Source organism: Sphingomonas sp. (assembly GCF_965200135.1).
Lineage (GTDB): Bacteria > Pseudomonadota > Alphaproteobacteria > Sphingomonadales > Sphingomonadaceae > Sphingomonas.
This window is the reverse complement of the sequence record NZ_CBDATK010000013.1, coordinates 1-112,257: the sequence shown is the minus strand read 5'-3', so window position 1 is coordinate 112,257 and position 112,257 is coordinate 1. Positions and strand designations below refer to the sequence as shown.

The following is a 112,257-nucleotide window of genomic DNA, read 5'->3' as shown; positions in this document are numbered from 1 at the left end:
CATCAGCTCTTCTAGCTCGGTCGGGTCGCTCAGCGTCAGCTTGAAGAACCAGCCCTCACCTTCCGGATCGGTGTTGACGAGGTCGGGCGTGTCGGCGAGCGCGGCGTTGCCCTCCAGCACCGTGCCGGATGCCGGCGTATAGACGTCGGAGGCGGCCTTGACCGACTCGACGGTCGCCGCCTCGTCGCCCTTGCTCAGTTCGCGGCCCTCGACGGGGACGTCGACGAACACGACGTCGCCGAGCTGGCCCTGCGCGTAATCGGTGATGCCGACCGTGCCGACCTCTCCGTCGACCTCGATCCATTCATGTTCGGGGGTGAAATAGCGGCTCATGCTTTACCTCCTGCGCGGACGTAGCGGTGGGGAACGAAGGGCATCGCGGTCACGGTCGCGGTGTGGACCTTGCCGCGCTGGGCGAGCGTGACGCGGGTGCCGGGCGCGGCCATCGCGAGCGGGACATAGGCCATCGCGATCGGGCTGCCGAGCGTCGGGGCGAAGCCGCCGGACGTGACGCGCCCGACCTCGCTGCCCTCGTCGTCGATCACCGCCGCGCCCTCGCGCACCGGCTGGCGCCCCTCGACCAGCAGCCCGACGCGCTTGGCGACCGGGCCTTGCTCGCGCTCCAGCATGATGCGGTCGGCGCCCGCGAAGTCCTTCGCCTCGCGCCGCCGCTTGGCGAGTGCGAAGCCCAGGTCCGCCATCACCGGCGTCGTCTCGGGATCGAGATCGTGGCCATAGAGCGGCAGCCCGGCCTCCAGTCGAAGCGAATCGCGCGCGCCGAGCCCGATCGGCATCACCTCCGGCTCCGCGCACAGCGCTTCGGCAAAGGTGGCGGCGTGCTCGGCGGGGATCGATATCTCCACCCCGTCCTCGCCGGTATAGCCCGAGCGGCTGACCCACAGCGGCGTACCGTTCCACGCGAACGCGCCCGCGGTCATGAACACCAGCGCCTCGACGCCCGGCACCAGCCGGGCGACCGCATCGACCGCCTTCGGCCCCTGCACCGCGAGCAACGCCTGATCATCCTGGAGATTGATCGTCACGTCGTCGGGCAACACGTCCAGCAGATAGCCGATGTCGTCATATTTGGTGGCGCCGTTGACGACGACGTACAGCGCGCCGACTGCATCGAACGGGTTGGCGGCGGGCAGCCGCGTGACCATCAGGTCGTCGCGGATGCCGCCGCTCTCGCTCAGCAGCAGCGAATAGCGGTTGCGGCTCTCGCCCAGCCCGGTGATATCGCCGGGCAGCACCGCCTCCAGCGCGGCGTCGACGCCCGCGCCGCTGAGGAGCAGCTGGCCCATATGGCTGACGTCGAACAGGCCGGCGGACTCGCGCGTCCACAGATGCTCGGCCATGATGCCGTCATACTGGATCGGCATGTGATAGCCGGCGAATTCGACCATCCGGGCGCCACGCGCGCGGTGCCAGGCGTCGAGCGGCAGGGTCTGGGTCTCGGGCTCGCCGTCCGGCGCGTCCTCGATGTTGAGGAGTTCGGCCTGGCCGGTGTTCGGATCGGTGACTTGCAGGTCGCTCATGGCCGCACTCCCAAAGGGGGTCGCGGCGGTGACGACCGCCGATCGACCGAACCCCCTCTGTCACGGAACCTGAGAGCTTTCGCCGCGGATCGAGTCCGGGGCTTACCCCTTCGGTGGCGACCCCTCGCGGAGCAGCGCTTTCCAGAGTGTCGTCGGCCCCGCGCGGTCCCTGTTACCTGAGAGATTCCGGGGTGGTTGCTCCTTCGGCGGCTCCCTGGCCTCAAAGGCCGGCAGCACTCTCCCGCGCAGTGCCCATGCCGGTTGCCCGCCATCGACCGTTGAAGTCTTGGCGGGGTGTCGGAGTCGAGTCAACGCACGATCCGTTGCGTCGGTGACCTAAACTTCAGTCGGCCTGTTCGGCCAGTACCGTCAGACCGCGACCCGACACCTCGGCGAACCCGCCGCGCACGGCCACCGTCTCGGGCGCGGCGCCCTGGCTCCTGACGATCGACAGCGCCCCGTCGCGCACCGTCGACATCAGCGGCGCGTGGCCCTCCAATACCCCGAAGTCGCCCTCGGCACCGGGCACGGTGACCATATAGACCTCTTCCGAGCGGACCAGACGTTCGGGCGTGACGAGTTCGAAGTGGAGCATGTCAGGAAATCTCGTTGGCCGACTAAAGTTTGATGACGGCGATGATCGCCCCGGCGCTCGCGAAGATGGCGCCCATGAGCCAGATCAGAATCTGGCTTTTGACACCTTCCAGCCGCCCGGTCAGTCGCTCTTCTAAGAGTTGAACATCCAGCTTCGTCGCGACGCCCTCACTGACCGAACGACCGATCGCAGCCGCGATGGCCTCGGCTTGTGCGGCCGGGAGTTCAGTCGCCTTGAGATCGCGAGCAATCGAAAGGGTGTCGATGTTCATTACCACACCCTACCCGATCGCCCGCGCCAAGTCGACTTACGCCTCCTGCGCCATCTTCTCGGCCTTGGCGACCGCTTCGTCGATGCCGCCGACCATATAGAAGGCGGCCTCGGGCAGATGGTCGTACTCGCCGTTCACCACCGCCTTGAACGAGCGGATCGTGTCCTCGATCTGCACGAACTTGCCGGAGATGCCGGTGAAGACCTCGGCGACGTGGAACGGCTGCGACAGGAACTTCTGCAGCTTGCGCGCGCGGCTGACGGTCAGCTTGTCCTCTTCGGACAGCTCGTCCATCCCGAGAATGGCGATGATGTCCTGCAGCGACTTGTAGCGCTGCAACGTCTGCTGCACCGCGCGCGCCGTCTCGTAATGCTCCTGGCCGACGGTGCGCGGCTCCAGCACGCGGCTGGTCGAATCGAGCGGATCGACCGCCGGATAGATGCCCAGCTCGGAGATCGCGCGGCTGAGCGTCGTCGTCGCGTCCAGATGCGCGAACGACGTCGCGGGCGCCGGATCGGTCAGATCGTCCGCGGGGACGTAGATTGCCTGCACCGAGGTGATCGAGCCCTTGTTGGTCGAGGTGATCCGCTCCTGCAGCTGACCCATGTCGGTCGACAGCGTCGGTTGATAGCCCACCGCCGACGGAATGCGGCCGAGCAGCGCCGACACTTCGGCGCCCGCCTGCGTGAAGCGGAAGATGTTGTCGACGAAGAACAGCACGTCCTGCCCCTCGGTGTCGCGGAAATACTCCGCGATCGTCAGGCCCGACAGCGCGACACGCGCGCGCGCACCGGGCGGCTCGTTCATCTGGCCGAACACCAGCGCGACCTTGGAGCCTTCGGGCGTCGCGTTGCCGTCGGCGTCCTTGGCGATGACGCCCGCGTCGAGGAACTCGTGATACAGGTCGTTGCCCTCGCGGGTGCGCTCGCCGACGCCGGCGAACACCGATACGCCGCCATGGCCCTTGGCGATGTTGTTGATGAGCTCCTGAATCAGCACCGTCTTGCCGACGCCGGCGCCGCCGAACAACCCGATCTTGCCGCCGCGCGCATAGGGGGCGAGCAGGTCGATGACCTTGATGCCGGTGACCAAGATCGCGCTTTCGGTCGACTGGTCGATGAAGGCGGGCGCCTGCGCGTGAATTGGCGCGCGCAGATCGGTGCCGACCGGCCCGCGCTCGTCGATCGGCTCGCCGACGACGTTGAGGATGCGGCCGAGCGTCATCGGCCCGACCGGCACGGTGATCTGCGCGCCGGTGTCGCGCACCGTCTGGCCGCGGGTAAGGCCCTCGGTCGCGTCCATCGCGATCGTGCGGACGGTGTTCTCACCCAGATGCTGCGCGACTTCCAGCACCAGCTTGTTGCCGTTGTTGTCGGTCTCCAGCGCCGACAGGATCGCCGGCAGCTGCTGGTCGAAATGCACGTCCACGACCGCGCCGATCACCTGCGCGATGCGGCCGGTGTTGTTGGTGCGGCCCGTGTCCTGCGTCGGGCGGATGTCTTCAGCGGCGGTTGCCATGGTTCGTTCCTGCTTCTGAAATGCTTAGAGCGCTTCGGCGCCCGAGATGATTTCGACCAGCTCGGTCGTGATCGCTGCCTGACGGGTGCGGTTGTACTGGATCGACAAGCGCTTGATCATGTCGCCGGCGTTGCGAGTGGCGTTGTCCATCGCGTTCATCTGCGCGCCGAAGAAGCTTGCCTGGTTCTCCTGCATCGCGCGGAACAGCTGGATCGCGACGTTGCGCGGCAGCAGGTCGGCGAGGATCGCCTCCTCGTCCGGCTCGTATTCGACCGCGGCGTCGGCCGCCCCCGAGGTCGCGGTGGCGGGCGCGGCCAGGCTCGCGACCGGGATGATCTGTTGCTCGGTCGGTTCCTGCACCAGCGCCGACACGAACTTGCCGTAGAACAGGTGCGCGACGTCGAACTCGCCCGCCTCGAAACGGCGGATGATATCGTCGGCGAGCGTGCGCGCGTCGGCGAACCCGGGGTTCTTGATCGCGGACTGGTCGGCGTCGTGCAGGATCGCGGTCGCCGGATAGAAGCGGCGCAGCACGCGGCCCTTCTTGCCCGCCAGATAGAACTTCACGGTCTTGCCCTGCGCGGTCAGCGCCTCCGCCTTGCGGCGCGCGGCGCGGACGATGTTGGTGTTGAACGCACCCGCCAGGCCACGCTCCGAGGTGGCGACGACGAGCAGATGGACCTGATCCTTGCCGGTCCCCGCGAGCAGCTTGGGCGACGACTCGCTCACCGTCACCTTGCTCGCCAACGACGACACCACGCCCGCCAGCCGCTCGGCATAAGGACGACCGGCCTGCGCGGCGTCCTGCGCCCGGCGCAGCTTCGCGGCGGCGACCATCTTCATCGCCTTGGTGATCTTCTGCGTCGACTTCACCGAGCCGATGCGGATCTTGAGGGCCTTCAAACTCGCCATCTACGGTCCCTGTTTCGTCATGCCGGACTTGATCCGGCATCCATCCATCCGCGAGCGCCACGCCGGTGGAGAGATGGACCCCGGATCAAGTCCAGGGTGACGATGTATATGTGTCAGCCGCTACGCGCCTTACGCAAACGTCTTCGCGAAGGCGTCGAGCGCGCCCTTGAGCTTGCCCTTCGCCTCGTCGCCGAGGTCGCGGGTGTCGCGGATCGTGGTCAGCACGTCGGCGTGGTTCGCGCGCAGGTCGGCGAGCATCGCCGCCTCGTAGCGCACCACGTCCTGCACCGGCACCGCGTCCAGATAGCCACCCGTGCCGGCGAAGATCGACGCGGTCTGCTCCTCGAACGGCAGCGGGTTGAACTGCGGCTGCTTGAGCAGCTCGGTCAGCCGCGCGCCGCGCGCGAGCAGGCGCTGCGTCGAAGCGTCGAGATCGGAGCCGAACTGCGCGAACGCCGCCATCTCGCGATACTGCGCCAGCTCCAGCTTGATCGAGCCGGACACCTTCTTCATCGCCTTGGTCTGCGCCGCCGAGCCGACGCGCGACACGGACAGCCCGACGTTGATCGCGGGGCGGATGCCCGCGAAGAACAGGTCGGTTTCGAGGAAGATCTGGCCGTCGGTGATCGAGATGACGTTGGTCGGGATGTATGCCGACACGTCGCCCGCCTGCGTCTCGATGATCGGCAGCGCGGTCAGCGAGCCGCCGCCGTTGGCGTCCGACATCTTCGCTGCGCGCTCCAGCAGGCGCGAGTGGAGGTAGAACACGTCGCCCGGATATGCCTCGCGGCCCGGCGGACGGCGCAGCAGCAGCGACATCTGGCGATACGCCACCGCCTGCTTCGACAGATCGTCGAACACGATCAGCGCGTGCATGCCGTTGTCGCGGAAATACTCGCCCATCGCGGTGCCGGTATAGGGCGCCAGGAACTGCAACGGCGCGGGCTCGGACGCGGTCGCGGCGACGACGATGGAATATTCCATCGCGCCGTTCTCTTCGAGCGTCTTGACCAGCTGCGCGACGGTCGACCGCTTCTGCCCGACCGCGACGTAGACGCAGTACAGCTTCTTGGACTCGTCGTCGCCGGCGTTCGCCGTCTTCTGGTTGATGAAGGTGTCCAGCGCGATCGCCGACTTGCCGGTCTGACGATCGCCGATGATCAGCTCGCGCTGGCCGCGGCCGACCGGCACCAGCGCGTCGATTGCCTTGAGGCCCGACTGCATCGGCTCGCTCACCGACTGGCGCGGAATGATGCCGGGCGCCTTGACCTCGACGCGGCTGCGCTGGTCAGAGACGATCGGGCCCTTGCCGTCGATCGGATTGCCGAGCCCGTCGACGACGCGGCCGAGCAGCCCCTTGCCGACCGGCACGTCGACGATGGTGCCGGTGCGCTTGACGGTGTCGCCCTCGCGGATTTCCGCGTCCGATCCGAAGATCACGACGCCGACGTTATCGGCTTCGAGGTTCAGCGCCATGCCCTGCACGCCGTTGGCGAACTCGACCATCTCGCCCGCCTGGACGTTGTCGAGGCCATAGATGCGCGCGATGCCGTCACCGACCGACAGCACCTGGCCCGTCTCGCTGACCTGGGCCTCGGTGCCGAAATTGGCGATCTGGTCCTTGATGACCTTGGAGATTTCTGCGGCGCGGATGTCCATGGGTTCAGTCCTTCCCGGCGGCGGTCAGCCGCCGACCTTCATTGCGTGCGCGAGGGAATTGAGACGGGTGCGGATCGACGAATCGATCATCTGCGACCCGATGCGGACGACCAGCCCGCCGAGCAGGTCGGGATCGACCGCGAGATCGACCGACACATCGCGGCCGAGCCGCTGGCGAAGCTGTTGCCTCAGCGCGTCGACCTGCTCGTCCGACAGCGGATGCGCGCTGGTGACCTCGGCGGTGGTCTCGCCGCGATGACGGGCGGCAAGCTGGCGAAAGGCGCGCACGATCGCGGGCAGCTGGCCCAGCCGCCGGTTCTCGGCCAGCACACCGAGGAAGCTCCTGGTGGTCGGATCGACGCCCAGCTGATCGGCGGTCGCGAGCACGGCCTTGGTCGCGGCGCCGCGCTGCACGATCGGGCTGGTGGTCAGCGTCCGGAAGTCGTCGGACTGATCGAGGGCGTCGCGCACGGTCCGCAGGCTAGCCTCCACCCGGTCGATCGCCTTCGCGTCCTCGGCCAGTTGAAACAGCGCGAACGCATACCGACCGCCGAGGCTGGCCTGCACGCTGCCACCCCCCGCGCCGCCGGTGGCGCTATTGCCAATGCTACCGCTGGAAGCCTCCACGCGATCTCTCGTCCTCGTTCAACAGGTTCGAATCACGCGGCAAAGGCGGCGCCGAAGCACCTGCCGGGTGAGTTGCGGCGCGACTAGCAGCGCGGCCGCGGGGTTGCAAGTCGGGCGACGGCCACGCACTCTCGTCGTACACTCGACGCTCGTTATCGGTCGGCGGTGGTCAATAAGGTACCAAGCACCGATGCAGCAAAGACAGATACAACCGTTCTCCTTGGGCGCGATCCCGGGCGTCATGCGCCAGCAGGGCTGGACGGTGGGCGCTCGTCTGATGGAACGTTGTTTTCGCGTGGTGCGCGCGCGATGACGCGTGCAGAGAAGGACGGCACGGACGGCCCCAGCGACTACGATGATCGGATCGTTACAATTGATTGGGCCTTGCGCTTCAACCGCGTCGCAGCGACCGAGCAGCATCTGCTATCTAGCTGGAACAGCGGCGAGCGAAGCGCACGAAGCAAGAACCAGCTTGCAAAGCGCTTCAGAGCTTAGCGCATTTCCAACCCCTCGCCGCCGGGCCAACCCTTCCGTTTCGGCGACCTATCGCGCTCCACTAATGCTATAGACCGCGAGTGTCAGATCAACCGCGACGTTGTAGAGTCGAGTATGTTTGGCCCGGTTGACGACTTCTACGCAGCGATCGGTAAAGGAGCATTAAAGCTCGCTTTATCCGGCATCGCGACTCCGCTGCCAAAGAACCGCTGGCGCTTGTCGGTGAACCAGGTTGGGACTTACCTGCGCGACACCTATGACTTCAACTGCGATCAGTCACTGGGCGTCTGGAGCCGATCCGGTTTTACCCGTTTCGATCCATTTGCGTACACCATCGGCGTCGACCCGCAGCTCGCGCCCGAGGGATCGGAGAACAGCAATTTCGTGGTTAGCAACGCGTCATTTCGCGGGTATCGCCGACATTATCATCGTGGTGGGGACTTCGTCGTGTTCAGCGATGTAAGACGCCGCAACCTGCAAAACCCGATCGTCGTGGAGTTGGACGGGTGAGCCGCCGTCTGAAACGACTGATCGTCGCGATTATCACGGTGATGTCGCTAAGCGCTGGCATTGCGATCGGCGCGTACTTCGCCGGCGGAGCGACATTGACGCACTCCGAAGTATCTCCCGACGGCAGCGAACGGCTCGACTATTACAACGCGACTCGATGGCAGGCGTTGCGGATGACGGGACGCGCCGATGCGCCCGGCTTCGTCAGGCTGGTGCAACTCGCGGGTGAGGAGACGCTGGGCACCTCGCCGCCGTTTGAGACGAGCGGCAGCGGCGAGGTGACGTGGGACAAAGAGCGCGTCAGTGTGGGTTCCACGGCGAGTTTTGACAGGCGCACAGGGCGTTGGACCATGGATCAATGAAATATCCGTAAGCCGCCGCCTCAATGAATCTCCGGCTGCTGCGGCACCTCGGTCGTCGCCATGTTCGAGTGGAGCTTTCGTCCGGTAGCCCGGTCGGTGATGACGACATAGACCCGCGCGGGCACCGCCGCGCCCTGTTCCAGCTGGAAGCCGAACACCCTGAACTCGTCCGCCGATGTCGCCGCGCAATAGCCGTAGAGACGGGTGCCGTTTTCCGCAAAGATGTCGACCCACGCGCGTGACGCGTTCGCGTTGGTGCCGCAGGGCGGCAGGCTGGGCGCCTTGGTCCAGAACACCGCCGGATAGACAGCGCGGTTGGTGATCTCGTAAGTGACGCGCACCCAGGTCTTGCCGCCGCTCTGGTACGATTGCTGCGCGAGATATTTCAGTATCGGCGGGGGCAGCGACACGCGTTGCAACGCGACGCTCGGCGCGGTCATCGACCCCGTCGGAGCCACGACCTGCGCGCCCGACGACGCTGCGAATGCGATCAAGGCGACAACCAACGATTTCATGACTCAGCCTCCCCAGTTCCCGATGGGATGATGCTGTGGCCCGGCCGTGCTGCCAAGCCGGCCGTAACGTAACTGTCGCAATCAGGGCGCAACTTGGACGGGAAGGCCGAGGTCGGCCACCCCCGTACTTTGACCGCAAGCGACGGGATGCGGGAGGCAGGCGGCGCGCGTAGACGGGTGCCATGACGCCGCTCGATCCCGACTCCGCCTGGGCCGCCTTCGCAGCGCGCGACCGGGCCGCCGACGGACGCTTCGTCGTCGCGGTCCGCACCACCGGCATCTATTGCAAGCCGAGTTGCCCCGCGCGCCATCCGAAACGCGAGAATGTCGGCTTCTACCCCGATGGCGCGGCCGCGCGCGCGGCGGGATATCGCGCCTGCCTGCGCTGCAAGCCCGACGAGGTCGCGCGCGACCGCATCGCGGTGGCGACGGCGGTGACCCTGCTGACGCAGGACCCCGACCTGTCGCTCGCCGGGCTGGCGGCGCGGGTCGGCTATGCGCCGCATCATTTCCACCGGCTGTTCAAGCGCGCCACCGGCGTCACGCCCGCCGCCTGGGCACGCGGCCGCCGCGCCGCCGATGCCGCGCTATCGCTCACCGAGGAGAAGACCGTGACCGACGCCATCTACGCCGCCGGCTATTCGGGACCGAGCCGCTTCTATGCCGCCGCCGCGCCACGCCTCGGCATGGCGCCGAGCGCCTGGGCGCGGGGTGGCGCGGGGGTCGCGATCCGCTGGACGGTGGCGGCGACCAGCCTGGGCCCGCTGCTGATCGCGGCGACCGACAAGGGGCTGTGTCGCGTCGCGTTCGACGAGACCGGCGACGACCTTATCCACCGCTTCCCCGCCGCGACGGTCGAACCGGGCGACGCCGCGCTCGCCGACCTCGCCGCGCAGGTCGTCGCGGCGGTCGAGTCGCCCGCGCGCGACCACCAGCTGCCGCTCGACGTGCGTGGCACCGCGTTTCAGGAGGCGGTGTGGCGCGAACTGGCGCGCATCCCCGCCGGCGAGACGCGTACCTACACGCAACTCGCCGCCGCCGCCGGCAACCCCAGGGCGGTGCGTGCGGCCGGCAGCGCGTGCGGGGCGAACCACCTCGCGGTGGTCGTCCCCTGTCACCGGGCGAAGCGGGGCGACGGGACGCTCGGCGGCTATGCCTACGGGCTCGAGCGAAAGCAGGCGCTGCTGGCGCGCGAGGGCGGCGACTGACCCCGGCCGGCTCGCCGCCGCCGACGCCATAGTTAGTCAAATCTAAACTTCCGCACCCTACGCCACCTCATGAATTCGAGGGTGTGACCTTGCTATGAGTGCGTTCGGGCGTCGTAACGGCATGGGTGGAGGCACGGCACCGCGGCCGGCGTTCGGCGTCGCGCGGCCGATGCAGGGTAGTGGCCCGGCGCCGCGCGAGGCGGAGGGCGGCGCGCAGTTTCCCCCGATCGACTCGGTCCCGCTCCCCGGCGAGACGGAAGCGCCCGCTGGTCCGGCGAGCGGCAATCCCGATGCGATGCAGCGGCTGACCGATCGTCAGAACGCCAGCGGCGAGGCCGGCAGCAGCCGCAACGAGGGCTTCGAGGCCTCGATCCACAAGATCAAGGAACAGGTCCTCCCGCGCCTGCTCGAACGCGTCGACCCGGAGGCCGCCGCGACGCTGGGCAAGGACGAGCTGGCCGAGGAGTTCCGCCCGATCATCGGCGAGGTGCTTGCCGAGCTGAAGCTCACGCTCAACCGCCGCGAGCAGTTCGCGCTGGAGAAGGTGCTGGTCGACGAGCTGCTGGGGCTGGGGCCGCTGGAGGAATTGCTCGCCGACCCGAACATCTCCGACATCATGGTCAACGGCCCCGAGCAGACCTATGTCGAGCGCAAGGGCCGGCTGGAGCTGGCGCAGGTCCAGTTCCGCGACGAGGAGCACCTGTTCCAGATCGCGCAGCGCATCGTCAATCAGGTCGGTCGCCGCGTCGATCAGACGACGCCCCTCGCCGACGCCCGCCTTAAGGACGGCTCTCGCGTCAACGTCATCGTGCCGCCGCTGAGCCTTCGCGGCACCGCCATCTCGATCCGCAAATTCTCCGCCAAGCCGATCACGCTCGACATGATGGCCGGGTTCGGCAGCATGTCGCCCAAGATGGCCACGGCGCTGAAGATCGCGGGCGCGTCGCGGTTCAACATCGTCATCTCGGGCGGCACCGGCTCGGGCAAGACGACGATGCTCAACGCGCTGTCGAAGATGATCGACCCCGGCGAGCGCGTGCTGACGATCGAGGACGCGGCCGAGCTTCGCTTGCAGCAGCCCCATTGGCTGCCGCTGGAAACGCGACCCGCCAATCTGGAGGGTCAGGGCGAGATCAGCATCCGCGACCTCGTCAAGAACTCGCTGCGTATGCGGCCCGATCGCATCATCCTGGGCGAAATCCGCGGGTCGGAATGTTTCGACCTGCTCGCCGCGATGAACACCGGCCACGACGGCTCGATGTGTACGCTCCACTCCAACTCCCCGCGCGAATGCCTGGCGCGAATGGAGAACATGGTGATGATGGGCGACATCAAGATGCCCAAGGAGGCGATCAGCCGTCAGATCGCCGACTCCGTCGACATGGTGATCCAGGTCAAGCGTCTGCGCGACGGCAGCCGCCGCGTCACCAACATCACCGAGGTGATCGGGATGGAAGGCCCGGTGATCGTGACGCAGGAGCTGTTCAAGTTCGAATATCTTGAGGAAAGCGCCGACGGCAAGATCATCGGCGAATATCGCGCGATGGGTCTGCGCCCGTACACGCTCGACAAGGCACGGCAATACGGGTTCGATCAGGCGTTCCTTGAGGCGTGCCTGTGAGCGGGACCGGCTTTACCGGCCGGCCCCTCTCGATCAGGCGTTAGCGACCACTCGTCCCGATCGACGGCGGCCACGCAGCATCGCGCCGACCCCCGCCAGACCGGCGAGCATCACCGCCCAGGTCGACGGCTCCGGCACACCCGCCAGGAAGATCTGCCCGAAAAACGTGCCGTTACGCTGCGCCGACCCGTTGACCGTCAGAACGTTGGTGCCGGGCGCGAGGCGGAAATCGAACAGCGACCGCTCCTCGACCTGCCCCTTCGAGATGGTCGGGATCACCGTGCCGTTGAGCCTCACCCCGTTGGAGATGAAGTTGACGTTCTCCGAGATATTCCCGGTCGTGTACGACGAAAACAGCCGGATCGTCGCCAGCCGCTCGAGCGTGGTCACGAACGTGAAGGTGTTCGAGAAGCGACCGACACCGACGGTCGGATCGTCGTTACCGAACGTCCCACCCACGTTGGGGGTATAATCGATATATGGTGCCGCAAAGGCAGTCGTCGGGGTCGCGGACGCCAGAATGGCGGCGGCGACCGTAAGCACGGTCGTACGCATTTGCTTCTCCCAACTTTCCCTGAAGCCGACTGCGTCGCCTATGTGAGGCGATCATCTAAGTTCCGGCTAAGTCCACAACGACGATCGTCGCGTTTGGTTGCATCGAACCAGAAACTTTTCCAATTCCGTCCGGCTTTTGCCGACACGACCCGGCTGTCGAGCTTTGCACCGGACAGGCGCAGCTGAACCGTTTCGACGTCGCAGCGCGCTTCACTGCATCGCCACCTGTTCTCCGCCTTGACATCCGACGACGGCGGGAGGCAATTTTCAGCCTGCCCGAGAGAGTTGTCGTGATACCATCCATCTTCCCGCTGCTCGCCGGCCTCCTGACGATCGGCACGACCACGCCACCGGCCACGACGGCATCTCCGTCGCGATCGGAAGAGGTGCGGTTCTTCTCCGAACAGGGGGTCACGCTCGCGGGAACGCTGGAGATACCGGCGGTCGCCACGGCGCCGGTTCCCGTCGTGGTGATCGTCGCGGGCACGGGCCGATGGACGCGCGGCGGCTTCGCAGACATCCGTGCCCGCCTGCTCGCGGGCGGAGTCGCGACGCTGACCTACGACAAGCGCGGGCTGGGCCGATCGACAGGAGCTTTCATCGACACCATTCCGGTCATGGCACACGATGTCGCGACCGCCGTCGCCTATCTTCGCACGCGGCGGGGGATCGACGGCGCTCGCATCGCGCTGCTCGGGATCAGTCAGGGAGCGGTCGCAGCGCCCCTGGTCGCCGCGCAGGACCCGAATGTCGCGGCGGTGGTGGCGCTGTCGGGACCGACCGGCGGGCGGGGTGAGGCTTTCATGACGACCATGCGCGCGAACCTCGAAGCAGGCGGCCGGTCCGCCATCCAGCGCGACCGCATCGTCGCCGCCACCGCGGCATGGATGGAAGGGCGAAGCCGCGCCGTGCCGGCCGTGGACCTGGCCGAACTGCGCGCGGCGACGACGAAAGCCTTTGCGGTCAACGGCTTCACCCGCGCGCAAGCGGATCAGTTCACGGCGACGCTGGATACGCCGGTCGTGCTCTCGATGTACGAGGTCGCACCCGACGCGGCCCTGCGCCGCATCACCGCTCCGATCCTGATGGTGTACGGAACGGCGGATGCGGTGATCGCGCCCGCAGCGAGCTTTGCCGGAGCGCAGGCCGCCCTCTCGAGCAACGCCGATGCGCTGGTCGTCGCCGTTCCCGGTGTCGATCATGTCCTCGCCTTGCCCGATGCTGCCCGCCGCGCGGGCCTCGAGCCGGCATTCGACGCTACCGCTCCTGCCGTGACGCGGCTGGTGTCCGGCTGGCTGATCGACCGGCTGCGCCCACGGCGCTAGGCGCCGCCGATTATTCGTCGCCGCGCTGTTCCGCCCGCAGGCGCAGCCACGTCGCATACATCTCCGCCGACGCCGGCCCGACCCGCAGCCCCTCCTGCGAACCCGACTGGAGGTCGCCATAGTCCGCCGCGTTGACGCCGACGATCTCGTCGCGCGCGAACGCTCCGTCGACGGCGACGATCGGCGAACCCGACGCGCCGCTCCACATATGGCAGCGATGGAAGATCGAATTGTCGAGCCAGCGCGCGCGACAGCCCCAGTCCATCGTGATCTCGCTGCCCTGATTGAGGTCCGCCGAATACCCAGCGAGCGCGATCCGGAACTCGCCCGCGCGGGCGACGCGCACGGGATCGGCGAGCCGCAGCCAGCCGTCCGCGCCGACCTTTTCGCGCGTCACCAGGAACGCCCAGTCGTTGATGCTCCGTGGGCTCAGCCGCTCCGCCAGGCTGGTGGTGACGACCTTCGCGACCCGGCTCGTCGTGACGCCCGTCCGCATGTCGGTGTCGCCCGCGACGGCATAGCGCCACTCGACGGTGAAGGCGTTGGGCGCCAGCACCGCGCCCTCGCCGTTCTGCGTCGTCGCGCAATGTCGATTGGTGAGGATCAGACGCGGTCCGACGATCGACCCGGTGCAGACCTCGCTCGTCTTCGCATCGAGCCGCAGCATCAGCCGGACGACGCGATAGGCATGGAATGTAGCGGTCAGCGCCCCGAACCCCGGCGCGTTTACCGCCGTGCCACCTTGCGATACCGAGGCGACGACGCGGGGCAACGTCACGCGGATGCCGTCGTCGCTCCAGTTGCCCAGCGGCGGCGCGACGAACATGCCGCGCCGGTTGGCGTTGATCGCCGACTGCTGCTGCGCCACCTGCCGCTCGCGGTCGACCAGTTCCTTACCGATCTGGCCGAACTGCTGCCGCGCGGTGCCGCCCGCGCCTTGCAGCGCCTGCCCGGCCCCCTGGCCGCGCACGATGCCTTGGACAGCGCCGAGCAGCGCGCCGAGGGCAGCGCCCTTGCCGCGCGTCGTCGCCTGTTGTTCGGCCTCGTGACGGCCCTGCTGGACGATCCGACGCTTCGCATCGAACGCGACCTGCGCCTGTTGCTGGAAGCTAGCCTGCACCGCGCCAAAATCGGCCACGCCCTGACGCAGCGTCTCCAGCGCCGCCTTGGGGTTCTGATCCGCCATGTGCGCCGGGGCCAGATAGGTCAGGCCCTTGAGTACGCGCAGCCGTGGCGCCTGTACCGCCAGGTCGGACAGCAGCACCGGGCACTCGACACACGCCGCCTCCCGCGGATTACGGATGACGTAGTTGGGCGAGGCCTGGATCGCGGCGATCGCACGGTCGATGCAGCGGCGATAAGCCTCCAGCGCGACCTGCCGCGTCGTCGCGTCGGCGGCGGCCAGATCGCCCGCGAAGCCTGTGTCGAACCCCACCAGGCGCGCGCGGTCGGCGCCGTCGATCGGCTGCGCCGGACAATGCGCGGTCAGCATCGCCTGCACCCGCCCTTCCAGCGCCCTGATCGGCAGCCGCTGTTCGGCGGGCGCGAGCGGCGCGGCGGTGCCGGCGAAGCTGGGCAGGCCATCGGCGTCGAGCACCACGGCGGCGGGCTCGGGCGCCGGTCGGGCGGCGGGCGGACGGGCACGACGCGCGCCCTGCCCACGTCGTTGCGGCGCGGCATCGGCAATGCCCGCCAGCGCCGCCAACCCCAGCATCACCGCCGCTTTCGACGTACCCCGACCTGTCATGTCGCGCTTACCCCAACTCGGCGAGCCACCCTCCCCAGGGCTTCGCCACGGGCGAACATCTACCCGCCCGGAGCGCAAAGCAACCCCCGCATCCGGTGACGTCGCTCACACGATCAGCGAGATCGCGTTGCCGAAATTGTGCAGCAGCACGGGCAGTACCAGACTGCCGGTCCGCAGCCGCAGCCACACCGCTACCAACGACGGGAGCGCGGTCAGCGCCATCGTCAGCGGATCGAACGAAAACGCGCCGTGGGCATAGCCGAAGGCGTGCGCGAGGCCGAACAACAGGCAGCTCAGTACCGCGCCCCGGCCCCATTCGACACCCAGGAACCGCCACCGCCCCGCGAACGCGCGGTCCAGCGCGAACAGCAGGATGCCGCGATAGAACGGCTCCTCCTCAAGCCCCGGCATCGTCAACTGGAACGCCACCGTCTCGGTATTCGCGGGTCCGCCCGGAAAGGCGACGGCGAGCGCCAGGAAGAACGCGCAATACAACGCCGCGACCGGGATCGTCGCCCTGAGGCTGCCCGGCGCCTGTGCGAGCGTCAGCCCCACCCGCGACCAACCGAACCACGGCAGGGCCGCGATCGCCAGCGTCGCGATCAGCGCCAACAGCTTGCCCTGCCAGTTCCATTCGCCCCCGATCAGGTCGTGCATCACGCCATAGCCGCGCGTCAGCAGCGCGTCGTTCACCGCCACCAGCAGCGCCGCGAGGAGCAGCCAGCGCGGCGCGAACCGCGCCCGGTCGGCAAGCCCGATCACGCCGCCGACCACCACCAGCAGCGTCAGCACCCCGGCCAGGCCGATCAGTCCGTTCACTTGCCGCCCCTCTCCACGACCGGCTCCGGCATGGGCAGCCCCTGCCCCGCCGCATGGCGCACCGCGACGATCACCGTCGATGCGAGCAGCGTCAACCCGACCAGCGCCACGACCAGCCGCGGCCGCGTCGGCCACAGCCGCACCGCCAGCACCGCGTCGAGCGCCAGCACCGCGAGCAGCGCGAGCAGGTAGTAGCGCGGCCGCTGCGACACCATCAGCACATAGGTCCCGAACGCGAACGCCAGCGCGGCCACCCCGCCCGCCCGCGCCAGCCAGCGCCGCTCGCGCACATCCAGCACACGCCGTCCCATCAGCGACAATGCCACCGCAAGCAGGAACGCGCCGCCGTAGAACGGCTCGGCCGGCAGGTTGAGCAGCGGATTGACCGTCCAGTGCAGATCGACCGGCCCGGCCGCCGTCCACCGCTCCGCCAACGCCGGGTTCATCAGCACCGCACCGCCGAACGTGCCGCCCGCCATGTGGGTCGACGTCACCTCGACATGATGCAGCGCGACATGGAGGCGGTAGAGCGGATCGCCCGTCGCCCACCACAGCCAGCCATTGTCGATCAGCAGCAGCGGCATCGCCCCGAGCGCGACCAGCAACCACTCGCGCCGGGATAGCCACGTTCCGGTTGCGAAGCCTCCTGCATAGAGAAGGGGCAGGAAGAAGCTCGTCTCGCGCGTCAGCATCGCGCCCGACGCCGCCAGCCCCGCGATCAGCAACAGCGCCGCGCGACGCTCCCGCCGGGAAGCCGCATCGCAGGCGGCAAGCGAGGCGCAGATGAAGAACGCCTCCGCCAGATCGGGATAGATGCGGGTCGCCAGCTCGTGGACCAGCGGGTTGGTGGCGAAGAACACGCCCCACAGCGCCGCCACCCCCGCCCCGAACCGCGCCCGCAGCACGCCCGCGCCCAGCACCAGCAGCGCCAGCGCATAGGCGACCGGGACCAGCAGCAGCCCGAAGCGGCCCTCGCCGAACAACGCCGTCGCCGCCGCCACCGGGAGGACCAGGGGGTGGCGCAGATCCCAGTGCAGCGTTCCGACCACCGGCCCGTATGCGATCCAGGCATGTGCGGCGGCGAGGTAGCGGGCATCGTCCGACCCGCCGCCGACGAACACGATCGGCTTGGCGAGCCACAGGACCAGTGCCAGCACCGCAAGCGCGACCGGCAGGGTGCGCGCGCCGCTCAGCCGCCGCCACGCCTGCGTCACGGCGGTCAGCGCCCGAGCCGCTCCACCTTGTCGTGCAGCGCCGCCAGCTCGGCGCGCAGCGACGCGATCTCCTCGTCCTTGCTCGCGGCGACCGGCGCGGCGGGCACCGGCCCGGTGCCCGGCTTGAACGCCTTGGTCGCAGCGTCGAACATCGCCATGTTGCGCTTGGCGATCTCCGCGAACGGCGAGTTGGCGAATGCGCCTTCGACCGCCGAGCGGAACTGGTCCTGATTACGGCGAAAGCTGTCCATCGACGCTTCCAGATACCCCGGCACCACCGCCTGCATCGAGTCGCCGTACATCGCGATCAGCTGGCGCAGGAAGTTGACCGGCAGCATCGGCGTCGTGCCGCGGCCCTCCGCCTCCATGATGATCTGGGTCAGGATGTTGTGGGTGATGTCCTCGTCGGTCTTGGCGTCGACAACCTTGAAGTCGCGACCCGCCCGCGTCATCGTCGCGAGGTGCTCCAGCGTGATGTAGGACGAGCTCTCGGTATTGTAGAGCCGCCGGTTCGCGTATTTCTTGATCGTCACCGGCCCCTGATCGGCGCCGTCGCCCGTCTGCTTCTTCATCGCCGTTCCCGCATTCTGGATGGGCCGACGCTACCCGGCAACCTGCCGCACCGCAACATGGCGTATGTTGCACGGCGAAGTCGCAGCATCACGCCCTGGCATATCGTTGTCCGAGATTGGTCAGCAGCTCGTATTGCGACATCCCCGATGCGGCCGACGCGTCGGGCAGATCGAACGCGATCCCGACCCAGTCGCCTTCCGCGAGATCGGGCGCGGCGGTGACGTCGATCGCGAGCAGGTCCATCGACACCCGTCCCAGAACCGGCAGTCTTCGTCCGTGTGCGAACGCCGCGCCGCGCCCGGAGAAGCCGCGGAAATAGCCGTCGGCGTAGCCGATGTTGAGGATCGCCACCTCCGTATCGGCGTCGGCCCGCCAGGTCGCGTTGTACCCCACCGTCTCACCGGGCCGCACCAGTCGGCGTTGCAGGATCTCGGCTTCGGGCCTGACCACCTGCCGCACCACGCCCGCCAGTTCCGGCCTCGGCACGCCGCCGTAGAGTGCCAGCCCCGGCCGGGTGAGGTCGAACGCATAGTCCTCTCCCAGCGCGATCCCGGCCGAATTGGCGAGGCTGAGCCGCCGGGCGCCGGTCGCCCCTGCCAGCCCGGCGAGCGCGTCGCGCTGGATCGCGTTCATCGGGTGGTCGTCGTCCGCGCAGGCGAGGTGGCTCATCAGCGTATCGATGGTCAGCCCGTCGAGCAGCCCGCCCCGCACCTCCGCCGTCGATACGCCGAGCCGGTTCATTCCCGTGTCGACCATCACGTCGCAGGCACCGCCACCCGCCGCCCGCCACCGCGCCACCTGCGCGGCGGAGTTGAGCACCGGCCGCGCGGCGGACGCCAGCGCAGCGGACATGTCGGCCGCGCGCACGCCATGCAGCACCGACACCGCCAGCCCGAGCGGCGGGAACGCCGCCGCCTCGTCCCACGTCGCCACGAAGAAGTCGCGACAGCCCGCGTCGGCGAGCACCGCCGCGACATCGTCGATGCCCAATCCGTACCCGTTCGCCTTCACCGCGGCGCCACAGGCCGCACGCCCGCTCAGCCGGTCGAGCGCGCGCCAATTGTCGACGAGTGCGGCGGTGTCGAGGCGGAGGCGCAGCGGCGAAGACATCGTGCGTGCCGCTACCGCGCCGCAGCCCAAGCGCCTAGGCCTGTCGCATGATCGAAAGGGCCAGAACACGGCGTGCGGCGCTGGTGGTGGTGCGGGCGCTGGCGATCGTCTGCGGCGCCGCGGTCGGCGCGCTTATCGCCACGCTGATCGGGCGCCATCTCTGGCACGGGCCGGACACGTCATTCGACACCGCGTTCGATCGCCTCGGTCGCGAGTGGCTTATCGGCGGCGCGGCAGGGGCGCTGGCGGGCGTCGCCCTGGCGTTCTCGGTCGGTCGTCGGCGCGATCACGCCGGCACGCGGCTGGCAGACACCGCGCTGGCGATCGGCATGCTGCTGGCGCTGTGGATCGGCGCGCTGATGGACTGACTTCCGATACGCGGACCGTTCGGCGATCGCGTCCTGGCGTCGGACCTCAGCCCTTCGCGGCCGGCGGCGCCGGCGGGGTGATGTCGCCGGGCTTGCAAGCGCCGGTGCGAGTGGAACGGACCCGCATTCCCATCCCACGCTGCGGGGTGGCGGATGCACCGACCGGCACGATCGACATGGTCAGGTCTTGCGCCGTCGCCCCGCTGGTGCCGGTTACCGTCACCCGCACCTTCTCGCCGCTTTGCGCCTGGCAGGTGCCGGCGACATCGACGCGCTCGCCCTCCTGTACCATCCGATCGAACTTGCAATCGCGCGCCGGTGACGCGCGATCGATATTGCCGGCGGGCGTGTCGCGCGCCGCCGCTTCGGGGGTGACGCAGGTGCCGGTGGCGGCGGCCGCATCCATCGCGTTCTGCATCCCCTCCCGGAGCCTCGTCGTGTCGACTCCCGGCCCGCCGTCGAGGCGGGTGATCTCCAGCCTGGTCGACCAACTGCCCGGCTGGCGCTTCACGGCGCAGCCGGCTTGCCCGTCGCCGTCGCAGCCGCCGCGCTCCCGCCTGCCGCATCCTTGTTCCCGCAGCCCGCGAGCGCCAACGCCGTCATCGTGGTCGCCAACAGCCGCATGATAGCATCCCCTTTGCTTGCGTGGGCCCTGCCGCCATATCCGACTCATGACAATCCAGATCCGCACCAGCCTGGCCGAGCCCGAAACGGGCGACAGCTTCGTGCCCCACCGCCCCGCGCGGCCCGCGAAGGTCGAGGGCGGCAAGGCGTTCAAGCTCGTCAGCGAATACACCCCCTCGGGCGATCAGCCGACCGCGATCGCGGAGCTGACCAGCAGCGCGCTGGCGGGCGACAAGGATCAGGTGCTGCTCGGCGTCACCGGATCGGGCAAGACCTTCACCATGGCCAAGGTGATCGAGGCGCTGCAGCGCCCGGCGCTGATCCTGGCGCCCAACAAGATCCTCGCGGCGCAGCTGTACGGCGAGTTCAAGTCGTTCTTCCCGGAGAACGCGGTCGAGTATTTCGTCAGCTATTACGACTATTACCAGCCCGAAGCCTATGTGCCTCGGTCGGACACCTACATCGAGAAGGAAAGCTCGGTGAACGAGGGCATCGACCGGATGCGTCACTCGGCGACACGGTCTTTGCTGGAGCGCGACGACGTCATCATCGTCGCATCGGTATCGTGCATCTATGGCATCGGCTCGGTCGAGACCTATTCGGCGATGATCTTCGACCTGAAGAAGGGTCAGTCGGTCGACCAGCGCGAGATCGTCCGCAAGCTGGTGGCGCTGCAATACAAGCGCAACGACGCCGCGTTCGCGCGCGGCAATTTCCGCGTGAAGGGCGACAATCTCGAACTCTATCCGTCGCATTATGAGGATGCGGCGTGGCGGATCAGCTTCTTCGGCGACGAGATCGAAAGCATCACCGAGTTCGATCCGTTGACCGGCAACAAGATCGCCTCGCTCAACAGCGTTCGCGTCTATGCCAACTCGCACTATGTCACGCCCGGCCCGACGATGAAACAGGCGACCGAGGCGATCCGGCACGAGATGACCGAGCGGCTCAAGGAGCTGGAGGCGGAGGGCAAGCTGATCGAGCATCAGCGGCTCGAACAGCGCACCAATTTCGACCTGGAGATGATCGCCGCCACCGGCAGCTGCAACGGCATCGAGAACTACAGCCGCTTCCTGACCGGCCGCCTGCCCGGCGAGCCGCCGCCGACGCTGTTCGAATATCTGCCCGAGAACGCGCTGCTGTTCGTCGACGAGAGCCACGTCACCGTGCCGCAGGTCGGCGGCATGGCGCGCGGCGATCACCGGCGGAAGATCACGCTGGCGGAGTACGGCTTCCGCCTGCCGTCGTGCATCGACAACCGGCCGCTGCGGTTCAACGAATGGGACGCGATGCGCCCGCAGACGATCAGCGTCTCCGCGACGCCCGGCGGGTGGGAGATGGAACAGACCGGCGGCGTCTTCGCCGAACAGGTCATCCGCCCGACCGGGCTGATCGACCCGCCGGTCGAGATCAAGCCGGTCGAGGAACAGGTCCAGGACCTGATCGTCGAATGCCAGAAGACCACCGCGCTCGGCTATCGCACGCTGGTCACGACGCTGACCAAGCGGATGGCGGAGGATCTGACCGAATATATGCACGAGGCGGGGATCAAGGTCCGCTACATGCATTCCGACGTCGAGACGCTCGAACGGATCGAGCTGATCCGCGACCTTCGGCTGGGCGTCTACGACGTGCTGATCGGCATCAACCTGCTGCGCGAGGGGCTGGACATCCCCGAATGCGGGCTGGTCGCGATCCTGGACGCGGACAAGGAGGGATTCCTGCGGTCGGAGACCTCGCTGATCCAGACGATCGGGCGCGCCGCGCGCAACGTCGACGGCCGCGTCATCCTCTATGCCGACCGCATCACGGGCTCGATGGAGCGCGCGATGAACGAGACCGCACGGCGCCGCGAGAAGCAGGAGGAATACAACACGATCCACGGCATCACGCCGACGACGATCCGCCGCAACATCGGCGACATCATCGCGCATGTCTCGTCGAAGGATCAGGTGACGATCGAGATCGACGAAGACCGTCCGCACATGGTCGGCCACAATCTGCGCGCGTACATCGAGGATCTGGAGAAGAAGATGCGCAAGGCCGCGTCGGACCTGGAGTTCGAGGAGGCGGGCCGACTGCGCGATGAAATCCGGCAGCTGGAGAACGACGAACTCGGCCTGCCCGCCGCCGAGCAGAAGGCGCCGCTGATGGGGCGCAGCAACGAGGGCAAGCCGGGGACGCGCAAGACGCGCTACGGCAAGCAGCAGCAGGTGCGCGCGGGACGGCGGGCCACGCGACAATAATGTCACGGGGGCCGCCTTTGTTCGATACCAACCTAAATAAGCGTTAATGACTGTTTACGGGCGATAATCTGTTGAGTAACGGCGGCGCAAGGAGAATTCCATGAAGACCATCGCTACTGCCTTCGTCGCAATCGCCGCGGCCGTTGCCGCCACGCCGGCGACCGCCCAGTCCTATGACGCCTTCACGACCTTCAACGGTACGCAGGGCGCAGGTAATTTCTACTACGGGCTCGCTAATCCGGCGACTCCGGACGTGTCGGGAACATTCTTCACGGCGAACACCAACTGCTTTATCGACGGCTCGACCTGTCTTCAGGAAGCGGCGAACCACGATGTTCCCGGTGTCGCCAAGGGCGGTATGCCGGCGTTCCAGTACGGCACCGTCAATGTTCCGCAGGACCGTCTGCTGATCCATCCGTCGAACACTGACGATGTGACGTTCGCCGTGTTCGTCGCGCCGACCGCAGGCTTCTATCGCCTGTCCGCGACGTTCAACGTGCAGGACATCAATCCGTCGGGCGTCGACATCTTCAGTGTCGGCACCACGAACGGTGGCCTGCCGCTGACCTTCGCGAACATCGGATCGATCGGCGCCGGCAACACGACGTTCACCACCTTCACCGGACCGGTGCGGCTCGGCGCGTCCGAGGCGCTCGGCTATGCGGTCGGCCGTCAGGGTACGTACAACAACGACTCGACGGGTCTTCAGTTCAGCGTCCTCGCGGGCGTGCCGGAGCCGACGACCTGGTCGCTGATGATCCTCGGCTTCGGTGCGATCGGTGGCGCCATGCGCCGCCGCGCGCGGACGACCACGACGGTTGCCTACGCCTGAGTAGCCAGTCCAAGGGCTGAACGACGCCGCCGTGCAGGACATCCTGCGCGGCGGTTCTCGTTTATGCGAGCGGCAAGACCTCGCTCCGGCTCAATATCGGCTTGTCAGGCGCCATCGGCTGCCGGGAAATCCGCGCCGAGCGCCTCGTCGCGCAGGTGCTCGATCTCGGCCAGCCGTTCGCGCAGCTTGGCTGTCGCCGCCTCCCAGCCGAACCTGCCGAGCACCAGATGACGCGGCGGATCGTCGCGCATGACCGCCTCGATCATGGCCGCCGCCGCGCGCACCGGGTCGCCGGGCTGCGCGCCCGAATAGCCGCTGGTCTGCGCCATCCGCGCCGTCGAGGTGTCGGCATAGTCGTCGATACGACCGGCGGTCCGGCGCAGCGATCGACCGGCCCAGTCGGTGCGGAACGGCCCCGGCTCGACGCAGGTCACGCTGATCCCGAGCGGCGCGACCTCCGCCTTGAGGCTGTCGGACCAGCCCTCGACCGCGTGCTTGGTCGCCGAATAATAGCCCGACGCGGGAAAGCCGATCAGCCCGCCGATGGAAGTGACGTTGACGATCGCGCCCGACCGCTGCGCGCGCATCACCGGCAGCACCGCGCGGGTGACGGCGAACAGGCCGAATACGTTGGCGCCGAACTGTGCGCGGATTTCGGACTCCTCGCCCTCCTCGATCGAGCTTTGATAGCCGTAGCCGGCATTGTTCACGAGCACGTCGATGCGCCCGAACCGTTCGGTCGCCGCCGTTACGCCACGCGCGATCGCGGAGGCATCGGTGACGTCCAGCGCGACACCCAGCGCCCGGTCGGGGGCTAGCGCGACCAGATCGGCGATGTGGTCGGCGTCACGCGCGGTGACCACCGCCCGCCACCCACGCGCCAGCACGAGGCGGGCAAGCTCCCGGCCGAAGCCGGTCGAGCAGCCGGTGATGAACCAGACGGGGTCGTTCGGCAGCGGCATGACGTCGATCCTCCGAGAATAATGATGGCAACGCACCCGGACCCGCGAGGTCCCGTCAGGGCAGCGTGACGCCCGCCTCGTTCGGTGCGACCGGCGGCATCCCGGTCGCACACCGCGCCGATAGCGCACGCATCGCCATCCACATCCCGCGCAGCTTTGCCTGCCCGGCCGCGTCGCGGACATCGGCGACGACCGCGATCTGCAGCGACGGTCCCTTCAAGAAGACGAAGACGTCCTCCAAGGCGACGGTGTCGACCGTGCGCCAGTCGACGCGACAGCTGCCCTTCTCGCCGGTAATCGTCGTCAGGCACCCCGCCGTCACGACCCGCTTCACTCGCGAGTCACCGGTGCCGAGGTCGTCCTCGATCTCGGTGTACCAGCCCGCGAACGACGCCGCGAGCGGATCGGGGACTGCCCCGGCCGGAGCGCCGGTCGCCGCCAGCGCCAGGGCGATCAGCACATCAGCGGCCATCCCCTCGTCCGGAGGTCGGCTCCGCGTCGGTCGTCTGCGGCGGCGCGGGCGACGGGCGGTCGGCCGCGTCCTTGTCGGGATCGGTCAGCAGGTCGTCGACGACCTCCTGTGCCGTGTTTTCCTTCTCCATGGTCGCTCTCCTCAATGTTCCGCGGCGTAATAGCGCGCCACTCGCTCGGCATAGGCGTTGTCGAACACTGGCGCGTGATTGGCCCAGCTCGGCCCGCCCTTGAGCAGCTGCGGATCGACGCGCACGACGTAGACGTCACGCACCGGGTCGAAGCCGAGCAGCGCGAACGGCACCGGGTAATAGCTCTTGCCCATCCCCAGGAAGCCACCGAGGCTCAGCACCGCATGCGTGGCCTGACCCGACGCCTTGTCGATCAGATAGGCCGCCACCGTGCCCACGGCGGCGCCATCGCGGGTTTCCGCGCGCGGCTGTTCGCTGGTGAGCGCCTGAACCAAGGGGGCGGGAGCAGGGGTGGGAGCGGGAGTGGTGGCCATGAGGATCAAACCCTGCGGTCCACCGCCCGGTTCCCGCGCCCGACGCGATGGTGCCGTGGTTGAGGCGGGCGAAAGGCTGGGGCATAGCCCGCAGATGCGCGCGACCGCCTTTATCCTCGCCGCGCTCGCCACCGCGAGCTGCACCACCGCGCCCCCGGTCCGGCCGGCAGCGGCGCCGCCGCCGCGCGCCGTCGCGCGCTCGCCTGCGCCCGTGCCGCTGGCCGCCGATTGGCGCGACTGGCCGATGACGCCGGGGACGTGGCGCTACGCCGCTGACGCGCGGGGATCGGCAGCGACGTTCGGTCAGGTCGGCGCGCCGGCGGCGGTGCTGCGATGCGATCGGCAGGGCGGACGCATCTTCCTATCAGTCGCCGGCGCGACGTCCGGCATGCTGACGGTGCGGACCAGCAGCATCAGCCGTACCGTACCGGGCGGCGCGACCGGCGGTGTGCCGCCCTATGTCGCCGCGACGCTCGCGGTCGGCGACCCTCTGCTCGACGCGATCGCGTTCAGCCGCGGGCGCTTTGCGCTGAGCCGCACGGGCGCTCGCCCGATCGTCCTGCCCGCCTGGGCGGAAGTCGGACGGGTGATCGAGGATTGCCGTCCCTGAGCCTTGATTCCCGGCGACGTCTCCGCCGCAAATCAGGTCTTGCAAGTCGCCGCGGTTCTTCGCACATTGGGGCTGCGGGCGATGCCCGCATCTTGGCTTCAACAAGCGAAAGGAGGTGATCCGATGTCTCATGGTTCAGCAGTGGGGTCGGTTCAGTTCGTTCGGGGGACCGGCCTCTAGGACCGCAGGATCGCGTCGGAGGGTATACTCTCTCAATCAACGACGCGGTGCGAAGGTCGTACCAGAGGCCACCTGGTCTCCCGGGCTGGAGCTCTCCGGCCGCTGACCATGTTAGGGGGCTGTCAGGTGGTTCTGCGAACCGTCTGGCAGCCTCTTCTCATTTGCCGCGCGCATGGGCGCAGCAAAGCTGCTCCCAAGACGCGCAAGAACGGCCGGCGGGCGGCGAAGCGCGCCCGTTCGACGTCACGACGCGGCTCCGACGCTAGCTTTCCTGACGCCTTGAACCACACCGAACGCCACGAGTGCGCGCGCGCCGATGCGCTACGCTTCCGACCCCGCCGAGCGCCGATAGAGCGCCCCGCCGGCCGTCACCTGATCCGCCTCCCGTGTCCGCCCGAGCCGCCGCAGCACGTCCACCAGCAAATCTCGCGCGGCCGCGCTCGCCGGGTCGATCGCCAGCGCGCGGCGCAGCGCCGGCTCCGCCTCGGCCGGTTTCAACGCGGCGTGCGCCATGCCCAGTCCGATCAGCGCGTCGACCCGGTCCGGCTCCGCCGCCGTCACCAGCGCGAACGCCCGCGCCGCGTCGGCGGGCCGTTCCAGCATCAGCCAAGCGGCACCGGCCCGGATCCGTTCCGCCGCCGCGCCCTCCGCCTCTACCCGCAGCAGATACGGCCGCGCCGATGCCGCCTCGCCCCGCAGCGCGTGATAGCCACCCCGGATCAGTGCCTCCCAGACATGGCCCGGTGCCGCCGCCGCGATGCGCTCGGCCAGCGGCGGCAGGTCGTCCGCGCGCCCCGCCGCCGCCGCCGCGGCCGCCATCATCCCGATCGCCACCGGCTCCTCGCCCCCCACCGCGATGGCGGCGGCGGCGAAGTCCGCGCCCGCCGCCGCATCGTGCGGCATCGTCAGGGCGGCGAGCCGCACCAGCCGGTGTGCCTGCCATCCCGTCGGCGGTGCGGGCGCACGATGGCCGAAGCCCTCCACCCGCGCCAGCGCCGCGCGATCGATCGGCGGCTCCTCGCCCAGGTCGCGTGCCGGTGCCGCCGGCCGCACCCCGGCCGGATCGCCGAGCAGGACGCGCCCGCCCAGCACCGGATCGCCCAGCCCATAGCGCGCGAGCAGCGAGGGCACGAGGTCGACCGCATGTGCGACATCGGATCGGACCCCCGGCTTCACCCCCGGCCCGGCGATCGCCAGAAACCCCGCCTCGCCGCGAAAGCCCAGCGACGCGAGCACCACCACCGTGTCGCGCGGCACGGCGGAGAGGGTGATCGCGACCATCGTGTCGATCAGCGTCCATGCCGCGTCGACGACGCCGTCATAGGGCGGCGGAGCGTCCGCAAACCGCCCCAGCACCGCCGCCATCCAGCTGTGGAAGACGAATGCCGTATCCCAGGGCGCCTCGATCAGCAGCGCCTGCGCGGCCGCATGGTTGGTCGACACACGGGCGATCATGATCGCGAGATCGATCAGGCGGCGGTCGCTGCGCTGGTCGACCGTCTCCAGCCCCGGCACCAACGGTGCGAGCGCCGCCGCGTCGACGTCGGACGGATGGACGCGCACCTCGCCCACCGCCTCGCGCCAGGACGGCGGCGCCACATCCGCCGGCAGCACCCAGTCTTGCCAGGACCGGCCCGTCGCTTGCGCCAGCCGGTCGTCGACATGGACCCCGGCCCAGGCCGCGCCGGCGCGGGTGAAGGGCCACGCCACCGACAGCGTCCGCGCGCGCGCATCGCTCAGCCGCTGCCAGACCGGCGCATGCCGCCAAGCCGTTCGTCCGGTCGGACGCAGCCCGCCGGCCCATGCCTCGTCCAGCCCGACGATGCCGTGCTGATGCGCCAGCACGCCGGTGCTCAGCGTCGCCCAGGCGGCAGCGCGGTTGCCGGGCACGTCGTCGATCAGGCGCAGCCCCGCGCCCCGGCGCAATACTGCGGCAATCGCAGGCGCCTGACCCTTGCCGACCCTTGCGATCAGGTCGCTCCACGCGATACCGCCCAATCCGATGACCAGCGTTTTGGGAACCGAAGACATGGCCAATGATCCTGGGGCAAGCATTCAGGTGACGCGCGCGACGGCGGCGGCGCTGCCTGCCTGCTTCGCGCTGTTACCGCAACTGGCGCAGGCCGATGCGGTGGTGCTGGCGGCGCACGACGCGGACGGCCTCCTGCTCGGTGCCGGCGGCGTGTTGTGGCGCGGCTGGAACGAGCCGACCGGGATGCCTGCCTGGATCGAGGTGCTGACCGACAGCCGCCGCGGCGTCGGTCGGGCGCTGCTGGCAGGTCTCGCGGCGCTGGCGGGCGCGGAGAGCGACCGGCTGTGGGCGGTGAAGCCCCGTCGACGAGGCGAGCGATGCCGCCGCCTTTGCGCTTGCCTGCGGCGCGACGGCGGCCAAGCGGCATCTGTATTTCGAGGCGCGGGGCGCCGACTTCACCGCCGACATGGGCCCGGTGGTCGAGCCGCTGCGCCGCGCCGGCCGGATCCCGGCGGACCTGGCGATGATCGATCTGACCGAGGCGAACGTCGAACAGGTCAAATGGCTGATCGCGGAGCAGATGGACGCGCCGCCGCCGCGCATGGACCAGATGCTCGCGCGCGCGCTCGCGGAGCCGTCCGAGAGCGCGCCCGTCGACCGCGAGCGTTCGCGCGTGCTGGTCACCGGCGACAGCACCGTCGCGGGTGTGCTGCTCACCCGGCAGGTGCCGGGCGAGAACGTGTCGGAAGTGGTGTGCAACGTCGTCGACCCGCGCTGGCGCGGCGGCTGGGCCAACCCGATGCTGCTCCACGGCTTTACCGCGAAGAGCCTGGAACAGGGTTGCACCCGGATGCGGTTCGATTGCGACGAGGACGTCCGCGACACGATCCGCCTCGCTCGTCGGAGCGGGGCGGATCGGTTGCGGACGGAAAGCCGGTTCGCTTACGCGACCGCGGCGACGCCGACCTGACGACGGCGGCGACGCATCGCCATGCCCGCGCCGCCGAAGCCCGCGATCATCAGCGCCCAGGTCGCCGGCTCGGGCACGCCCGCCGCGAGCTGGAAACCGATGTCGTTGATGGTGGCGCCGTTGTTGATGACGCCGGCATAGCCGACATACTTGTTGCCGTCGGCCGCGAAGCGAAGGCCGTAATAGCTGTCGCTGGCCGCCAGCGAGATGATCGAACCGAAGTCCGAGCCGGTCTTGGTCTCGTTGACGAAGTTCTGCCTCGGCGCGCCCATCGCGTCCGCCGCGGAACCATAGGGACGGTCGGTTACGGTCGCACCGTCCTGACCGTTTAGTACTCGGTGCCGACAAACGCCTCGATCTCCTTAAGACGTGAGGAGAAGGTGTACTGGGCAGAGGTCCCGACCAACGTAATCGCCGTCCCCTCGGACGTCGCGTTATATTCGATGGTCGGCGCAGCACTCGCCACCGAGGCTGCCGAACCTGCCGCGAACAACATCGCTGGCTTGAGAACCGTCGAAACCTTCATGATCTAAAACCCCGTTTTGCGACCGCGTCCGCCGATGGCTTGGCCTCGAGTCAGGCGGCTGGTGAACGCGCCATTAAGACAGAGCTGATTGTTACATAATCCCGCATTTACCGGTTGTTCCAGGCTGGAACAGATTAAATTGAGCGGCTTTCCACAGCCGCTTCGTGCGTCAGACCGCCATCCCCGCCGCCCACCCGCTCGCCCACGCCCACTGGAAATTGTAGCCGCCCAGCCAGCCGGTCACGTCCACCGCCTCGCCGATCGCGTACAGCCCCGGCACGTGCCGCGCGGCCATGGTCTGCGACGACAGGCCGGCGGTGGCGATGCCGCCGACCGTCACCTCCGCCTTGGCGAAGCCCTCGCTGCCGTTGGGCACGAAGCGCCAGTCCGCCAACCGCCGCTCCGCCGCCGTCAGCTCCGCGTCCTTGCGCCCGGCCAGTTCGGCCCCCGCCCCCATCGACTCCGCCAGCGTCGTCGCCAGCCGCTCGGGCAGATCGGCCGCCAGCACCGAACGCAGCGTCGCGCGCGGTCGTGCCCGCTTGGCGGCCAGCAACCATCCGGCCTCGCGCCCCGGCAGGAAGTCGATCGCGACCGCCTCGCCATGCCGCCAATAGGAGGAGACCTGCAGGATCGCCGGCCCCGACAACCCGCGATGCGTGAACAGCGCGGCTTCCGCGAAGGCCGGGGTCTTGGCCGTCGACGATCCGACCCGCGCCACCACCGGCGCCGCCACGCCCGCCAGATCGCGGAACAGCGCCTCCTCCGTCGGCAGCGTCAGCGGCACCAGCGCAGGGCGCGGCTCGACCACCTTCAGCCCGAACCGCCGCGCCAGGTCATAGGCGACGCCGGTCGCGCCCAGCTTCGGGATCGACGGGCCGCCGGTGGCGATCACCAGCGCGGGCGCGGTATAGGTGCGCCCGCCCTGTTCGACCCGGAACACGCCGTCGCCATGCTCGACCGCGCCGATCGCGGCGCCGAGGCTCAGCGTCACGCCGCCCGCCTCGCATTCGTCGAGCAGCATCGCCACGATCTGACGCGCGGAGCCGTCGCAGAACAGCTGCCCCAGCGTCTTTTCGTGCCACGCGATCCCGTGCCGCTCGACCAGCGCGAGGAAGTCCCGTGCGGTGTATCGGCCCAGCGCCGACTTCGCGAAATGCGGGTTGGCCGACACGAAACGGTCCGCCGCCGTGCCCAAATTGGTGAAATTGCACCGCCCGCCGCCGGAGATGACGATCTTGCGCCCCGGCTCCGGCGCGTGGTCGATCACCACCACACGCCGCCCGCGCTGCCCCGCCGTCGCCGCGCACATCAGCCCCGCGCCGCCCGCGCCGAGCACGATCGCGTCGAAGGTCGCGTTCACCCGGCGAGGGCCGCCAGATGCGCCGCGAGATAGCCGTCGATGTCGCCGACCAGCGAACCGCCGAAACGCGGGTTAAGCTCGATCAGGCGGAGCCCCGCCCCGGTCAGCTTGTAGTTGAAGCAGCAGGTGCCCTCGAAGCCGAGCGCATCGAGGATCGCGGTGCACGGGCCGATCGCGGGCGCGTCGTCCGCCGGTTCGATCGACCGCGGCCGGTCGACCGCCCCGCGCACCGTCAGGCTCGCGCCCATGGCGTAGCGATAGCACAGCCGATACCGCACCCGCCCGTCGACGCGCAGCAGATGGAGGACGTATTCGTCGCTGCCTTCCACCGCCTCCTGCCGGAAGCTGTCCGACGGCAGCGTGTCGGGCTCGTCGTCAGGCGAGCGGACGATCCGGATGCCCTGCCCGAAATCGCCCCGCCGTGCCTTGAGCACATACGGATAGCGCACCTCGCCGTCGGACAGCAGCGCCGGCAGCAGCTCGCCGAAGCCAAGGTCGGTCAGCCGCCGGTGGAACAGCAGCTTGTCGTCCGCCATCGCCACCTGCTCGTCGTCCGGCAGCACCGCGCGCCGCCGTCCGTCCGTCCGCTCGGCGCGTGCCGCGGCGTTCCGCGCAGGCGCGACCTGCGGGATGCTGAGCGGCACCACCAGCGCGAACGGCGTCGCGTCGGTCGCATTGTCGAAGTCGGTGAAGCACGCCTCGAAGCGCGCGGCGTCCAGCCCCGCCTCGATCGCGGGACGCTGCGTCGAATGTTCGCCGAACAGGATGCGCGCGCGGCTCATGCGGGAGTCAGCAGTCCTTCTCGCGCGATCTTCTCCCGCCACACCAGCGGCGCCAGTTGATGGACGTTCTGCCCCGCCGCGTCGACCGCGACGGTAACCGGGAAGTCCGCGACCTCGAACTCGTAGATCGCCTCCATGCCCAGATCCTCGAACCCGACCGCCTTCGCGCCCTTGATCGCGCGTGCGACCAGATAGGCGGCGCCGCCGACCGCCATCAGATAGGCGGACTTCCCCTCGGCGATCGCTTGTGTCGCGTCCGGCCCGCGCTCCGCCTTGCCGACCATCGCCAGCAGGCCCTGGTCGAGCATCATCCGGGTGAACTTGTCCATCCGCGTCGCCGTCGTCGGCCCGGCGGGACCGACCACCTCCTCGCCGACCGGATCGACCGGCCCGACATAATAGATGACGCGGCCCGCGAAATCGACCGGCAGCGGCTCGCCCGCCGCGAGCATGTCGGCGATCCGCTTGTGCGCGGCGTCGCGCCCGGTCAGCATCCGGCCGTTGAGCAACAGCCGGTCGCCATGCTTCCACGACGCGACGACGTCGGGCGTCAACGTGTCGAGATCGACCCGGATCGCCGCCTTGTCGGGCGTCCAGTCCACCTGCGGCCACTCGCTCAGCTTGGGTGCCTCCAGATAGGCCGGCCCCGACCCGTAGAGCGTGAAGTGCGCGTGGCGCGTCGCGGCGCAATTGGGGATCATCGCCACCGGCTTCGACGCCGCATGCGTCGGCCAGTCGAGGATCTTGACGTCGAGGATCGTCGACAGCCCGCCCAGCCCCTGCGCGCCGATGCCGAGTGCGTTTACACGGTCGAACAGCTCGATCCGCAGCGCCTCGATGTCGTCGTTGGGGCCACGGGCCTTGAGCTGGCCCATGTCGATCGCGCCCATCAGCGATTGTTTGGCGAGCAGCATCGCCTTTTCCGCGGTGCCGCCGATGCCGATCCCCAGCATGCCGGGCGGGCACCAGCCCGCACCCATCTGCGGCACCGTCTCCACCACCCAGTCGACGATGGAGTCGGACGGGTTCATCATCTTGAACTTGGACTTGTTCTCCGACCCGCCGCCCTTCGCCGCGACGTCGATCGCGACGGTCGCACCCGGCACCATCTCGACGTGGAGCACGCTCGGCGTGTTGTCCTTGGTGTTGCGCCGGGTGAAGGCCGGGTCGGCGAGAATCGAGGCGCGCAGCTTGTTCTCCGGGTGCAGGTAGGCGCGGCGCACGCCCTCGTCGACGACCTCCTGCAGGCTGCGGTCGCCCGGCTCCAGCCGGCAATCCTGGCCCCACCGCACGAATATCGTGACGATGCCCGTATCCTGGCAGATCGGCCGATGTCCCTCCGCGCACATCCGGCTGTTGGTCAGGATCTGCGCGATCGCGTCCTTCGCGGCGGGCGACTGCTCCGCGGCATAGGCGTCGCCCAGCGCGCGGATGTAGTCCATCGGGTGATAGTAGCTGATGAACTGCAGCGCGTCGGCGACGCTCTCGATCAGGTCGGCTTCGCGGATGATGACGGTCATGACCGACGCGGATAGCGCGCGCCGCGCCGTTCGCAAACCGCGCGCGCGACCGCTGCCGGCAAGGTGAACGCGGCATCAACCAATCCCCGACGGCAATTCGGCAACCCCGCGCGGCTACCTGCCACCGATCATGTTCCGCCTCCGCCTCGAAGCCCGCGACCGGGTGCCCGCCACCGTGCTGCTCGGACTGTCGGAGGACGAACGCGCGCCGCTCGCCGACGCGGACGCGATGCGGCTCGCGCAGGTCAAGGCGGTGTGGCCGATCGCGATGACGGCACAGGCGGTCGGCGCGGCGGTACTGATCGTCGTCCCCTGGGCACAAGGCTTCGCGCATCCGACGCCCTTGTCCTTCTTCGGCGTCGGGCTGGTGACCGCGATGGCGGGGATGATCTGGGGCGCGCTGGCGCTGCCGGGCGCGCGCGTGTGGCCGGTCCACACGCTAAATCGGGTGCTGACGACGCTGTCGGCGGCGATCGCGGGCGGGCTGCTGCTGCTGCTGTGGGCGGCGGCGCGGATGCCGGCCGGGACGGCGCAGCTCGGCAGCTTCGTCGCCGCCGCCGGCGCGATCGGGGTCACCGCGATCGCGTTGCAGCCGGTGCGCGCGGCGACGCTCGGCTTCGGCGCGGGGCTGGTCGTGGCGCTGTTCTGCCTGACGGGCATCGGCACCGCATTGGGCGTGTCGGCGACCTTCCTCGGCTGCCTCGGCGCGTGCGCGCGGCGGCTGGCCCGCCACGACGTCGACGCCGCGATCGCCCACGCCGCCGAGGCAAGCGAAGGCCGCCTCGCCGCCAAGATGATCGCCGAGTTCGAGGGCCAGGGCACGGGCTGGTTCTGGGAGGCCGACCGCTATGGCCGCGTCACCTACCTTTCCGCCACGGTTGCGGGTGACCTGACGCGCGCGGCAGCCGTGGCGCCGGTTGGGCGGATGTTGACCGACATCTTTCAGATCGACGGCGAGGCGCCCGGCACCGAGCGCACGCTCGCCTTTCACCTGTCGTCGCGGACCTCGTTCAACGAATATCCCGTCCGCGCCGCCGGCGTGACGACGGCGGCGGACGTGGGCGAGCGCTGGTGGTCGATCTCGGGCCGGCCGCTGCTGGACGATCAGGGGCGTTTCGCCGGCTTCATCGGGTCGGGCTCGGACCTGACCGAGCGCCGCCGGTCGGAGGCGGAGATCACCCGCCTCGCCATGTTCGACGGGCTGACCGGCCTCGCCAACCGCGCGCACATGCGGTCGAGCCTCGACAAGACGCTGGCCCAGACCCCCGGCGCGTTCCGCCCGGTGGCGCTGCTGCTGCTCGATCTCGACCGCTTCAAGCAGGTCAACGACACGCTTGGCCATCAGGCGGGCGACGCGCTGCTGAAGCAGGTCGCACAGCGGCTGCAGCGCGGGGTCGGCGACGCCGGGCTGGTCGGGCGGCTGGGCGGTGACGAGTTCCAGATGCTGCTGCCGGGCATGGACAATCGCGACAGCCTCGCGATCCTGGCGCGCGACCTCATCAAGGCGATCTCTCAGCCCTATTTCATCAGCGGCGCGTCGATCGCGATCGGCGGGTCGATCGGCATCGCGCTGGCGTTGACGCCCGGCGACGATGCGGAGACGCTGACCCGCAACGCCGATCTCGCGCTCTACGCGGCGAAGGGCGACGGGCGCGGCGTCCACCGCTTCTACGCGCCCGAGATGCTCGCCGGTGCGAAGACCCGCCAGCAACTGGAGGACGACCTCCGCCACGCGATCGCCGGCGGCGGCTTTCACCTCGCCTATCAGCCGGTCGTCTCCACCGCGAGCGAACGGATCGTCGGGTACGAGGCGCTGGTCCGCTGGAACCACCCGACGCGCGGCGCGGTGCCGCCGTCTGAATTCATCCCGATCGCCGAGGAATGCGGCCTGATAGGCGCGATCGGCGAGTGGGTACTCCGGACCGCCTGCATCGAGGCGGCGCGCTGGCCGGGCGACGTGCGCGTCGCGGTCAACATCTCGCCGATGCAGTTCGTCGATCCGCAATTACCGGTGCTCGTCACCAGTGCGCTCGCGCGCGCAGGGCTGGCCGCCGAGCGGCTGGAGCTGGAGATCACCGAGGGGGTGTTCCTCGACGAATCGCAATCGTCGGATGCGATGTTCAAGGCGCTGAAGGGCCTCGGCGTGCGGCTGGCGCTCGATGACTTCGGCACCGGCTATTCGTCGCTCGGCTATCTCCGCACCGCACCGTTCGACAAGATCAAGATCGACCAGAGCTTCGTGAAGGGCGCGGCGCAGCCCGGCAACCGCAACGCCGCGATCATCAAGGCGATCGTGACGCTGGCCGAAACGCTGGAGATGGAGACCACCGCGGAAGGCGTCGAGATCGAGGACGAGATCGACCTCGTCCGCCGCCTCGGGTGCAGCCACATCCAGGGCTACATCTACGGCAAGCCCGCGCTCGCCGAGGATGTGGCGCGCCAGCTTCATGGCGAACGCCACGCGGTGGCGGACGGCTATCGCGTCAGCCGCAGCCCCCGCAATTCGATGCTACGCACCGCGCGTGTCGAGATCGGCAGCACCGAGGGCGACGTCCGCATCCGCAACATCTCGTCGACCGGCGCGATGATCGACGGGCTGGAGATCGACGGCGACGGCGCCGGGCTCGACGTGCTGATCGAACTGCTGGAGGATCAGATGTTCGCCGCCCGCGTCCGCTGGTCACGCGACGGACGCGCAGGGATCGAGTTCGCCGAGACGTTCAATCTGGAGCGGCTTCACCAATCAGGCGCGAGGATCCGCCGCATCGCCGGTTGATCCAGGTCAGTGTTGAATCATGATCGCTTGATCTAAGTTAGTCGCGAGCACGTCGGATGCGCTACCACCGCGGCGAAGCGGGGAGCGACGATGACCGACCATGTTGCCGATCGCCTGCCCCGAGTCCGCCTGGTCGCGCGCGTCTGGCCCGGTCATGCCGTGATCCGGTCTTGATCCCAAGCGCCCCGCCACGAACGCGACACCATCGGTCGGTCGATCGATCACCCGCTCGGGCCGTCGCCGATGGATAGGGTGACGAACGTCTTCACCCGCAAGCTCGTCGGACTAGCCTCGTTGAATGAGCACGAGATCGCGCTGCTCGATGCGGAGGCGACCCCCATCCGCCTGATCGCCGCGCATCGCGACCTGATCCGCGAAGGCGACAAGCCCGGTCCGGTGTTCGTCGTGCTCGACGGCTGGGCCTGCCGCTACAAGATGTTGCCCGACGGTAGTCGACAGATCGTGGCGTTCATGATGCCGGGCGATTTCTGCGACATCCATGCCGGCATCCTGGACGAGATGGACCACGCGATCGGCACGCTCACCGCGTGCCAGATTGTGGCGATCCCGCGCGAGCGGATGGACCGGCTGATCGTCGCCACGCCGGCCCTCACCCACGCCTTCTGGCGCGCGCAGCTGGTCGACGAGGGCGTGTTGCGCGCCTGGATCGTCAGCATCGGGCGGCGCGACAGCCTGCAACGGGTGGCGCACCTGATGCTCGAACTCTACGTCCGGCTCCGCAGCATCGGACTGGCGAACGACGAACGCTGCGAGATGCCGCTGACGCAGGCGGTGCTGGCGGACTCGCTGGGGCTGACGCCGGTGCATCTCAACCGCGTGCTCAAGGTGCTGCGCGAGCGCCGGGCGATGACGCTGACCGGCGGCACGCTGCAACTGCTCGACCCGCGCGAGCTGGTCCGCATCGCCGGATTCGACAACAACTATCTGCATCGCCGAGTCCCCGACGAGGTCGGGTGAGGACCCCACGCGCAGCAATCTCGGAGGCTATTTATTTTCGTTCCTGCATCGTTCTCTTGCGGAGCGAAAAGGCGGCTGAAGTCCACGCGTCGCGAGGGGCGGCATGCGACGAGTTGAATCGCACGCACGACCAATCGCATCACTGCCACGTCATTTACCGGCTTGCCTACAGGGGGGAGTTCGCACAATCTGTAGCGGTTGGACCGGGGGGCTGACCCTATTGCTGGTAGAGAGCGTGACACCATCTAGATGGTGGCTACGGACTTGTGCGCCTGTTCCACAGGGCATCGATCCTTTTTTGTTCTCTTCTGGCGGGGTGGTCCGGGTGTAGGATGGGCGCTTGTCGCCGATTCGAACAGGCCGGGAACGTGACGGCCGAGAACGAGGGAGCGGGTGCGATGGATTTCAGGGACACCGAGACGATGGCGACGACGATGGCAACCGACACGATGGCGGCAAGCGACGCTGCGCCCGCGCCCGCGCGCACCGACGACAGCAAGGCGATTCATCCGCGCCCCTATCCGGTCGAGGTCGATCATTCGCGCGACGCGCTGCTGACCGAATTCGGCAAGGAGACGCTCAAGGACCGCTATCTGCTGCCCGGCGAGGGCATCCAGGATCTCTTCGTCCGCGTCGCGTCCGCCTATGCCGACGATGCCGCCCACGCGCAGCGGCTGTACGATGCGATCTCGAAGCTGTGGTTCATGCCCGCCACGCCCGTGCTGTCGAACGGCGGCACCGGCCGCGGCCTGCCGATCTCCTGCTACCTCAACTCGGTCCCCGACAGCCTCAATGGCATCGTCGACACCTGGAACGAGAATGTGTGGCTCGCGAGCAGAGGGGGCGGTATCGGCACCTATTGGGGCAACGTCCGCGGCATCGGCGAGCCGGTCGGCCTCAACGGCAAGACCAGCGGCATCATTCCGTTCGTCCGCGTCATGGATTCACTGACGCTGGCGATCAGCCAGGGGTCGCTGCGGCGCGGCTCGGCCGCCTGCTACCTCGACATCTCGCACCCGGAGATCGAGGAGTTCCTGGAGATCCGCAAACCGTCGGGCGATTTCAACCGCAAGGCGCTCAACCTCCATCACGGCGTGCTCATCACCGACGACTTCATGCACGCCGTGCGCGATGGCGCGGAGTGGGTGTTGCGCTCGCCCAAGGACGGCTCGGCCCGCGCGACGCTGGACGCGCGGTCGCTGTTCCAGAAGCTGGTCGAGACCCGGCTCCAGACCGGCGAGCCGTACATCGTCTTCGCCGATCACGTGAACAAGACGATGCCCAAGCATCACCGCGACCTGGGGCTCAAGGTCTCGACCTCGAACCTGTGTTCGGAGATCACGCTGCCGACCGGCAAGGACCATCTCGGCAACGATCGCACCGCGGTCTGCTGCCTGTCGTCGCTCAACCTCGAGACCTGGGACGAGTGGAAGGACACGCCCGGCTTCGTCGAGGACATCATGCGCTTCCTCGACAACGTGCTGCAGGATTATATCGATCGCCACGAACCGGGTATGGAACGTGCCGCCTATTCCGCCGGCCGCGAGCGATCGGTGGGGCTGGGCGTGATGGGGTTCCACTCCTTCCTCCAGGCGCGCGGCCTGCCGTTCGAAGGCGCGATGGCGAAGTCGTGGAACCTGCGGATGTTCAAGCACATCCGCGCGCAGGCCGACGAGGCGTCGATGCAGCTCGCGGTCGAGCGCGGCCCTTGCCCCGACGCCGCCGATCAGGGCGTAATGGAGCGGTTCAGCTGCAAGATGGCGATCGCGCCGACCGCGTCGATCTCGATCATCTGCGGCGGCACGTCCGCGTGCATCGAACCGATCCCGGCCAACATCTATACGCACAAGACGCTGTCGGGCAGCTTCTCGGTCCGCAATCCGTATCTGGAGAAGCTGCTGATCGAGAAGTCGAAGAACTCCGACGCGGTATGGAACTCGATTCTCGAGCAGGGCGGCTCGGTCCAGCATCTCGACTTCCTCTCGGCGGAGGAAAAGGACTGCTACAAGACCAGCTTCGAGATCGACCAGCGCTGGCTGCTTGAGCTTGCCGGCGACCGTACGCCGTTCATCGACCAGTCGCAGTCGCTCAACCTGTTCATCCCGGCGGACGTCGAGAAGTGGGACCTGCTGATGCTCCACTTCCGCGCGTGGGAACTGGGCATCAAGTCGCTCTATTATCTTCGCAGCAAGTCCGTGCAGCGCGCCGGTTTCGCGGGCAGCGAGGGTTCGGGCGGGGTGGAGGCGGACAACACGCTCGCGCCGCCCAAGTTCGAGATCGGCGAGACGACCGATTACGACGAATGCCTGGCGTGTCAGTAGCGGCGACGCGCGACGGGAGGACAAGGAAAACCCCGGCCCGCTGGGTGCGGACCGGGGCGTTCGACTACCGGATCAGCGGCGCGCGGGCGTCACTCCGCCTCTTCGAACATGTCCACCGCGTTCTGCGCGGTCGCGGACAGGCGCACCGTGTCGCCCTCGATCTCCGCGACCAGCCCGGCCGGCAGGTAGTGGTGCTTACCACCCTGACCGTCCTCGGTCTGGGCGCTGTCGTTCTTGGTCAGCTTGATCCGCTCGCCGTCGACATGGTCGACCGTGCCGACATGGACGCCGTCGGCGCCGATGACCGTCATGTGCTCCTTGATGTTGCTATGGTCGTGCATCGTGCGTCTCCTTCGAATGGTTCGGAGGCGCAACGAGCGGAACGCCGTTTGGATGCGTCCCCCTTTCGTCATTCCCGCGAAAGCGGGAACCCATCTCCCCCTGTCGGTCGCCACGAACCGGGTTGGCGATGGGCCCCCGCTTCCGCGGGAGTGACGGAGACCGTCCGAACCGCTCGAAAAGCCGCCGCATGACCTGGCAGATCGTCGCCATGTTCGTGGTCGCCGCCGTGCTGACGCTGATCGGCGCCGGCCTGCTCGTGTCGCTGTCGCGGCCGAGCGGCCCGGCCAGGATCTATGTCTTTCGCATGGTCGGCGTCATGGCGCTCGCCGCCGGCATCGTGCTCGGCTTCAGCGCCTGGTCGATGCAGCAATGGAGCGTGGCGCCGTGATTGCCGCGATCCCCAGCTTCCACAACCGCGTCACCCTGACGACGCGCCCGTCCGTTCCCATATTCAAGCTTCTCTCGGAGTAACCCCATGTCCCTCCTCGCCGCCTCCAAGCAGTACAAGCCGTTCGAATACCCCTGGGCGTTCGAGTTCTGGAAGCGTCAGCAACAGCTCCACTGGCTTCCCGAAGAGGTGCCGCTGGGCGAGGATTGCCGCGACTGGGCGCAGAAGCTGTCCGATCACGAGCGAAACCTGCTGACGCAGATCTTCCGCTTCTTCACCCAGGCCGATGTCGAAGTGCAGGACTGCTATCACGAGAAATACGGCCGCGTGTTCAAGCCGACCGAGATCAAGATGATGCTGACCGCGTTCTCCAACATGGAGACGGTCCACATCGCCGCCTATAGCCACCTGCTCGACACGATCGGCATGCCCGAGAGCGAATACGGCGCCTTCCTCGAATATGCCGAGATGAAGGAAAAGCATGATTACATGCAGAACTTCGGCGTCGACAACGACGAGGATATCGCGCGCACGCTCGCGATGTTCGGCGGCTTTACCGAGGGCGTGCAGCTGTTCGCGTCGTTCGCGATGCTGATGAACTTCCCGCGGTTCAACAAGATGAAGGGCATGGGCCAGATCGTCACCTGGTCGATCCGCGACGAGAGCCTGCATTGCGAGGGCATCATCAAGATGTTCCACACCTTTTGTCACGAGCGCCAGTGCCTGACCAAGGCGGTCAAGGACGACATCGCCGACGTGTGCCAGACGACGATCCGGCTGGAGGACAATTTCATCGATCTCGCGTTCGAGATGGGGCCGGTCAACGGCATGACGCCCAAGGAGATCAAGAAATATATCCGCTTCATCGCCGACTGGCGCCTCAATCAGCTCGGGCTGAAGCCGATCTACATGATCGACGAACACCCCCTGCCTTGGCTTGCGCCGATGCTGAACGGGGTCGAGCACGCCAACTTCTTCGAACAGCGCGCGACGGAATATTCGAAGGCGGCGACCAAGGGCCAGTGGGGCGAAGTCTGGGATTCGTTCGACAAGCGCCAGAAGGCGAAGCTGGGCAAGCCGGCGAACGAGGATGTGGCCGAGGGCGAGGATATGTTCGCGCGGGCGGGCGTGGCGGCGGAGTGAAGTGCGGGCGGACTGCTCTAGCGGCGAGTAGAGCAGTCCTTGCCGCAGTCCGCGACAGGGCCGGTACGACCGTCATGTCCAGCGGCGTGGCGCTCCGGCGATCGGGAGCGGCATTCATTTGACCTACTATCGCCGACCGTCTTAAGTCGCCGCGAAACGATTTAGGGCGATCGATGGCTGAAACGTTCAGACTATTCATCGGCGGCGGCGGCGACGATTGGATTTCCCATCTCGTTGAGGATTACCGAGCTGAATATCAGCAACGCAATCCCGGCTTAAAGACCGAATATTTCAGCTGGACTCAGCAGGTTCTCATTGCCAACCTGTTGCGCTGGTTACCGTCAGACGCAATTATCGCCGTCGTCGGGCATAGCTACGGTGCTGATGCCGCCTTCTCCGCGGTGACCGAAGGCCGGGCGGTACGTGTGTTGGTCTCCATCGATCCGGTTGGGCGTTTCCGCCCGTCATGGCCATCCATCCGCGCCGCCGCACGTTTCTGGTTGAACGTCCGAGCCGAGCCATCGTCAAAAAACCACTCGTCCGACGACGTAATCGCTAGCATCGGCGGCAAATATCCACGTCCACCCGAACGCGGCGAGCCGGGCGCTCCCGATTTCTCCATCATCGCCGATGCAACGCACGGCGCGTTCCGCCAGATGATGCGTCAGTCGGTGGCAGGGGTCAGCGGCGCTTCCTTGCTGGGCGGCAACCGTGTTCCCTAAGCGTGCAGGCGATCACCGCCGCCGTCGCCTACTGCTGCCGATCACGTGTGCCCTGCTGTCCTTAGTGCTGCTCGTCGGCTGGCTCGCGTTTCCCTGGTATCGCATCAACGATCTGCGAGTGGAGAACGCACAGATCGTGGCGAGTACGCTGCCTGATCGCGGCGGACAGGTCGATGGGCGCGCGATTGCCGTGACATACTCCACCGAGCGGGATTTGGCCGACCTGCGTGCTGATATCGATATCGGCTACATCGCGGCCAATATGTTCACATGCGATGCCACGGCCGGTGACAATCGCGAAGTAGTCGTACAACGCGCGGAGTATCTGTCGGACCGTCGTCGCGTCCGCGCGCTCGGTGTGACGTCCAGTGGGCCAGAGCGCCGCCACCGCTATTTGGTGGTGTTCGATGACGAACTCACGCATCAGAAGGACGGCCGCTTGGAAGTCGTTCCCGCAACGAGATACCGAGACAATCTGTGCTTCGCGCTCGATGGCGCGAGCATGTGGGCTGGCAAACTATGGTCGAATCACGTCAAGTTAAAGCTGCTTCAAGGCCGAAAATAGACCCGCAACACTGGGTCCCGGCGCCGGTTGCTGCATAATTGGCATTGCGTTCATGCGAGCGGCCAGTTCTAAAAGGCTCGTGACCGATCAGCTGGTCAGCGGCTACTCCTCGTCAGGGTGACCGTCCGCCATAGCTTCCACAGCCGCGTCGACCTGATCGAATAGCCAGGCTTTACTCATGCCTCGGCTGTACTACGCGAGTCCGCCGTCAAAAAGCGGGACCGCTCAGTCCCTCGAACCCCAACCTTGTCACCCCCGCCCGCTTTACCACCGCCAGCACCTGCACGAACCGTTCGTATCGCGCCGCCGGGTCGGTCGCCATCACCAGCGTCGCCTGCTCGTCCCGCCCGACCGGCGCCAGCCGGGCCGCCAGCGCCGCGTCGCTCATCGCCGCCCCGTCCAGCGTCACCGCGCCGGCACGCGACACCGCCAGCCGATGCGTCGTCACCGGCAGCACGCGCCCGGACGGTCCCGGCAGCGTGATCGGCACCTCGTTGGTGATCGTCGGCACCAGCAGGATGAACATTACGATCAGCACCAGCAGCACGTCGATCAGCGGCGTCATGTTGAGGTCGGCGATCGGCCGCCCCTCGTCGATGGCGGCGGCATAGGCGGGAACGGGACGGCGCATCGCGGTTCTCCCTCGAGGTGATGTTATGTGATACTGTTACGTACCACACGCGCTGTCAACACCCCTGAACGATCGCCGTCCGGTTCTGCCGGACCGTCGCGAGGCTCCCTTGCGATGAGGCCATCCACCACCGGGACCCGGCGCGGCGGCGGCGCTACTCGCGCCCTGTTCCGGCGTCGAACGCGGTCGCGACCTCCTTCTTGAAGTCGAATCCGGCCATCGATCCCACCACAGCGGCGATCACCTGCGGCTGCACCGCGCGCAGCTTCGTCGCCGCCGGGCTCTCCGCCGCCGCGACGAGCGTCGTCAGCTCGCCGATCGTCAGCAGCTCGGCATAGCGCCGCCCCTCCACCGCGAAGAGCCGCGCCGCGCCCGCGTCCAGCGTCGTCCTCGCCACCCGCCGCAGTCGCGCCTGCTCGGCGGGTGACAGCGTCGGGCGCGCCGCGATCAGCTCGTCGGTCTCCTTCGCCGCCTGCACCGGCAACAGCGCCGCCAGCGTTCCCGCGCGCGCCAGCCGCTCGCCCATCGCGATCGCCGCCGAGGTCGGCGCGACGGAGGGCGGTGGTGCCGTCGACCCACCCGCCGGAATCTGCGCGCCCGCCAAGAATACCGCTACAATCATCATCGTCCGTCTCCCCGGCGCGATCCTGCGCCGCCCCTGCCGGCCCGTGCAAGCGGCGATCAGCGCGCGCGGCGAACGGGGGCGTGGAAGTCGGGCGGCTTGTCGGCGATCCAGCGCAGGAACCGCGCCACATCCTCGCGGGCGCGCAACGAATCGATGGTCGAGAACGTCCGCGCCAGATCGGCGTTGGGCACCAGCGCGTGGATGGTGCGGTGACAGATCGGATGGACCGGCGCGGTCACCCGGCCACCCTCGCTCCTGGGCACCAGATGATGCCATTCGACCCGCACGCCCAGCGGCCGCGCACACAAGGCACAGGTCGCCGCCTCGACCTCACGTGCGGTCAACGCCGCCGCTGCCGCTAGCCCCGCCTTGCGCTTGACCTTTCCCGCCATCGGCAAGGGATATGGGTCATCGCGGTCTGGTGCGCCACGCCGCCGGCCCGGACCGCCGGACTCCGTGGCGAGACCCCGGCCAGCTCGCGCCGACCGGGGCCACCCATGGCTTAGAAGTGCGCGATCACGCCGGCGAGCGGACGGAAGCTGTCCGCGTTGCCGAAGGTCGACACCTCGAAGCGAAGCCGCACGCCCGCGCGGTTGGTCAGCCCGCCAAGGCCGATATCCTTCGGCCCGACCTCGGCGCCGATACCATAGCTGACGGCGTGATAGTCACGGCTGGTGTTGCCGGTGTTGCGGGCAAGGCCGCGGAAATGGTCGAAATTGACCCACTGATAGCCGACCTTGCCATAGAACAGCCCGCTATCGCCCGCGCGGAAACCGAAGCGGCCGGCGGCGCCGTACTCCCAGTCGATCGCGCCCGAGATGCCCTTGGCGACATTGCCCTCGGCACCGACGAACACCGGCCCGAGCGGCACGTTGACGCCCGCGACGCCCTGCACCAGCGAACCGTCGAGGCGGCGGCCGTTGGGGATGCCGTGGCCGGCATCCTTGTCGAAGCTCTCCCAGCCGCCCATCACACCCACATACGGCACCAGGCCAAAGGCGCGGCTGCCGTCGGGCGAAGTGGCTTCGCCGGGCGTGGGCGAGCCGGGGGACTGCTGCTCGGGCGCGGGCGCTGCGGCCATGTCCTGCGCGAATGCCGGCGTGGCAAGCACGGCGCCAACGAACGCGGCGGCGGTGACAAACTTCTTCATGATACCCTCGATCAACTACTTGGAATTGGTGGCGACACGACCTGTTTTTGCCACCGGGACGGGCTGAACCGTCCTGACCGATCATCGTTGCGTACTTTCTCGCTCCGCGCGATCTTCACTGACGAGTGTCACCAAAGTGCAACGGTTTCTTTCGCGCGGATGAACGATGTCAGCAGAATACTTGCAAAGACGGTCAGCGCTGTCTGCGGATGATTGCGTCTTGCGCATCGTTCGCAGCGACGTCGACGCAGAGTTGACCTCGATACCGCGCCGTTAACCTTCTGCGTCAGTTCACAGTCAACGACCTCCGACGTAGAGCCGCCGGATGTTCGGACCCCGCCTTTTCCGAAGCCGCTGGTCCGCGCTGTTCTGGGCCGCCGGCGTGGTCTGGTTCGCCTATGATGTCGCGGACGACGCGCCGCACGGGCACTCGCACGGAACCACGCAGGCCGCCGACGCCACCGGCGACGCGGTCACCGCCGCCGATCTCGCCGCCATCGCCAACGCCCAGGTCAACTAGGCACGACCGGCCCACCCCCCGCAGCGACGGGAGAGCGGGCCGGCCGGGACAAGATCCCTGCCCCATCTATTGGGCAGGGCATCGCGCCCTCCCTACGGGCGCAGCGCCGCGTCGTCCTTGTCGTCGAGTTCGTCGTCGTCGACCTCGTCGTCGTCGAAATCGTCCTGCATGTCGTCCTCGTCCGTGTCTTCCTTGGCCATGGTCACGCTCGCGTCGGTCTCACCGACCTCGCCGTCCTCCATGTCCAGCTCATCGAGCGGCTCGTCCTCGTCGTCTTCGTCGCCCAGGTCGGGGTCGAGGTCGGTCAGCACCAGCCCGTCGGTCGGCCCGGTACGCGTCGCTTCCAGTATCTCGGCGCGCTGGCTCTCGTCATAGCCTTCCTCGTCATAGCCGTCGTCGCCCGTGCCGGTTCCGGTCACCTGATTGCCGCCCATGTCTGCCTCCATTCGATTGGTCACAGGCGCGAACGGCGGGAGCGGCGGCGTGGTTCCGTCGCCGGGGTGACGACCCCCGCCGGACGGCGTATATCGGCCCAATGCCCGACACTCTCTCCATCACGCCCTCCGCCACCGCCGCCGTCCCGACGCTGTCGCTCGCCGACCAAGCCGGCGACCCTACGCGCTTCGCCGCCGATCTCGGCGGATCGTTCCGCCGCTTCGGCTTCGCGATCGTCGCCGATCACGGCATCCCCGGCGACCTGATCGAGCGCGCCTGGGCGCAGACGCAGGCGCTGTTCGCGCTGCCGGATGACGAGAAGCGCGGCTATCATATGGCGGGCGGCGGCGGCGCGCGCGGCTACACCCCATTCAAGACGGAGATCGCCAAGGGTGCCAGCGCGGTCGACCTCAAGGAGTTCTGGCACGTCGGCCGCGAGCTTCCCGCCCACCACCGCTTCGCAGAGGCGATGGCACCCAACATCTGGCCCGACCACCCCGCCGCGTTCCGCGACACCTTTATCGAGCTGTTCGCCGCCTTCGACCGCGCCGGCGATCGGCTATTGTCGGCGATCGCGGTCCATCTGGGGCTGGACGCGGACTGGTTCGATCCGGCGGTGAAGGACGGCAACTCCGTGCTCCGCCTGCTCCACTACCCGCCGATCCCCGCCGATGCCGAGGGGGTGCGCGCCGGGGCGCATGAGGACATCAACCTCATCACGCTGTTGCTGGGTGCGGACGAGGCGGGGCTGGAACTTCTCGACCGCGACACCGGCGGCTGGTTCGCGATCAAGCCGCCGGCGGATGCGATGGTCGTCAACGTCGGCGACATGCTCCAGCGGCTGACCAACCACGTCCTGCCGTCGACCACGCACCGCGTCGTCAACCCGCCGCCCGAGCGGCGTGGCCGGTCGCGCTATTCGATGCCGTTCTTCCTCCACCCCGCGCCCGATTTCCTGATCGAGACGCTGCCGGCGACGATCACGGACGGTAACCCGAACCGCTACCCGACCCCGATCACCGCGCACGATTACCTGCACGAGCGGCTGGTGGAGATCGGATTGAAGCCCGCACGCGGCTAACTCTCGCTAGCTGCGAGACGGGCGAAGCCGGCCGGCGGGTCGGCATCGCCGCACCCGTTCGACGTCGCGGAAATTACTCCCTTGACGGCCACCGCCGTATGTCCCCCACCGTCCCGGCGGACGGGATCACCTCACCCGAACCCGCGCGTCAGATACCGCTCCGCCACCGCGCAGTGCATCGCCACGCCGGTCGCCATCGCCGCTTCCTCGATCGTCATCCGCGTGTTGTGGAGCGGCGGGTTGGTGCGGTGGTCGCTGCCTGTCGGTGCGACGCCAAGGAACGCCATCGCGCCGGGCAGCTGCGCCAACACATAGGCGAAATCCTCGCCCCCCATCATCGGTGCGGGCATCTCCGCATAATCCGCCCCTATCGCCGCCGCGCATTCCTGCATCAGCGTCACCGCGCGCGGATCGTTGCGGGTAACCGGATAGCCATCGTTGATCCACGCCGCCGCCGTCGCGCCATGCGCGGCGGCGATGCCGGTCACCAGCCGCTCGAACGCCGCGCGCATCGCGAGCCGCGTCGGCTCCGACAGCGTCCGCATCGTACCGAGCAGCTCGACCTCGTCGCCGATGATGTTGTGCGCGCCAGTGCCCGCCTTGATCGTCGTGATCGTCAGCACCGCCGGATCGGCCACCGGCACCCGGCGCGCGATATGCGTCTGCAACGCGAGCACGATCTCGCAGGCGATCGGCACCGGGTCGATATTGTCGTGGGGCATCGCCGCGTGACCGCCCTTGCCCCTGATCGTCGCATGCACCGTCTCGGCGCTGGCGAGCAACGGTCCCGGCCGGCTCACCACCGTACCGGTCGGCATGTTGGGCGAGATATGCAGCGCGAACGCCGCCTCCGGCGCGGTTCGCTCGAGCAGTCCGTCCTCGATCATGAAGCGGGCGCCGTGATGCCCCTCCTCGCCCGGCTGGAACATGAACACGACCGTGCCCGGCAGCTCGTCCTTGCGCGCACACAGCAGCTTGGCCGCGCCGACCAGCATCGCGGTATGCGCGTCGTGGCCACAGGCATGCATCGCGCCCGCGTTGCGGCTGGCGAAGTCGAGCCCGGTCTCCTCCTCCATCGGCAGCGCATCCATGTCGCCACGCAACAGCACCGTGCGCCCGTTGGCGCCCGCCCGGCCCGCGCCGCCGCCGCGCAGCACGGCGACGAAACCGGTGGTGGAAGTCGAATCGATGATCTCCAACGGCAGCCCCGCCAGCGCCGCCTTCGCCTTCTCCGTCGTGCGCGGACACTGCAGCCCGACCTCCGGATCGGCATGGATCGCGCGCCGCAGCGCCACGATCTCGTCCAGCGCCCCCTCGCCCAGGCCGGTCCAGTCGGTGGTGCTGTCGAGATCGAGGGACATGCCGTACTCCTTTGTCGTCAGCACCTTACGCCCGTTCGCGCTACCGCAACAAGCCACCCAGCACGCCGCGCAACAGCCCGCCCATCAGCCCACCGCCGCTCGACCGCGACGAACTGCGCCGCGTGCCGCCGCCGAACACCTCGCGCCCGATCTCGTTGGCGACCTGTCGCCCCAGCGACGAACTCACCGAGCGCGCGGCGGAGACGACCACCTTGTCCATCGTCGACTGCTGCGGCCGATAGCTGACGCGCCGTCCCGCATCGCGCCGGGCCGCCGCGTCGGCCCGCGCCTGTTCGGTCGCCGCCTTCGCGTCCAGCCTGGCCTGCGCCGCCGCGGCCTTGTCCGCAGTAGTCTGCGCCTCGGTGGCGGCGGCGGCTGCCGAGGCGGCCTGCGTCTTCGCGCCCAGGATCTCCTCCGCCGACTCGCGGTCGATCACCTCGTCATATTTGGCGCCGATGCGGTCGGTCTCGATCAACACCTTGCGCTCCGCGGGCGTCACCGGCCCGACGCGGGTGCCCGGGGGTGCGATCAGCACGCGTTGCACCGGCGCCGGCGCGCCGTCGGGCTGGAGCAACGACACCAGCGCCTCGCCGACCTTCAGCTCGGTGATCGCCGCGCCGACGTCGATCGCCGGGTTGGGGCGGAAGGTGTCGGCCGCCGCGCGCACCGCCTTCTGGTCGCGCGGGGTGAAGGCGTTGAGCTTGTGCTGCACCCGGTTGCCCAGCTGCCCCGCCACCGTGTCGGGGATGTCGATCGGGTTCTGCGTGATGAAATAGACGCCGACCCCCTTCGACCGGATCAGCCGGACGACCTGCTCCACCTTGTCGAGCAGCGCCTTGGGCGTATCGTCGAACAGCAGGTGCGCCTCGTCGAAGAAGAAGCACAGCGTCGGCTTGTCGGGGTCGCCGACCTCCGGCAGATGCTCGAACAGCTCGGACAGCAGCCACAGCAGGAACGTCGAATAGAGCTTCGGGCTGGCCATCAGCTTGTCGGCGGCGAGGATATTGACGAAGCCACGGCCCTTGTCGTCGGTGCCCAGAAAGTCGTCCATCGCCAGCGCCGGCTCGCCGAAGAAGTTCGCCGCGCCCTGGCTGCGCAGCTGCAACAGCGCGCGCTGGATCGCGCCGACCGACTGTTTCGACACGTTGCCATAGGTGGTGGTCAGCTCCGCCGCCCGCTCCGCGCAATGACCCAGCATCGCCTGCAGGTCATCGAGATCGAGCAGCAGCAGCTTCTCCTCGTCCGCGACGTGGAACGCGATCGACAGCACGCCCTCCTGCACCTCGTTCAGGTCCATCAGGCGCGCGAGCAGCAGCGGCCCCATCTCGCTGACCGTGGTGCGGATCGGGTGGCCCTGCTCGCCGAACAGGTCCCAGAACTGGACGGGCGTATCGGCATAGGTCCAGTCGGTGTCGCCGATCGCCTGCGCCCGCGCGGCGAAGATCGGGTGGAGCTTGCCCTGCGGCGATCCGGCCATCGCCAGCCCCGCCAGGTCGCCTTTCACGTCCGCGACGAAACAGGCGACGCCGGTGCGGGACAAGCCCTCGACCACGCCCTGCAACGTCACGGTCTTGCCCGTCCCCGTCGCGCCCGCGATCAGCCCGTGCCGGTTGGCACGGGTCAGCTCCAGCGCCTGCGGGTTAGCACCGCCCTCGTCCGCCCCGATGAAGATGCTGGTCATGCTCGTCTCCTTGGGATGAGACTAGCCCGCCGCCCGAGCCAAGGGAAACGCCAACTCCCCGCCTCCTCAAAGAAGGGTCGGGGAAGGAAGACTCCGCTGATCGTGGAAAGGGCCGCCGCTCACCGAGCGACGGCACATCATGTCCCACCGCGGCAAAGCCGCATCGTCGAACGGGTCCGCTGGCGCGACCCGCCGGCCGGCTGGCGCGTCTCGCGACCAGCTGACGCTGGCCACGTGCGCGCGGCGCCTTACCCGCGTGCGATCCGTACCGCGATGAAGCCGGTCATCTGCCGCCCACGGCTGACCAGCAGCAGCACCGACGGGCGTCCGGCAGCCTTGGCCTGCGCCACTGCGCTTGCGAACTCGGCCGCGGTCCGCACCGCCGCGCCGTTGACCTGCTGCACGACGTCGCCGCGCTTGAGCTGCTTGGACGCGGCGTCGCTTTGCGGATCGACCATCGCCACCACCACGCCCTGCACGGTCGAGTCGACGCCCACCTGCGACGCGATCGTCGGGGTCAGCGGCAGCACCGTCATGCCCAGCGCGGCGGGTGCGACGGCACCCCCCGGCGTCTTGCCGGTCGATCCGTCGTTGTCGCTGTCGTCGCCGTTGTTGCTGAAGTCCTCGCCACCCTGCCCGGTCAGCGCCGCCAGCTGCTCCTGCGAAGGCCGCGCCGCAACCGTCACCGACAGCGCCTGCGGTCGGCCGCCGCGCACGACCTCCAGCCGCGCCGCCTGCCCCGGCGGCACGGCCGCCACGAGGCGCGACAGCGTCTGGTCGGGATTGACCGGCTGACCATTGACCTTGGTCACGACATCGCCGGGACGCAGGCCCGCACGCGCCGCCGGACCGGCCGGCTCGACGCGGGCGATCAGCTCGCCCTGGTTGTTGGGGATGCCCAGCGCCTCCGCACGATCGCTGTCGATCGGGCCGCCCAGCGTCACGCCGATATAGCCGCGTGTGATCCGCTGGCCGCGCATCAGCTGGTCGATGATGGGGCGCGCCTGCTCGGCGGGAATCGCGAAGCCGATGCCGATATTGCCGCCCGACTGGTTGCCCAGGATCTGCGAATTGATCCCGATCACGTCGCCCTGCAGGTTGAACATCGGGCCGCCGGAGTTGCCCTGATTGATCGCGGCATCGGTCTGGATGAACTGATCGTATGCGCCCAGCCCCGTCGAGCGGTGCAGCGCCGAGACGATGCCCGCGGTGACGGTGCCGCCCAGCCCGAACGGATTGCCGATCGCAACCACCCAGTCGCCGACCCGCGCCCGCGTCGAGTCGCCGAAGCGGACGAACGGCAGCGGCCCCGGCGCGGTGATCTTGAGCAGCGCCAGGTCCGAATCGGGATCGCGCCCGACCAGCCGGGCGACGTACTCGCGCCGATCGGGCAGGATGACGGTGATCGAGTCGACGGTCGCGCCGCGCGCACCCGGTGCCACGACGTGATTGTTGGTGACGACATAGCCATCGGCCGAAATGACGAAGCCCGACCCCAGGCTCTGCCCCTCGCGTCGCTGCGGCTGGCCGCTACCGCCCTGCTGGCCGAACAGCCCCTCGAACGGCGTGCCGCTGAACGGGTTGGCCTGCTGGTTCTGGACGATGGTCTGCTTGGTCGAGATGTTGACCACCGCCGGCTGCAGCCGCTGGACCATGTCGGCGAAGCTCATCGGTGCGCCCGCGCGCGGTGCGGCGGCGGCGATGACGCCCGGCTCGTTCTGCGCGGTGCCGGGGGTGGTCTGGGCACCGCCGGGCTGAAGCGCCAGCGTGGCGGTCGCGCCGCCGAGCAGAAGCGCACTGGTGATGGCGAAGGCGTAGCGCACTGGCGGAATGTCCTCTTGGCTGAGGTCCATGGGACCACGTCTGTAATCGGGTAGACTGGCTGAACGCCGCTTGAATATGGCCGTCCCGCGCGAGCTTGCAAGCCGTGCTCTCCCCTCCCGGCAAGGAGAGGGGGAGGCGCGGGCTTACTTGCCCGCGCGACCCTCGAACTGCCGCAGGTAACTATTACCCGGCGACAGGATGATGCTCGTCCCGGCCGCCGGATTTTGTGGATTGCCGTCCGCCCCGAACGTCGTCCGATACGACTGCATCGCACGATAGAAGTCGTAGAACTCCGCATCCTTGGAGAAGCTGGTCGCATAGATGCGCGCGGCCTCCGCATCGGCCTGCGCGCGGATGATCTGTGCGTCCTTCTGCCCCTGCGCGCGGATCGTGATCGCCTGCTGCTGCCGCGCCGTCGCCATGCGCTTCAGCGCCGAATCGAGCGGGCTGCCGGCGGGCAGGTCGGCATGCTTGATCCGCACGTCGACGATCTCAACCCCATATTGCGACGCCAGCCGCTGCAACCGCGCCTGTATATTGTCCATCACCCGGTCGCGCTCCGGGGTGAGCAGCGTCTGGAACGACTGGTTGCCAAGCTCGTTGCGGATCGACGTGCCCAGCAACGGCTGCAACGCGCTCGTCACCCGCTCCTCCGTCAAGCCGCTATTGCCCGTCGAGGTCACCGCCTTCAGCGGATCGACGATCCGGAACCGCGCATAGGCGTCGACCTCCAGCGGCTCCTGATCCTCCGACAGCACCTGCTGGTTGTCGTAATCGACGTCGAGCACGCGCTTGGAGATCCACACCAGTCGATCGACGAACGGGATGCGCGCGATCAGGCCGGCGCCGGTGCTGCCGAACACCTCGCCGCGGCGATACTGGTTGATCGGCTGGCCGACGGGCTGCTCGAAGCGGAGGACGACCACCTGCTCGGTCTCCGGCACGACCGCGAAGGTCGACGCCGCGACGATCGCGGCGACCAGCGCGGCGAAGCCCGCCGCGATGGGGTGACGGAACCAGCTCATCGTGCGCCTCCGGCCTGGACGTCGGGTTGAGCGGTGGGTTGGGCCGGAGTCTCGGCCGGCGTTTCGGCCGGTGCCTGCCGCCGCGTCCGGTCGAGCGGGAGGTACGGCACCACGCCCGGCGCCTCGACGATCGTCTTCTCCGATCGCGCCAGCACCTGCTCCATCGTCTCGTAATACAGCCGTCGACGGGTGACGTCGGGGGCGAGGCGGTATTCGGCATAGAGCCGGTCGAACTCGCCCGCCTCGCCCTGCGCGCGGGCGAGTTTCTGCTGGGCATAGCTCTGCGACTGGTTGCGCGCCGCCACCGCGTCCTGCTGCGCGGCGGTGACGTCCTTGAAATACGGATTGACGCTCGATGGCGGGACGACGCCGCGCAACGCCACACCCTGAATGCGGACACCCGAGTGATATTCGTCCAGGATCTCCTGCATCCGCCGCTGCACCTGCGCCTCGATCAGCGCGCGGCCCTTGGTCAGCGCGTTGTCCAGCGTCACCTGCGCCACCACTTCGCGCATCGCCGCCTCGGCGGTCGAGCGCACCGTCTCACGTGGCTTCTCGATCTGGAACAGATAGTCGGCGGGGTTCGAGATCGTCCAGCGCACCGAATAGCTCAGGTTGACGATGTTCTTGTCGGCGGTCAGCACCAGGTTCTCGCCGCCGCCCTCGGGAAACTCTTCGGACCGGTTGTTCTGGACGTCGACCATCGTGACCGTGGAGATCGGCGCCGGCAGCGTCACGCTGTAACCTGGCGACAGCGTGCCGGCGTAGCGGCCGAAATTGGTGACGACCCCGACCTTGCCCTGCCCGATCGGGTGGATCGAGGTAAACGCGATCCACACCAGCAGCAGGATGCCGACACCGATCAGCCACAGCGACCGCGCGTTCTGCCCGGTCGGCAGGTTGCCGAAGGGGTTGCCGCCGCCGCTGCCGCGCGCCTTTTTCAGGAAGTCGTCGAGCGCGGTCGGGCGCTGCGGGGGACGACGGCCGCCGGGCGGCACCGACCACGGATTGCGCGGTCCGCCGCCGGCACCGCCGCCTTCACCGTCGCCACCACCCCATGGCCCCTTGGGCGTATCGATCGACAGGATGCGGGGCCGCGGCCACCAGCGCGAGAAGAGGCTCATGCTCGCGGATATAGAGCGGTGCTCCGCGAAAAACAGTGGCAAGCGCCGCACCTGCGCCTATGCGCCTGTGCCATGACGGATCAGGCGCAGGTTAAGACGGCGGTGGCGGCCGTCGCGGGCGAGCGGGCCAGCGTCCGTGTCGACGCGGAGGGCCGCGTCGGCATCGTCCTCGACGCGACCGGCCTCGCCACCGCTGATCGCGACGCGCTGGAGGCCAAGGTTCGCGTCGCCGCCGCGCTACCCGGCGTGACCAACATCCGCGTCGTCGTCACCGCCGAACGCACCGCGCGCCGTCTGCTCGCGGTCGCCAGCGGCAAGGGTGGGGTGGGCAAGTCCACGCTCGCCGCCAACCTCGCGATCGCACTCGCCCGCGCAGGGCTCCGCGTCGGGCTGGTCGACGCGGACATCTATGGCCCTTCGCAGCCGCGCCTGCTCGGCGTCGAAGGCATCCGGCCGACCGCGCAGGACAAGCGGCTCGATCCCGTCCCCACCCCCGCCGGCGTGCCGCTGCTGTCGATGGGTCAGCTGGTCGAGCCCGGCAAGGCGCTCGCCTGGCGCGGGCCGATGATCGCCGGCGCGCTGACGCAGTTGGTCGACGCCGACTGGGGCGCGGCCGAGCTGCTGGTGCTCGACCTGCCGCCCGGCACCGGCGACGTCCAGATCACCATGATCCAGAAGCACCGCCCGGCCGGTGCGGTGATCGTCTCGACTCCGCAGGACCTGGCGCTGATCGACGCGCGCCGCGCCATCGACCTGTTCAAGACCGCCGGCGTGCCGATCGTCGGGCTGGTCGAGAACATGGCGGGCTATGCGTGCCCGCATTGCGGCGAGGTGTCCGACCCGTTCGGGCAAGGCGGCGCGGAGGCGGCGGCGCGCGCGCTGGACATCCCGTTCCTCGGCCGCATCCCGCTGACGATCGCGATCCGCGAGGCCAGCGACGCCGGTCGTCCCCCCGCGCTCGGCGACGACCAGGTCTTCGCGCCCATCGCCGCGCAGATCGCGGCGTGGCTGGCGCGCAACTGACGCAAGGTCACCGCGTTCTCCCCGCAGGAGACCCAGCCATGCCCCTCACCGCCGACGCCGACATCCGCGACCTGCTCGCCACCGCCCGCACGATCGCGCTGGTGGGTGCCTCCCATCGCCCCGACCGTCCCTCCTATCGCGTCATGGCGAGCCTCCAGGCGCACGGCTATCGCGTCATTCCCGTCAACCCGCAGATCACCGGCGAGCACATCCATGGCGAGTTCGTCTTCCGCGACCTGCATCAGCTCGGCGACGCGATCGACATCGTCGACATCTTCCGCCGCTCGGACGCCGCCGGCGCGGTGGTGGACGAGGCGATCGCGATCGGCGCCAAGGCGGTGTGGATGCAACTGGACGTCATCGACGAGGCGGCCGCCGCCCGCGCCGAGGCGGCCGGGCTAAAGGTGGTGATGGACCGCTGTCCCGCGATCGACATTCCCCGGCTTGGCGTGCCGAAGATCGAGCGGCAATAGGGCGCAACCTATTGCCCGGCGGGCGGTTTCGTCTGCACCGACGGGCCGGCCAGCCCGGTAAAGGGATGCCGCCATGCTGATCGCCTTCGCTCTCCTCGCTGCCGCCACGCCGACGCTTCGCACCGACATCGCGGTAACCGGCTGTACCGCCGACTGCGCCGTCCCGCGTCGCTCCCGCTATCGGCTCGATCCGCAGATCAGCAGCGATGCCGACACAAAAACTCGCGCGCTGGCCGAAACCGGCCGCCCTTGTGCCACCGCCGCGCGGCTCTGCACCCGTCGTCCGCGCACGCTCCTCACCACCAGCCTCGACGACTGACACCGGTCAGGTCACCAGCCGGCCGAGCTTCGTCATCCGGATCGCCGCCGCCGCCAGTGTCGCAGCCACGAACGCGAACATGATCTGCGGCACGTTGAGCAGGTGCAGCCGGTGACCCAGCGACAAAAACACGGGATGGATCAGGTAGACGCCGAACATCAACGGCGACAGCCGTTCGACAAAGGCGAGGGCCTTCGGGTTGGCCCCTTCCAGCAGCGCGAATGCGGCCGCCGCGCAGCCGACGGTATACGGCACTCCGACCCCGGTCAGCGACAGCAGCAACAGCATCGCCCCGATCGCGATCCCCGCGATCAGCGTCCACCGCCGCCCTCCCTGCGCCAGCACGATACCCAGCAGCGCGGCGGGCATCGCGTGGACCCATTGCGACAGCGGCGGCCCTATATGGTCGGCCGCCGCCCGCCACCCGGTCGCGGTGACGATCATCACGCCCAGCGCGAAAATCGCCGGATAGGCGATCTTGCCCTTGAAGAAGCGGATGACGCAGATGACCGCCAGGATGAACGGCAGATACCACAGGTGCGGCGCCGTCCCCGCCAGCACGCCGCCGGCCGTGAAGATCGGGTCGCGCTGGACGAGGTTGATGGCCGCGAATGCGATCGACCAGAACACCCATGGCAGCAACAGCCGGGCGGCGGTAACGCGCAACGCGACGGGCCGGACGCGCCGCGTCTCGTAATAGGTCGCGATCACGACGAACGCGATCAGCCCGCCGTACCCGATGAAGCGGCCCGGCGCGTAGCGGCTGTGGTACCAGACGATCCCGAACGCGGCGATCACGCGCAGCGCCTCGACCCACCGGTTCCGGTCGGGCGTTCTGGCCGCGATGGGACATCGTCGCTCATCGGCGGACGCTGGTCGGCGACACGGCGGAAGTCGATACGAAAAGACTCGTCGCGACGCGCGCCGGTCCCGAAACTCGATGGTCACGCCTTGCGCGCGACACAATCGACGGCGACACCGCCGCGATGATCGCGCTCGCGCTCTTGCTTCAGGCCGCTCCGACCAGGCCCACCCCGGCCCCCGCCCCCGCCAGCGCCACGCCCGAGCGCTTCTCGATCCTCGCCGATCCCTGTGCCCGGATCGTGCGCGACGCACGCGAGGTGGTCGTGTGCGGCACCGATCCGGCCACCGCGCAGCGGCTCCCCTATCCCGACGAGGTCGTTCCCGACCACGCCATCCCCTCCAATCCGCAGCGCAGCGGCCTCGGCGCGCTGGCGGCGGCGGCGTCGCCCTGTGCGACGCTGATGAGCGGCTGCCAGGTCGGCGTCGGCCCGCCGATCGGGCCGATGGCGAACGCGGTTATCAACGGCATCCGCAACGCCACCGCCAACCGCCGCGAAGCCAAGGCCCGTGCCGCCGACGGCGACCGCCGCCAAGCGATCGACCTCAAAGCGACCGGCCCGGCGGGCAGACTGGAACCTTAGCTTCCTCTCCCGTCAGAAGGGAATCACGCCAGGATCGGCATCCATAACGGCTGCCCTGCCAGGCTCTGGCTCCCGCGCAGTCGTTCCAGCGCCGCCGCGACGCTGCGCTCCGGCCCCTCGTGCGTCACGATCGCCACCAGCACCGTGCCGTCCGCCGCCGCCTCGCGCTGAGTCAGGCTTGCGATCGACACCCCCGCGTCGCGCATCGCCGCCGCGATTTCCGCCAGCACCCCGACCCGGTCCGCCACCGCGAAGCGCAGATACGCCCGGGCGCGGCGCGCGCCGCTGTCGACCGGCCTCGCCTCGGTCAGCGCCGCCGCCGGCATCGCATAGGGCAGCCCCCACTCGCCGCGCGCGATGTCGATAAGGTCCGCCACCACCGCGCTCGCGGTCGGGCCATCGCCTGCACCCGCGCCCTGGAACAGCAGCCGTCCGACGAAATTACCTTCCGCCACCACCGCGTTGGTCGATCCCGCGACATGCGCCAGCGGATGGTCGAGCGGCACCAGATGCGGATGCACGCGCTGGAACAGACCCTGGGCGGACTCCTCCGCCACCCCTAGCAGCCGGATGCGGTGCCCCAATGCCGCCGCCTCGGCGATGTCCGCCGCCAGCACCTGCCGAATGCCGTGCGCCTCGACCGATCCGAACGCCGGCCGCGTCCCGAACGCGATGCTCGCCAGGATCGACAGCTTGTGCGCAGCGTCGATGCCGTCGATGTCGAAGCTGGGATCGGACTCCGCGAAGCCGCGCGCCTGTGCCTCAGCCAGCACGTCGGCGAAGTCGCGGCCAGTGGCCTCCATCGCCGACAGGATGAAATTGCACGTCCCGTTGAGGATGCCGTAGACCCGTAAGATAGCGTTCGCCGCCGCTCCCTCGCGCAGCCCCTTGATGACCGGCACGCCGCCCGCCACCGCCGCCTCGAACTTCAGCGCGCGTCCTGCCCGCTCTGCCGACGCCGCCAGCTCCAGGCCATGGTGCGCCAGCATGGCTTTGTTGGCGGTGACCAGATGCCGTCCCGCCGCCAGGGTGCCGCGCGCCAGCGTCAGCGCCGGCCCGTCCGCGCCGCCGACCAATTCGACGACGGCGTCCACCCCGTCGATCCGCGTCAGCGCCGCCGTGTCGTCGTGCCAGGCGAACCGGTCCAGGTCGAACCCGCGATCCTTGGTCCGGTCGCGAGCCGAGACCGCCACCACCTCGATCGGCCGCCCCGCCCGCCGCGCGATCAGCTCACGGTTGGTGCCGAGCAGCCGCACTACGCCGCCCCCCACCGTTCCCAACCCCGCCAACGCCACCCGCAACGGCTCACCCATGCCCGAACTCCCTTTGCGGCGCCCCTATGGCGGCAACCCTCCGCTCCGTCATCCCCGCGCGTGCCAGTCGACCCGCTCCTACCGGGGTTCCAGCAACACAGCGACCCATCTCCAAAGTCGAGAAGAACACCGATGCCGGTCGGGCCGACCCTGACTCAAAAGGCTCCCGTGAGGAAATCCGTGCCCCGCGGACGCGACACCAGCGAACAGCGATCGGCCGTGATCTTGCGTCCGTCGCGCCACCCGAACCAAACCACTGTCCCACACGCCCGACTTCGGCCATGCTCTCAGGATGCGCCTGACCACCGCCCGCTCCGCCGCCGCTCCTGGCTACCCAGAAATGCGTTCCCGCGCCCGACGTAGCGCGAGGATCGTGAGGTTCCGGCGTGGCGAAACCATGCGGAGACCCTCCACTTCACGTCGTGCCGCATGACGCGCACGTCCGCCCGCCCCGCCGAACTCACCATTCGCGGCATCGTGCTGGGCGCGGTCATCACGCTGCTGTTCACCGCCGCCAACGTCTATGCGGGGCTGAAGGTCGGGCTGACCTTCGCCACCTCGATCCCCGCCGCCGTCGTGTCGATGGCGCTGCTGCGATCGTTCAGCGACTCCACCATCCTGGAGAACAACATCGTCCAGACCATCGCCAGCGCGGCAGGGACGCTGGCGGCGATCGTGTTCGTGCTGCCGGGCCTCATCATGGTCGGCTGGTGGACGGGCTTTCCTTATTGGACGACGGTCGCGGTGTGCGTGACGGGCGGCATCCTCGGCGTCATGTTCTCCGTGCCGCTGCGCCGCGCGCTCGTCACCGGTTCCGACCTGCCCTATCCCGAAGGTGTCGCGGCGGCCGAAGTGCTCAAGGTCGGCTCCGGGGTCACCGGCGGCGCGGCGGAAAACGCGCAAGGGTTACGCCTGCTGGTCGTCGGCACGATCGCGTCCGCCGGCTTCGCACTGCTCGCGAAGATGCGCGTCGTCGCCGAAGAAGCCGGCCGCAACTTCGCGGTGGGCTCGACCGCGACCGGGTGGAGCACCAGCTGGTCGATGCTGCTGATCGGCGTCGGTCACCTCGTCGGGCTGTCGGTCGGCGCGGCGATGTTCTTCGGGATGCTGATCTCGTGGGTCGTGCTGGTGCCGTGGTTCGCATCCGGCGGCGACCTGGCGGCGGGCGTCGACGCGCTGGTCGGCGCGACCTTTCGCGGTCAGGTCCGCTTCGTCGGCGCGGGGACGATCGGTGTCGCGGCGATGTGGTCGCTGCTCCGCATCGTCGGCCCCATCGTCGCGGGCCTGCGCTCGGCGCTCGCCGCGTCGCGCGCGCGCGGCGCGGGCGACACGCTGGACATCACCGAGCGCGACCTGCCGATCGGCTTCGTCGGTGCGGCCGTGCTGCTGACGCTGCTGCCGATCGCGTGGCTGTTGTGGAGCTTCTCCACCGGCGGCCCGGTCCACGAGCATCCGGCTGCGGTGATCGCCGGCTCGCTCGGCTACATCATCGTCGCCGGCGTGATGATCGCGGCGGTGTGCGGCTACATGGCCGGGCTGATCGGCGCGTCCAATTCGCCCGTCTCCGGCGTCGGTATCCTCGCCGTGCTCGGCGCGTCGCTGCTGCTGCTCGCGATCTTCGGCCAGCGTACCGATGCGGCCGGGGTCAACGCGCTGGTCGCCTATGCGCTGTTCGTCACGGCGATCATCTTTTCGATCGCGACGATCTCGAACGACAACCTCCAGGATCTGAAGACCGGCCAGCTCGTCGGCGCGACGCCGTGGAAGCAACAGGTGGCGCTGGTGCTCGGCGTCGTGTTCGGGTCGCTCGCCATCCCCGTCGTGCTCGACCTGCTCAAGAACACGCTCGGGTTCGCCGGCATGCCCGGCGCCGGTCCGAACGCGCTGTCGGCCCCGCAGGCGGCGCTGATCTCATCGATCGCCAGGGGCGTGCTCGGCGGCGACCTCGACTGGAACCTGATCGCATTGGGTGCGGGCATCGGCGTCGCGGTAATCGCGCTCGACGAGGCGCTCGGCCGCGCCGGACGGATGCGCCTGCCCCCGCTCGCGGTCGGCATGGGCATCTACCTGCCGATGGGGCTGACGCTGCTGATCCCGATCGGGGCGCTGATCGGCCACCTCTACAACCGCTGGGCCGTGCGCCGCCCCAATGCGGAGTTCGCCGAGCGCATGGGCGTGCTCGCCGCCACCGGGCTGATCGTCGGCGAGTCGCTGTTCGGCGTCGCCTTTGCGGGCGTGCTCGCCTGGGCCAATCGGAACAATCCTACGCCCCCCAACGACGCACCGCTCGCTGTCATGGGCGAGGGTTTCGCAACCGCCGCGTTGTGGCTGGCACCCGTCCTGTTCTTCGCACTGATCGCACTGGTCTATCGCTGGACCCGCACCGCCGTCACCGACACTCCACCCGCCGATGGCCCGGAGGCGCCGGCCGACGATGTCGCGACGTACCGGTGATGAGCAGCCGCTTCGCCTTGCTCGCCGCAGCGGTGCTGCTGCCCGCCGGCGCGCCGGCGTCTTCGCTACCGGCGGCGGAGAGCTTTCTGCGCCGGGTGTTCGCGCCCTATCTTGCCGGCTCGGATGCGATCGCGCCGACACACGATCCCGCCGTTTTCACCGCCGAGATGCTGGCGCTGATCGCCCATGATGAAGCGCTCGCCGGCCAAGAGGACCCGACGCTGGACGGCGATCCGATCTGCTATTGCCAGGACTACCAGCCGCTCCGCGACCTGACGCTCGCGGTCCGTGCGACCGGCAGGAACCGCGCTTCTGCGTCGGTCGCGTTCGCCAACGGCGAGACGCGCCAGCGCATGACCTTCATGCTCGTTGCCACAACCGCGGGCTGGCGCATCGCCGATATCCGCACCCCCCAGGATGGCAGCCTCGCCGCGCTGATCCGCCAAGGCATCGCCAAGCGTCAGCGCCTCAACTCATCGCCTTCAGCAACTCGCTGATCGGCGCGAAGGCGAAGCCGATCGAGCTGTCGGCGATGCCATAGGGCAGGAACAGCTGGTCGCCATGCTTGATGGCGCCGCACGAATAGACGACGTTGGGCACATAGCCCTCGCGGTCCTGATCCTTCGCCGCCAACAGCGGTTCCGATGTGCGGGCCAGGACCTTGGACGGGTCGGTCTTGTCGAGCAGCGCGGCGCCGATCGAGTATTTCCGCATGGCGCCGACGCCATGCGTCAGCAGCAGCCAGCCCTCGTCCAGCTCGATCGGCGGCCCGCAATTGCCGATCTGGACCAGCTCCCAGCCGAACTTGGGCGTCAGGATCTTCTCGCCGTCTTCCCAATGCTCCATCCGGTCCGACTTGAGCAGGAACAGGTTCTCGCCGTCCTGCCGCCCGATCATCATATACTGACCACCGACCTTGCGCGGGAACAGCGCCATACCCTTGTTCCGCGCGGCCGGCCCGGTCATCGGCTGGAGGTCGAACGCGCGGAAGTCACGGGTCCGCATCAGCTCGGACTGGATCACCGAGCCATTATAGGCAGTGTAGGTGCCGATCCACTCGACGCTGGCATCGTCATGCTCGAAGCGGACGAGGCGCAGGTCCTCCAGCCCCTTCGACTGCGCCTGCGTGATCGGAAAGATCACCGTGCCCGACAGCGTTGAGTCCCGGTGGCGGTGGACGGTCACCTCGCCGACCGGCATCTCGGTCTCGCCGGCCCCGCTCGCATCGGCGGCGGTGGCGAAGGGCGGCTCGGGTGCGAGCTTCATCTCCTGCCCTTCGGTGATGATGCCCTCGCGAAAGGCGACGGAGGAGATGTGTCCCTCCCCTACCGCGCGCATCGACATCAGCACGCGCATCGACCCGGCCGGCATGCCAGACTGATCGAAATGCGGCACCGCGCTCGGGTTCATCAATGCGGCGGCGGCGTAGCTGTATTCGTGGCAGAAATAGGCACCGATCAGCTGCCGCTTCTCGTCGCCGATCTCCGCGCCGTTCAGCGCCAGCATCTCCTCGATCTGGTCGTAGCGCGTCATGAACACACGCCGGGTCTGCCAATGCCGCGCCTCGAAATCCTTGAGCACGACTTCAAGCTGCGCGCGCGCTTGCGCCGGCGTCATCTCCAGCACTTCTGACACCAGCCGCTCGGTCCGGCTGGGCGGCCCACCGTGGCCGCCCCAGGCGATATGGAACGGCCGCACCACGACGCGCGACGGGTCGGCATGCAGGCGCAAATCGTGGGTGAGCAGGTCCATCACGTAGAAAGCCTCGCGTCGCGTCCGATACCGGGCCGGCCGCGAGCGAGGCTACGCGACGGCGCTGACGGCTCCTGACACGCCTTTGCTCACCTTTCCTAGCCCCGAAATGGCGCACGAGGCGAGTTGCAGCGCTAAAATCGACTCGGCCCCCTGGTTCCGGTTGAGCCCGGTAGGCATCAATCCGTCGAAACAGCCCCCGTCCTCCGCCGATGCCAACGGCAGCTCAAGGTCGTTCTGTCCCATGAACCAGCCATAGGCGCGCTCGGCCTCCGCCACCCATTTGGCGTCGCCGGTCGCGCGATATGCCTCGATGCAGGCATCGACCGTCGCCTGCGCCTCCAGCGGCTGCTGGTCGAATTTCAGCGGTTCGCCATAGGGCCGGTTGAAGCTTTCGGTGCCGACAGCGCGGAACCGGCCTTCGGGCGAGGTCTGCTTGTCGCAGATCCACTGCAGCGTCGCGAGGCCGCATTCAGTCAGCTCCGGCCGCCCGAGTGTGCGCCCCGCCGCGATCAGCGCCTGCGGCAGGCGGGCGTTGTCATAGGCGAGCACGATCTCGAACCACTGCCACTCCGGCCGCCGCGCCTCGGCGAGCAGCGCCAGATGCGTATCGGGAAAACGCCGAAGGATCGCGAGCGACAGTTCGTGACCCGGTCGTGCCTCCAGCATCGCCGCCGCCCCCAGCATCGCGAACGCCTGCGCCCGCAGCGAGCCGAGTTCCAACGCCAGGCTAGCGGTCTCGTCGAACAACACCGTCGCCCAATCGCGGTGCTTTACCTCCACCGCATCGCGCGCGGTCACGCCCAGAGCCCACAACGTCCGTCCGTTCGAGTCCTCGGACCCGACATCCTCGCACCAGGTACGGTCGAAGTTCATGAAGTTACGATAGCGCCGCGCGTCCGGGTTCCAGGCGTACTGGATGAACGAGGCGTAGATCGTCGTCCACTTGTCGCGCGCGACCGGGTCGAGCCCCTTCATCGCGCTCATCAGCATCAGCGCGCGGGCGTTGTCATCGATGCAATAGCCGTGACGCCGGTCGGGCACCGAGTAGATCGAGTGCTGGAGCATTCCGGTCGCGTCGCTCATCCGCTCTACGGCAGCAAAGTCGGGCGCGACGCGAGTCGCGGCACGTGGCTTGCTCAATCGGCGCGGCTTGGCGGCGATACTCGCCGTCGTCGTCGCCATCATCGCTTCCGCAAGGCGCGGCCAGATCATCGTCCGCCCGCGCGCATAGGCGCGCGCCGCCAGCCCGCGCCGCGCCGCATCGTCGCCGAGCAATCGATCGATCTCGCGTGCGAATCCCGCCACGTCGTCGAACGGCACCAGTACGCCATGATCGTCGGCCAGGATCTCGGTCGCATGGACATAGGGCGTCGCCACCACCGGCTTACCCACGCCTACCGCATAGGCCAGCGTGCCGCTCGTGATCTGCTGCGCGTTCTTGTATGGCGTGCAATAGACATCCGCCGCCTGCAGATAGTCGATCAGCCGGTCGTAGACGACGAACTCGTCGATGAACTGGACATGCCCGGCGACGCCCAGATCGGCCGCCAGCGCCTTCAGCGCGTCGCGATACGCTTCGCCCTCGCGCGCGACGAGATGCGGGTGCGTCGCGCCCAGCACCACATAGAGCAGGTCGGGATGATCGGCGGCCACCGCAGGAAGCCCCTCGATCACCGTCTCGATGCCCTTGCCCGGCGACAGCAGGCCAAAGGTCAGCACGACCTTGCGTCCTTCCCACCCGAAACGTGGCTTGAAATCGTCGGGATCGGCCAGCGCACGGTCGGGCACACCGTGCGGGATCATCGCGATCTGCTTGGGGTTCGCGCCATAAACGCGAGTAAGAATGTCACGCGCACGCTCCGCCATCACGACGACGCGCGAGGCGCGCCGCAACAGGCCCTCCATCACGCGGCGCTGGTCGGGGTTGGGCTGCTCTAGGACGGTGTGCAACGTCACTACCAGCGGCAGCGTCGTGCGGTCGAGCAGCGTCAGGATGAACTCGCCCGCCGGCCCGCCGAAGATACCGTATTCGTGCTGCAACCAGATCGCATCGGCTCCACTCGCCTCTATCGCGCGGGCCGCGGCGAGATATTCGCTGACGTCGCCCTCGGGGATCGCGCAGGTCACTTCAGTCGGATAGTCGTAGCTGCCCGGCTGATCGTCCATCGCATAAACGTCGACCGCTATTTCGGGAAAGCGCGAACGCATCGCTTCGAACACGTCGGTGGTGAAGGTCGCCAACCCGCACTGACGGGGCAGGAAGTTGCCGATCAGCGCCAGTCGTTTCACCCCGGCCAGTTCCGCGATACCCGTCATGACCATTGCCATCCTCAGCGTGAACCTTGCCGTCGAATGAACGGTTCACGGCCAAGATGGTTGCAAACCTGCTGCATTGCAACATGCCCGTCGTCGCAACTGCGAAGCGCGTCGTCGGCGGCAAATACCCAGGTAACTGAGTCGCTTCAGCCGCGACCACGATAGGGCACCACCCCCTGATCGGGCAGCCACAGCCCGGCGGGCGGAGCGCCGGTCTGCCAGAACACGTCGATCGGGATACCGCCGCGCGGATACCAATAGCCGCCGATCCGAAGCCACGCCGGCGCCATCTCCGCGACCAGCCGCTCGCCGATCCCGACCGTGCAATCCTCGTGGAACGCCGCGTGGTTGCGGAACGCGCCGAGGAACAGCTTTAGCGACTTCGACTCGACGATCGTCGCGCCCGGCACATAGTCGATCACCAGATGCGCGAAGTCGGGCTGGCCGGTGACCGGGCACAGCGACGTGAACTCCGGCACCGCGAAGCGGACGAGATAGGCCCGCCCCGCCCGCGGGTTGGGCACGTAATCGAGCACCGCCGCGTCCGGTGATGCAGGTAATCGGCTCGGCTGACCGAGGTGCAGGGGCGTGTTGGCGTCGCTCATCGCCCGCCTATCTAGCGGCTGCGGCACGACAAAAGAAGACAAGCGCGATTCCCGTCCTCATCCCGGTTCTCGGCGACCAGCTCACTCCCGCGATCAGCTCGCTCGCCGACGCCGACCCGGCCGCCACCGTCGTGCTGATGATGGAAGTCGCCGACGAGACCGGCTACGTCCGCCACCACAAGGCGAAGCTCGCCTATATCATGTCCGCGATGCGTCACCATGCCGAGGCACTCCGGGCGGCGGGCTGGCGGGTCGACTATGTCCGCCTGGACGACCCCGACAACAGCGGCAGCTTCACCGGCGAGGTCGCGCGCGCGATCGAGCGCCACGCCGCCGACCGCATCGTCGTCACCGAGGCGGGCGAGTGGCGCGTCGCCGCGATGCTCGACGCTTGGGCGACGCGGTTCGCGATCCCTGTCGAGGTCCGCCCCGACACCCGCTTCCTCGTCCGCCACGACGAGTTCGCCGAATGGGCCGGCCGTCAGCGCGGCCGCCTGGTCATGGAGGGCTTTTATCGCGAGATGCGGATCAGGACCGATCTGCTGATGGACGGAGCCAAACCGGCGGGCGGCCGGTGGAACTTCGACAAGGAGAACCGCAAGCCGGCGCAGGCCGACCTGCTGATGCCGCGCCCCCTCGCCTTTGCGCCGGACGCGATCACGCGCGACGTGCTGGCGATGGTGACCGATCGCTTCGCCGGCCACCCCGGCTCGCTCGACCGCTTCGGCTGGGCGGTGACGGCGGCGCAGGCGGAGGCGCAGGCGGCGTATTTCTTCGCCCACACCCTGCCGCGGTTCGGCGATTACGAGGACGCGATGCTGACCGGCGAGCGCCACCTGTGGCATTCGATCCTGTCGCCCTACATCAACTCCGGCCTGCTCGACCCGGTCGACCTCTGTCGCCGCGCGGAGGCCGAGTATCGCGCCGGCCGCGCGCCGCTCAACTCGGTCGAGGGCTATGTCCGCCAGCTGATCGGCTGGCGCGAATACATGCGCGGCATCTATTGGCGTGAAGGGCCGGGCTATGTCGACCGCAACTTCCTGGGGCACACCCGCAACCTGCCGAGCTGGTACTGGACCGGCGAAACCGACGCGCACTGCCTTCGCGAGGCGCTCGGCCAGACGCTCGATACCGCGCACGCGCACCATATCCAGCGGCTGATGGTCACCGGCAATTTCGCGCTGCTGATCGGTGCCGATCCGGCGCAGGTCCACCGCTGGTATCTCGAAGTCTATCTCGACGCCTATGAGTGGGTGGAGCTGCCCAACACGCTGGGCATGAGCCAGTTCGGCGACGGCGGCCTGTTCGGCACCAAGCCCTACATCTCGTCGGGCGCGTATATCGACCGCATGTCCGATTACTGCGGGCGTTGCCGCTACGACGTGAAGCAGCGGATCGGCCCGGACGCCTGTCCGTTCAACGCGCTCTACTGGGACTTCCTCGCCCGTCACGAGGACAAGCTGCGCGCGAACCCCCGCCTGCGTGGTCCCTACAGCAGCTGGGATCGCTTCGGGCCGGAGACGCAACAGGCAACCCGCGCACAGGCGGCGGCGTTTCTCGACGATCTCGACGCCGGTGGCCCCGACGGCTACTGACCAAAGCAAGGGAGTATGAGCATGGACGCGCTGGTGACCACCGACTGGCTGGCGAACGAGCTGGGGGCGAGCGACCTGCGCGTGGTCGATGCGACCTATGTCGACGCCGCGACCGGCCGCGATCCGGCCGCCGAATACGAGCGCGGGCACATCGCCGGCGCGGTGTTCATGAACCTCGGCGAGCTGCGCGACACCGACACCGACCTGCCGATGATGCTGCCCAGTGCGGAGAAGTTCGCCAGCCGCATGCAGAGCCTGGGGCTGGGCGACGGCAGCCGTATCGTCCTTTACGACGACTCGCCCTGGCATACCTCGGCGCGGGCGTGGTGGATGCTCCGCACCTTCGGCGCCCACGACGTCGCGATCCTCGACGGCGGCCTGGCGAAGTGGAAGGCCGAGGGCCGCGAGCTGGCGACGGGCAAGGAACAGCTGCGTCATCGCCACTTCACCGTCTGGTCGGACCGCAAGGGCGTACGCGATCTGGACCAGATGAAGGATGTCGTCGCGTCGGGCAACGCGCAGGTGCTCGACGCGCGTTCCGCCGCGCGCTTCACCGGCGAAGAGGCGGACCCCCGCCCCGCCACCCACGCCGGCCACATGCCGGGCGCGAAGAACCTGCCCTATGGCGGCATCTTCAACGAGGACGGCACCTACAAGACCGGTGACGATCTCCGCCGCGCGTTCGAGGACGCGGGCATCGATCTCGACCAGCCGATCGTGACCACCTGCGGCTCCGGCATCACCGCTTCGACGCTGGCGTTCGGCCTGCATCTGCTCGGCAAGGACGCCGCGCTGTACGATGGCAGCTGGTCCGAATGGGGCGCCGATCGAACGACCAAAAAGGTGACGGGCGCCTGACGCCCTATCGCCCTTCCCTTTGGGGTAGGCTGCGTACGGTTTTCCTGTCCTATACGCGCCACTGAGGTCATGCCCGGATGATGTCCTTTGTCTCTGCCCTGTCCGGTTCTGCAGCCTCGCGTCCGATCGCGACGATGCTTCCGGCTCGACGGAGTGCGAGGTTTGTGAAGGTCTGGCCTCGTGTGGCCTCCTCGAAGTTCGCCGCGTCATCACCCGGCACGCAGCCCGCGCGGGAGTCGCTGGCATGAGCACCGACCGCGACGATCTGTCCCCGGCGACCCGTGTCGTTACAGGTGGGCGACGTCCCGAATGGACGCAGGGCGTAGTCAATCCACCTGTCTGGCGCGCCTCGACGATCCTTTACGACGACGTCGCGCACCTCCGCGCCACTGCGGGCAAGGACACGCATCATCGCCTGTTCTACGGCCGTCGCGGCCTGCCGACGCAATGGGCGCTCGCCGATGCGCTGACCGGGCTGGAGCCGGGTGCGGAGGCGACCTTCCTCTACCCCTCGGGCGTCGCCGCCGTCGCCGCCGCGTTGCTCGCGGTGCTGTCGCCCGGCGACGAGTTGCTGTGCGTCGACTCCGCCTACGACCCGACGCGCAACCTCGCCGACGGGCTGCTGGCGCGGATGGGGATCACGACACGCTATTACGACCCGCTGATCGGCGCCGGCATCGCCAACCTGATCGGAGAGAATACGCGCGCCATCCTGCTCGAAAGCCCTGGCTCGCTCAGTTTCGAGGTTCAGGACGTGCCCGCGATCACCGCCGTCGCGCGCGCCCGCGACATCGTGACGCTGCTCGACAATACCTGGGCGACGCCGCTGCTGTTTCCGGCGCTGTCGCACGGTATCGACCTGTCGATCCTCGCCTGCACCAAATATGTCGTCGGGCATTCGGACGCGATGCTCGGTTCGGTCACCGCCACGCCCGCGCTATGGCCGCGATTGCGCGACACCTCATTTCAGCTCGGCCAGGTCGTGTCGCCCGACGACAGCTTCCTCGGCAGCCGCGGCCTGCGAACAATGGCGGTTCGCCTCGCCCAGCATGGTCGCGCCGCGCTTCAGATCGCGACGTGGCTACAGGCCCGGCCCGAGGTCGCCGACGTGCTTCATCCCGCGCTCCCCTCCTGCCCCGGCCACGCGGCGTTCGTCCGCGACTTCAAAGGCGCGAGCGGGCTGTTCTCCTTCGTCTTCGCCGGCGGCTCCGACGTGCAGCGCGCCGCCTTCATCGACACGCTCGACCTGTTCGGGATCGGCTATAGCTGGGGTGGGTTCGAAAGCCTGGCGATCCCGATCGATCCCGACCGCCATCGCAGCGTCACGCGACGCGACCGCGCCGGACCGATGGTGCGTCTCCAGATCGGACTGGAGGACCCGGCCGACCTCATCGCCGACCTCACGCGCGGCTTCGACGCCTGGGGCACAGTGCGGCCCTAAAGCAACAATCCGTTACGAAAGCCGACGCGTTCGACGCATCGCTGCTTGTGCATTGCAGCATCGTCGTGTCACATGACCGACACCGTGCAGACGTCGCCCGCTCGAACAGAGGCGACGCGCGCGGCGCAGGCGGGGACATCGACCTTCTTTTCGAAAGGGACCCGATGCGCTTTACCCTACTCTTGGCCGGCAGCATGCTGCTCGCCGCCACCCCTGCGTTCGCGCAGGACGCCGCCGTTCCCTCGGGCGATTCGGTCGCCCCGGCCGCCAGCGAGACCGCGCCGCCGGCTGCGTTCACCGTCTCCGGCTCGTTGACCGGCGTCACCGACTATCGCCTGCGCGGCGTCTCGCAAACCGACAAGCACGCCGCCGTCCAGGGCACGCTGACGATCGCGCACGAAAGCGGCTTCTACATCGGCGCGTTCGGGTCGAACCTCGCGGGCTGGGGCACGTTCGGCGGCGCCAACCTCGAGCTGGACGCGATCGGCGGCTTCAAGCACGCGTTCGGCGCCACCACGGTGGATGCGGGCGTCACCTGGTACACCTATCCGGGCGGCTTCTCCGAATCGGACGTGGTCGAGTTCTTCGGCAAGGTGTCGGGCACCGTCGGCCCGGCGGCCATCACCGCCGGCGTGCTCTACGCACCGACGCAGACCTCGCTCGGCCGCATCTACCGCAACGCGACCGAATATGCGAACGGCGTCGGCACCGGCTCGAAGCGTTGGGACAATCTGTACCTGACAGCCGATGCCGCCATCGGCATCCCCAGCACGCCGATCACCATCAAGGGACACCTCGGCGGGTCGAAGGGCAATCCCGGCCTCGGTCCGAACGGCACCAGCCTGTCGCCTACCGGCGAGTATATGGACTGGTCGGTCGGCGCCGATCTGGTCGCCTACAAGAACCTGACGCTCAACGTCAGCTACATCGATACCGATATCAGCAATTCGGAATCGGCCTATCTCGCGCCGAACTTCCGCAGCACCAAGGACGGCAGCTCGATCGCGGGCAGCACCGTGCTGTTCTCGCTGACCGCCGGCTTCTGAACGTAACCCTCCTCCCCGACCGGGGAGGAGGGTCGACGCCTCAGTTGGGAGTCGCTGCCGGAGTAGTCGGCTGAGCCGGTGTCGGGGCGGTGCCACTCGTCGAGGCGCGCGCATCCTGCCCGTCGCCTTCTGGCGCGGCGACGATGTCGCGCGTCGTCGAGCCCTTGTCCGTGACCGTCGTCCCCGGATCGACCGCCGAGCGGATGCCCGCCTCCGCCGATTGCGACCCGGCGGCGCCGACCACGCGCGTCTCGACGCCGCTACGCTGCGCCGGTCCACCGAACAGCGCGTCCAGCGCCTGCTGCGAAGGATTGTTGTCCTGCGGCCGCGCCACCCCCGGCTGCGGCGGCACCAGCGCATAGTCGGGCGGGATCACCAATGGCGCCTGGCGCGCGACCGAGAACTCGTCCGGCCCCGATCCGCCCAGCCGCCGCCCGGCACAGCCCGACAACAGCGCCACCGAGACCACAGCGCCCATCAGGGCCAACGAGTTACGCATTTGTACTCTCCATCGGGGCACGCTTGTCGCGGCCGAGTAGGGCGCGCACGAGCAGCACGAGCACGCCTATCGTAATCGCCGCATCGGCGACATTGAAGACCAAAAACGGACGCCAGTCGCCGAAATGAAGGTCGGCGAAATCGATGACGCAGCCGGGGTATTGCACGCCCTCGCCCGTAACCTTCCCCAGCACGCCTTCGGGCAATACTCGGTCGGCGATGTTGCCAATCGCGCCGCCGAACACCGCGCCCAGCGCCAGCCGATCAACCGCGCTCTTCTCTCGCCACAGCCAGAACAGCACCGCGCCGGCGATCGCGCTGGTCACCAGCGTCACGCCCCAGCGCACCCATTGCGTGTCGGTATGCGTGCCGAGCAGCCCCAGCGACACGCCGCAATTGGCCACGAAGGTGAAACGGAAGAAGCTCGTCACCTCCCGTGTCGTACCGAGCATGTCGAGGTCGATACCGACCGTAATCCAATATTTGATCGCCTGATCGACGGCGAAGATCACTGCTGCCACGATCAGTGCGTTACGTGGGAAGCGGCTCACGCCACCACCTCTTCGCACCGGTCGCACAGTCCGCCGTCGACGACCTCGGGCAGATGCCGCCAGCAGCGGACGCACTTGTCGTAATCGGTCCGCGCCACCGCCAGTTCGCCCCCGATCGAACTGGCGTCGACGCGCGCGACGATGAACGCCTCCGCCAGCGCCTCCGCCGACATCGGCATCGCCGGCACGCTGACCGCCGCCTCCAGGCTGGACCGCACCGTCTTCTCGCGCCGCAGCGGCTCGATCGCCTCCGTCACCTGCGCGCGCAGCTCGAGCACCGCGCGCCACCGCGCCGTCAGCTCGGCGTCGGGCTCGGTCACCGGCAACTCGGGCCATTCCAGCAGATGCACCGATCCCCCCTTCTCGTCGTCGGCGCCGCTCGGGAACCGCTCCTGCCACACCTCTTCGGCGGTGAACGGCAGGATCGGCGCCGCCCAGCGCACCAGCGCGTGGAACAGGGTGTCGAGCACCGTCCGATACGCCCGCCGCTTCGGGTCGGACGGCGCATCGCAATACAGCGAGTCCTTCCGTACATCGAAAAAGAAGGCCGACAGCTCCTCCTGCGCGAACTCCGCCAGCAGCCGCAGGTAGCGGTTGAAATCGAAGCCGCCGACCGCCTCGCGCAGCTCGGTATCCAGCATCGCCAGCCGGTGGAGGATATACCGCTCCAGCTCCGGCATCGCCGCTACCTCGACCCGCTCCGCCTCGTCGAACCCGTCCAGCGCGCCGAGCATGTAGCGGAAGGTGTTGCGCAGCTTGCGATAGGTATCGCTCGCGGTGGCAATCGCCTTTGGTCCGATTTTCAGGTCGTCGAAATAGTCCGCCTGTGCGACCCACAGCCGGACGATGTCGGCACCGCTCTCGCCGACGATCTTCATCGGGTCGACGACGTTGCCGACCGATTTCGACATCTTGCGGCCCTTCTCGTCGAGTACGAAGCCGTGGGTGAGGACGGCCTTGTACGGCGCCTGCCCGCGCGTCCCACAGCTCTCCAACAGCGATGACTGGAACCAGCCGCGATGCTGATCCGACCCCTCGCAATACAGGTCCGCGCGCACGCCCTCGCCATAGCGCGCCTCGACCGTAAAGACGTGCGTCGAGCCGCTGTCGAACCAAACGTCGAGGATGTCGCGCTGCGGCTCCCAATCGGCCAGGTCGTAAGCCGGCCCAAGCAGCGCCTGATGATCCGCGACGAACCACGCATCCGCCCCGCCCGCCGCGAACGCCGCGACGATCCGCGCGTTGACCTCGGCATCGACGAGATACGCGCCGGTCGCGCGGTTGACATAAAGCGCGATCGGCACCCCCCACGCCCGCTGGCGCGAAATGACCCAGTCGGGCCGCCCCTCCACCATCGCGCGAATGCGGTTCTCCGCCCGCGCCGGCACCCAGCGGGTGGCGGCGATCGCGTCGAGGGCGGTGGAACGAAGCGTTGCACCCTGCCCTTCCACGTCGCTCAGGGCGAATGGGGCCTGAGCGGAGTCTTCTTCACGTCCGCTCGTTCCGGGCATCGTCGAAGCGCCATTCGTCGCCCCTCCGCCATTCGTGCTGAGCGAAGTCGAAGCACTCTCGCCGAGCGCCCGATCCATCGCGATGAACCATTGCGGCGTCGCGCGTTGGATTACCTTCGCCTTCGACCGCCACGAATGCGGATAGCTGTGCTTGTAGTCGTCGCTCGCCGCCAACAGCGCCCCGGTCGCGCGCAGGTCGGAACAGATTGGGCCGTCCGCGCCCACGAACTTTTTGTTGATGACCGAACCCTGCCCGCCCAGCCAAGCCCAGTCCGCCCGATACATCCCCGCCCCGTCGACAGCGAATACGGGATCGATCCCGTATTCCTTGCACAACAGAAAGTCGTCCTCGCCATGATCCGGCGCCATGTGGACCAGTCCCGTACCCGCATCGGTCGTGACGAAGTCGCCGGGGAGCATGGGGCGAGGCTTGGCGAAGAAACCGCCAAGGTGGTGCATCGGGTGGCGGGCGACGGCGCCGGCAAAGTCACATCCGGTCCCCCGCCAAACCTCTTTGTAGTGAGGCTGCCCTTGCTTCCTAAGATCCGAAAGAGCTCGCGCTGTAGTACCTGCAAAGCGGCTGTTGAAAGCCTCGATCAGAGGCGTGGCAACCAAAATTCGTCTGCCACGAAGAGCTGACATAGTGGGGTGCTCCCAACCGTCCCCAGGCTCCACGCCCTCCGTTTCTACTCCGTACACGGCAACTTGCGCTTCTAGGCAGACGTACTCAACCTCCGGCCCATACGCCAAAGCCTGATTCACCGGGATCGTCCACGGCGTCGTCGTCCAGATCACCGCATGCGCGCCGACCAGCTCCGGTGCGTTCGGCGCCTCGACGATCTTGAACGCGACGTCGATCTGCGTCGACACCACGTCTTCATACTCGACCTCGGCTTCGGCCAGCGCGGTCTGTTCGACCGGGGACCACATCACCGGCTTCGCGCCGCGATACAGCTGCCCCGACGCGGCGAACTTCAACAGCTCGCCCGCGATCGCCGCCTCCGCCGCATGGCTCATCGTGACATAGGGATCGGCCCAGTCGCCCATCACGCCCAGCCGCTGGAACTGCTCGCGCTGCACGTCGATCCAGCCGCGGGCATAGGCCCGGCACTCGGCGCGGAACTGCTCGACCGGCACGTCGTCCTTGTTCAGCTTCTTGGCGCGATACGCTTCCTCGACCTTCCACTCGATCGGCAGGCCGTGACAGTCCCAGCCGGGGATGAACGGCGCGTCCTTCCCCAGCAGCGACTGCGAACGCACGATGAAGTCCTTCAGGGTCTTCATCATCGCGTGGCCCATGTGGATGTTGCCGTTCGCATAGGGCGGGCCGTCGTGCAGGATGAACCGCTCGCGCCCGGCGCGCTCCTTGCGAAGGCGATCGTACAGCCCCATCGCCTGCCAGCGCGCGAGGATGCCCGGCTCCTTGGCGGCGAGCCCCGCCTTCATCGGGAAGTCGGTCTTCGGCAGGAAGACGGTATCGCGATAGTCGCGCGTGTGCTGGTCGGGGTCGGTCATGGGTGCTGCGCCTGTAACGGGGGATGTTACCTACGTCACCCCGTGCCCCGATCGCCTGCCGGCGAAAGCATTACGCGCGCAAGATGGCCCGCGCCCGCGCGCAATCGCGCTCCATCTGCTCGGTCAGTGCAGCCAGTCCGTCGAACCTGGCCTCCGGCCGCAGATACTCGACCAGCTCGACCTCGATCCGCTGCCCGTACAGGTCGCCGCACCAGTCGAAGAAATACGGCTCCAGCAGCTCCTTGGGCGGGTCGAACGTGGGCCGCACCCCCAGATTCGCCGCGCCGTCCAGCACCGTCCCGTCGGCCAGCCGACCCCGCACCGCATAGATGCCGTAAGCGGGCCTCAGATACCGATCCATCGCCAGGTTCGCGGTCGGATAGCCGATCGTCCGCCCCAGCTTGTCGCCATGCTGCACCACGCCCTCGATCGCGAACGGCCGCGTCAGCAACCGCGCCGCGCCGCGCGGGTCGCCCGCCCGCAGTAGGTCGCGGATGCGGCTCGACGACACCGTCTCGCTATCCAGCGCCACCGGCCCGACCGTTTCCGCCGTGAAGCCGTGCGCACGGGCGAGGTCGGCCAGCACCGCCGTCGTACCGCCTTTGGCGCGCCCGAAGGTGAAGTCCTCGCCCGTCACCACCCCGGCGACGCCCAGCCCCTCGACCAGCCGCTCGGCGACGAACTGCTCGGCGGTCAGCCCAGCTAGCATGGCGTCGAACCCGAACACGACCATGGCGTCCACGCCGGCGGCGGCGAACAACCGCTCGCGCTGGTCGAGCGTCGTCAGGCGAAAGGGCGGCGCGTCGGGGCGGAAGTAGCGCACCGGATGCGGATCGAACGTCGCGACCAGCGCCGGTCGGCCCGCCGCCCGCGCCCGCTCGACCGCGAGCCCGACCACCGCCTGATGCCCGAGATGGAACCCGTCGAAATTGCCGAGCGCCGCCACGCCGCCGCGGAACTCGGCCGGAGCCGGAAGATCACCTGCGAGGCGCTGCATAGGGGCGGCTATACGTAGAGCGTTGACAGCGCGCTACATCGATCCTGTCCGTCTACGGGGCGGATTTCAGCGAACCAACGTCACGAACGAATATCCCGGATCACCCGCATGATCCTCCCGCGCGACCTCGCGCCAGCCCGCAAGAACCGGCACCACCGTGTCGCCCTCAGAAGAGGCGTGGACCTCGGTCAGCTCGATCCGGTCCGCGCGATCCAGGAACAGGGCGAACACGTCCGCGCCGCCGATCACGCTCACCTCGTCGCCCGCCAGTGCCAGCGCCGCGTCAACCGAATGCGCCACCTCCGCTCCGTCCGCCGACCAGCCGCGATCGCGCGTCAACACGATGTGGCGGCGCTTGGGCAAAGGTGCCGGGAAGCTCTCGAACGTCTTGCGCCCCATCACCATCGGCTTGCCCAGCGTCAGCGCCTTGAACCGCCGCAGGTCCGCCGGCAGGTGCCACGGCAACCCCCCGTCGCGCCCGATCACGCCGTTGTCCGCGCGCGCCAGTACCAGCGTTATCAACGGGGTGCGTGCTCCTTGACCCACTGCTTCGGGTCCTTGTCGACCGGCTCGACCCCGGTCAGGTGCGCCGCGCCGAACGCCGCGAAGCGGATGCCGAGCGCGTGGCGCTCCTCCAGTGAGGCGTGACGGCGGAAGTCGGTCAGGCCCTGCCGCTCCTCCTCCGCCAGATGATCCTCGTTGGCCTTGTTGACCTCGCCCACCGCCTTGAACCACGCGGCCGACCCGACCGCCTCCTTGTCGACCGCCGTGCCGGTATCGCGGATTTCGTTGTGATCCTTGATCGCGTCCTCGGTCTCCTCGGCCGCCGACGGCGCGTCGTTGCCGCCGGTGCCGATCTGCATCAGCCGCGGGTAAAGAAACCGCTCCTCCGCCTCGGCATGCGCGTCGAGCAGCGCGCGCAGCCGCCCCCAGATCGCGGTGAGCGCAGGCGTGTCGCTGCCGTCGATCTCGTCGATCAACGCAAATAGTTTCCGTTGCTCGGCATGATCGTCGAGGATGAGCTGGGTGATGTCCATGTCGAATCTCGCGGTCAGGGAGTGCCGTAGAGTTGCCGCCACTGCGCCGCATAGCCGGCGTCGCGGACGGTCACGCCATGATAGGGATTCCAGCCGCGCTCCGCCATGCCCGCGGGCAGCTCGCGACCGAATACCAGCACATGGTCGGCGGGGATGTTGAGGGCGCGATAGGACAAAGCGAGCAGATCGGCGGTGTCCTCGCGGCGGCTGTATTCGGCCCACCAGCGATCGGGCGGCGTCGCACTCGGTCCGCCGATCCACGGTGCCAGCCGCCGACCCGGCAGCGTGAAGTCCCATGGGCTGGAGAAGAGCACGACGCGGCGCACCGGATGCTGCTTGGCGATGAAGGCGGCCATGCCGGCACCTTGCGACAGGCCGGAGACGACGATCCGGTCCCAGCGCGGCTGGTCGCCGTCCAGATAGCCGCCCCAGCCCTCGCCCGGAGCCGCTCGATCGAGCGCACGCAGCGCCGCGACCAGTCGCGGCACGATCGCCTCGGCGGGCGGGTTGGACACCGGCCCGCCCGCGCCGCTGCCGTCGATACGCGTCGCGCGGAACTTCGCCGAGCAGGCGGGGTCGGGATCGCGCGGGCAGACCTGCACTACCGCCGGGTCATCGTCATATTCGAGCCCCAGCGCGCGATAGCCTTGCCCGGCGATCACGCGGAGCAGCCCGCGGGTGTTCTCCGGTCGGCCGCCGGTGCCGGGCAGGAAGACGACGAGCGGCGCGGCCGCGGGCAGGCCGGCGGTCGCGACCGCGATGCTGGGTGCGTCGAACTGACGGACCGCGGGATCGGCGGCGGACGGCACCACCGCGCGCTCCACCAGTCGCGGCGCCGGGGCCGCGCCGAGCGCGAACAGCGCCGCGATCGCGCCGCTATACCGCCACCGGTGCCTTGATATGCGCCTGCGGTGCATAGTCATGGATCACGAAATCCTCATAGGCGTACCCGTCGATCGACGGCGGCGTCCGCGTGATCTCCAGCCTCGGCAAAACGCCCGGCGCGCGCCCGAGTTGCGTCCGGGCCTGCTCCAGATGATTGAGATACAAATGACAATCGCCGCCGGTCCAGACGAAGTCGCCGACCGCCAGCCCGCACTGATCCGCCAGCAGATGCGTCAGCAACGCATAGCTCGCGATATTAAACGGCACGCCGAGGAAGATGTCCGCCGACCGCTGGTACAGTTGCAGCGACAGCTTGCCGTCCGCGACATGCGTCTGGAACAGGCAATGGCACGGGGCCAGCGCCATCGCATGCAGGTCGCCGGGGTTCCAAGCGGTGACGATCTGGCGGCGCGACTGCGGCTCGGTCCTGATCTGCTCGATCAGACCCTTGATCTGGTCGATGTGCCGCCCATCGGCCGTCACCCACTCGCGCCATTGTCGGCCGTACACCGGGCCGAGGTCGCCGCCCGCGTCCGCCCACTCATCCCAGATGCTGACGCCCTGCTCCTGCAACCAGCGCACGTTGGTGTCGCCGCGAAGGAACCACAGCAGCTCGACGAAGATCGACCGCAGGTGCAGCTTCTTCGTCGTCAGTACGGGAAAGCCCGCAGCGAGGTCGAAGCGCATCTGCGCGCCGAAAACGGACAGCGTTCCCGTCCCGGTCCGGTCGGCTTGCCGGCTGCCGGTATCGAGCACGCGCTGCATGAGGTCGAGATACTGGCGCATCGGCACTGACTAGGCGAGCGGGAGCGAGTCGGGAAGTCAGGCCCGACATCCCCGGATCGCCTTCGGCTCCGGCCTCGGCCCTGCCGCGCGGAACATCGCGATGTAGCCGCCCGCCGACGGCATCTCCTGCATCGACACCTGCTGATAGCCGACCGCCGCGAACTCGCACTTCAACAGCGCGGGTGGCGTGCCGTGTTGCACCGTCGGCCGATCGGCGTCGACGACGACCACCAGCCCGTCCGGTCTCAATGACGGCCGCAGCCGCCACAGGAACTCATAGGGCTGCTCGATCTCATGATACATGTGGACCATCAGCACCCGGTCGAAACTCGCCGCCGGCAGCCGGGGATCGGCGGGCAGTCCCAGCCGGACGCTGACATTCTCCAGCCGCTCGCGCGTCACCCGCTCGGCCAGCGCGTCGCGCGTCGCCGGGATGATGTCCTCCGCCAGCACGCGCCCGGTCTTGCCGACCCGCTGCGCCGCACGGATCGTGTAATAGCCTTCGCCCGCACCGATGTCGGCGACGGTCATGCCGGGCCTCAGCCCGGCGCGGTCCATCACTGCGCCCGCCTCGTTGACCCGGTCGCGCGCCTCCTCGGTCGACCAGCGCGGTGAGACGATGTGCGCAACGGGGCGGTCGGCGGCGGGAAAGGGTCCGGGCTGCCTGGGGTGCGGCTTTATGAGCGGTGTAGCGCCGTCGCACGCGGCGAGCGCCAGGATGAGGGCCATTGCCGCCGCCCTCCCGCCGAGAAAAGGAGAACCTGCCCCCCTCACTCCACGTCCTCCACGGCCACCTTCTCGCCCGTGACCCGCTGCGACAGCGCCGCCGCCATGAACGGATCGAGATCGCCGTCCAGCACCTCGCCCGGATCGGTGGAAGTGACCCCGGTCCGCAGGTCCTTCACCATCTGGTACGGTTGCAGGACATAGCTGCGGATCTGATGTCCCCAGCCGATGTCGGACTTGGTGGCGTTCTCCGCGTTCGCCGCCTGCTCGCGGATCGCCAGCTCGCGCTCGTAGAGACGGGCACGGAGCTGGTTATAGGCTTCCGCCTTGTTCTTGTGCTGCGACCGCTGGTTCTGACACTGCACGACGATACCGGTCGGCAGGTGGGTGATCCGCACCGCCGAATCGGTTGTGTTGATGTGCTGTCCGCCCGCGCCGCTCGCGCGATAGGTGTCGATCCGCAGATCGCTCTCATTGTATTCCACCTCGATATTGTCGTCGACGACCGGATAGACCCACACGCTGGCGAAGCTGGTATGCCGTCGCGCGGCGGAGTCGTAGGGGCTGATCCGCACCAGCCGGTGGACGCCGCTCTCAGTCTTGGCATAGCCATAGGCGTTCTCGCCCTTGAGCAGCAGCGTCGCGGACTTGATCCCCGCCTGCTCGCCGGCGTGACTGTCGACCAGCTCGACCTTCAGCCCGTGGCGCTCGCCCCAGCGCGCGTACATGCGCTGCAGCATCCCCGCCCAGTCCTGGCTCTCGGTGCCGCCCGCGCCGGCGTTGACCTCGATATAGGTGTCGTTGCCGTCGGCCTCGCCGGACAGCAGCGCCGTGACCTTGTCCGCGTCGGCGCGGCGCGACAGTTCGGCCAGGCTCGCGGTGCCCTCGTCGGCCATCTCGGCATCGCCCTCGGCGTCGGCCATGTCGATCAGCTCGACCGTCTCGGCCAATTCATGCTCGATCGCGCGCGTCGCGGCGATCGCCTCGTCCAGCCGGCGACGCTCGCGCATCACGTCCTGCGCCGCCTTTGGATCGTTCCACAGCGCCTGATCCTCGACGCGCGCGTTCAGCTCGTCGAGCCGCCGCAGCGCGCGATCCCAGTCGAGCGAGCGGCGCAGCAGCGCCAGCGCCTCGTTGATCCGGTCGACATGTGCCTGCGCTTCGGCGCGCATTGTAGGTCCTAACTGTTCTGCTCGTCATCCCCGCGAAAGCGGGGACCCATCACCTGAGATCGCGACATACGCGACCGTCACGATGATGGGAACGGCGGGAGGTGGGTTCCCGCTTTCGCGGGAATGACGGAAGCAAGTGGATGACCAGCCAGGGCGACAACTAGTATATCCCCCCCTCCCGCTGCAAGAAGTCGCCGTCCGACGGCGCCTGCCGCCGCACCGGCGCGGCACTCGCCGCCGCCGTCGGAGTCGCCTCGCCGCGTCGGGCGGCGCGCCGCGGTTCGCTCTCCGGCTTGAACGCCTCCCAGATCACCGGTGCCCGCGGATCGCTTGTCGGCCACGCGCCATAGACCGGCTGCCCGCTCGCGCGGTCGATCCGCACCATGCGAACCCCGGCGGGCGCACGGAAGGGTAGCTTGTCCAGCCCCTCATACGCCTTGACCGCAAACTGGCGAAAGATCGGCGCCGCGAAGGTGCCACCCTGGATGCCGCCCAGATTCCGGGGCTGATCGTAGCCTATATACAGCCCACCGATGAACTGCGGCGTGCCGCCGATGAACCAGACGTTGGTCGGCCCGGTCGTCGTCCCGGTCTTGCCGAACATCGGCCGGTTCAGGTCGCGCAGCACCGTCGCCGTGCCGCGCTGGATCACGCCCTCGGTGATATGGACCATCTGGAACGCCGTGACCGGATCGATCACCTGCCGGGTGCGGCTCGCCGGACGCGGCATCGGCTGGCCGTTCCAGTCGGGTGCGTTGCAGCCGTCGCACGGCCGCCACGCCGCCGGCCAGATCACCTTGCCGTGCCGGTCCTGGACGAAGTCGATCACCGTCGGCGCGTGCATTCGCCCCTGATTGGCGAGGGTCGCATAGGCGTTGACCATTCGCAGCACGGTGGTGTCGCCCGCGCCCAGTGCAAAGGCGAGATAGGGCGCGTACTCGCCCACTCCCATCCGCTTCATGATATCGACGACATGGCCCATTCCGACCGTGGCGGCGGTCCGAACGGTCATCAGGTTGCGCGACTGCTCGATGCCCCAGCGCATCGTGTGCGGCCCCGATCCGGCCTCGTTGCCGAAGTTGCGGAAGCATTTGTTCCCCAGATGCGCGCCCTGATAGACGCAGAAGGGCCCGTCGACGATGATCGACGCCGGCGTCATCCCGTTCTCCAGCGCCGCCGAATAGACGATCGGCTTGATTGTCGAGCCCGGCTGCCGCAACGCCTGCGTCGCGCGGTTGAACGACTGCAACCGCGCGTCGAATCCCCCCTGCATCGCCAGCACGCGGCCGGTCGCCGGCTCCTCGACCACGAAGCCGCCCGACACGCGCGGCACCGAGCGCAGCGCGAAGCCGTCGCCCAGCGGCGCCACCGCCAGGATGTCGCCGGACCGGATCGCGCGATAGGCGTTGCCACCGACCCCCACCACCGGCATCGCCGCCGCGGCGTCTGGCATGGTTGCCTCTTGCCCGTTCGCGAACCCCAGCCGCCAACCGCCGCCCTCACGCGCGATCGCGATCGCCGCACGCCAATTCTTGTAGTCGAGGCCCATGTTGGTGTTCAGCAACACCTGCCGCCAGTCGTCGGGCGTGATATCCTTGTGCCCGATCGGCCCCGACCAGCCGCGCCCGGCGGCATAGCGCAACAGCCCGTCGCGCAGCGCTTCCTGCGCCAGGTCCTGCAACCGACCGTCCAGTGAGGTCCTGACCCACAGTCCGCCCGCATAGACGCTGTACGGCCCGTCGCGGTCGGTTTCGCCGAACTTGCCGATCAGCTGCCGCCGCACCTCCTCGGTGAAATAGCTGCCCGCTCGCTCGTTCTTCGGCGGCTGGCGCGGTGCGGTGCCCAGCGGCTCGGCGTTCGCCTGGGCAAATTGGGCCTGGCCGATGAAGCCGTTCGCCAGCATCTCGCGCAGCACGTAATTGCGCCGCTCCAGCGCGCGGTCGGCATGGCGGACGGGGTCATAGTTGGACGGCCCTTTGGGCAGGATCGCCAGATACGCCATCTGCGCCAAGCTCAGCTCGCGCAGCTCCTTGTCGAAGTAAGCGTGGGATGCCGCCTCCACCCCGAACGCGTTGCGGCCCAACGCGATCTGATTGAGGTACAGTTCGAGGATCTGCTCCTTGGTCAGCGACCCCTCGATCCGATAGGCGAGGATCGCCTCGCGCACCTTGCGCGCATAGCTGCGCTCGTTGCCGACCAGCAGGTTCTTGGCGACCTGCTGCGTGATCGTCGACGCGCCGCGCGCGCGCCGATCGGAGGTCAGGTTATCCCACAGCGCCGACGCGATGCCGGGATAATCGACGCCGTGGTGCGAGAAGAAGGTCTTGTCCTCCGCCGACAGGAACGCGTCGACCAGTAGCTTGGGATATTCGTCGTAGCTCAGCTCCACCCGCCGCTCGCGCGCATAGGACTGGATCGGTGACCCGTCGCCGCCGCGAATATTGGTCGGCAGCGGCGGCTCGTAGGTCCGCAGCCGATCGACCGACGGCAGGTCGCGCGCGAACAGGAACAATCCGGCGAGCACCGCCAGGCCCAGCAACAGCACGCCCCACGCGCCGAGCTTCCCCAGCCGCCGTACCCAGCGCCGCCGCAGGAAGCCGCGCGGAACGGCTGTGGAAGGAGCTGTCGCCATGGATCGGACGAGTAGCAGCGCCCGCCCGCGTCGTCACCCCGGCCCGACGGCTACCTGACGGCCATCCGGCGCGCGAAGTGCGCCTCCACCGCTCGCGTGACGCTATCGGCGATCCGCTCGCGGCCGTCTTCGGAGTCGAGGAAGGCGGCTTCGGCTGGATTGGAGATGTAGCCGGTCTCGAACAGGATGCTCGGCATGTCGGGCGCCTTCAGCACCATCAGCGACGCCATGCGGTGGAACACCGGCTTGACCGGAATCAGCGGGCGCGCCTCGCGGCCGAGCAGGCGGGCGAAGCCGGCCGATGCGTTCATGGTCTCGCGCTGCGTCAGGTCGATCAGGATCGACTGCACGTCGGCACCGGCGCCCGCCATGTTGAGCCCGCCGATCACGTCCGCCTTGTTCTCGCGCGCGGCCAGCCGCGCGGCCTCCTTGTCGGACGCGACTTCCGACAGCGTATAGGCGGATGCACCGCTGGCCTGATCGGACAGGGCGCTGTCGCAGTGGATCGAGATGAACAGGTCCGCCTTCAGCCGCCGCGCGATGCCGAACCGCTCGCGCAGCACCAGGAAACGGTCGTCGCCGCGCGTCAGCGCCACCCGCACCCGCCCGCTGGCGAGCAGCGCGTCGCGGATCGCGCGTGCGATCTTCAACGTCACATCCTTCTCGCGCAGCCCCGATTGCGGCGAGATCGCGCCCGGATCGACGCCGCCATGGCCGGCGTCGATCACCACCAGCGGCCGGCGATCGTCGCCCTGCACGCGCGGCAGCGGCACGGCACGCGCCGGGGGCACCGGCACCGAGACGCTGTAGCGTGACCGCCGCCCGAACGAGAACGGGAAGTACCGCGACCAGCCCGCTTCCGACGCCGCCGTGAAGGTCGCCTCCGACGCCGGTTGCAGCTGCAGGCGCAACTCGCGCCCGCCCGCTTCGAACCCGGCATCGCCGACGACCGCCGGGCCGATCAGATGAAAGACGATGCGTGTGCCGCCGTCGGCGCGCGACTGGCGAATGCGGCTGACGAGGCCGGTCGCGGTGCCGCCGTTGCCGGGAGTGACGCCGCGCACCTGCACCAGTATCTCTCGGCTCCCCGCCGCGACCAGACTCGCGGCGTCGGCCACCGGCGCGTCGAAGCGGATCACGATCCGGCCGTCCGCCACGCGCACGCTCTGCACCGCAGCCGCCGACGCGCCGCCCGGCCACAGGCTTGCAATGAGCAACGCCAGCGCGCCGCCCGGCCGCCTCCAGTCCCACATCATCTCGTTCGCCCCATCGCGTTACCCGCTCGCACGGCGAAGGTTAACGCGGCGTTAGCATCTTTGCCGCAGACACGCCACGCGTCGACGTGACCACCCCGGTTGCGGTGACGGTTTCGCGATGCTACCTGACCGGATAGCGCCCGTGCGCGCCCGTTCTGGGCGGCCTCCGGCACGCTTCTTACGGCCACAGCGTTTCCCGCCTCGGCCAACCAGGTTGACGCTTTCCATGCTGCATTCCTCCCGTCCGCAAGACCCACCGGCCCCGGCCGGCGGGCGCGCGGATGTGGGTCCGGCTTTTCGTCCCGGACATGCACGGCGAGCGGACGCACTTCTTTGCAACCCAGCGCGGGGACAAGTCCTCGCTGCCTCTTACCGACGCGCCCGCCGCTATTCGCCGGCACGCGCGTGGAGCAACATCAATGACAACGCGCATGCTGATCGACGCACGCCACCGGGAAGAGACCCGCGTCGCAGTCGTCAAGGGAAACCGGATCGAGGAGTTTGATTTCGAGAGCGCCGATCACCGGCAGCTCAAAGGAAACATCTATCTAGCCAAGGTTACCAGAGTCGAGCCGTCCTTGCAGGCGGCGTTCATCGATTATGGCGGCAACCGCCATGGCTTTCTCGCCTTTTCCGAAATCCATCCCGATTACTACCAGATCCCCAAGGAAGATCGCGAAGCACTGCTCCGCGAAGAGGCCGAGCATGCCGCCGAGGAGGCGGAGCTGCGGGCGCGGCAGGACGCCGAGGATGACGATAGAGACTCCGATGGTGGCGAAGGCGACGCGGATGACGTCGCCGAAGATGGCGACGACGACCTCGATCACGGCGATGATGATGATGCCAGCGAAGAGGGCACGTCCAAGCGCCCCCGCGCCGGCCGCAACGGCGACGATCAGGTCGAGGCACTGCGCCAGCGCCGCACCAACCTGCGCCATCGCTACAAGATCCAGGACGTCATCCACCGCCGTCAGGTGCTGTTGGTCCAGGTCGTCAAGGAGGAGCGCGGCAACAAGGGTGCGGCGCTGACCACCTATCTGTCGCTCGCCGGCCGCTATTGCGTGCTGATGCCCAACACGTCGCACGGCGGCGGGATTAGCCGCAAGATCAGCAATGCGGGCGACCGCAAGCGGCTGAAGTCGATCATGGCCGACCTGGCGCTGCCGCCGTCGATGGGCTGCATCGTCCGCACCGCCGGGCTGCAGCGCACCCGCACCGAGATCAAGCGCGACTTCGACTATCTCGCCCGGCTGTGGGACGAGATCCGCGAGAAGACGCTGGGCTCCTCCGCCCCCGCTTTGGTCTATGGCGACAGCGACCTGATGAAGCGGGCGATCCGCGACATCTACAACTCTACCGTCGACGAGGTGATCGTCGAGGGCGAGGAAGGCTATCGCCACGCCAAGGACTTCATGCGGCTGCTGATGCCGTCGCACGCACGCCGGGTGAAGCAATATGCCGACGCGGTGCCGCTGTATCAGCGCGCCGGCGTCGAGGACCAGCTCGCGGCGATGTACAACCCGGTCGTCCAGCTCAAGTCGGGCGGCTATCTGGTCATCAACCCGACCGAGGCGCTGGTCTCGATCGACATCAACTCGGGCCGGTCGACGCGCGAGCACAATATCGAGCAGACCGCCACCGCGACCAACCTGGAAGCGGCCCAGGAGATCGCGCGTCAGCTCCGCCTGCGCGACATGGCGGGCCTCGTCGTCATCGACTTCATCGACATGGACAACGGATCAAACGTCCGGAAGGTCGAAAAGGCGATGAAGGAGGCGCTGAAGGACGATCGCGCGCGCATCCAGGTCGGCCGCATCTCGTCGTTCGGGCTGATGGAGATGAGCCGGCAGCGGCTGCGCACCGGCGTGCTGGAGGCGTCGACGCGCCAGTGCCCGCATTGCGAGGGCACCGGGCTGGTCCGCACCGCCGCCTCCGCCGGGTTGTCGGCGCTGCGGCTGATCGAGGACGAGGCCGCGCGCGGTCGCGGCTCGATCATAACGCTGCGTGCCAGCCAGGAGGCGGCGATCTATGTCCTCAACCGCAAGCGCGCGGACATCGCGGAGATCGAGGACCGCTATGGCGTCCAGGTCGAGATCCTGCCCGACCGCGAGGAAGAGGGCGCGCGCATGGCGGTCGAGGTCTCCGGCCCGCCGCCCGCGCACGCGCCGCGCATCGAGGCGCTGGTGGTCGAGGAAGACGACGACTTCGAGGACGAGATCCCCGAGGAGATCGAGATCGACGAGGAGGACGTCGCCGACGAGGAGGAGCGTGACGCGCGTCCCCGCGCCCGCGAGGAGCGCGTCGCGCGCGACGACGGCGAGGGCGGGCGCAAGCGCCGCCGTCGGCGTGGTCGTCGGCGCGGTGGCCGCGAGGAAGGCGGCGAGCGTCCGGCCGACGAGCAGGAAGCCGGTGATGCGGACGGCGCCGAGGAGGCCGATGGCGAGTCGGAAGCCACGGCCGAGTTCGTCGGCGAACAGCCTCGCCGCGAGGACGAGGCCGGCGTCGAGGGCGAAGGCCGTCGTCGCCGCGGACGTCGCGGCCGACGCGGCGGTCGCCGCGACGAGGGCGGTGCGGCCGAGGCCATCACCGATCCGCAGATGCCGGTCGACGAGAGCGACGAAGGCACGGAGCCCTCTGGCGACGAGCCCGAGACGATCGAGGCCGGCGATGCCGGTCACGTCGTGAGCCCGCTCGACCTGCCGACGCCCGAGGAGGACGCCCGTCCCAAGCGCCGCCGTCGCTCGCGTAGCGCCACGGTCGAGGCCGAAGCGCCTTCCGTCGAGGCGGTCGTCGAGACCGCGCCTGAGCCGGAACTCGCGCTGCAAGCGGCGCCCGAGCCGGCCGACGAAGCGACCGCCAAGCCGCGCCGCACCCGCCGCAAGGCGACGCCGGTGACCTCGGATGCGGTCGCCGAACCGGCCCCCGTCGCGGCGGTGGCCGAAGCGGTGTCCGAGGAGCCCGCCCCGGCCCCCAAGCGGCGCACGCGCCGCAAGCCGGCCGCGACGGTCGAAGCCGACGCCGGCGAGACGGGCGGCGAGACCGTCGAGCAGCCGGTCGCCGCCGCGGTCGAGGCCCCGCCAGCGCCGGACGCCGCGGACGATGCGGAGGACGGCGCGACGCTCGCGACCGGCCAGGACGGCACGCTCGTGGCCGATGGCGACGACGGGTCGACCCCGCGTCGCGGCTGGTGGCAGCGGACGTTCGGGGCGTAAGCGCGGGGAGCGGCAGCGCGCCTGATCGCGACACCCGGTCGACGGCCCCTCTCCCTTGCGGAGAGGGGCCGCTCGGCGGAGCAGATCAGGCTCGGTGCAGGAATCGCGGCGTCGAACGCGCACATTCCGCGCCGCCGACGCGCCGACCCGATCCGGGACGATAATCCTATCGCCGCATAGTGCGAACGCATCATGCGATCGCCTCGCCATCCCTGCATTCCTGCCTGGTTCGACTTTGAACCAAGTGGGGAACAGCGATGAAACGATCCGTGGTGAGACTGAAACTCCTGTTGTGCGCGGCAACCGCTGCCGCCGCTCTGTCGGCGACCTCGGCGCAGGCGCAGAGCAACTTCTCCTTTGCCGGCACGCTGAACGACCCGAACCAGGTGCTGTTCTTCGACTTCGACGTCGGCGATGCGTCGACCGTGACGCTGGTCAGCTATTCCTATGCGGGCGGCGTCAACGCGGCGGGCCAGGTCATCGCGCGCGGCGGGTTCGATCCGATCCTGGGCGTCTATAACGCCGCGGGAATCCGCATCGGGCAGAACGACGACGGCGGCGGCTCCGTGCCGGCCGACAGCGTCACGGGTCTGCGTTACGACACCTACTTCCAGAGCCTGTTGACGCCCGGCAGCTATCGCGCGGCGGTGTCGGTGTTTCCGAACTTCGGTCCGACCGACCTGAACACCGGCAGCTTCGCCGGCGCCGGCTCGTTCACAGACGCTGGCGGCAACGCGCGCGACAGTCATTTCGCGTTCGATGTCCTGGGCGTCGCCTCTGCGACAGGTCCCGGCGGCATCGGCGGCGTGCCCGAGCCGGCGACCTGGGCGCTGATGATCCTCGGCTTCGGCGGCGTCGGCGGGGCGATGCGCCGCCGGGGTTCGGTACGGACGACCGTCAACTTCGCCTGATCGACCGTCGTTACGCGCGTCGGGCCGCCGTCCTCGCCTGAGGACGGCGGCTCTTTGCCAGCGCGTGGCGAGGCTCTGGTCCGGTCGATGCCGCGAGTGCCGATGGAAGTGCCGCCTCGCGGCACCGACTGCCAAGGCTTGCTCCTTCATCCGCCGCGACAAGGGTGGTGTCTTCACGACCCGTTCACCCGCAGAATGGCTGTCCTGAGCGTCCCCAAACTGCTAGGTCGCCGCCCGTGTCCAGATCCTGCCCTCCTGCTGCCTCAACGGTCACGCGCCCGATCGCCGGCGCGCACGAATGCAGGCTGCGTGGACATGCGGCGGTTTGCGCGTGGCCGGCATGCTGAAGCGTCTGGTCGCCGCCCTGACGATGCTCTCGCTATTGTGGGCGCAGCCGGCGTTCGCGCAACAGTCGATCCTGCGCGATGCGGAGACGGAGGCGTGGTTCGCCGACATGATGGCGCCGCTGGTCAAGGCGGCGGGCCTCGACCCGCGCAACGTCAAGGTGGTGCTGATCCAGGACGAGGAGATCAACGCCTTCACCGCCGGCGGGCAGACGATCTATGTCAATTCCGGGCTGATCTTCGCGGCCGACAACGCCAACGAGGTGCAGGGCGTGCTCGCGCACGAGCTGGGCCATGTCGCGGACGGGCATGTCATCCTCGCCGGGGAAGGCGCAGCGGGCGCGACCAAGATCGCGCTGCTGTCGATGGTGCTCGGCCTCGCCGCGATGGCGGCGGGCGGCGGCGCGGCCGGGCCGGGGATCATGGCGGCGGGGCAGCAGGCGGCGCTGGGCAAGTATCTCGCCTTTTCGCGCGTGCAGGAGTCGACCGCCGACGCGACGGGGCTCAAGTTCCTGACCGAATCCGGCATCACCGGACGCGGGCTGTTGTCGTTTTTCAAGAAGCTCCAGCAGCAGGAATACCGCTACGGCGTCGAGAACATCGATCCGTTCATGCAGAGCCATCCGCTGTCGGGCACCCGCATCCAGACGCTGACGCACGACGTCCAGGCCGCGCCCGCCTATGGCCACACGCCCGACCCGAAGGTCGAGGAGCAGTTCCGCCGCATCAAGGCGAAGCTGGAGGGCTATTCGATGCCGTTCGAGCGGACGCTGCGCGACTTCCCGGATACCGACCAGTCGATCTACGCGCATTATGCGCGGGCCTATGCCTATCATAAGGGCGGCTTTCCGGACAAAGCCGATGCGGAGGCCACCGCGCTGGTCCGCGCGCGGCCGACCGATCCGTATTTCCTGGAGGTGCAGGGCCAGATCCTGCTGGAGGCCGGCAAGCCGCAGGAGGCGCTGCGGCCGCTGCGCGCGGCGAGCGAGGGATCGCGCTACAACCCGCTCATCACCACCACCTTCGGCCACGCGCTGATCGCGACGGAGGACAGTGCCAACTATCCCGAGGCGGTGCGCGTGCTCCGCACCGCCGTCGCGCGCGACGACGACAATCCCTTCGCCTGGCAGCAGCTGGGCACCGTCTATGAACTGACCGGCGACAACGCGCGTGCGGCGCTCGCCACCGCCGAGCGCGCCAGCATGACCGACGACCTGCGTACCGCGCAGGCCAGCGCCCGCTATGCGCTCGCCAACCTGCCCGCCAACACCCCCGACTGGCTGCGCGCGCAGGACATCGCGATGGCGTCGAAGAACGCGCAGTGCGATCGGAACCGGCGCCAGCGGCAGTGCCGATAGGGGTGGGGTCGTTGACGCGTTGGGGATTGCCGGCCGCCGCGATCGGCGGGGTCGTGCTCGGCGCGCTGGGGATGCTCGCGGTCGGCCGGGTCTCGGGCGGCACCGACGTGCGCGGCTATCTGCTCGCGCATCCCGAGGTGATCCAGGAGGCGATGCAGAAGCTGCAGGACCGCGAGACCGGCAAGGTGGTGGCGGCGAACCGCGACGCGATCGTCCGACCCTATGCAGGCGCCTGGGCCGGCAACGCGCGCGGCGACGTCACCGTGGTCGAGTATTTCGACTATAATTGCGGTTATTGCCGGGCGAGCCTGCCGATCCTGCAACAGATGCTGGAGCGCGATCCGGGCGTGCGGCTGGTCTATCGCGAGCTGCCGATCCTGTCCCCCGAAAGCCGCGCCGCCGCGCGCATCAGCCTCGCCGCCGCCGCCGCCGGGCCGGCGCGTTACCGCGCGTTCCACGCCGCGCTCTACGCCGCCGGGCCGGTCAGCGCCGCGACGATCGCCGGCGCCGCGCGGCAGGCGGGAGTGCCCGCCGCCGTGCCCGCGGATGCGGACGCGGAGATCGACCGCAACCTCCGGATGGTCGACACGCTGCGGCTGAACGGCACGCCCAGCTGGGTGATCGGCGACCGCATCCTGATCGGCGCGCAGCCGCTCGACGCGCTGGAGGACGCGATCCGGGCGGCGCGCGCCCGCTAGCAGATAGCGGCCGGAACGGCTAACGCCGCGACGTGACCGAACCCATCCTCGACCTCCGCGGCGTCGCCAAGACCTACAAGAGCGGGGTGGTGGCGCTCCACCCGACCGACCTCGCCATCGCGAAGGGCGAGATCTTCGCGCTGCTCGGGCCGAACGGCGCGGGCAAGACGACGCTGATCTCGATCGTCTGCGGCATCGTCGTGCCGAGCGCGGGCTCGATCACGGTCGCGGGGCACGACGCGCTGACCGACGCCAAGGCCGCGCGCCGCCTGATCGGGCTGGTGCCGCAGGAGCTGTCGGTCGACATGTTCGAAACGGTGCTGGCGACCGTGCGCTTCAGCCGCCGTCTGTTCGGCCATTCCGGCCACGACGCGCATATCGAGCAGGTGCTGCGCGACCTGTCGCTGTGGGACAAGCGCGACGCCAAGATCATGGAGCTGTCGGGCGGCATGAAGCGCCGTGTCCTGATCGCCAAGGCGCTGGCGCACGAGCCCGCGATCCTGTTCCTGGACGAGCCCACCGCCGGCGTCGACGTGGCGTTGCGGCGCGATATGTGGACGCTGGTCCACCGGCTGCGCGAGAAGGGCACCACCGTGATCCTCACCACCCACTATATCGAGGAAGCCGAGGAGATGGCCGACCGCGTCGGCGTGATCGACAAGGGCAAGCTGCTGCTGGTCGACGACAAGGCGGCGCTGATGGCGAAGCTGGGCAAGCGCGAGCTGGACCTGACGCTGGTCGAGCCGATCGCCGCGGTGCCCGCCGCGCTGGCGCAATGGGCGCCGACGATCGAGAACGACGGCCGCACGCTGCGCTATGTGTTCGACGCCAAGGAGGAGCGGACCGGCATCCCGTCTTTCCTGACGGCGCTGCGCGACGAGGGCATCGCGTTCAAGGACCTGGAGACATCGAAATCGAGCCTGGAAGACATCTTCGTCGATCTGGTGGGGGAAAAGGCGTGATGGGCATCCCGCAAATCCTCCCCGGGACTGGGAGGTGGTGCGCGGCGCAGCCGCGTGACGGAGGGGGTTCGCCTCAAGCGCACCGCTCGCGGCCCGCCCCCTCCACCACCGCTCTGCGAGCGGCGGTCCCCCTCCCCGTACCGGGGAGGATCGGGTGAACCGCCATTCGATCTGGGCGATCTATCGCTTCGAGATGGCGCGGGCGTTGCGGACGCTGTGGCAGTCGCTGGTGACGCCGGTGCTGACCACCAGCCTGTATTTCATCGTCTTCGGCGGCGCGATCGGCAGCCGGATGAGCCAGGTCGGCGGCGTCGGCTATGGCAGCTTTATCGTGCCCGGCCTCGTCATGCTGTCGCTGCTGACGCAGAGCATCGCCAACGCCTCGATCGGCATCTACTTCCCGAAGTTCACGGGCACGATCTTCGAGATCCTGTCGGCGCCGGTGTCCGCGTTCGAGCTGGTCATCGGCTATGTCGGCGCGGCGGCGACCAAGTCGATCGTGCTCGGGCTCATCATCCTGGCGACCGCCGCCTGCTTCGTGCCGCTGCCGATCGCGCACCCGGTGGCGATGGTCGCGTTCCTGATCCTGACCAGCCTCGCCTTCAGCCTGTTCGGGTTCATCATCGGCATCTGGGCGAAGGGGTTCGAGCAGCTGAACTTCGTCCCCGCGCTGCTCATCACGCCGCTGACGTTCCTCGGCGGCGCGTTCTATTCGATCGACATGCTGCCCGCGCCGTGGCGGACGATCAGCCTGTTCAACCCCGTCGTGTACCTCGTCAGCGGCTTTCGCTGGAGCTTCTTCGACAAGGGCGACGTGTCGATCGGCGTCAGTCTGGCGGCGACGGCGGCGTTCCTGCTGCTGTGCCTGGGCGCGATCGCGTGGATCTTCCGGACCGGGTGGCGGCTGAAGAACTGAGCGCGGACGACGCCTGGCTCGCGGCCTGGCTGGACGCGGTGCGCGACGGGTCCGCGACGATGAATCGGCGTGCGCGCACGTCGATCGATCGGCATGGCGGCGTCGATGCGGCGGTGGCCGCGGCTCGCGCGCGTGGTGTCCATCTGGCGGAGCTGACCGACGAGACCGGCAGGCTGCTCGTCGCTGCCAGCCGGCACCCGTTCACGACGCTGTGCTGACCCCCATCAACTGACGATGCAGGTGACGCCCGCATAGAGGCCGATCACCTTCGACGTGGGCCTTGTGCCGTCGAGCCACCCCTGCGGCCCGTCCTCACGCTGAAAACTCGCGCCGAGCCCGCCGTTCGCCTCGTCGCCCTCATCGGTCTCGACGTCGGGATAGGCGCGGCGCACCGCCGCCAGCGTCGAGCCGACCGCAATGCCCTTGGCGGTGTGGAGCGTCGTGCCGTCCTCCGTCCACCCGACGAACTTGCCGCCGACGAAGGTCAGCTCGAAGTCACCACGGAATGCCGCATAATACCGGATCGCGTCCTGCGCGCAGTCGCCGTGGTTGCCCTGCTTGACCGGGGGGCCGAGCGCGGTGGTCACCAGCGCGATCGCCTGCGCCCGCGTCGTCCGGTCGAACTTGATCGTGCGCGCGCCGACGCCGACCCCGTCGCCCGCCAGCAACAGCACCGGCCGCGCCGCCGGGGCCGCCGCCACCAGCGCCATCGCCAGCGCCGTCATCAGACCCTTGTCCATGCCGCTATTCCCCCTGATTATCGCACGAACCCCGGTGCGCCGAAGCGGTTGAGGAAGAAGGCGAAGATGTCCGCCCGCTCCTGCAGCGACTGATCGCGGGTCGAGCCGATGCCGTGTCCCGCATTGCCGTCCGAGCGGATCGCCACCAGCTGCCGGTCGCCCCATTTCGCGCGCATCATCGCCGCCAATTTGGCCGACATCCACGGATCGACGCGGCGGTCGTTCAGTCCGACGGTGAAGAGGTAGCTGGTGCCGCCCCGCGCCTGGCGCAGCAGCAGCGTCGAGTCCTGCGCCGCCAGCGCGCGGAAACCCTCGGCGTTGCCGGGATCGCCCATCTCGCCATATTGGTTCGGCCCGTTGTTCGCCACCGCCAGCCGGGTCGCGTTGACGATGCCGACCCGCGTCACCGCCGCCGCGAACAGGTCCGGCCGCTTCAGCGCCACCGGCGGGATCAGCAGCCCGCCCGCGCTGGCCCCGAAGATGCCGAGCGTCTTCGGCGTCGCATAGCCGAGCTGGACCAGCCGCTCCCCGCACGCGATCAGATCCTCGTGCGCGCGCGGCTTGTTGGCGACGTTGCCGTCGCGGTGCCAGCCCTCGCCCAGTTCGCCGCCGCCGCGCACATGGCAGTCGGCATAGACGCCCCCGCGCGCGTTCCACACGGTCCAGCTGGTGCTGTAGGTCGGCCGCCCGATCTGGCCGTAGCTGCCATAGGCGTCGATCACGGTCGGGGCCGGACCGTGCCGCGCGCCGGCGTAGACGATGGTCAGCGGCACGCGCGTGCCGTCGGCGCTGGTCGCATACTCGTCCACCACGGTGCGCGCGCGCGCGGCTGGCAGCGTCTCGTCGGCGATGCCGAGCGGCGCCATCCGCCCGTCGACGGCGCGGTAATAGGTCCAGTTCTGGCGGAAGCCGGCGAGAGCGAAGGTGATCGCCCGGCGATCGGGCGTCACCGACAGGTCGGTGATCCCCAGCCCCGCCGGCAGCGCCACCGCGCGCGGAATGCCGGCGCCGCGCGGCAGGAACAGCAGCCCGCTGGCGCCGGACGGCAGCGTCGTCGTGACGTACAGCCCGCCGGTGGTGGCGGCGATGCCGTCGATGACGCGGTTGCCTGCGGGCAGCACCCGCCGGCTCGCCGCCAGCGAGGTCGCCTTGCCGAGGTCGAGTGCGCGCAGCTCGCCCTTCGGATCGGTGCGGCTGGTGACGTAATAGAAGGTGTCGCCGACCACGTCGGCGGTGTTGACCCGATCGTCATAGGTGGCGAGCTGCGTCCAGCGCGGCCGTCCGGCGCGGACGTCGGCGAGGCGGCCGACCGCGACCGGATATTCCGCGCGCGCATTGGTCGCCAGCGCCACCACCCACGGCGTCGTCGGGTCGGTGACGACGATCGGGAATTGGCTCGGCAGCACCGCGAAGCCGTTGGCGGGCAGGTCGGGGCCGAGCAGCGGCTTGTCCTCGGCGACCGGCGTGCCCAACCGATGCAGCCAGGACGACATGCCGCGCATCTGATCGCCGCCCGCCGCGGTCGCCGCCAGGCGGGTGTAGGTGACCGTGTCGTCGTCGATCCAGCTGACGCGGAACTCGCCCCAGACCGGCCCCAGCGCGTCGGGACCGGGGGTGCCGGTCGCGACGTCGTAGAAGCGGATCATGCCCGTCTCGCCGCCGCCGTCCGCGACGTGGATCGCAACGCGCTTGCCATCGGGCGACGGCGTATAGGCGGAGATGGCGCGCGGCGGCGCGTCCGCGGCGACACCCGCCATCGGATCGAGCAGCAGTCGGTCATGCCCGCCCTCACGCACCATCAGCACCGGAATGTTGCGGTCGGGCGCGACCACCTCGAAGAACAGGCGCCCGCCCGCCTCCTGCACGTTCATGTGCGCGGCGTTGGCCCGGCTCGCCGCCTCCAGCTCCTTGAACAGCGCCTCGCGCTGCGGCAGCGCCGCCAGTTCGCCTGTGGTATGCGCGCTCGACGCGTTGACCCAGGCGGCGAGCGCGTCGCGGCGGTTGGCGCGTTCCATCCAGCGATAGGGATCGTCGATCGCGACGCCGAACACCGTCTCGGTGAACGGCTCGACGGCGGGCAGCGTCGGAAAGTTGGTCAGGCCGTTTCCGCCGACCTGCGTTCCCAGCTGTGCGAGCGCGGCCACGGGCAACAGCGTCGCCGCCAGCATCCATCCCCACCGCATCGTCACGTCCCCCCGGTCGCCCGCGTGCATTTGGCACGAACCGGGCCGAAGGCTTCAACGGTTATGCGACGAACGCGCGCCGGTCAGCGCATCACTGTCAGCGCATCACCGGCAGCGTCACGCGCGAGCCGGCGCAGACGCGCTGCTCCGCCCGGACGTAATCGCCCGGTTTCGCCCGCGCGATGTTGGGCACGAAGGTCTGCGGGTTGCGGTCGATCATCGGAAACCAGCTCGACTGCACCTGCACCATGATCCGGTGCCCGGCCTTGAACACATGGTCGTGATCGCGCAGCGGCACGTCCCACGCGACGACGCGGTTGGCGACCAGCGGCTGTGGCGCGGTATCGCTCAGCAGGAAACGGCCGCGCCGCACCTCCATCGCGATCGGCAGCTGATAGCCGTTAAGCTGGCGCGCGTAATCGCCGGGCTTCGCGGTCGCGCCGTCGAACGGGACGGCGTTGTCCGGCAGCACGTCGATCAGCTTGACCACGAAATCCGAATCGGTGCCGCTGGTCGACGCCATCAGCGTCGCCGCGAGCTGCCCCGTCACCACCAGGTCCTGCGGCAGCGGCGCGGAGGTCCAGCTCAACACGTCGGGACGGTGATCGACGAAGCGCTGATCGTCCCCCTCCCAGCTGCGCCAGTCGGGCGTCGCATAGGTCGCCGACATCGGCCGCTCGCGGAAGGGCACCGGGTTGGCGGGGTCGCTGACATAGCTGCGGCACGCCTCGCCCGCCGCCGGCGCGGTGAAGGACAGCGAGCCGTCCGCGCGCAGGTACAGCTGCGTGGCGGTCGCGCCCGTCGGCGGCCAGGCGGCATAGGTGCGCCACCGGTTCGATCCCGACTGGAACATCTTGACCCGCCAGTCGGGGCGCGTGCCCTGTCCGTGCAGCCAATAGCGGAAGAACGGCGCCTGGATCTGTGCCTTGAACTCGGTGCCCGATTCGGTGCCGATGGGGACGCGTCCGTTGGCGACGAAATCGCCCTTGCCCTGCCAGCCGCCATGGTTCCACGGCCCCGACACCATCTGCGCCAGATGGTTCGGGTCGTTCTGCGCCTGCCGCTCATAGATGCGCCACGACCCCCACGGGTCCTCCTGATCCCAGAAGCCCGCGACGTTGAGCGTCGGCACCGTCGTCCGCCCGAGCGCGTCGGTCCAGCGCTGACCGGTGTAGAAGCTATCGTGGTTGGGATGATCGAGCAGCGCTGTGAACATCGCCGAGCCGCCGTGGAGGAAGTTGCGGTCGACTGCCTCCGCGTTCCCCTGCTGAAGGAAGAACTCGTAGGTATCCAGCGTCGGATAAGGGAACTCCCAATTGTCCTTCGCCATCTGCAGCGACGACACCCAGTCGGTGGCGTAGCTGAGCCGCAGCGCGCCGTTGCGGTGGAGGTCATCCGACTGCCAATAGTCGATCCACGCCGCCTGCGGGCTGACCGCCTTCAGCGCCGGGTGCGGATGGATCAGCGCCACCGCCGCCGCGAAGCCGGGATAGGACACGCCCCACATCCCGACGCGCCCGTTGTTGGGCTTCACGTTCTTCACCAGCCAGTCGATCGTGTCGTAGGCATCGGTCGACTCGTCGACGGCGCGGCGATCGCCCGGATGGACGGCGGTCGAGAGCGTGAAGCTGCCGCCGGACTTGAACCGCCCGCGCATCGACTGGATCACCATGATGTAGCCGTCCGCGAGCAGCTCCTTGTTGCGCTCGACGAAGCGCTGCGTCGGCGCCTCGGTGGGGACGCCATAGGGGGTCCGCATCAGCAGGATCGGCAGCGGTCCGGTCCTGTCCTTGGGGCGCATGACGACGGTCTGCATCCGCGCGCCGTCGCGCATCGGCACCATCACCTCCTCGAAGGTGAAGGGGGAGTCGGCGGCGGGCGCGGGCGCGGGCGGCGGCGCCTGGGTGAGCGCCGGCGCGGCGGCGGCGAGCAGAGTGGCGAGAAGGATTTTACGCATCGACGGATGCTGCCGGGCGGGGCGGGTCTGTGTCAACGGCGCTTCGATCGGCGCCGCTCGATCCAGCCGCGCACGGCGGGCCGGAGCACCAGATGGCCCAGGTCGCCGGTCGCATGCACCGCCATCGCCGCGATCAGGCTGCCCGAGGCGAGGTAGAACACCGACAGCGCCGCGCCCGCCAGCGTCGTCGCCAGCATCCCGCGCCAGCCCTGATAACGATGCGCCGCGCCGAACAGCAGCGCCGCGCCGGCGAACGCGATCGGGGCGCTGCCCATCGCAAGCGTCGCCAGCAGCGGCAGGAGCAGACGGAAATACGCCTCTTCGGTGATCCCCGCCGTCACCGCCAGCGCCGCCGCCCAGCCGAGCTCGCCCGGCCCCGGCCGCACCGCCGCCGCGTCGCCGAACAGCGTCCCTTCCGGCCGCCCCCGCCATGCACGCCAGGCGGTGAGCAGCATCCCGCCGCCGACGCCGATCGCCACCCCGATCGCCGCCGCGCCGATCAGGATCCGCTGTTCGACCACGCCGACGTCACCGATCCCGAGCAGCATACGCGCGGCGGCGAACTCGGACGGCAGGTGCAGGAAGTCAGGCCAGCGCGCTATAATCCCGAGCAGCACCAGCGGCGGCACGCCGAAGCGCAGCCAGCTCGTCCGCACCATGCGCGGATAACGTCGCCCCTCGATCCGGCGTCGCCGCGCGAACAGCAGCTGGCCGAGCGGCAGCAGCGCGACGGCCAGCAGCAGCGCCGCGATCGGGGTCACCCCCGCCGGCACCCGGTCAAAGCCGATGCTCGCCCTTGACCCAGCGCACCGTGCCCGACGAGGCGCGCATCACCACGCTCTCGGTGGTCATCTTGTCGCCGCGCCGCTTGACGCCCGCCAGCAGCGAGCCGTCGGTGACGCCGGTCGCGGCAAAGATGCAGTCGCCCTTGGCGAGGTCGGTCAGGTCGTATTGGCGGTCGAGGTCGGTGACGCCCCACTTCGCCGCGCGCGCGCGCTCGTCATCGTTGCGGAACAGCAGCCGGCCCTTGAACTGCCCACCGACGCAGCGCAGCGCCGCGCAGGCCAGCACGCCCTCCGGCGCGCCGCCCGAGCCCATGTAGAGGTCGATCGTCGTGTCCGGATTGGTGGTCGCGATCACGCCCGCGACGTCGCCGTCGCCGATCAGCACGACGCCGCAGCCGAGCGCGCGCAGCTCCGCGATCAGCGCCTCGTGGCGCGGCCGGTCGAGCACGCAGACCATGATCTCGCCCGGCGCGCAGCCCTTCGCGGCGGCGACGCTGCGGACGTTGTCCGCCGGCGAGCGATCGAGGTCGATGACGCCGTCGGGATAGCCCGGCCCGACCGCCAGCTTGTCCATATAGACGTCGGGCGCGTTGAGCAGCCCGCCGGCCTCCGCGATCGCCAGCACCGCGAGGCTGTTCGGCCCCGCCTTGGCGCAGATCGTCGTCCCCTCCAGCGGATCGAGCGCGATGTCGATCTTCGGCCCGCCATCCTGCTGGGAGCCGACCTTCTCGCCGATATACAGCATCGGCGCCTCGTCGCGCTCGCCCTCGCCGATCACCACGGTGCCGTCGATCGGCAGCTCGTTCAATGCCGCGCGCATCGCCTCCACCGCCGCCGCGTCCGCCGCGTCCTCGTCGCCGCGGCCGGTCAGCGTCGACGCGGCGATCGCCGCCGCCTCCGTCACGCGCACCATCTCCAGCACGAGGACGCGGTCGAGTGTCTGGCTGGCGGCGGTGGTCATGGTGTGGCGATCCTCAAGGCTGGGGCGGCGGATAGGCAGCGGCCGCCGTGTTGTCGAGCCGGTCGCGAGATCACCTTCATGCTGAAACAAGTGCAGCATGACGTTATAGGGAGAGGCGATGGCGTCCGATCCTTCTCTCCGGCCACTCGCGCTCGTCATGGCCGCGATCGTGCTCGCGGCGGTGCTCGGCTTCGCCTGGACGCGCCCCGGCCATCGCGAGCGCCACGTCCAGCTGCGCGCGATCGAGGGCACCGGCGTCGCCTATGAGGCGAGCCTGCGCCGCGCGCTGTCGGTCGCCGGGGTGCCGCTGGTGACGGGCGGCCGCGACCTCGCGATCGGTGGCCGCGTCGTCGCGCGCGGCGGCATGGTGCGGGTCGAGAGCCGCTTCGAGGATGCGCGCGAGGGCCGTGTCGTGTGGCGCCGGGTCGACACGCTGCGCGCCGGCGATCCGCTCGACGCCGTCGCCACCCGCACCGCGCGTGTCGTCGCCTGCGGCATCGCGGCGTTCGACACCCGCAAGCTGCCGCTGCCGCCCGCCGCGATCCCGCCCTATTTCCGTCGCTGCGAGGCGGCGGTCAGTCGCGGAGCAGCTCGTTGATGCTGGTCTTCGACCGGGTCTGCGCGTCCACGCGCTTGACGATCACCGCGCAATAAAGGCTCAGGTCGCCGCCTGTCGAACCGGGCACGACGACGGCGTAGGGCGGCACCTCGCCGCGGAACACCTCGCCCGTCGCGCGGTCGATGATCCTGGTCGACGCGCCGAGATAAACGCCCATCGACAGCACCGCGCCCTCGCCGACGCGCACGCCCTCCGCCACTTCGCTGCGCGCGCCGATGAAGGCGCCGTCGCCGACGATGACCGGGTCCGCCTGAAGCGGCTCCAGTACGCCGCCGATCCCAGCGCCGCCGGAGATGTGGACGTTGCGCCCGATCTGCGCGCAGCTGCCCACCGTCGCCCAGGTGTCGACCATCGTGCCCTCGCCGACATAGGCGCCGATGTTGACGAAGCTGGGCATCAGGATCGCGCCCTTGCCAATGAACGCGCCGCGCCGTGCGACCGCGCCGGGGACGACGCGGAAGCCGGCGCTGCGGAACGCGGCCTCGCCCCAGCCCGCGAACTTGGACGGCACCTTGTCGAACGCGGGCGCGCCACCCGCGCCGCCGTCGACCAGCGCATTGTCGTTGAGCCGGAAGCTGAGCAGCACCGCCTTCTTGAGCCACTGGTTGACGCGCCAGCCATCCCCGGCCGGTTCCGCGACGCGCGCCTCACCCGCATCGAGCAGTGCCAGCGCGCGCTCCACCGCCGCGCGCACCGCACCGCCGGTCTCCAGCCCCAGGTCTGCGCGCTCTTCCCACGCCGCATCGATCGTCGCGGCCAGCTCGTCGCTCATGCGTCCTCCAATATTGCGTGCAGCCACGGACCGACGTCCGCGACGATATGGTCGATGAAGTCGCGCGCGCCTTCCGGGCCTTGTTCGGAGCCGTTGTCGATCCACACCGTCGTCATGCCGATCGCCTTGGCGGGCGCGAGGTTGCGCGCCATGTCGTCGACGAACAGCGCGCGCGCCGGATCGACGCCGTGGACGTCGCACAGCCCGCGATAGGCGGCGGGCGCGGGCTTCGGCAGCAGCCCCATGGCGTGGATGTCGTGCACCGCTTCGAAGCTCTCCCCCAGCCCGAGCCGCCCGAGCACCCGCCCGGCATAGGTGGCGTCGCCGTTGGTGAAGACCAGCTTGCGCCCCGGCAGCCGCGCGATCGCGGCGGCGAGCGGCGCGTCGTGCTCCAGCACGTCCATCTCGACCGCGTGGACGTCGTCCAGGAACTCGTGCGGATCGACGTCGTGCTCCGCCATCAGCCCGGCCAGCGTCGTGCCGTGCGCGTGGAAATAGCCCTTCTGCACCGCGAACGCCGCCGCCTCGTCCAGCCCGAGCCGCCGTGCGACGAAGGCGGTCATCCGCTTGTCGATCCGCGCGAACAGGTCCGCGCGCGCCGGATACAGCGTGTTGTCGAGATCGAAGATCCAGGTGTCGATATGACGGAGCGCCGGTGGCATGATCGGCGGCTCTACGGGGCGGGGCGGCCAGCGGCAACCCGGCGCCCGTGCACGGATGCACCCGGCATTCAGCTATGGTAAAGAGGTTGAATATAAGCGACTTAAGGCTCGTCTGGAGACGGGTTGTCGGGGAGGGCGATCGGATGACGGTCAAGGGCTTGGCATGGCGCGGCGCGAGTCTGGGCGCATTGTCGGCGCTCGCGGCGTGCGGCGGCGGCGGCGTCGCCAGCACCCCCGCGCCGCCCGTGGTCGTGGCCCCGACGCCGACGCCCGCTCCCGTCCCGACACCGACCCCGACACCGGCACCGGCACCGGCACCGGCCGCCAGCAACGACACGAGCGAGTACCGCGCCACGGTCGGCGCGGTGAACTTGAATGCGCTCGCCGCCTATAATGTCGGCGCGACCGGCAGCGGCGTCGGCATCGCGATCATCGATTCGGGGATCGACCTCGACTCGCCCGAGTTCGACAATCGCATCTCGTCCGCGAGCCAGGCGCTGGCGGGCAACACGACGGTCGACGACGAGGGCGGCCACGGCACCGCCGTCGCCTTTACCGCGGCCGGGCGGCGCAACGGGACGGGCACGCACGGCGTCGCGTTCGGCGCGACGGTGATCGCGTTACGCGCCGACCGGCCCGGCACCTGCGCCACCGCCGCGACCGACGACGAGGACAGCGGCTGCCGCTTCTCCAGCGACGCGCTGACGCAAGGGGTGGACGCCGCGCGTGCGGCCGGCGCGCGGGTCATCAACATGAGCCTGGGCGGCTCGACCATGCCCGCCACCCTGCAGGCGGCGATCGGCCGCGCCACCGCCGCCGGCATCGTCGTGGTGATCGCGGCGGGCAACGACGGCACCGACAATCCCGACCAGTTCACCGAAGTCGGCGGCACCGCCAACGCCAACAACGCGGTGATCGTCGCCGGCTCGATCGGCGCGGGCAACACGATCTCCTCGTTCAGCGACAAGGCCGGCACCGGCGCGGCGTATTATCTTACCGCGATCGGCGAGCGTGTCCGCGCGCCCGACGAGACCAACACGCCCTATCTCTGGTCGGGCACCTCCTTTGCCGCGCCGCAGATCTCGGGCGCGGTGGCGTTGCTGGCTCAGGCGTTCCCGAACCTGACGGGCGCACAGATCGTCAACCTGCTGCTCACCACCGCGCGCGACGCGGGCGCGGCCGGCACCGATCCGATCTATGGTCGCGGCATCCTGGACCTCACCCGCGCGTTTCAGCCGGTCGGCACGGCGATGGTCGCGGGGGCGGCGGCGCAGGTCACGGCGACCGCCGGCCAGACCAGCGCGGCGATGGGCGACGCCTCGCCCGCCGGGGTCGGCGCGGTGATCCTCGACGGCTACGATCGCGCGTTCGCGATCGATCTGGCGGGGACGCTGTCGCGGGCACCGGCGACGCGCCCGCTCGACGCGGCGCTGCGGGCGCGCACGATCGCGAGCAGCTTCGCGGTCGGCGGCACCAGCGTCGCGATGACGCTCGCCCCCACCCGCACCGGCGCGACGCTGGCGCAGACGAGCCTCACCGGCCACGACGCCGAGGCGGCACGCGCGATCGCGGGCAGCATCGTGCAGCGGCTGGGCAGCCGGACCAGCTTCGCGCTCGGCTTCAGCCAGGGCGCGGGCGGGCTGACCGCGCAGCTGGCGGGGAACAGCGAGCCCGCCTTCCTCGTCGCCGGTCCGACCGGCGGTATCGACACCGCCCCCGCATCGAGCGTCGCGGTGCGCCATTCGCTGGGCGGATGGGGCGTGACGGCGGCGGCCGAAACGGGCGGGGTGCTGTCGCCACGCGAGCGGCTGTTGCCCGGCTCGCGCTATTGGCAGCGCACGCCCTATGATCGCGTCGCGTTCGGGCTCGACCGCGCGGTCGGGCCGGTGGTGGCGCACGCGGGCGTGACCCGGCTGCACGAGGACGCGACGGTGCTCGGCGCGCGGTTCGGCGCGGCGCTGGGCAGCCCCGGTGCGACCAGCTGGTTCGCGGAGACCGGGGCGCAGGTCGAAGCGGGCGGCTGGACGCTGGGCGGCAGCTGGCGACAGGGGCAGACGGCGGCGCAGGTCCACGGCTTCGCGGGCGGCGGCACGCTCCGCACGACGTCGTGGAGCGCCGACCTCGGCAAGGCGGGGCTGTTCGGGGGCGACCGCCTCGACCTGCGCGCCGCGCAGCCGCTGCGGGTGGCGAGCGGCGGCATCGACCTGACGCTGCCGACCGGTTGGGACTATGCGGCGGACGCGGTGTCGGCGTGGACGACGCAGCGGCTGGGGCTGGCGCCGCAGGGGCGCGAGCTGGACGTGGAGGCGCTGTATACGGTGCCGCTGTCGCGCGGGGCGCTGCGGACCAACCTCTACTGGCGACGCGATCCGGGTAACGTCGCGGCGCTCGGGCCGGACTATGGCGCGGCGGTGCGGTGGTCGGTTGGGTGGTAGCGCACGCCGCCGCTCCGTCATCCCCGCGAAAGCGGGGACCCATCTCCGGACCGTTGCACGATGCTGCAGCGGGCGTGACGAGGCGAAGACCGGGAGATGGGTCCCCGCTTTCGCGAAGACGACGGCTACGGGCTGAGATGACGGCAACGAGACGGGGGTGAAAACCGTCCGATCCACCCCCATCTCCTCCCCATGACCCGCTTAGCATTCCTCGATCTCGTCCCCGTCGTCGAAGGCGGCACCGTGTCGCAGTCGCTCGCCAACGCCGCCGACCTCGCCCGGCACGCGGAGGCGGTGGGCTTCAACCGCTATTGGACCGCCGAGCATCACGGCATGCGCGGCATCGCCAGCGCCGCCACCGCCGTCGTCCTCGCGCATGTCGCCGCCGCGACGAGCACCATCCGCATCGGCGCGGGCGGGATCATGCTCCCCAACCACGCGCCGCTGGTGATCGCCGAGCAGTTCGGCACGCTCGACGCGCTGTTTCCGGGCCGCATCGACCTCGGCCTCGGTCGTGCGCCGGGGTCCGATCAGCGGGTCGCCCACGCGCTGCGCCGCACGTTGACCAGCGACGCCAACGACTTCCCGCGCGACGTCGTCGAATTGCAGAGCTATTTCGCCGACGACGGCAGGACCGGCATCGTTGCCACGCCTGGCGCGGGCGCGAAGCCGGAGATGTGGATCCTCGGCTCCAGCACCTTCGGGGCGCAGCTTGCCGCGATGCTGGGCCTGCCCTACGCCTTCGCCAGCCACTTCGCGCCCGACGCGCTCGACGCCGCGCTGGCGATCTATCGTCGCGATTTCCGGCCGTCGGCGCAGCTCGCGACACCCTATGCGATGGCGGGGTTCAACGTCTTCGCGGCCGAGACCGATGCCGAGGCGGAGCTGCTCGCGTCATCACAGCAGCAGGCGTTCGTCGCGCTCCGCACCGGCAACCCGCGCCAGCTGCCGCCCCCCGTCCCCGGCTATCGCGAGAGTCTGGGCGCGCAGGGATCGGCGATCCTCGACCACGTCCTGCAATGCTCCGCCGTCGGCAGCCCCGCGACGGTCGCGCGCGGCATCGCGGCGTTCGTGGCGCGGACCGGCGTCGACGAGCTGATGATCTCGACCAGCATCTACGATCACGAAGCGCGAAAGCGCAGCCTGAGGCTGACGGCAGGCGCGATGACCGAGATGAAGGTGGCCGCCTGAACGCTCACACGCCGGCGCGCGCCACCATCGTCGCCATCGCCACCGGGTCCGCTGCGATCAGCTGTAGATAGATCCGCGATCCGGTGTCGGGCCGGGCTCGGTTCTGCTCCCAGCAGCATGACGTGACCCTGATCCGTTCGTGCTGAGCGAAGTTGAAGCACAGGTGAGTCTCATGCCCTTCGACTCCGCTCAGGGCGAACGAGCAGAGCTGAATCAGCTTAATGCCATCATACTTTACTTGTCGGCCTTCTGGTCTGGTCAGGTTGCCCTTGTCACCCTTGCGCACACGGTGACGGGGAGCACCTCACGTCAACCAGCCGCCGGCAGCCGCAACCGCACCAGCAGGCCGCCCAGGTCCTCGCTCTCCTCCAGCGCCACCGTGCCTTCGTAGATCTCCGCCACGTCGCGCACGATCGCCAGCCCCAGCCCGGTGCCCGGCTTCCCCGTATCCAGCCGCACGCCCCGGTCGAAGATCCGCACGCGCTCCTCCTCCGGGATGCCGGTGCCGTCGTCCTCGACCAGGATCTCCACGAACCCCGCCTGCGCGCCGACCGTCACGAACACGCTGCCGCCACCGTATTTGGCCGCATTCTCGACCAGGTTGCCGAGCATCTCGTCCAGATCCTGCCGCTCGACATGCACCTGCAGGTCGCGTGCCCCCTCCGCGTCGATGCGGACGTGGCGATAGAGGCGGCCGACCGCGCGCTCCACCGAGTCGACCGACGGCCATACCTCGGCCCGGCTGTGCGCGGAGCCGCGCCGCCCCACGGCGCGGGCGCGCGCGAGGTGATGGTCGACCTGACGGCGCATCGTCCGCGCCTCGCGCACCACCGTGTCGGCCAGGTCGTCGGCGTGCGCGGTCGCGGCGTTCATGATGACGGTCAGCGGCGTCTTGAGCGCATGCGCCAGATTACCCGCGTGCCGCCGCGCCTCCTCCGCCTGCCGCTCGTTATGCGCGATCAGCGCGTTCAGCTCCTCGACCATCGGCGCGACCTCGACCGGCATCGCCGACGACACGCGGCTGGTCCGCCCCGCCCGCATCGCCGCGATCTCCTCGCGCACGCGCCGCAGCGGGCGCAGGCCATAGACGGTCTGCAACGCCGCCAGCAGCACCAGTCCCAGCGCCAGCAGCGCGAACGAGCGCACCAGGATGCGGCGTAGCGCGGCGATCTGATCGTCCAGCCCCTCGCGGTTCTCCGCCACCTGGATGCGCCAGCGCGCGGTCGAGCCCGGCAGCGTCACGTCGCGCTCGACGATCCGCAGCTTCTCGTCGCCGAACTGGTTGCTGTCGAACGAGTGCAGGTCGCGGTCGTAATGACTGGAGCCGTAAGCCAGCCGCCGATCCCACAGCGAGCGCGACGGATAGGATTCCTGCCCTCGCGTCGACACCTGCCAATAGAGTCCGGAACCGGGCTCGATGAAGCGCTGGTCGGCGGGCTCGCGCGTGTTGATGACCTCGCCCTCCGGCCCGATCTCCGCGGACGCGATCAGCGAGCGCAGCACATAGGCCAGCGAGTCGTCGAAATTGCGCGTGACGGCGGTGGTCAGCACCCGGTCGAGCGCGAAGCCACCACCCGCCAGCAGCAGCGTGATCCACGCCGCCGCGATCAGGATCATCCGCCGTTGCAGCGACCCGGTGTGACGCGGCAGGTCGCCGGGGATGGTGACGGGGGGGGTCACTTTCCGTCACCCCGGCCCTGAGCCGGGGTGCCGCTGCCTGGTCCCGCGCGGAAGCAGAAGCGAGACCCCGGCTCGAGGCCGGGGTGACGGGCAAGTATCACCCCTCCGGATCTTCGAGCGAATAGCCCAGACCCCGGATCGTCGTGATGACGTCCTGCCCCAGCTTCTTGCGGATGCGCGTGACGAACACCTCGATCGTGTTAGAATCGCGATCGAAATCCTGATCGTAGATATGCTCGATCAGCTCGGTCCGGCTCACCACCTTGCCCTTGTGGTGGAGCAGGTAGGAGAGCAGCTTGTATTCCTGCGCCGTCAGCTTCACCGCCTCGCCGGCGCGGGTCACCTTGCCCGATCGCGTATCGAGGCGGATGTCGCCCGCGGTCAGCTCGCTGGATGCGTTGCCCGACGCGCGGCGGATCAGCGCGCGCAGGCGGGCGATCAGCTCCTCGGTCTGGAACGGCTTGGCGACGTAATCGTCCGCGCCCGCGTCCAGCCCCGCGACCTTGTCCGACCAGCTGTCGCGCGCGGTCAGCACCAGCACGGGCATGACCTTGCCCTCCTTGCGCCAGCGGTCGAGCACCGTCAGCCCGTCGATCTCCGGCAGCCCCAGGTCGAGCACCACCGCGTCGTAATTCTCGTTCGACCCGAGGTAGAGCCCCTCTTCACCGTCGGTCGCGAGGTCGATCGCATAGCCGGCCGCCTCCAGCGTGTTCTTGAGCTGGTTGCCGAGTGTCGGCTCGTCCTCGACGATCAGAACGCGCATCGCTGGTCTCCTTAACGACCGGTGCGGCCGATGATCTGGCCGGAGCGCCCGTCCACCTCGACCCAGATCACCGCGCCATCGCGCAGGAACTTGAGCGTGTAAACCGCGCTCGCCCCGTCGAACTCGAACCCGAGATAGTCGGCGCCGCGCATCGTCGGCACCACCCGCCCCTCAATCTCGCGCAGCGGCAGGATGCGGCCCTCGCGGCGCTGCTCGAAGACGCGCCACTGGTCGCCGCGATGATGCGACGACACCTGAAGCGCGATCGCAGGCACGAACAGGCTGAGGGCGAAGAGGATCATGAGTCGCCACTACCTAGGCGGCGTTGAACCACCTGTGAATAGGGCCGAAAGGTGGCGGACAGGACGCGTCGTCATGCCGGCCCGTCAGCGGAAAGGATAGGCGATCGGTCGCGGAGAGCAGGGCCGGCGCTTGAGCCTCGATTTAGCTGCGCTAAATCGCTAGGCCGCGCCGCCATGCCCGCACCCATTCTCGCTTACGAAGACCTCGGCCTGATCCAGGGCTCCGGCTGGCTGTTCCGCCACCTCGACCTCCACCTCCAGGCGCGCGACCGGCTGGCGCTGATCGGCCGCAACGGCGCGGGCAAGTCGACGCTGTTGCGGCTGATCGCCGGCGCGATCGACGCCGACGAGGGCCGCCGCACGATCGTGCCGGGCACGCGCGTCGTGATGCTCGAACAGGAACCGAGCCTCGCCGGCCACGCCACGTTCGCCGACTACGTCCTCGCCGGTGACGACGCGCCCGCGCCGCACGAGGCGGACGCGATCGCGGGGCAGCTGGGCATCGACCTGACCCGCGACGCCGCCACCGCCTCGGGCGGCGAGCGCCGCCGCGCCGCGATCGTCCGCGCGCTGGCGATGGACCCCGACGTGCTGCTGCTCGACGAGCCGACCAACCACCTCGACGTCGTCGCGATCGAGTGGCTGGAAAGCTGGCTGCAACGCTTCACCGGCGCCTTCGTGGTCATCAGCCACGACCGCACCTTCCTGACCCGGCTGACGCGGCAGACGCTGTGGCTCGACCGGGGGGCGCTGCGCCGTGCGGAGGTCGGCTTCGGCGGGTTCGAGGCGTGGACCGAACAGGTCTATGCCGACGAACAGCGCAACGCCGAGCGGCTGGACGCGCGGCTCAAGCTGGAGGAGCATTGGCTCCAGCGCGGCGTCACCGGGCGTCGACGTCGCAACCAGGGTCGGCTTGCCAAGCTCAAGGACATGCGTGCCGAACGCGCAGCGATGATCGGGCCGCAAGGGGCCGCCAACCTCGCGATCGGCACCGACGACGTCCGCACCAAGACGGTGATCGACGCCAAGGACGTGTCCAAATCCTTCGAAGACCGCCCGATCATCCGCGACCTGACGCTCCGGGTGACGCGCGGCGACCGGATCGGCATCGTCGGCGCGAACGGCGCGGGCAAGACGACGCTGCTCCGCCTGCTGACCGGCGAGATCGCGCCCGACAGCGGCGAGGTGCGGCTGGCGAAGACGCTGGACGGCGTCATCATCGACCAGCAGCGCAAGCTGATGGCGCCCGAGAAGACGGTGCGCGACGTGCTGGCGGACGGCGGCGACTGGATCGACGTGCTCGGCAGCCGCAAGCACATCCACGGCTATCTCAAGGAGTTCCTGTTCGAACCCGGCCTGGTCGACGCCAAGGTCGGCACGCTGTCGGGCGGCGAGCGTTCGCGGCTGTTGCTGGCGCGCGAGTTCGCGCGGCACTCGAACCTGCTGGTGCTCGACGAGCCGACCAACGACCTCGACCTGGAGACGCTGGACCTGCTGCAGGAGGTGATCGGCGATTACGAGGGCACCGTCCTGATCGTCAGCCACGACCGCGACTTCCTCGACCGCACGGTGACGGTGACGCTGGGGCTGGACGGGTCGGGCAAGGTCGACGTCGTCGCCGGCGGGTACGAGGACTGGGAGCGCAAGCGCGTCAAGGCGGCGCCCTCCCGACCGGCGGCGAGCGCGAAGGCGGAAAAGCCCGCGCCCAGGCGGGAGGCGGGCGCCAAGCTGTCCTACAAGGACCAGCGCGACTACGACCTCCTGCCCGCCCGCATCGAGGAGATCGACCGCGCCATCGCCCGCGACGAGGCGGCGTTGGCCGACCCCGGCCTCTACGTCCGCGACGCCGCCGCCTTTGCCCGGCTCAGCGCCGCTATCGACCGGGCGCGCGACGAGAAGGAGGCGGCGGAGATGCGCTGGCTGGACCTCGCCGAACAGGTCGAGGCGCTGACCTGAGCCAGACGTCCGAAATCCAGCCTGACTATAGCGACCGCCCGGCCCGCCCGGCCGCCTCGACCACGAACTGCCACGCCACCCGCCCCGACCGGCTGCCGCGCCGCGCCGCCCACTCGATCGCCTCGGCCGGGTCAACGTCGAGCCCATGCGCGTCGGCATAGCCCGCGACGATCGCCAGATACCCCGCCTGATCGAGCGCGTGGAAACCGAGACTCAGCCCGAACCGGTCCGCCAGCGCCAGCTGATCGTCGGCCGAATCGCGCGGATTGATCGCGTCCGCCTGCTCGCGCATGTCGCGCGGTTGCAGGTGGCGGCGGTTGGCGGTGACCAGCAGGCGGACGTTGGCCGGCCGCGGCTCGGCCCCGCCCTCCAGCAGCGAGCGCAGCGCCCGCGCGTCGTGGCCCGCATCGACGCCGACGTCGTCGACGAACACCGCCACCGGACGCGGCACGTCGGCCAGCCGCCCGAACAGCCCCGGCAGGCCCGCCAGCTCCGCCGCGACCACCAGCGCCAGCGCCGGGTGCGCGGCCTGCACCGCCGCCACCGCGCTCTTCGCCAGCGCCGACTTGCCGGTGCCGCGCGCGCCCCACAGCAGCACGTCGTGCGCGGCGAAGCCCTGCGCCAGCCGCGTCAGGTTGGCGAGCAGCGCATCGCGCTGGTGGTCGACGCCGAGCAGCCGGTCGAGCGGGATCGCCGCGGTGGCGATCGCGGTCAGCCGCCCCGCCCGCCAGGCATAGGCCGGGTGCGCCAGCGGGTCGGCCGCCACGGGCAGCTCGGGCGCGAGCCGCTCCAGCGCGGCGGCGATACGGTCAAGCGGGTCCAAACGCGGCCTCCTCCGGCCGCGCGCCTAGCCCAGCTGGCGGCGATGCGCGAGATAGGCCGCGTTGCCGGGGGACAGTACCAGCGCCTTGTCGAGCAGCTGCCGCGCCGCCGACGTCTCGCCGACCGCCGCCAGCGCCACGCCATAGGCATCCGCCGCTGCCGCGTTCATCGGCAGCAGCGCATAGGCCGCGCGCCCGTACCGCCGCGCGGTCTCGCCATCGCCATCGCCCGCATAGGCGAGCGCCAGGTCGGCGAGCAGCCCCGCGTCGCGGTTGCCGCTGCGGTGCCGGAGCTGTTCCAGCGTCTCGATCGCGTCGTCCCATGTGCCGGCCGCGACCTGCCAATGCCCGAGCAGCCGACGCGCCATCAGGCTTTGCGGGTTCTGGCCGAGGTATAGCGCCAGCGTCGCCGCCGCGTCCGCCGGCTTGCCCGCACGGCCGAGCGCATCGACCAGCCGGAGCACGGTCGGCTCGTCGAACCGCAGGTCCGCCGCGCGGGTATAGGCGCCCACCGCCTCGCCGCCCTGCCCGCTCGCCGCCAGCGTGTCGCCGAGCGCCAGCAGCGCCGCCGGGTCGCGCGGTGCCGCCGCCGCCAACGCCCGCGCCGCGGCGAGCGCGCCCGCCTTGTCGCCGCCGCTCATCCGGCCCCGGATCACGCCCAGCGCATAGGTCGGATCGCCCGCCGCGCCCGCCGCCTCGACCGTCAGCGCACCGACATCCTCGTCGGTCGCGAACAACGCGCCCTGTCCCCCCGCCCCGCTCGCCCGGTCGAGAAAGCCGGCCGCCGTCGCCCGATCGCCGATCCACTCCCACGCCCGCGCGGTCAGCGCCAGCGCCTGCGCGTCGGCATCGCCCCGCATTGCCAGCGGCCGCAGCACATCCAGCGCCCCCCGCGCGTCACCCGACCGCAGCAGCGCCCCCGCCAGCAAGCGCCGCGCGGTCAGGTTCATCGGCTGCACCGCCAGCAGCCGCCGCCAATACGCGACGGCCTCCTCGCCACGCCCGGTCGCGGCATCGGCGGCACCGGCGAGCAGCAGCGCGCCGGGCACGTCGGCGATCCCCGCGCCCGCCGATGCCAGCAGGTGCCGCGCCAGCTCCGGCCGCCCCGCCCGCATCGCGATCACCGCCTGCAGATAGAGCGCGGGCGGGCTGCCGGGCACCGCCACCAGCGCCTTGCGCGTCGCCGCCAGCGCCTCGGCGTAGCGTCCCGCCTCGCCCAGACCGGCGGCATATTCGATCAGTGCGGGGTGGTCATAGGCGTCGGTCCTCAACGCCGCCTCGAACCAGGGCAGCGCCGCCACCAGCCCGAACCGTGCGCGGACGACCTCGCCCTGCAACGTCATCGCCCTGGGCTCGCCCGGCGCCAGTCGCGCGGCGACGGCGCCGGCATCGGCGGCACCGCCCAGCTCGCCCGCGTCGAGCCGTAGCCGCCCGAGCACGGTCCAGCTCCGCGCGTCCTTCGGGTTCGTCGCGACCAGCTGCTCCAGCAGATCCTGCGCCACGGCGCCCTGCCCTTGCGCCGCCAGCGCCCCCGCCCTGACCCGCGCCGCCTCCGGCGTCGGCTCCTTCGCCGCCTCGATCAATGCCCCCGCCGGATCGCCCTGCAACAGCCGCGCCTCGGCGATCAGCGCGTGCAACCGGGTCGGCGGCACCCCCGCCGCCTGCGCCCGCCCCAACGCCGCCTCCGCCGCCGCGCCCTCGCCCATCGCCAGCCAGGCGCGCGCCAGCACCAGCTGCGCCGCCGCCAGCCGCGGCGCCACCGCGACCGCACGCTCGGCATTGCGCCGCGCCGCGTGATAGTTGCCCGCCGCCAGCGTCGACCGCGCTTCGACCAGCGCGCGCAACGGGTCGGTCGGCCCGGACCGGCTCGCCCACAGCAGCCCGCCGAGCAGCGCCATCGCGACGATCAAGACCGCCCCGACCCGCCGCTGCACCGCCGTGACCGCCGGCAGCCGCCACCGGCGCCGCCTCCGCCTCGCCCGGATCAAGGGATAGGCACGGGTATCAGGCATGGAGGTCGTAGCTC

Annotated in this window: 106 protein-coding genes, 2 pseudogenes and 1 riboswitch (1 of these 109 only partly in view); of the genes and pseudogenes, 40 read left to right on the top strand and 68 right to left on the bottom strand. The window is 69.2% G+C overall.

Going from position 1 to position 112,257, the window contains the following annotated elements:
• The 8 genes from gcvH to ACOFKS_RS14120 all read right to left on the bottom strand — a co-directional run.
• Positions 1 to 333: the 5' portion of a glycine cleavage system protein GcvH gene (gene gcvH, locus ACOFKS_RS14155; RefSeq protein ID WP_419809904.1), read on the bottom strand. 39 nt of this gene lie to the left of the window's left edge; only the first 333 of its 372 coding nucleotides appear in the window; it begins with the start codon at positions 331 to 333; its stop codon lies beyond the left edge, outside the window.
• Entirely contained in the window at positions 330 to 1,538 is a 1,209-nt protein-coding gene (gene gcvT / locus ACOFKS_RS14150; protein ID WP_419809903.1) for a glycine cleavage system aminomethyltransferase GcvT, read from the bottom strand. The genes gcvH and gcvT overlap by 4 nt, the downstream gene beginning before the upstream one ends.
• Positions 1,539 to 1,691: 153 nt before the next feature.
• A riboswitch (glycine riboswitch) is annotated at positions 1,692 to 1,792 on the bottom strand.
• A gap of 89 nt (positions 1,793 to 1,881) precedes the next feature.
• Positions 1,882 to 2,133, bottom strand: coding sequence for an ATP synthase F1 subunit epsilon (locus tag ACOFKS_RS14145; protein WP_419809902.1), 252 nt, complete (start codon positions 2,131 to 2,133; stop codon positions 1,882 to 1,884).
• Between the two features lie 22 nt (positions 2,134 to 2,155).
• A complete protein-coding gene (locus tag ACOFKS_RS14140; protein ID WP_419809901.1) occupies positions 2,156 to 2,404 on the bottom strand; it encodes a hypothetical protein in 249 nt (82 codons plus the stop codon).
• A gap of 36 nt (positions 2,405 to 2,440) precedes the next feature.
• Positions 2,441 to 3,922 (bottom strand): F0F1 ATP synthase subunit beta, encoded by a 1,482-nt coding sequence (gene atpD / locus ACOFKS_RS14135; RefSeq protein WP_419809900.1) that lies wholly within the window; start codon positions 3,920 to 3,922, stop codon positions 2,441 to 2,443.
• Positions 3,923 to 3,946: 24 nt separating this feature from the next.
• On the bottom strand, positions 3,947 to 4,834 hold the full coding sequence (locus tag ACOFKS_RS14130; protein ID WP_419809899.1) for a F0F1 ATP synthase subunit gamma: 888 nt from the start codon (positions 4,832 to 4,834) through the stop codon (positions 3,947 to 3,949).
• A 129-nt stretch (positions 4,835 to 4,963) separates the two neighbouring features.
• Complete coding sequence (gene atpA / locus ACOFKS_RS14125) at positions 4,964 to 6,493, bottom strand: F0F1 ATP synthase subunit alpha (protein ID WP_419809898.1); 1,530 nt, start codon at positions 6,491 to 6,493, stop codon at positions 4,964 to 4,966.
• 24 nt (positions 6,494 to 6,517) lie between these two features.
• Entirely contained in the window at positions 6,518 to 7,120 is a 603-nt protein-coding gene (locus ACOFKS_RS14120) for a F0F1 ATP synthase subunit delta (RefSeq protein WP_419809897.1), read from the bottom strand.
• 309 nt (positions 7,121 to 7,429) lie between these two features.
• Between ACOFKS_RS14120 and ACOFKS_RS14115 the strand changes: the two are divergent.
• Positions 7,430 to 8,125, top strand: a pseudogene (locus ACOFKS_RS14115) (DUF6402 family protein).
• A complete protein-coding gene (locus ACOFKS_RS14110) occupies positions 8,122 to 8,487 on the top strand; it encodes a hypothetical protein (RefSeq protein ID WP_419809896.1) in 366 nt (121 codons plus the stop codon). Before ACOFKS_RS14115 ends, ACOFKS_RS14110 begins: the two are co-directional and overlap by 4 nt.
• A gap of 20 nt (positions 8,488 to 8,507) precedes the next feature.
• Here ACOFKS_RS14110 and ACOFKS_RS14105 read toward each other — a convergent pair whose 3' ends face one another.
• The gene (locus tag ACOFKS_RS14105; RefSeq protein ID WP_419809895.1) at positions 8,508 to 9,002 is read right to left on the bottom strand and encodes a hypothetical protein; all 495 of its coding nucleotides are present in this window, start codon (positions 9,000 to 9,002) and stop codon (positions 8,508 to 8,510) included.
• Between the two features lie 182 nt (positions 9,003 to 9,184).
• Between ACOFKS_RS14105 and ada the strand changes: the two genes are divergently transcribed.
• The gene (gene ada, locus ACOFKS_RS14100; protein ID WP_419809894.1) at positions 9,185 to 10,210 is read left to right on the top strand and encodes a bifunctional DNA-binding transcriptional regulator/O6-methylguanine-DNA methyltransferase Ada; all 1,026 of its coding nucleotides are present in this window, start codon (positions 9,185 to 9,187) and stop codon (positions 10,208 to 10,210) included.
• 94 nt (positions 10,211 to 10,304) lie between these two features.
• Positions 10,305 to 11,831 carry an ATPase, T2SS/T4P/T4SS family gene (locus ACOFKS_RS14095; RefSeq protein WP_419809893.1) on the top strand — a complete coding sequence of 509 codons (1,527 nt, stop codon included), beginning with the start codon at positions 10,305 to 10,307 and terminating at the stop codon, positions 11,829 to 11,831.
• A gap of 33 nt (positions 11,832 to 11,864) precedes the next feature.
• On the opposite strand, the gene ACOFKS_RS14090 is transcribed toward ACOFKS_RS14095, so the two are convergent.
• The gene (locus tag ACOFKS_RS14090; RefSeq protein ID WP_419809892.1) at positions 11,865 to 12,386 is read right to left on the bottom strand and encodes an FxDxF family PEP-CTERM protein; all 522 of its coding nucleotides are present in this window, start codon (positions 12,384 to 12,386) and stop codon (positions 11,865 to 11,867) included.
• 290 nt (positions 12,387 to 12,676) lie between these two features.
• On the opposite strand from ACOFKS_RS14090, the gene ACOFKS_RS14085 reads away from it, so the two are divergent.
• Positions 12,677 to 13,711, top strand: a complete 1,035-nt coding sequence (locus tag ACOFKS_RS14085; protein ID WP_419809891.1) for an alpha/beta hydrolase — start codon at positions 12,677 to 12,679, stop codon at positions 13,709 to 13,711.
• A 10-nt stretch (positions 13,712 to 13,721) separates the two neighbouring features.
• On the opposite strand, the gene ACOFKS_RS14080 is transcribed toward ACOFKS_RS14085, so the two are convergent.
• The 5 genes from ACOFKS_RS14080 to alr all read right to left on the bottom strand — a co-directional run bounded on the left by ACOFKS_RS14080 (position 13,722) and on the right by alr (position 19,174).
• Positions 13,722 to 15,458, bottom strand: a complete 1,737-nt coding sequence (locus ACOFKS_RS14080) for a trypsin-like peptidase domain-containing protein (protein ID WP_419809890.1) — start codon at positions 15,456 to 15,458, stop codon at positions 13,722 to 13,724.
• Positions 15,459 to 15,563: 105 nt separating this feature from the next.
• A complete protein-coding gene (locus tag ACOFKS_RS14075) occupies positions 15,564 to 16,277 on the bottom strand; it encodes a CPBP family intramembrane glutamic endopeptidase, BDIM_20840 family (protein WP_419809889.1) in 714 nt (237 codons plus the stop codon).
• Positions 16,274 to 17,491: a glycosyltransferase family 39 protein gene (locus ACOFKS_RS14070; RefSeq protein ID WP_419809888.1), complete on the bottom strand. Its 1,218-nt coding sequence runs from the start codon at positions 17,489 to 17,491 to the stop codon at positions 16,274 to 16,276. Before ACOFKS_RS14070 ends, ACOFKS_RS14075 begins: the two co-directional genes overlap by 4 nt.
• Before the next feature lie 5 nt (positions 17,492 to 17,496).
• Positions 17,497 to 18,063 (bottom strand): polyhydroxyalkanoate synthesis repressor PhaR, encoded by a 567-nt coding sequence (phaR, locus tag ACOFKS_RS14065; protein WP_419809887.1) that lies wholly within the window; start codon positions 18,061 to 18,063, stop codon positions 17,497 to 17,499.
• Between the two features lie 88 nt (positions 18,064 to 18,151).
• Positions 18,152 to 19,174 carry an alanine racemase gene (gene alr / locus ACOFKS_RS14060; protein ID WP_419809886.1) on the bottom strand — a complete coding sequence of 341 codons (1,023 nt, stop codon included), beginning with the start codon at positions 19,172 to 19,174 and terminating at the stop codon, positions 18,152 to 18,154.
• Between the two features lie 47 nt (positions 19,175 to 19,221).
• Between alr and ACOFKS_RS14055 the strand changes: the two genes are divergently transcribed.
• Positions 19,222 to 19,542: a hypothetical protein gene (locus tag ACOFKS_RS14055; protein WP_419809885.1), complete on the top strand. Its 321-nt coding sequence runs from the start codon at positions 19,222 to 19,224 to the stop codon at positions 19,540 to 19,542.
• A 46-nt stretch (positions 19,543 to 19,588) separates the two neighbouring features.
• Here ACOFKS_RS14055 and ACOFKS_RS14050 read toward each other — a convergent pair whose 3' ends face one another.
• Positions 19,589 to 20,053, bottom strand: coding sequence for a DUF3617 domain-containing protein (locus tag ACOFKS_RS14050; protein ID WP_419809884.1), 465 nt, complete (start codon positions 20,051 to 20,053; stop codon positions 19,589 to 19,591).
• A 160-nt stretch (positions 20,054 to 20,213) separates the two neighbouring features.
• Between ACOFKS_RS14050 and uvrB the strand changes: the two genes are divergently transcribed.
• Together uvrB and ACOFKS_RS14040 are read left to right on the top strand one after the other, a co-directional pair.
• Positions 20,214 to 22,412 (top strand): excinuclease ABC subunit UvrB, encoded by a 2,199-nt coding sequence (gene uvrB, locus ACOFKS_RS14045; RefSeq protein ID WP_419809883.1) that lies wholly within the window; start codon positions 20,214 to 20,216, stop codon positions 22,410 to 22,412.
• 100 nt (positions 22,413 to 22,512) lie between these two features.
• Positions 22,513 to 23,244 (top strand): PEPxxWA-CTERM sorting domain-containing protein, encoded by a 732-nt coding sequence (locus ACOFKS_RS14040; RefSeq protein ID WP_419809882.1) that lies wholly within the window; start codon positions 22,513 to 22,515, stop codon positions 23,242 to 23,244.
• Between the two features lie 104 nt (positions 23,245 to 23,348).
• Here ACOFKS_RS14040 and ACOFKS_RS14035 read toward each other — a convergent pair whose 3' ends face one another.
• Genes ACOFKS_RS14035 through ACOFKS_RS14020 form a run of 4 tightly spaced genes read right to left on the bottom strand, consistent with a single transcriptional unit; the run spans position 23,349 to position 25,182 of the window.
• Positions 23,349 to 24,206: an oxidoreductase gene (locus tag ACOFKS_RS14035; RefSeq protein ID WP_419809881.1), complete on the bottom strand. Its 858-nt coding sequence runs from the start codon at positions 24,204 to 24,206 to the stop codon at positions 23,349 to 23,351.
• Positions 24,207 to 24,261: 55 nt separating this feature from the next.
• A complete protein-coding gene (locus ACOFKS_RS14030; RefSeq protein ID WP_419809880.1) occupies positions 24,262 to 24,678 on the bottom strand; it encodes a hypothetical protein in 417 nt (138 codons plus the stop codon).
• A complete protein-coding gene (locus tag ACOFKS_RS14025) occupies positions 24,668 to 24,808 on the bottom strand; it encodes a hypothetical protein (protein ID WP_419809879.1) in 141 nt (46 codons plus the stop codon). Before ACOFKS_RS14025 ends, ACOFKS_RS14030 begins: the two co-directional genes overlap by 11 nt.
• Positions 24,809 to 24,819: 11 nt before the next feature.
• Complete coding sequence (locus ACOFKS_RS14020; protein ID WP_419809878.1) at positions 24,820 to 25,182, bottom strand: PRC-barrel domain-containing protein; 363 nt, start codon at positions 25,180 to 25,182, stop codon at positions 24,820 to 24,822.
• Between the two features lie 94 nt (positions 25,183 to 25,276).
• Here ACOFKS_RS14020 and ACOFKS_RS14015 point away from each other — a divergent pair, with 94 nt between their 5' ends.
• Positions 25,277 to 25,792 carry a hypothetical protein gene (locus tag ACOFKS_RS14015; RefSeq protein ID WP_419809877.1) on the top strand — a complete coding sequence of 172 codons (516 nt, stop codon included), beginning with the start codon at positions 25,277 to 25,279 and terminating at the stop codon, positions 25,790 to 25,792.
• A 501-nt stretch (positions 25,793 to 26,293) separates the two neighbouring features.
• On the opposite strand, the gene ACOFKS_RS14010 is transcribed toward ACOFKS_RS14015, so the two are convergent.
• Positions 26,294 to 28,003: an alkaline phosphatase family protein gene (locus ACOFKS_RS14010; RefSeq protein ID WP_419809876.1), complete on the bottom strand. Its 1,710-nt coding sequence runs from the start codon at positions 28,001 to 28,003 to the stop codon at positions 26,294 to 26,296.
• 73 nt (positions 28,004 to 28,076) lie between these two features.
• A complete protein-coding gene (locus ACOFKS_RS14005; RefSeq protein WP_419809875.1) occupies positions 28,077 to 28,364 on the bottom strand; it encodes a hypothetical protein in 288 nt (95 codons plus the stop codon).
• Positions 28,365 to 28,410: 46 nt separating this feature from the next.
• Here ACOFKS_RS14005 and ACOFKS_RS14000 point away from each other — a divergent pair, with 46 nt between their 5' ends.
• Positions 28,411 to 28,914, top strand: a complete 504-nt coding sequence (locus tag ACOFKS_RS14000) for a hypothetical protein (RefSeq protein WP_419809874.1) — start codon at positions 28,411 to 28,413, stop codon at positions 28,912 to 28,914.
• On the opposite strand, the pseudogene ACOFKS_RS13995 reads toward ACOFKS_RS14000, so the two are convergent.
• The 5 genes and pseudogenes from ACOFKS_RS13995 to ACOFKS_RS13975 form a co-directional block, all read right to left on the bottom strand.
• Positions 28,887 to 28,997: pseudogene (locus ACOFKS_RS13995) on the bottom strand (PEPxxWA-CTERM sorting domain-containing protein); the annotation flags it as partial. The gene ACOFKS_RS14000 and the pseudogene ACOFKS_RS13995 sit on opposite strands and share 28 nt — an antisense overlap.
• A 245-nt stretch (positions 28,998 to 29,242) precedes the next feature.
• Positions 29,243 to 29,440, bottom strand: coding sequence for a hypothetical protein (locus ACOFKS_RS13990; protein ID WP_419809873.1), 198 nt, complete (start codon positions 29,438 to 29,440; stop codon positions 29,243 to 29,245).
• 169 nt (positions 29,441 to 29,609) lie between these two features.
• Complete coding sequence (locus ACOFKS_RS13985; RefSeq protein ID WP_419809872.1) at positions 29,610 to 30,800, bottom strand: NAD(P)/FAD-dependent oxidoreductase; 1,191 nt, start codon at positions 30,798 to 30,800, stop codon at positions 29,610 to 29,612.
• Positions 30,797 to 31,582, bottom strand: coding sequence for a hypothetical protein (locus ACOFKS_RS13980; RefSeq protein ID WP_419809871.1), 786 nt, complete (start codon positions 31,580 to 31,582; stop codon positions 30,797 to 30,799). The genes ACOFKS_RS13985 and ACOFKS_RS13980 overlap by 4 nt, the downstream gene beginning before the upstream one ends.
• Positions 31,579 to 33,102, bottom strand: coding sequence for a fumarate hydratase (locus ACOFKS_RS13975; RefSeq protein ID WP_419809870.1), 1,524 nt, complete (start codon positions 33,100 to 33,102; stop codon positions 31,579 to 31,581). Before ACOFKS_RS13975 ends, ACOFKS_RS13980 begins: the two co-directional genes overlap by 4 nt.
• A gap of 130 nt (positions 33,103 to 33,232) precedes the next feature.
• Between ACOFKS_RS13975 and ACOFKS_RS13970 the strand changes: the two genes are divergently transcribed.
• The 3 genes from ACOFKS_RS13970 (at position 33,233) to ACOFKS_RS13960 (ending at position 39,177) form a co-directional block, all read left to right on the top strand.
• Positions 33,233 to 35,878, top strand: coding sequence for an EAL domain-containing protein (locus tag ACOFKS_RS13970; RefSeq protein ID WP_419809869.1), 2,646 nt, complete (start codon positions 33,233 to 33,235; stop codon positions 35,876 to 35,878).
• A gap of 243 nt (positions 35,879 to 36,121) precedes the next feature.
• Positions 36,122 to 36,856 carry a Crp/Fnr family transcriptional regulator gene (locus ACOFKS_RS13965; protein ID WP_419809868.1) on the top strand — a complete coding sequence of 245 codons (735 nt, stop codon included), beginning with the start codon at positions 36,122 to 36,124 and terminating at the stop codon, positions 36,854 to 36,856.
• A gap of 398 nt (positions 36,857 to 37,254) precedes the next feature.
• The gene (locus tag ACOFKS_RS13960; RefSeq protein WP_419809867.1) at positions 37,255 to 39,177 is read left to right on the top strand and encodes a ribonucleoside-diphosphate reductase subunit alpha; all 1,923 of its coding nucleotides are present in this window, start codon (positions 37,255 to 37,257) and stop codon (positions 39,175 to 39,177) included.
• 89 nt (positions 39,178 to 39,266) lie between these two features.
• Here the strand turns inward: ACOFKS_RS13960 and ACOFKS_RS13955 are convergent, their stop codons facing one another.
• Positions 39,267 to 39,518 (bottom strand): DUF2171 domain-containing protein, encoded by a 252-nt coding sequence (locus ACOFKS_RS13955; protein WP_419809866.1) that lies wholly within the window; start codon positions 39,516 to 39,518, stop codon positions 39,267 to 39,269.
• Positions 39,519 to 39,706: 188 nt separating this feature from the next.
• Between ACOFKS_RS13955 and ACOFKS_RS13950 the strand changes: the two genes are divergently transcribed.
• The 4 genes from ACOFKS_RS13950 (at position 39,707) to ACOFKS_RS13935 (ending at position 42,337) form a co-directional block, all read left to right on the top strand.
• Complete coding sequence (locus ACOFKS_RS13950; protein ID WP_419809865.1) at positions 39,707 to 39,907, top strand: hypothetical protein; 201 nt, start codon at positions 39,707 to 39,709, stop codon at positions 39,905 to 39,907.
• An 87-nt stretch (positions 39,908 to 39,994) separates the two neighbouring features.
• On the top strand, positions 39,995 to 41,050 hold the full coding sequence (locus ACOFKS_RS13945; protein ID WP_419809864.1) for a ribonucleotide-diphosphate reductase subunit beta: 1,056 nt from the start codon (positions 39,995 to 39,997) through the stop codon (positions 41,048 to 41,050).
• Between the two features lie 173 nt (positions 41,051 to 41,223).
• A complete protein-coding gene (locus tag ACOFKS_RS13940; protein WP_419809863.1) occupies positions 41,224 to 41,772 on the top strand; it encodes a hypothetical protein in 549 nt (182 codons plus the stop codon).
• Positions 41,762 to 42,337: a hypothetical protein gene (locus tag ACOFKS_RS13935; protein ID WP_419809862.1), complete on the top strand. Its 576-nt coding sequence runs from the start codon at positions 41,762 to 41,764 to the stop codon at positions 42,335 to 42,337. The genes ACOFKS_RS13940 and ACOFKS_RS13935 overlap by 11 nt, the downstream gene beginning before the upstream one ends.
• Positions 42,338 to 42,545: 208 nt before the next feature.
• On the opposite strand, the gene ACOFKS_RS13930 is transcribed toward ACOFKS_RS13935, so the two are convergent.
• The 4 genes from ACOFKS_RS13930 to ACOFKS_RS13915 form a co-directional block, all read right to left on the bottom strand.
• Entirely contained in the window at positions 42,546 to 42,968 is a 423-nt protein-coding gene (locus tag ACOFKS_RS13930; RefSeq protein WP_419809861.1) for an ExbD/TolR family protein, read from the bottom strand.
• Positions 42,969 to 43,122: 154 nt separating this feature from the next.
• Positions 43,123 to 43,593 carry a hypothetical protein gene (locus tag ACOFKS_RS13925; RefSeq protein ID WP_419809860.1) on the bottom strand — a complete coding sequence of 157 codons (471 nt, stop codon included), beginning with the start codon at positions 43,591 to 43,593 and terminating at the stop codon, positions 43,123 to 43,125.
• A 56-nt stretch (positions 43,594 to 43,649) separates the two neighbouring features.
• Positions 43,650 to 43,985 (bottom strand): HNH endonuclease, encoded by a 336-nt coding sequence (locus tag ACOFKS_RS13920; RefSeq protein ID WP_419809859.1) that lies wholly within the window; start codon positions 43,983 to 43,985, stop codon positions 43,650 to 43,652.
• A gap of 110 nt (positions 43,986 to 44,095) precedes the next feature.
• The gene (locus ACOFKS_RS13915; protein WP_419809858.1) at positions 44,096 to 44,743 is read right to left on the bottom strand and encodes an opacity protein; all 648 of its coding nucleotides are present in this window, start codon (positions 44,741 to 44,743) and stop codon (positions 44,096 to 44,098) included.
• Positions 44,744 to 45,068: 325 nt separating this feature from the next.
• On the opposite strand from ACOFKS_RS13915, the gene ACOFKS_RS13910 reads away from it, so the two are divergent.
• Positions 45,069 to 45,263 (top strand): hypothetical protein, encoded by a 195-nt coding sequence (locus ACOFKS_RS13910; RefSeq protein ID WP_419809857.1) that lies wholly within the window; start codon positions 45,069 to 45,071, stop codon positions 45,261 to 45,263.
• A 92-nt stretch (positions 45,264 to 45,355) separates the two neighbouring features.
• Here ACOFKS_RS13910 and ACOFKS_RS13905 read toward each other — a convergent pair whose 3' ends face one another.
• Positions 45,356 to 45,697 carry a DNA primase gene (locus ACOFKS_RS13905; protein WP_419809856.1) on the bottom strand — a complete coding sequence of 114 codons (342 nt, stop codon included), beginning with the start codon at positions 45,695 to 45,697 and terminating at the stop codon, positions 45,356 to 45,358.
• Between the two features lie 101 nt (positions 45,698 to 45,798).
• Between ACOFKS_RS13905 and ACOFKS_RS13900 the strand changes: the two genes are divergently transcribed.
• Positions 45,799 to 46,779, top strand: a complete 981-nt coding sequence (locus ACOFKS_RS13900; protein ID WP_419809855.1) for an isopenicillin N synthase family dioxygenase — start codon at positions 45,799 to 45,801, stop codon at positions 46,777 to 46,779.
• Positions 46,780 to 46,910: 131 nt separating this feature from the next.
• Here ACOFKS_RS13900 and ACOFKS_RS13895 read toward each other — a convergent pair whose 3' ends face one another.
• From ACOFKS_RS13895 to hflK, 5 genes are all read right to left on the bottom strand, one after another.
• A complete protein-coding gene (locus tag ACOFKS_RS13895) occupies positions 46,911 to 48,140 on the bottom strand; it encodes a M20 metallopeptidase family protein (RefSeq protein WP_419809854.1) in 1,230 nt (409 codons plus the stop codon).
• Positions 48,141 to 48,180: 40 nt separating this feature from the next.
• Entirely contained in the window at positions 48,181 to 49,821 is a 1,641-nt protein-coding gene (locus tag ACOFKS_RS13890) for a helicase HerA-like domain-containing protein (RefSeq protein WP_419809853.1), read from the bottom strand.
• Between the two features lie 248 nt (positions 49,822 to 50,069).
• On the bottom strand, positions 50,070 to 51,674 hold the full coding sequence (locus ACOFKS_RS13885; protein ID WP_419809852.1) for a Do family serine endopeptidase: 1,605 nt from the start codon (positions 51,672 to 51,674) through the stop codon (positions 50,070 to 50,072).
• Positions 51,675 to 51,788: 114 nt separating this feature from the next.
• A complete protein-coding gene (hflC, locus tag ACOFKS_RS13880) occupies positions 51,789 to 52,670 on the bottom strand; it encodes a protease modulator HflC (RefSeq protein WP_419809851.1) in 882 nt (293 codons plus the stop codon).
• A complete protein-coding gene (hflK, locus tag ACOFKS_RS13875; RefSeq protein WP_419809850.1) occupies positions 52,667 to 53,794 on the bottom strand; it encodes a protease modulator HflK in 1,128 nt (375 codons plus the stop codon). The genes hflC and hflK overlap by 4 nt, the downstream gene beginning before the upstream one ends.
• 72 nt (positions 53,795 to 53,866) lie before the next feature.
• On the opposite strand from hflK, the gene ACOFKS_RS13870 reads away from it, so the two are divergent.
• From ACOFKS_RS13870 to ACOFKS_RS13860, 3 genes are all read left to right on the top strand, one after another.
• On the top strand, positions 53,867 to 54,817 hold the full coding sequence (locus ACOFKS_RS13870; RefSeq protein WP_419809849.1) for an Mrp/NBP35 family ATP-binding protein: 951 nt from the start codon (positions 53,867 to 53,869) through the stop codon (positions 54,815 to 54,817).
• Between the two features lie 38 nt (positions 54,818 to 54,855).
• Complete coding sequence (locus ACOFKS_RS13865; protein ID WP_419809848.1) at positions 54,856 to 55,290, top strand: CoA-binding protein; 435 nt, start codon at positions 54,856 to 54,858, stop codon at positions 55,288 to 55,290.
• 73 nt (positions 55,291 to 55,363) lie between these two features.
• Entirely contained in the window at positions 55,364 to 55,609 is a 246-nt protein-coding gene (locus ACOFKS_RS13860) for a hypothetical protein (protein ID WP_419809847.1), read from the top strand.
• Between the two features lie 6 nt (positions 55,610 to 55,615).
• On the opposite strand, the gene ACOFKS_RS13855 is transcribed toward ACOFKS_RS13860, so the two are convergent.
• On the bottom strand, positions 55,616 to 56,557 hold the full coding sequence (locus tag ACOFKS_RS13855) for an acyltransferase family protein (RefSeq protein WP_419809846.1): 942 nt from the start codon (positions 56,555 to 56,557) through the stop codon (positions 55,616 to 55,618).
• Between the two features lie 38 nt (positions 56,558 to 56,595).
• Between ACOFKS_RS13855 and ACOFKS_RS13850 the strand changes: the two genes are divergently transcribed.
• Positions 56,596 to 57,054 carry a hypothetical protein gene (locus ACOFKS_RS13850; protein WP_419809845.1) on the top strand — a complete coding sequence of 153 codons (459 nt, stop codon included), beginning with the start codon at positions 56,596 to 56,598 and terminating at the stop codon, positions 57,052 to 57,054.
• Positions 57,055 to 57,077: 23 nt separating this feature from the next.
• On the opposite strand, the gene ACOFKS_RS13845 is transcribed toward ACOFKS_RS13850, so the two are convergent.
• Positions 57,078 to 58,367, bottom strand: a complete 1,290-nt coding sequence (locus ACOFKS_RS13845; protein ID WP_419809844.1) for a homoserine dehydrogenase — start codon at positions 58,365 to 58,367, stop codon at positions 57,078 to 57,080.
• Positions 58,368 to 58,796: 429 nt separating this feature from the next.
• On the opposite strand from ACOFKS_RS13845, the gene ACOFKS_RS13840 reads away from it, so the two are divergent.
• Both ACOFKS_RS13840 and ACOFKS_RS13835 read left to right on the top strand, forming a co-directional pair.
• Positions 58,797 to 60,821 carry an OPT family oligopeptide transporter gene (locus ACOFKS_RS13840; protein ID WP_419809843.1) on the top strand — a complete coding sequence of 675 codons (2,025 nt, stop codon included), beginning with the start codon at positions 58,797 to 58,799 and terminating at the stop codon, positions 60,819 to 60,821.
• Positions 60,822 to 60,853: 32 nt separating this feature from the next.
• Positions 60,854 to 61,318 carry a DUF3828 domain-containing protein gene (locus ACOFKS_RS13835; protein WP_419809842.1) on the top strand — a complete coding sequence of 155 codons (465 nt, stop codon included), beginning with the start codon at positions 60,854 to 60,856 and terminating at the stop codon, positions 61,316 to 61,318.
• Here the strand turns inward: ACOFKS_RS13835 and ACOFKS_RS13830 are convergent.
• The 3 genes from ACOFKS_RS13830 to queF all read right to left on the bottom strand — a co-directional run bounded on the left by ACOFKS_RS13830 (position 61,290) and on the right by queF (position 65,497).
• Positions 61,290 to 62,573 (bottom strand): glycoside hydrolase family 130 protein, encoded by a 1,284-nt coding sequence (locus ACOFKS_RS13830; protein ID WP_419809841.1) that lies wholly within the window; start codon positions 62,571 to 62,573, stop codon positions 61,290 to 61,292. The genes ACOFKS_RS13835 and ACOFKS_RS13830 overlap by 29 nt on opposite strands.
• A gap of 51 nt (positions 62,574 to 62,624) precedes the next feature.
• A complete protein-coding gene (locus ACOFKS_RS13825; RefSeq protein ID WP_419809840.1) occupies positions 62,625 to 64,892 on the bottom strand; it encodes a glycosyltransferase in 2,268 nt (755 codons plus the stop codon).
• Between the two features lie 146 nt (positions 64,893 to 65,038).
• Positions 65,039 to 65,497 carry a preQ(1) synthase gene (gene queF, locus ACOFKS_RS13820; protein WP_419809839.1) on the bottom strand — a complete coding sequence of 153 codons (459 nt, stop codon included), beginning with the start codon at positions 65,495 to 65,497 and terminating at the stop codon, positions 65,039 to 65,041.
• Between the two features lie 47 nt (positions 65,498 to 65,544).
• Here queF and ACOFKS_RS13815 point away from each other — a divergent pair, with 47 nt between their 5' ends.
• The 4 genes from ACOFKS_RS13815 (at position 65,545) to ACOFKS_RS13800 (ending at position 70,437) form a co-directional block, all read left to right on the top strand.
• On the top strand, positions 65,545 to 67,092 hold the full coding sequence (locus tag ACOFKS_RS13815) for a cryptochrome/photolyase family protein (protein WP_419810169.1): 1,548 nt from the start codon (positions 65,545 to 65,547) through the stop codon (positions 67,090 to 67,092).
• Between the two features lie 21 nt (positions 67,093 to 67,113).
• Positions 67,114 to 67,950, top strand: a complete 837-nt coding sequence (gene sseA / locus ACOFKS_RS13810) for a 3-mercaptopyruvate sulfurtransferase (RefSeq protein ID WP_419809838.1) — start codon at positions 67,114 to 67,116, stop codon at positions 67,948 to 67,950.
• 244 nt (positions 67,951 to 68,194) lie between these two features.
• Entirely contained in the window at positions 68,195 to 69,391 is a 1,197-nt protein-coding gene (metC, locus tag ACOFKS_RS13805) for a cystathionine beta-lyase (RefSeq protein WP_419809837.1), read from the top strand.
• A gap of 164 nt (positions 69,392 to 69,555) precedes the next feature.
• Complete coding sequence (locus ACOFKS_RS13800; RefSeq protein ID WP_419809836.1) at positions 69,556 to 70,437, top strand: TorF family putative porin; 882 nt, start codon at positions 69,556 to 69,558, stop codon at positions 70,435 to 70,437.
• A 40-nt stretch (positions 70,438 to 70,477) separates the two neighbouring features.
• Here the strand turns inward: ACOFKS_RS13800 and ACOFKS_RS13795 are convergent, their stop codons facing one another.
• From ACOFKS_RS13795 to ACOFKS_RS13740, 12 genes are all read right to left on the bottom strand, one after another.
• On the bottom strand, positions 70,478 to 70,936 hold the full coding sequence (locus ACOFKS_RS13795) for a DUF3035 domain-containing protein (RefSeq protein ID WP_419809835.1): 459 nt from the start codon (positions 70,934 to 70,936) through the stop codon (positions 70,478 to 70,480).
• Positions 70,929 to 71,486, bottom strand: coding sequence for a signal peptidase II (gene lspA, locus ACOFKS_RS13790; RefSeq protein ID WP_419809834.1), 558 nt, complete (start codon positions 71,484 to 71,486; stop codon positions 70,929 to 70,931). Before lspA ends, ACOFKS_RS13795 begins: the two co-directional genes overlap by 8 nt.
• Entirely contained in the window at positions 71,483 to 74,512 is a 3,030-nt protein-coding gene (locus tag ACOFKS_RS13785; RefSeq protein ID WP_419809833.1) for an isoleucine--tRNA ligase, read from the bottom strand. Before ACOFKS_RS13785 ends, lspA begins: the two co-directional genes overlap by 4 nt.
• A gap of 70 nt (positions 74,513 to 74,582) precedes the next feature.
• Positions 74,583 to 75,509, bottom strand: a complete 927-nt coding sequence (locus tag ACOFKS_RS13780; RefSeq protein WP_419809832.1) for a bifunctional riboflavin kinase/FAD synthetase — start codon at positions 75,507 to 75,509, stop codon at positions 74,583 to 74,585.
• 66 nt (positions 75,510 to 75,575) lie between these two features.
• The gene (locus tag ACOFKS_RS13775; RefSeq protein WP_419809831.1) at positions 75,576 to 76,031 is read right to left on the bottom strand and encodes a dihydrofolate reductase; all 456 of its coding nucleotides are present in this window, start codon (positions 76,029 to 76,031) and stop codon (positions 75,576 to 75,578) included.
• Complete coding sequence (locus ACOFKS_RS13770; protein WP_419809830.1) at positions 76,028 to 76,546, bottom strand: hemerythrin domain-containing protein; 519 nt, start codon at positions 76,544 to 76,546, stop codon at positions 76,028 to 76,030. The genes ACOFKS_RS13775 and ACOFKS_RS13770 overlap by 4 nt, the downstream gene beginning before the upstream one ends.
• 14 nt (positions 76,547 to 76,560) lie before the next feature.
• Positions 76,561 to 77,469: a BPSS1187 family protein gene (locus tag ACOFKS_RS13765; RefSeq protein ID WP_419809829.1), complete on the bottom strand. Its 909-nt coding sequence runs from the start codon at positions 77,467 to 77,469 to the stop codon at positions 76,561 to 76,563.
• Positions 77,423 to 78,217, bottom strand: coding sequence for a thymidylate synthase (locus tag ACOFKS_RS13760; protein WP_419809828.1), 795 nt, complete (start codon positions 78,215 to 78,217; stop codon positions 77,423 to 77,425). Before ACOFKS_RS13760 ends, ACOFKS_RS13765 begins: the two co-directional genes overlap by 47 nt.
• 36 nt (positions 78,218 to 78,253) lie before the next feature.
• On the bottom strand, positions 78,254 to 78,946 hold the full coding sequence (locus ACOFKS_RS13755) for a class I SAM-dependent methyltransferase (protein ID WP_419809827.1): 693 nt from the start codon (positions 78,944 to 78,946) through the stop codon (positions 78,254 to 78,256).
• 41 nt (positions 78,947 to 78,987) lie between these two features.
• The gene (gene prfB, locus ACOFKS_RS13750; protein ID WP_419809826.1) at positions 78,988 to 80,115 is read right to left on the bottom strand and encodes a peptide chain release factor 2; all 1,128 of its coding nucleotides are present in this window, start codon (positions 80,113 to 80,115) and stop codon (positions 78,988 to 78,990) included.
• 160 nt (positions 80,116 to 80,275) lie between these two features.
• Positions 80,276 to 82,747: a penicillin-binding protein 1A gene (locus ACOFKS_RS13745; protein ID WP_419809825.1), complete on the bottom strand. Its 2,472-nt coding sequence runs from the start codon at positions 82,745 to 82,747 to the stop codon at positions 80,276 to 80,278.
• 50 nt (positions 82,748 to 82,797) lie between these two features.
• Positions 82,798 to 84,003, bottom strand: a complete 1,206-nt coding sequence (locus ACOFKS_RS13740; RefSeq protein ID WP_419809824.1) for an N-acetylmuramoyl-L-alanine amidase family protein — start codon at positions 84,001 to 84,003, stop codon at positions 82,798 to 82,800.
• 419 nt (positions 84,004 to 84,422) lie between these two features.
• Here ACOFKS_RS13740 and ACOFKS_RS13735 point away from each other — a divergent pair, with 419 nt between their 5' ends.
• The 7 genes from ACOFKS_RS13735 to ACOFKS_RS13705 all read left to right on the top strand — a co-directional run bounded on the left by ACOFKS_RS13735 (position 84,423) and on the right by ACOFKS_RS13705 (position 92,622).
• On the top strand, positions 84,423 to 87,215 hold the full coding sequence (locus ACOFKS_RS13735) for an Rne/Rng family ribonuclease (protein ID WP_419809823.1): 2,793 nt from the start codon (positions 84,423 to 84,425) through the stop codon (positions 87,213 to 87,215).
• A gap of 272 nt (positions 87,216 to 87,487) precedes the next feature.
• On the top strand, positions 87,488 to 88,126 hold the full coding sequence (locus ACOFKS_RS13730; protein WP_419809822.1) for a DVUA0089 family protein: 639 nt from the start codon (positions 87,488 to 87,490) through the stop codon (positions 88,124 to 88,126).
• Between the two features lie 340 nt (positions 88,127 to 88,466).
• On the top strand, positions 88,467 to 89,828 hold the full coding sequence (locus ACOFKS_RS13725) for a M48 family metalloprotease (RefSeq protein WP_419809821.1): 1,362 nt from the start codon (positions 88,467 to 88,469) through the stop codon (positions 89,826 to 89,828).
• Positions 89,829 to 89,839: 11 nt separating this feature from the next.
• Positions 89,840 to 90,526 carry a DsbA family protein gene (locus tag ACOFKS_RS13720; RefSeq protein WP_419809820.1) on the top strand — a complete coding sequence of 229 codons (687 nt, stop codon included), beginning with the start codon at positions 89,840 to 89,842 and terminating at the stop codon, positions 90,524 to 90,526.
• A 32-nt stretch (positions 90,527 to 90,558) separates the two neighbouring features.
• Positions 90,559 to 91,488 carry an ABC transporter ATP-binding protein gene (locus tag ACOFKS_RS13715; RefSeq protein ID WP_419809819.1) on the top strand — a complete coding sequence of 310 codons (930 nt, stop codon included), beginning with the start codon at positions 90,559 to 90,561 and terminating at the stop codon, positions 91,486 to 91,488.
• Positions 91,489 to 91,642: 154 nt separating this feature from the next.
• Positions 91,643 to 92,404 (top strand): ABC transporter permease, encoded by a 762-nt coding sequence (locus ACOFKS_RS13710; protein WP_419809818.1) that lies wholly within the window; start codon positions 91,643 to 91,645, stop codon positions 92,402 to 92,404.
• Complete coding sequence (locus ACOFKS_RS13705) at positions 92,386 to 92,622, top strand: hypothetical protein (RefSeq protein ID WP_419809817.1); 237 nt, start codon at positions 92,386 to 92,388, stop codon at positions 92,620 to 92,622. The genes ACOFKS_RS13710 and ACOFKS_RS13705 overlap by 19 nt, the downstream gene beginning before the upstream one ends.
• Before the next feature lie 6 nt (positions 92,623 to 92,628).
• Here the strand turns inward: ACOFKS_RS13705 and ACOFKS_RS13700 are convergent, their stop codons facing one another.
• From ACOFKS_RS13700 to glpX, 5 genes are all read right to left on the bottom strand, one after another.
• Complete coding sequence (locus ACOFKS_RS13700) at positions 92,629 to 93,144, bottom strand: hypothetical protein (protein WP_419809816.1); 516 nt, start codon at positions 93,142 to 93,144, stop codon at positions 92,629 to 92,631.
• A 17-nt stretch (positions 93,145 to 93,161) separates the two neighbouring features.
• Positions 93,162 to 95,327 (bottom strand): prolyl oligopeptidase family serine peptidase, encoded by a 2,166-nt coding sequence (locus ACOFKS_RS13695; RefSeq protein WP_419810168.1) that lies wholly within the window; start codon positions 95,325 to 95,327, stop codon positions 93,162 to 93,164.
• A 97-nt stretch (positions 95,328 to 95,424) separates the two neighbouring features.
• Positions 95,425 to 97,284 carry a CocE/NonD family hydrolase gene (locus ACOFKS_RS13690; protein ID WP_419809815.1) on the bottom strand — a complete coding sequence of 620 codons (1,860 nt, stop codon included), beginning with the start codon at positions 97,282 to 97,284 and terminating at the stop codon, positions 95,425 to 95,427.
• A 32-nt stretch (positions 97,285 to 97,316) separates the two neighbouring features.
• Positions 97,317 to 98,045: a CPBP family intramembrane glutamic endopeptidase gene (locus ACOFKS_RS13685; protein ID WP_419809814.1), complete on the bottom strand. Its 729-nt coding sequence runs from the start codon at positions 98,043 to 98,045 to the stop codon at positions 97,317 to 97,319.
• 16 nt (positions 98,046 to 98,061) lie between these two features.
• Complete coding sequence (gene glpX, locus ACOFKS_RS13680; protein WP_419809813.1) at positions 98,062 to 99,030, bottom strand: class II fructose-bisphosphatase; 969 nt, start codon at positions 99,028 to 99,030, stop codon at positions 98,062 to 98,064.
• Between the two features lie 118 nt (positions 99,031 to 99,148).
• On the opposite strand from glpX, the gene ACOFKS_RS13675 reads away from it, so the two are divergent.
• On the top strand, positions 99,149 to 99,628 hold the full coding sequence (locus ACOFKS_RS13675; RefSeq protein ID WP_419809812.1) for a hypothetical protein: 480 nt from the start codon (positions 99,149 to 99,151) through the stop codon (positions 99,626 to 99,628).
• Here the strand turns inward: ACOFKS_RS13675 and dapD are convergent.
• Both dapD and ACOFKS_RS13665 read right to left on the bottom strand, forming a co-directional pair.
• The gene (gene dapD, locus ACOFKS_RS13670; protein WP_419809811.1) at positions 99,606 to 100,421 is read right to left on the bottom strand and encodes a 2,3,4,5-tetrahydropyridine-2,6-dicarboxylate N-succinyltransferase; all 816 of its coding nucleotides are present in this window, start codon (positions 100,419 to 100,421) and stop codon (positions 99,606 to 99,608) included. The two genes, ACOFKS_RS13675 and dapD, sit on opposite strands and share 23 nt — an antisense overlap.
• A complete protein-coding gene (locus ACOFKS_RS13665) occupies positions 100,418 to 101,083 on the bottom strand; it encodes a pyrimidine 5'-nucleotidase (RefSeq protein ID WP_419809810.1) in 666 nt (221 codons plus the stop codon). The genes dapD and ACOFKS_RS13665 overlap by 4 nt, the downstream gene beginning before the upstream one ends.
• 143 nt (positions 101,084 to 101,226) lie before the next feature.
• On the opposite strand from ACOFKS_RS13665, the gene ACOFKS_RS13660 reads away from it, so the two are divergent.
• Positions 101,227 to 103,518 (top strand): S8 family serine peptidase, encoded by a 2,292-nt coding sequence (locus ACOFKS_RS13660; RefSeq protein WP_419809809.1) that lies wholly within the window; start codon positions 101,227 to 101,229, stop codon positions 103,516 to 103,518.
• A 192-nt stretch (positions 103,519 to 103,710) separates the two neighbouring features.
• Positions 103,711 to 104,709, top strand: coding sequence for an LLM class flavin-dependent oxidoreductase (locus ACOFKS_RS13655; RefSeq protein WP_419809808.1), 999 nt, complete (start codon positions 103,711 to 103,713; stop codon positions 104,707 to 104,709).
• A 4-nt stretch (positions 104,710 to 104,713) separates the two neighbouring features.
• On the opposite strand, the gene ACOFKS_RS13650 is transcribed toward ACOFKS_RS13655, so the two are convergent.
• The 4 genes from ACOFKS_RS13650 to ACOFKS_RS13635 form a co-directional block, all read right to left on the bottom strand.
• Positions 104,714 to 104,995, bottom strand: coding sequence for a hypothetical protein (locus ACOFKS_RS13650; RefSeq protein ID WP_419809807.1), 282 nt, complete (start codon positions 104,993 to 104,995; stop codon positions 104,714 to 104,716).
• A gap of 23 nt (positions 104,996 to 105,018) precedes the next feature.
• Entirely contained in the window at positions 105,019 to 106,326 is a 1,308-nt protein-coding gene (locus ACOFKS_RS13645; protein WP_419810167.1) for an ATP-binding protein, read from the bottom strand.
• 160 nt (positions 106,327 to 106,486) lie between these two features.
• Positions 106,487 to 107,152: a response regulator transcription factor gene (locus tag ACOFKS_RS13640; RefSeq protein WP_419809806.1), complete on the bottom strand. Its 666-nt coding sequence runs from the start codon at positions 107,150 to 107,152 to the stop codon at positions 106,487 to 106,489.
• An 11-nt stretch (positions 107,153 to 107,163) separates the two neighbouring features.
• On the bottom strand, positions 107,164 to 107,454 hold the full coding sequence (locus ACOFKS_RS13635; protein WP_419809805.1) for a hypothetical protein: 291 nt from the start codon (positions 107,452 to 107,454) through the stop codon (positions 107,164 to 107,166).
• Between the two features lie 174 nt (positions 107,455 to 107,628).
• Between ACOFKS_RS13635 and ACOFKS_RS13630 the strand changes: the two genes are divergently transcribed.
• Positions 107,629 to 109,410 (top strand): ABC-F family ATP-binding cassette domain-containing protein, encoded by a 1,782-nt coding sequence (locus ACOFKS_RS13630; protein ID WP_419809804.1) that lies wholly within the window; start codon positions 107,629 to 107,631, stop codon positions 109,408 to 109,410.
• 25 nt (positions 109,411 to 109,435) lie between these two features.
• On the opposite strand, the gene ACOFKS_RS13625 is transcribed toward ACOFKS_RS13630, so the two are convergent.
• Together ACOFKS_RS13625 and ACOFKS_RS13620 are read right to left on the bottom strand one after the other, a co-directional pair.
• Entirely contained in the window at positions 109,436 to 110,233 is a 798-nt protein-coding gene (locus ACOFKS_RS13625) for a DUF815 domain-containing protein (RefSeq protein ID WP_419809803.1), read from the bottom strand.
• A gap of 24 nt (positions 110,234 to 110,257) precedes the next feature.
• Positions 110,258 to 112,243 carry a tetratricopeptide repeat protein gene (locus tag ACOFKS_RS13620; protein ID WP_419809802.1) on the bottom strand — a complete coding sequence of 662 codons (1,986 nt, stop codon included), beginning with the start codon at positions 112,241 to 112,243 and terminating at the stop codon, positions 110,258 to 110,260.
• Positions 112,244 to 112,257: the final 14 nt, after the last annotated feature.

Bases quoted from the DNA above. Each gene is read 5' to 3' on its own strand.
- ACOFKS_RS14020 (WP_419809878.1), bottom strand. From the start codon at position 25,182: ATGGCCACCACTCCCGCTCCCACCCCTGCTCCCGCCCCCTTGGTTCAG.
- ACOFKS_RS13870 (WP_419809849.1), top strand. From the start codon at position 53,867: ATGACGGATCAGGCGCAGGTTAAGACGGCGGTGGCGGCCGTCGCGGGC.
- prfB (WP_419809826.1), bottom strand. From the start codon at position 80,115: ATGCGCGCCGAAGCGCAGGCACATGTCGACCGGATCAACGAGGCGCTG.
- ACOFKS_RS13910 (WP_419809857.1), top strand. From the start codon at position 45,069: ATGTTCGGACCCCGCCTTTTCCGAAGCCGCTGGTCCGCGCTGTTCTGG.
- ACOFKS_RS13990 (WP_419809873.1), bottom strand. From the start codon at position 29,440: ATGAAGGTTTCGACGGTTCTCAAGCCAGCGATGTTGTTCGCGGCAGGT.
- ACOFKS_RS13675 (WP_419809812.1), top strand. From the start codon at position 99,149: ATGGCGTCCGATCCTTCTCTCCGGCCACTCGCGCTCGTCATGGCCGCG.
- ACOFKS_RS13890 (WP_419809853.1), bottom strand. From the start codon at position 49,821: ATGACCAGCATCTTCATCGGGGCGGACGAGGGCGGTGCTAACCCGCAG.
- ACOFKS_RS14090 (WP_419809892.1), bottom strand. From the start codon at position 12,386: ATGCGTACGACCGTGCTTACGGTCGCCGCCGCCATTCTGGCGTCCGCG.
- metC (WP_419809837.1), top strand. From the start codon at position 68,195: ATGAGCACCGACCGCGACGATCTGTCCCCGGCGACCCGTGTCGTTACA.
- ACOFKS_RS13620 (WP_419809802.1), bottom strand. From the start codon at position 112,243: ATGCCTGATACCCGTGCCTATCCCTTGATCCGGGCGAGGCGGAGGCGG.
- ACOFKS_RS13760 (WP_419809828.1), bottom strand. From the start codon at position 78,217: ATGCGCCAGTATCTCGACCTCATGCAGCGCGTGCTCGATACCGGCAGC.
- ACOFKS_RS13635 (WP_419809805.1), bottom strand. From the start codon at position 107,454: ATGATCCTCTTCGCCCTCAGCCTGTTCGTGCCTGCGATCGCGCTTCAG.
- ACOFKS_RS13755 (WP_419809827.1), bottom strand. From the start codon at position 78,946: ATGGCCCTCATCCTGGCGCTCGCCGCGTGCGACGGCGCTACACCGCTC.
- ACOFKS_RS13900 (WP_419809855.1), top strand. From the start codon at position 45,799: ATGCCCGACACTCTCTCCATCACGCCCTCCGCCACCGCCGCCGTCCCG.
- ACOFKS_RS13660 (WP_419809809.1), top strand. From the start codon at position 101,227: ATGACGGTCAAGGGCTTGGCATGGCGCGGCGCGAGTCTGGGCGCATTG.
- ACOFKS_RS13645 (WP_419810167.1), bottom strand. From the start codon at position 106,326: ATGATCCTGATCGCGGCGGCGTGGATCACGCTGCTGCTGGCGGGTGGT.
- sseA (WP_419809838.1), top strand. From the start codon at position 67,114: ATGGACGCGCTGGTGACCACCGACTGGCTGGCGAACGAGCTGGGGGCG.
- ACOFKS_RS13925 (WP_419809860.1), bottom strand. From the start codon at position 43,593: ATGATGATTGTAGCGGTATTCTTGGCGGGCGCGCAGATTCCGGCGGGT.
- ACOFKS_RS13765 (WP_419809829.1), bottom strand. From the start codon at position 77,469: ATGACTATGCACCGCAGGCGCATATCAAGGCACCGGTGGCGGTATAGC.
- ACOFKS_RS13745 (WP_419809825.1), bottom strand. From the start codon at position 82,747: ATGGCGACAGCTCCTTCCACAGCCGTTCCGCGCGGCTTCCTGCGGCGG.
- ACOFKS_RS13980 (WP_419809871.1), bottom strand. From the start codon at position 31,582: ATGAGCCGCGCGCGCATCCTGTTCGGCGAACATTCGACGCAGCGTCCC.
- atpD (WP_419809900.1), bottom strand. From the start codon at position 3,922: ATGGCAACCGCCGCTGAAGACATCCGCCCGACGCAGGACACGGGCCGC.
- ACOFKS_RS14080 (WP_419809890.1), bottom strand. From the start codon at position 15,458: ATGACAGGTCGGGGTACGTCGAAAGCGGCGGTGATGCTGGGGTTGGCG.
- ACOFKS_RS13665 (WP_419809810.1), bottom strand. From the start codon at position 101,083: ATGCCACCGGCGCTCCGTCATATCGACACCTGGATCTTCGATCTCGAC.
- ACOFKS_RS13725 (WP_419809821.1), top strand. From the start codon at position 88,467: ATGCTGAAGCGTCTGGTCGCCGCCCTGACGATGCTCTCGCTATTGTGG.
- dapD (WP_419809811.1), bottom strand. From the start codon at position 100,421: ATGAGCGACGAGCTGGCCGCGACGATCGATGCGGCGTGGGAAGAGCGC.
- ACOFKS_RS14030 (WP_419809880.1), bottom strand. From the start codon at position 24,678: ATGGCCGCTGATGTGCTGATCGCCCTGGCGCTGGCGGCGACCGGCGCT.
- ACOFKS_RS13800 (WP_419809836.1), top strand. From the start codon at position 69,556: ATGCGCTTTACCCTACTCTTGGCCGGCAGCATGCTGCTCGCCGCCACC.
- ACOFKS_RS13785 (WP_419809833.1), bottom strand. From the start codon at position 74,512: ATGACCGACCCCGACCAGCACACGCGCGACTATCGCGATACCGTCTTC.
- ACOFKS_RS13845 (WP_419809844.1), bottom strand. From the start codon at position 58,367: ATGGGTGAGCCGTTGCGGGTGGCGTTGGCGGGGTTGGGAACGGTGGGG.
- ACOFKS_RS13825 (WP_419809840.1), bottom strand. From the start codon at position 64,892: ATGACGGGTATCGCGGAACTGGCCGGGGTGAAACGACTGGCGCTGATC.
- ACOFKS_RS14130 (WP_419809899.1), bottom strand. From the start codon at position 4,834: ATGGCGAGTTTGAAGGCCCTCAAGATCCGCATCGGCTCGGTGAAGTCG.
- alr (WP_419809886.1), bottom strand. From the start codon at position 19,174: ATGTCTTCGCCGCTGCGCCTCCGCCTCGACACCGCCGCACTCGTCGAC.
- ACOFKS_RS14010 (WP_419809876.1), bottom strand. From the start codon at position 28,003: ATGTCTTCGGTTCCCAAAACGCTGGTCATCGGATTGGGCGGTATCGCG.
- ACOFKS_RS13965 (WP_419809868.1), top strand. From the start codon at position 36,122: ATGGATAGGGTGACGAACGTCTTCACCCGCAAGCTCGTCGGACTAGCC.
- queF (WP_419809839.1), bottom strand. From the start codon at position 65,497: ATGAGCGACGCCAACACGCCCCTGCACCTCGGTCAGCCGAGCCGATTA.
- ACOFKS_RS13915 (WP_419809858.1), bottom strand. From the start codon at position 44,743: ATGAAGAAGTTTGTCACCGCCGCCGCGTTCGTTGGCGCCGTGCTTGCC.
- gcvT (WP_419809903.1), bottom strand. From the start codon at position 1,538: ATGAGCGACCTGCAAGTCACCGATCCGAACACCGGCCAGGCCGAACTC.
- ACOFKS_RS13655 (WP_419809808.1), top strand. From the start codon at position 103,711: ATGACCCGCTTAGCATTCCTCGATCTCGTCCCCGTCGTCGAAGGCGGC.
- ACOFKS_RS14040 (WP_419809882.1), top strand. From the start codon at position 22,513: ATGAAGACCATCGCTACTGCCTTCGTCGCAATCGCCGCGGCCGTTGCC.
- ACOFKS_RS13885 (WP_419809852.1), bottom strand. From the start codon at position 51,674: ATGGACCTCAGCCAAGAGGACATTCCGCCAGTGCGCTACGCCTTCGCC.
- ACOFKS_RS13905 (WP_419809856.1), bottom strand. From the start codon at position 45,697: ATGGGCGGCAATCAGGTGACCGGAACCGGCACGGGCGACGACGGCTAT.
- ACOFKS_RS14140 (WP_419809901.1), bottom strand. From the start codon at position 2,404: ATGAACATCGACACCCTTTCGATTGCTCGCGATCTCAAGGCGACTGAA.
- ACOFKS_RS13975 (WP_419809870.1), bottom strand. From the start codon at position 33,102: ATGACCGTCATCATCCGCGAAGCCGACCTGATCGAGAGCGTCGCCGAC.
- ACOFKS_RS14145 (WP_419809902.1), bottom strand. From the start codon at position 2,133: ATGCTCCACTTCGAACTCGTCACGCCCGAACGTCTGGTCCGCTCGGAA.
- ACOFKS_RS13630 (WP_419809804.1), top strand. From the start codon at position 107,629: ATGCCCGCACCCATTCTCGCTTACGAAGACCTCGGCCTGATCCAGGGC.
- uvrB (WP_419809883.1), top strand. From the start codon at position 20,214: ATGACAATCCAGATCCGCACCAGCCTGGCCGAGCCCGAAACGGGCGAC.
- phaR (WP_419809887.1), bottom strand. From the start codon at position 18,063: ATGAAGAAGCAGACGGGCGACGGCGCCGATCAGGGGCCGGTGACGATC.
- ACOFKS_RS13795 (WP_419809835.1), bottom strand. From the start codon at position 70,936: ATGCGTAACTCGTTGGCCCTGATGGGCGCTGTGGTCTCGGTGGCGCTG.
- ACOFKS_RS13920 (WP_419809859.1), bottom strand. From the start codon at position 43,985: ATGGCGGGAAAGGTCAAGCGCAAGGCGGGGCTAGCGGCAGCGGCGGCG.
- ACOFKS_RS13945 (WP_419809864.1), top strand. From the start codon at position 39,995: ATGTCCCTCCTCGCCGCCTCCAAGCAGTACAAGCCGTTCGAATACCCC.
- ACOFKS_RS14015 (WP_419809877.1), top strand. From the start codon at position 25,277: ATGCGCGCGACCGCCTTTATCCTCGCCGCGCTCGCCACCGCGAGCTGC.
- ACOFKS_RS13780 (WP_419809832.1), bottom strand. From the start codon at position 75,509: ATGCAGCGCCTCGCAGGTGATCTTCCGGCTCCGGCCGAGTTCCGCGGC.
- ACOFKS_RS14095 (WP_419809893.1), top strand. From the start codon at position 10,305: ATGAGTGCGTTCGGGCGTCGTAACGGCATGGGTGGAGGCACGGCACCG.
- ACOFKS_RS13830 (WP_419809841.1), bottom strand. From the start codon at position 62,573: ATGGACCTGCTCACCCACGATTTGCGCCTGCATGCCGACCCGTCGCGC.
- ACOFKS_RS14035 (WP_419809881.1), bottom strand. From the start codon at position 24,206: ATGCCGCTGCCGAACGACCCCGTCTGGTTCATCACCGGCTGCTCGACC.
- glpX (WP_419809813.1), bottom strand. From the start codon at position 99,030: ATGACCACCGCCGCCAGCCAGACACTCGACCGCGTCCTCGTGCTGGAG.
- ACOFKS_RS13865 (WP_419809848.1), top strand. From the start codon at position 54,856: ATGCCCCTCACCGCCGACGCCGACATCCGCGACCTGCTCGCCACCGCC.
- ACOFKS_RS13735 (WP_419809823.1), top strand. From the start codon at position 84,423: ATGACAACGCGCATGCTGATCGACGCACGCCACCGGGAAGAGACCCGC.
- ACOFKS_RS13895 (WP_419809854.1), bottom strand. From the start codon at position 48,140: ATGTCCCTCGATCTCGACAGCACCACCGACTGGACCGGCCTGGGCGAG.
- ACOFKS_RS13640 (WP_419809806.1), bottom strand. From the start codon at position 107,152: ATGCGCGTTCTGATCGTCGAGGACGAGCCGACACTCGGCAACCAGCTC.
- ACOFKS_RS14055 (WP_419809885.1), top strand. From the start codon at position 19,222: ATGATCGAAAGGGCCAGAACACGGCGTGCGGCGCTGGTGGTGGTGCGG.
- ACOFKS_RS13970 (WP_419809869.1), top strand. From the start codon at position 33,233: ATGTTCCGCCTCCGCCTCGAAGCCCGCGACCGGGTGCCCGCCACCGTG.
- ACOFKS_RS13770 (WP_419809830.1), bottom strand. From the start codon at position 76,546: ATGGACATCACCCAGCTCATCCTCGACGATCATGCCGAGCAACGGAAA.
- atpA (WP_419809898.1), bottom strand. From the start codon at position 6,493: ATGGACATCCGCGCCGCAGAAATCTCCAAGGTCATCAAGGACCAGATC.
- ACOFKS_RS13700 (WP_419809816.1), bottom strand. From the start codon at position 93,144: ATGGACAAGGGTCTGATGACGGCGCTGGCGATGGCGCTGGTGGCGGCG.
- ACOFKS_RS13860 (WP_419809847.1), top strand. From the start codon at position 55,364: ATGCTGATCGCCTTCGCTCTCCTCGCTGCCGCCACGCCGACGCTTCGC.
- ACOFKS_RS13695 (WP_419810168.1), bottom strand. From the start codon at position 95,327: ATGCGGTGGGGATGGATGCTGGCGGCGACGCTGTTGCCCGTGGCCGCG.
- ACOFKS_RS13690 (WP_419809815.1), bottom strand. From the start codon at position 97,284: ATGCGTAAAATCCTTCTCGCCACTCTGCTCGCCGCCGCCGCGCCGGCG.
- ACOFKS_RS14105 (WP_419809895.1), bottom strand. From the start codon at position 9,002: ATGAAATCGTTGGTTGTCGCCTTGATCGCATTCGCAGCGTCGTCGGGC.
- ACOFKS_RS14025 (WP_419809879.1), bottom strand. From the start codon at position 24,808: ATGGAGAAGGAAAACACGGCACAGGAGGTCGTCGACGACCTGCTGACC.
- hflC (WP_419809851.1), bottom strand. From the start codon at position 52,670: ATGAGCTGGTTCCGTCACCCCATCGCGGCGGGCTTCGCCGCGCTGGTC.
- ACOFKS_RS13940 (WP_419809863.1), top strand. From the start codon at position 41,224: ATGGCTGAAACGTTCAGACTATTCATCGGCGGCGGCGGCGACGATTGG.
- ACOFKS_RS13950 (WP_419809865.1), top strand. From the start codon at position 39,707: ATGACCTGGCAGATCGTCGCCATGTTCGTGGTCGCCGCCGTGCTGACG.
- ACOFKS_RS13840 (WP_419809843.1), top strand. From the start codon at position 58,797: ATGACGCGCACGTCCGCCCGCCCCGCCGAACTCACCATTCGCGGCATC.
- ACOFKS_RS13960 (WP_419809867.1), top strand. From the start codon at position 37,255: ATGGATTTCAGGGACACCGAGACGATGGCGACGACGATGGCAACCGAC.
- ACOFKS_RS13930 (WP_419809861.1), bottom strand. From the start codon at position 42,968: ATGCGCCGTCCCGTTCCCGCCTATGCCGCCGCCATCGACGAGGGGCGG.
- ACOFKS_RS13955 (WP_419809866.1), bottom strand. From the start codon at position 39,518: ATGCACGACCATAGCAACATCAAGGAGCACATGACGGTCATCGGCGCC.
- ACOFKS_RS13850 (WP_419809845.1), top strand. From the start codon at position 56,596: ATGATCGCGCTCGCGCTCTTGCTTCAGGCCGCTCCGACCAGGCCCACC.
- hflK (WP_419809850.1), bottom strand. From the start codon at position 53,794: ATGAGCCTCTTCTCGCGCTGGTGGCCGCGGCCCCGCATCCTGTCGATC.
- ACOFKS_RS14000 (WP_419809874.1), top strand. From the start codon at position 28,411: ATGGGCCCGGTGGTCGAGCCGCTGCGCCGCGCCGGCCGGATCCCGGCG.
- ACOFKS_RS13740 (WP_419809824.1), bottom strand. From the start codon at position 84,003: ATGATGTGGGACTGGAGGCGGCCGGGCGGCGCGCTGGCGTTGCTCATT.
- ada (WP_419809894.1), top strand. From the start codon at position 9,185: ATGACGCCGCTCGATCCCGACTCCGCCTGGGCCGCCTTCGCAGCGCGC.